Source organism: Shewanella sp. SM21, assembly GCF_025654335.1.
Taxonomy (GTDB): domain Bacteria; phylum Pseudomonadota; class Gammaproteobacteria; order Enterobacterales; family Shewanellaceae; genus Shewanella; species Shewanella oncorhynchi.
In genome coordinates, this window is sequence record NZ_JAKKRL010000001.1 from 230,685 (window position 1) to 346,027 (window position 115,343).

Below are 115,343 nucleotides of genomic sequence, written 5' to 3' on the forward strand. Positions count from 1 at the left end.
TCACCTTAGGTGCTGCTGTCATTGGTTCCGACGCTAACGCCGTACTCGCGCCGCTTAACCGCAAAATTGGTCCCGATCCCGCCACCATAGGCTCTGCCAAAATTGGTGGTATTGTGGCAAACAATGCTTCGGGAATGTGCTGTGGTACTGCGCAAAACAGTTACCAAACTATCGCTTCCGCGAAACTTCTTTTTGCAGATGGTACTGAACTCGATACAGGCTGTGAAAAATCAAAAGCTGCCTTTGTTAAATCCCATGGAAAAATACTAGATGCGCTGACAGAACTGTCGCACATGACTCGTCATAACACAGTGTTAGCGGACAGAATTCGTAAAAAGTATTCCATTAAAAATACCACCGGCTACGGCATCAATTCGTTACTCGATTTTACCGACCCATTTGACATCATCAACCACTTAATGGTGGGGATGGAAGGCACCTTAGCTTTTATTAATGAAGTCACTTATCACACAGTGAATGAAGCTAAATTTAAAGCCTCAGCTATGGCCGTATTCCATAATATGGAAGATGCCGCACGAGCCATACCACTGATAAACGGTGAAAGCGTTTCTGCTGCTGAACTCCTTGATTGGCCATCAATCAAAGCAGTAACGGGCAAGCCTGGCATGCCAGATTGGTTATCAGAATTGCCGGCCCTATCCGCTATTCTACTGATAGAATCCCGTGCTGATGACGACAAAACCTTAGAAAATTATACTCAAGATGTCACCGCGAAACTCGCCGGTTTTGACTTTATCCGCCCAATGGAATTTAGTACTAATCCAGCGGTTTATGACAAATACTGGGCAATGCGCAAAGGCTTGTTCCCGATTGTAGGTGGTGAGCGTCCAAAGGGAACCTCAGTAATCATCGAAGACGTGGCCTTTGAACTAGAGCACCTTGCTGCTGCGGCGCACGATATCACTGAGCTTTTCCATAAACATGGTTACCCTGAAGGCTGTATTTATGGCCATGCTCTTGCGGGGAACTTCCACTTTATCATTACCCCCACCTTCTCGACTCAAGCCGATATCGATCGTTTCCATGCCTTTATGGATGATATTGCCGACATGGTGATTAACAAGTACGACGGTTCAATGAAAGCCGAGCATGGTACTGGCCGTGCTGTCGCGCCGTTCGTCGAAAAAGAATGGGGACAAGATGCTTACACTTTGATGAAGAGCATCAAACAAGTATTTGATCCACAGGGTATTCTAAACCCAGGTGTTATTCTTAACGACGATAGCAATGTCCACGTTAAAAACATCAAACCCTGCCCTGTGGTCGATGATTTTGTTGATAAATGTATCGAATGTGGTTTCTGTGAAAAAACCTGCCCAACATCGGCACTCAACTTCTCACCTCGTCAGCGTATTGCGACTCTGCGTGAAATCGAACGTTTAGAACAATCCGGTGATAAAGCCGCCGCAGCAGAAATGCGCGCCGCCGCTAAATACGATGTAGTTGATACCTGTGCCGCCTGTCAGCTTTGTACTATTGCTTGCCCAGTGGATAACAGCATGGGCCAACTGGTGCGTAAACTGCGCACGCCGTACATCAGCACTACTGAACAAAAAGTCTTAGATTTCCAAGCCAAACACTTTGGCGCAGTTAACCAGGTTATCAGTTCAGGTTTTGACATGCTTGGCGTGATCCACAAGATCACTGGCGACAACATTACCAGTGCCCTAATGAAAACCGGCCGTTTGATTTCAAAAGAAGTGCCTTATTGGAACCCAGATTTCCCGAAAGGCGGCAAATTGCCAAAACCATCCCCCGCTAAAGTTGGCCAAGAAACAGTGATTTACTTCCCAGCCTGTGGCGGCAGAACCTTTGGTCCGACGCCAAAAGATCCCGATAACCGCACTTTGCCAGAGGTGGTTGTCACGCTGCTGGAACGTGCTGGCTATAACGTCATCACGCCAGAAAAAACCCGCGATTTATGTTGCGGCCAGATGTGGGAATCTAAGGGCGACTTTAAAAACGCCGATGCCAAACGCCAAGAACTTATCGATGCCGTGAGCAAGATGACTAATGGTGGCAAGCTGCCAGTGATCGTCGATGCCTTGTCTTGCACCTACCGCACTTTGTCAGGTAATCCAAAAGTACAAATTATCGACTTAGTTGAGTTTATGCACGACAAGCTACTGACTAAGCTCAACATCAGCAAAAAAGTCAATGTGGCACTGCACTTAGGTTGTAGCGCACGCAAGATGAAACTTGAACCTAAGATGCAAGCAATCGCTGATGCCTGCTCTGCGCAAGTGTTAAAACCTGCGGGAATTGACTGCTGCGGTTACGCGGGTGAAAAAGGCTTGTATAAGCCTGAAATCAACGCCAGCGCACTGCGTAATATCAAAAAGCTCATTCCTGTCGAGATTAAGGAAGGCTATTACGCCAACCGTATGTGCGAGGTCGGTTTGACCCAACACAGCGGCATTTCCTACCGCCACTTAGCTTATCTGCTCGAAGAGTGCAGCCGCTAATCTGGTATGACAGTAGTAAACAACGGGGCTATTTTTAGCCCCGTTTGTTTATATAAGCGAACTATTCTCATTTATTTGTCATTAAGTATTTTTTGAGAATTTCAAACCTGAATAAATACATTTTAAAATCAATGTAATCATCAAGTTAAAATATTCTCATTTTTGAAAAAATCTACAAGCTCATTTACTAAATTAGGGCTACTTATTCCGCTAAGATAGGCCTATATTTGATCAACTACCTTAGCATTTGTGTGGACTTTGGGGTCGCACAGCAAGGCAATGTCGTTCACTAACAAGAAAGAGAAAACACAATGAAAATCGCCCTTTTCATCCCGTGTCTAGTCAATCAAATGATGCCAGAGGTCGCGATCGCCACCTTGGAATTATTAGAGAAACTCGGGCACCAAGTGATTCTACCCGCGGGTCAAACATGCTGTGGCCAGCCGATGACAAACTCGGGTTGCTTCGATGCAGCACGCAGTACCACCCTTAAATTGCTCAACGCCTTTAAAGGAGTGGAATGCGACGCTATTGTTTGCCCTGCCGCCTCTTGTTTAGTGGCCGCCAAAGAAAACTTCCACGAGTTTGATAGCAGCCCAGAAGCACAAGCTGTGATCAACAAACTCTATGAACTCACAGAGTTTTTACACGATATCGCGCCGATCCCAGCCTTTACCAAGCCCTTCGCGCACAAGGTAAGCTTGCAACTGAGTTGCCATGGCATTCGCATGTTAAGCCTTGCCACCCCAAGTGAGCAAATGGGGCCAAGATTCAACAAAGTCGAAGCTGTATTGGCCAATATTGCCGGCATAGACATAGTGTATCCAGACCGCCGTGACGAATGCTGCGGCTTTGGTGGCACCTTCGCCGTCGATGAAGGCGCAGTGTCAGCCAAAATGGGCAAAGACAAGGCCCAAGCCCACGCCGCAACGGGTGCTGAGTATGTGGTGGGTTTTGATCCTTCATGCCTGTTGCACCTCGATGGCATGATCCGCAGACAGCAATTGCCGATTGAAATTCGCCACATAGCGCAAGTGCTAAACGCCGCGCTCTAGGAGACTCACCATGGCTTACAATCATAATCACGGAGCTAATGGCTCCCAAGTCCATGCCCATAAAGCCGATATTTTTTGCCGCGACGAAACCCGTGTCGACTGGCATTCAAAAGCGCTATGGATGCTCAGAGAAAAACGCGACCGCGCCGCGGGTAGCATCCCAGAATGGGAACAACTGCGTCAGCTTGGCTCAGAAATTAAGCTCCACACGCTAACCCATCTTGCTCAATATCTTGAAACCTTTGAACAAAACTGTATCGCCAACGGCATACAAGTCCATTGGGCCAAAGATGGCGCAGAGCATAATCGTATCGTGCATGACATTTTATCCCGCCATCAAGTCAAAAAGTTGGTGAAGTCTAAGTCTATGCTGACCGAAGAATGTCACCTCAATCCGTACTTAGAACAACGTGGCATTGAGGTCATAGATACCGACTTAGGTGAGCGGATTATTCAGCTCGCTAAAATGCCGCCATCACACATAGTCGTGCCCGCGATCCATATGAAGAAAGAAGAAGTCGGCGAACTCTTCCATGAAAAACTCGGCACTAAAGCGGGGGGATCCGATCCCTTGTATTTAACCCGCGCCGCCCGTGCCCACCTGCGTGAACAGTTCCTTAGCGCCGATGCCGCGATGACAGGCGTGAACATGGCGATTGCCGATAAAGGCGCCGTGGTGGTCTGCACGAACGAAGGCAACGCCGACATGGGTGCTAACCTGCCTAAGTTGCAGTTGCATTCAATGGGGATCGATAAAGTGGTGCCCGATATCGATAGCACAGCCGTCTTGCTACGCACACTGGCACGCAACGCCACAGGCCAACCTGTCACGACTTATAGCGCCTTTTACCGTGGCCCACAGCCCGAAGGTGAGATGCACATTATTATCGTCGACAATGGCCGCACTGAGATGCTCAAGGATAAAATCCTCGCAGAATCATTGAAATGTATTCGTTGTGGTGGTTGCCTCAATACCTGTCCTGTGTATCGTCGCTCCGGCGGTTACAGCTACAACTACACCATTCCTGGCCCAATTGGTATCGCAGTGGGCGCTAAGATTGATGACACTAACTCGATTGCCTGGGCCTGTACCTTGTGTGGCAGCTGTACCTATATCTGCCCGACGAAGGTGCCGCTCGATAAGATTATTTTCCACCACAGACGCCTTAAGGCTGAAGCCGGAAAACTCCCCTATGGCAAAAACAGTTACATGCCATTAGTGGGTAAATTTATGGCAAGCGAAACCATGCTGAACTGCTCTATGAGTGTGGCGAGAACTGCGCTGCGCATTCTACCGGGTAGTCTGTTAAAACCCTTTAGCGGTGCATGGGGTAAATACCGTGAACTGCCCGTTGCCCCGAACTCCAGCTTCGAAGCTTGGTTTAAGAAACACAGGAGCCTATAAGATGTCTAGTAAACTTGAAATTATCAATGCGCTCAAACTGTCGGCCTTAACAAATCATCCTATGCCAAGCATAGATGTGACGCCAAGAGTCGAAAATCTCGTCGGCCAGTTCGAGACCAACCTCAATACTGTCGCGGGTACGCTGCATAAAGAAGGTGGCATCAAAGCCCTGCAAGCCAAAGTCGATGAACTTATCGCCCAAGGGTTACAGGTCATCTCCCTTGTAGAGGGTGTCACGGCAAACCGTGAAATGCCACCCACTGCCCACGAGCTCAAAAACATAGATTATGCAGTGATCCCTGGTGACATTGGCGTTGCCGAAAACGGTGCCATTTGGGTTAACAATAAAAATCTAGGCCACAGAGTGACACCTTTTATCTGTGAAAACCTGATCTTAGCCCTGCCAACGAATAAGATTGTGCCGACCCTACATCAGGCAGCTAAAGAAATCACGTTAGCATCAGGTGAGTTCGGGGTGTTTATCGCGGGTCCATCAAAAACCGCCGATATCGAACAAGCCCTCGTCGTCGGCGCCCACGGTGCCTGCAGCTTAAACGTGTATTTGCTCTAATGCCTCAAGATTTAATGTAACCAAGAAAATTCAAGGGTTATGGAATCATCGAAACACAAAAGCCGCCTCCATTAGCGGCTTTCTTATTGAGATTTCGCTGAATGATATTTGAGTTGTAGGCTGATAAACCACTAACACTGCTTACCAATTAACGTTTATTGACGAGCAGTTTACAGGCTTGCCATGGCATTCACTCGCCGACTCGGTGAATAGAAACCTAGGGCTTTAAGCTTATGAACGAGAGCCATGGTCGTTCTCATGCATCCCTGCATTGCACGACATTCAGGCGTCCTGCCTATCAGATAGCGAACTGGCAGTTAAACACGGATGTTGTTCAAGTCAATCCGTGGATGCAGGGCCGCCCCATCCTACTCTTTGATGAACGGCGCCATCTCTGATATTTATCTGTGTACGTTAGTGACGCTTAAATATAAACCCAACATTAAGATATTGATTTAAAATGTGATATTACTACGTTATAAGGCAATCGTTAGTGATAGGCAGGGGATCTTTATCAAGTCGCTTTAACACGTGCGATAGCGCACATACTGAGGATACCTTGGTAGTATCCTCGACTCGGTTGATAGTATTCTCGATTATGTCCATGAGGCATTTATAGTAAAGGTGAGTAAATGAACGAGGTATTACTACAAATAAAGGCGCTCACCAATGGTGATCCTTTATTGACGGCTGTCATTGTTGGAGTATTAACATTAACGTTAATTGGACTCGTAGGCTATATGCTAAAAGATGTCCCCGCGAAGCTGTTAAGTTGGCTCAGTAGTCTGCTGTTTGTGCGGCTCACTATAGACGATAGCCATCAGGCGCGCACAGAGGTATTCAATAAACTGTCCTTTTTGATCAGTAATACTACCATTCCGTTTTTTTCACGCTCTATCTCTGAGGCTGTGTACTATGACTATAGTGTGAGTTACGACGGGCGTGTCAGTGTTAAGTCTATCGGCTACGGTATGCACCTGTTTAAATACGGTGGTTGTTTCATGTTGGCTACCCGCTCTAAGGTCGATAGTACGATGGCATACGATACTATTACTGTAAGTGCACCATGGTGGGCAAAAGATAAACTATATAGTTTTTTAGAAGATACTCGTGGAGACATCTCTACAGAGCCAAAAGTTAATATTTTCGAAGAAACCGAATGGTGTCGCTATGGCACATTGAAATCATCGGGTTTTAGTGAATTAGTGCTAGATGAAGGGTTTAAGCAGAAGTTGATGGGAGAAGTTGATAACTTCGCAAGTAGAGGGAAATCGGTTGTAAGTAAGCTAACCATACTGTTACATGGCAAAACGGGTACAGGTAAGACGGGTATAGCGAGAGCCTTAGCTGTTGAGTATCATCGCGATCTTTACATATTGAATCTATCGACTGTAAATGATGCCACTATTCATAAGGCGATTAGAAAGGTACCACCCGGAGCTATGTTGTTAATAGAGGACTGTGACTGTGTAAAGGCTACGGTATCACGTACTGCTGAAAGCAATGTAGATAACCCACCACTCACTTTAGGTGGCGTTCTAAACGCGTTAGACGGAATCATTCCTCTTGATGACTGCCTTGTAATAATGACCACAAATCATCCTGATAATCTTGACCCAGCGTTGATACGTAAAGGTCGTGTAGATGTCAGTATTGAAGTACCACTTATCAGTGCAAAACAAGTTAATGAAGACTACTTTGAGCGTTTTGGCGCAGTTCTTAATAGAACTGAGCCATTGTTAGGTTGTGAAGTCTATGAACTCCATCGCAGAGCGAGCTTAAGATATGGTGTGTGTTGTAAGCCAGTGTAGATGCTCTGGATTCAACAAACCATGAGGTCATGATAGCCATGAATAACAATAAACTGATCGTCTTCAATTAGTGGTAACTGGCCGAGTTGCTGTAATCTGATTTTTAATTCAGCAAGCAGAAATACATTGTCATCCGCCAAACCGGCGGGAAAAACGGTTTTCGCAATTCTAATCGCGTTAATGGATTTATAGCGAATACACCTTTGCACAAAAAGACAATCAGTAGCCATGATCTCGGATAACACTTGATTTGAGGCTTCATAATCGAGAGGAAAGTCCTCTTCACCGACCAACTGTAGTTGCAAATACACAGGACGAGAAGCTAACAGCGTCATACATTCGCGCCATTTAGTATTATTCATCATAGAACTCATAATGTTAAATTGCTTTTTTACCCCTGATGATTAACAAGTTACCTTTGGTGTTTAACAGCCCGTATAGGGATTAAAAATGGTAGCGAATAAAGTAAGCCGCTTAAAGTAATGGGCTAGACGTAAACTCGTTTAGTACATCTTCTGAGGTTGACTCATATTCAACCACCAGTTTATGGGGTGTAAGCCGATACACCCTCACCTCAATATTCCCTCGCACAGCATAAATTAAAGCGCCGCCATAGGTTGTTTCAGGCCCAAGATCTCCTGCTGGAACTTGCTCGGCGGCGCCAATATACAGGCACCCTGACAATATTGTTAAGTTTGCAGAGAGATAATTCGAATTGAGCCCAGCCTCACCTAGCTTACGGAAAATTTCAACCTCATAACAGCCATCGGCGCCAAGTCCTACGAATAGCACATGACCTTGATTGATTTCCAAAATTTCGTCACTCGGCACAGACCACCAATCAGCCGTATCTTCACAGCGATGAGTTAATGCCGCGGGATCAAATATCGCCATTGTGGCGGTATCTGTGTCAAACCGAGTTGTTGTATAGGGTTTACTCATCATCCTTGCCCACTAACAGAAATGATTCTGACTACCTGTTTTATCCTTGATAACTCCAAACCTAAAATAGAAAAATCGCCATAATTTTAGGCCGTTACTACCACTTAATTACAACAATCCTTTACATAAAGGCTTTAGTGAACGCTTCCTTCGACTGGCGAATGTAGTTACGGGCGCTTTTGGCGTGCTGCTCCCACACGGCGCGATCGCTAGGATCGGTAAAGGGGTTTTGCTCGGCGGCAATTGAGCGCTCAAATTTGTCGTAGAAGGTCAGCATGGCCGAAGTGATCTGATTAAAACGTTCCTTGAACTCTTGAAATTCATCAATCTTCTCAGTGGTTTTAATCATGTACTGCACTAACTCTGCATTGCTGTTCGAAGCCAATAGCGCCTCAGCTTTAGCACTGATATTGGCACTCGCCTCGGCAATCACCAACGCGCGTGCCTGCTCGTCTTTACTCATCACTCGGCTGTAATTTTCAGGTGTGCGGGCAATACTGGCATGCTGTAAGTAACTGCGCAGATGCTTGTCGAGATCCTTACGGAAATTATCTAAGTTCTTCTGCATACTGACTAAATCATTGTCGAGTGCAGTGACTTGTTGCAGTTCTTTTTCGATTTCAGACATAAACCGTTCGGCCTGCTGATAAATTTTCAGGCCATTTTCTTCAGCAAACTTTTTATCACTACGGCTTAAGTCACTGTTGTCATAATTAGAGCGATCAAAAGTCGCCGCTAAGAATGACTTAAAGGGTTCGGCAAAGGCGGAATACGCACCGGCACTGACCACGTTTAAGGTGGCAGTAGCTAAGTCACCAAAGGGTTTCACCATAGAGCCTAAACGCGCCTGTTGGAGAGGCGATGCCACACGTTTAGCGTCAGTTAAAACCGACCTAAAGGTGTTATATCCCATAGGGTTAGACATTTTATTGCGCTCAGACGTCGCCAACACAAAGGTGATACTTGAATAAATAGCATTCGAGTACTCGAGGTATTGTCTTTGGCTCTCGAGCTGGGCGGCATAATTTTTACCTAAAGTACGAAATGACTCAGACTGCACTTCGTAATTCTTGTCAGCTTTCAGCTTATCTAAAATCCCGCCGATAATTTTCTGCTCATTTTTTTGCAGGGCCATATCAAGGCGAATTTTACCTAAGCTCAAATCGTCCAAACTGATAGGGCCATTAATAGCCTCAATATCAAGACGGATATATTGGCGACTCGGATCATCAATAGACACTCGGTGTGCTAAATATTCGTTAGCCCCAGGGGTGATATCGATTAAAGCAACATGCTGCCACTGGGCATCGAGCTTTAATACCGGAGAGGTCAATACATTGATTCGATATTGGGTTTGAGTATTCTGGGTTTTGACCCAAAACTCTAATAGACCCGCTTCAGAAATAGGATACTTACTGACGATACTGCTATTGCCTTCGACGCAAAGCAGCGCACTTTCACCTGTGTGAGGTTCAGCGCCTTCAAATTGACAACCCATGATCCACGACCAAGGTTGAGATAAACGATTGCCTTCGAAGTCGCTGGCAAACACTAACTCATTCTCTTTGGCACTGGCATTAACTGTCGTTAACACGCCAAGCAACAGCATAGAAATGACTGCAGTGGTGCGCATAAGGGCCTCATAAAACATAAATTACTAAAATCAACGAGCGAGTCATTCGGCTCAATACCCAGTCATATCAACAATCAATCGACCCAAAAGCCTAAGCGAACTCAGTCTGTTAATTGAGGGCTATAGCCTCGGCTCAACAGCACACTTGGATAAGTCATTTTTGATTGCAGATTAAACCAGCGAAATGTACCAGAGGCCATCATCCCACGCTAGCCCTAAGTCATGTTTAACGACGAAAGATATGCAGGCAATTACAATCGGGGCCATTAATCGCCCCAATTGTAAAATTTACGTAAAACTAAACACTTATGCCACAGCTACAGGTTACTTGCCTCGCCCCTTGTCTTGTCAATATATCAGGCGAAACCAATACAACCCAAAGCAAGGATTAATGCAGACGTGCCTCGACTCGCTTCATGGCGTAAAACATCCATATCGTCAAGATAGTGCTACAGGTCGCGAGCGACACCCACACACCAATCACGCCGAACGCCCATGCAAAGCAGTAGATGATCGCAGCGATAAGAATAAGCTTAGCGCCCGTCAGCATAGAAGCTTGTTTCGAACAGTTAATCGCTTGGAAGAAACTCGCACCAACTAAGATTAAGCCTTCCATAGGCAAGCCCCAAAAATACCAGCGCATACCTTCAATCGCCACTGGTGTTAAATTCGGATTATCACCGGCAAACAAATACACTAACCATTCAGGGCGAGAATAAATCAGCGCTAAACCTAAGGCTGCGGTAAGTAACGTCATACCAAAGGCAATATTGCGCGCTTGTTTAACCCTGTCAAAGCGCCCTGCTCCTGCGTTAAAGCTATAAATGGGTTGAGTTCCAAGCGCAATGCCCTCAAAAATCAGATAGAAAAATGCTTCTGTGTAACTCACCACACCATAGGCGGCCACATGTAATGGACCGCCAACCCACAAAAAAGCCGTATTATGCAGGGTTAACACTATCGACAAATACAGATTCATCAAAAAGCTGGGGAAACCAACGCGGGCTATATTAAGGCAATTATCGAGCTTGAGCTTCATCTGCTCAAAAGTGATTTTAAGCTGAGTGCGCGGACTGAAAAAATGCTGTAAACACAAAAGCCCCGTTACCGCCTGCGACAACATAGTCGCAATCGCTGCACCCGCTAAACCAAAGGGGAAAACTACAATAAACAGCCAATCTAAGAAAGTGTTTAATACACCACCCAAAATCAGCACCCAAGTCACCATGGATGGCCTACCATCATTACGCAGCAGTGTGGTGAAGGTCATTGAAATTATGGGGAAATGACACAGTGCAAAATACCAGAATAAGTATTCGTTAGCATTTTCGAGCATCTCCCCTTGCGCCCCGAGAGCAACCAAAATATCTCGCGAGAATATCCCACCAACAAGGGCAAAAAAGCATCCCGTTAATAAACATAACGTAAAGGCATTACCCAGTAGTTTACGGGCCTTGACTACATTACCTTGGCCAAGATTGATTGACACTAATGCCGCGCTACCCATACCTATCATGGCGCCAATAGCGTATAAAATCGCGCCCACAGGGTAAGCTAGCATCATCCCCGCCAGCCCTGTTTCACCTAAATAGTGGCCAACAAAGATGCCATCAATTGTCACATATACGCCCGTCACCAACATAGAGGCTATGGTGGGTATGGTATAGCGCCAAAAAAGCTTCGCAATCGGCTCCTCGAGCAAGCTCATATCCGCAGGAGCATGATTAGATGTTGTTGCTGTCATTAGCGTTTCTCACAAAAAGGGGGGCTAGAGTCGTATCTATCTAGAAAAATGATCGGGTGAACAAAAATGCGACAATGGATTGTACCTAAAAATAGCGAGAACTCAAAGCATGTTCATTGTGAATAATTAACAATAAAGATTAATCATCACAATGACTTAAGCAGAAACAGTCCAATTTCAGCCAAATGACAAACTCAGTACAGTTCAATAACAGATGTGGGTTAATTCATCATTTTCTGCTACTTTTTTGGTGTTTAAGGCCGAATTAGGTAAAGTATCCGTTCAAGCAAGCCCATTAACGTATTTAAGCAAGATGAAATCATTAACTTTATAAATTTAAGTTTTTGATAATTAATGGGTTAAACAGAAATAAATTCAATAACAATAATAAGGGAAGGACATGAGTCAGAATAGTCCAAATGCAGGCAACGATCTGCGAGAAGTCAAACAGCTCGGCATGTGGGCCTCCATTACTAGCTTAGGTTATGTGTTTTGGTTAGTTGGTGGTATGGAGTTAGTCGAGCGTATCGCCTACTACGGTGTTAAAGCCAGTGCTGGACTGTACGCTAAAGCGCCAGAGTCTGCGGGCGGCCTTGGGATCAGCCTAAGTGACTACGGCATTATTATTTCCCTCTGGGCGATCATGCAAACCTTTGTGCCCGTTTTCACCGGTGGCATGTCTGACCGAGTGGGCTACAAAGAAACCATCTTCGGCTCCACCATCATTAAAATCTTTGGCTATCTCGTCATGGCATTCTTCCCCAGCTTTTGGGGCTTCCTTGTCGGTGCATTACTCCTTGCCATAGGCACAGGGATATTTAAACCGGGCATTCAAGGCACCTTAGTGCTGTCCACTAATCGCAATAACACTTCAATGGCTTGGGGCATTTTTTACCAAGTTGTAAACATTGGCGGTTTCCTCGGACCCTTAGTTGCCGTGCATATGCGCCAATTGTCGTGGGACAATGTATTTTTCGCCTGCGCCGCAATTATCTCACTCAACTTCTTATTCTTACTCACCTATACCGAGCCTGGTAAAGCCGAGCGACTGGAACGCAATAAGCAAATAAAATCGGGTGAAGTCGAACAAGAATCCCTGTGGCGTGATGCTTGGCGCGAGTTGAAAAAGCCGATTGTAATCTACTATATGCTCGTTTTTTCAGGATTTTGGTTCTTGTTCAATGCCCTATTCGATGTGCTGCCTATCCATATTTCCGAATGGGTCGATACCAGCGTAATCGTCACCTCCCTCTTTGGCAGCGAAGGCACCAGTAACGGCATTCTACAATTTTGGCTTGGCCTCAATAACGAAGGCACTAAGGTGATGCCCGAGGGCATGCTAAACCTCAATGCGGGCCTGATTATGACCTGCTGCTTTATCGTTGCGGCGCTGACGGCTAAATACCGTATTACTACCGCTATGTTTATTGGTTGTTTGCTGAGTATTTTAGCTTTTGTGTTTATCGGTGCTTTCCATGCGGCATGGTTTATCGTATTCGCGATTGCCATGTTCTCCATTGGCGAAATGATGATTAGCCCGAAGAAAAACGAGTTTATGGGTAATATTGCTCCCGAAGGCAAAAAAGCCATGTACTTAGGATTTGTGATGTTGCCCCAAGGGATCGGCTGGGGATTAGAAGGCTACTTTGGCCCTAAACTCTACGAGATTTATGCATCAAAGGAATTGTTTTCGCGGGATTTATTGCTAGAGCGCGGCATGAACAGCACTGAGGTCAGCGCCATTCCCCAAGGTGAAGCCTTTACTACCTTGGTGAGCTACACAGGTGAAAGCGCCCAGGAACTCACCCAACTGCTGTACCACAGCCATAACATTGGCATGGCGTGGTACATCATCGCCGCCATAGGGACTATCTCAGCGGTAGGGATTTACATCTATGGTAAGTGGTTACTCACACTACAAAGAGCCCAGCAAGCCGCCTAAGTGAAACTCGCTGACCTCATTCTGGGCAAGGACGACAAAGACAAGATAAGGGCTAGATGATGGCAAGGTGAGGAGCGATCCTCATCTTACCTCATCAGTATCAGAAAGATCTTGTCAGCAACTCAGGCGTAAATTGTTCGGGCGACAGCAATAAGCCTAGGCTTTCGATTTGTGCATTCAAACGATTGAGATCTTGAGTCAGTGCCGGCAAGGTCAGCGTATTGTCATCGAGTACATACACTTGCCTTAAACTGGTGTAATAAAAAAGCAATATAATCAAAGCATTCACGTCATTTTGCGCCGCAGCGGCTTTAATCTTTATCAACTTGCGATAAATACGATTATGGAGCTGCTTCAATTGCCACACATAATAAATTTCACTGAAAAAAGGTCGGTCTTTTAAGTTGTAAATCACGGCGCTACACAGACCCAGACTGAAAATCACGCCTAAGAGATTCAAGTGAAAATTACCTGTTGGCTCACCTGGCACTGGCGTCGCCCCAAACAGCGCAATGAGTCCAGTACCAAAAATCAGCGATAACACGACTAAGCTAACAACTAGAATCACAATGAATAAATTCATATTTTTACGATACAAGGTTTTATCTATTTCCTGCAGCTTCATAACATCCCGCTCAAATAAACCGCCCAGCATTGGCGTATAAATCAATGAATGGCAGAGCATACCGCAATCCCCTTTATTCGGCCTTAACTGATTTAAACGCATAAGGAAAATACATTTCTCCACCCCATCAGTGAATGATACAAACTGAAACCTTTAAGCGTAACTAAGCTGACTGAGGGATAGGATGACGTATCGATTGAAGATCAACGGCTTAATGCCCTTACGATTAATCTTCCATTTATTTCAAAACATTAAAATGTTAACGTGCAATCAAATCTGAGTAAAATTTGCTAACCTTAACCCTAGTGAATTGCATAACGATATCGCCGCTTTTACGAGAGACAGTGTTCTAACCTCCCGCATTCAAACCACACAAGGAATGCCATGATACTCAGCAAAGGCTTTGCACAAGTCGTCCTTTTGGCGCTCAGCAGCCTTTGCTTGACTGCACAGGCCAAAGACCTGCTCGCAGTGGGTTCGAGTTTCAGTCAAATTTTTGAACTACAAGCCAATGGCGAATATACCGGCTTAGGTGTCGATATTTTGAATCGCTTCGCCCAGCAGCAAAGTGTGAACATTCACTATCAAATTACCCCATGGCGCCGCGCTATCTCTATGGTTGAACGTGGCCAAGCGGATATTCTTATTGGTCCCTACGATACCCCAGAACGTAATGCCAACTTGGTTTTTGCGGCGAAGGCATTTTACCGCGATGATATGGTGTTTTATGCTCGGGCAGACAATGAAATAGTGTGGAATGGCGACTATGCCAGTATTAAAACGCAACGGATTGGAAAAATGCAGGGTTGGAGTTATGGCACACGGTTTACTGAACAAACTAAATCATTAAATATCAATGAATTTGTCGATATTAAAAGTGGCATAGAACGGCTTTCGCGGGGTGATTTAGATTTACTCGCCACCAATAGTCGCAATACCAATGCAGTGCTCGCCCAAATCAAAATCCCTAAAGCAATTACGCCAATCATGCCGATAATCGATGTGCGAGACGGCTTTATGGCTTTTCCGAAACAAGCTAAATTTGATCCGCTAAGAATTCGTTTTGACAGCTTCTTCGAGGAGATGATCCAAAATGGCACACTCACGACACTCGGCCAAAAATACCGCGTGACCTTGCCTTACTGAGCCGGCCTTACTATTCCCACCAAATCTGACCCCTCTTACCTATGCTCACACCTGTAATAAAGAGTGATGGGGAACTCTGTTAGCTAAGACAAGCAATCAACTGCAGCTCAATCTCGTTCCAATTGACGTCGTCCATGGTAATCATTTCTAGTCTGGAATCTAAGGTGTCATCGAGTTCAACCACAGTAAACTCATGGTCAATCCAGTTAAATCCTGCAATTCCATCAGTAGTGATCATCACGGCCTTTAATCTAAGCAACACTTGCCCAACGTTGGATGACTGAGCTTGCCGCTGAATAAAATCCATTAATTTATCAAAATCAAATTCTTGACTCGGTTCAAACACCCAGCCGCAGCTAAAACAACCTTCACCTTGATTCTGCTTTCGCACTATACCGCGATCATCAAAATCAAGTGCGACTTCGATTGCACCTTCGGCAAAGAGGCTCAACTCACTCAAGCGCGAACCACCAGCACGAAACAAGCTTGGGGCAGTCGTCGGTAGGCTGCCCAGCTTTAGGCCCGCGCTAGCATGCCCATTTATATTGAGTGACACGCGCCTTGGTTGGTTAAGATAGTCCAGCAAAGCGCTAGGTAAAGGCTGTTGATTTGAGTGGCTCACTACAGGAATATCAGTACGTTCAATATGGCTTAAATAAGTCTGCAATTCATAGAGTAACTTAGTATTTTCAGCATCATACAAGTCAGACTTAGTTGCGATGATCACATCGGCCACTTGCAACTGTTGAATAAAATTTGCATGTTCACGATAGCGAGGATCGTGGATCTTACGCGCGTCCACCAAACATAGAGTGCTACGCAGTGAAATCACATTCTGATAATGGGGCGCACTCAGTACTTTAATGATTTCATTAGGATGCCCAAGCCCAGTCGGTTCAATCAATAAGCGGTCAGGTTTCGCTTTCGCAATCAACTGATTGATGGCCACTTGTGTCGGTACGCCCGCGGCGCAGCACATACAGCCACCCGCAACCTCACGAATTTGTATGCCGTTATCGGAGGAATTCAGTAACCCCGCATCAATGCCGACCTCACCAAATTCATTGACCAACACAGCCCAAATTTCATCCGCGGGTTTAGTCGCCAGCAATTGCTTAATCAGAGAGGTTTTACCTACACCTAAAAAACCTGTAATGATATTGGTGGGAATCGCTTTGATAATCATAAGGAAACTCGCTCGAATAGAAAGCTTGGCGCTCGAGTGTAGAAGTATTGGCTTTGAAGCTCAACAAAAAGCGCATCGGTGAGGATGCACTTTTAGAATAGCGACAGGCTATGTAGCAAAATATGCAACTGACTATTCAACAGTCAAATCAACAAACTAGGCAACCGTTAAACGGCTAAACTAATAGGCACTTTGCACTTATTAGCCTTGATTGTTGGGCTTAGCTTATTTTGACTTAGCTTATTTTGACTTATTGGTGCGAGAGCCAAAACCTGACTTATTGCTCACCAAATTCGACTTAGGTTTAGTTGCATTAAACGGCTTACCTGAGCCAGAAGCTGGCTTAGCACGGCTAGAGGATTTCTCTGCACCTGCTTTGCTGTCCAGCGCTTTACCTTTAGCGTACTTGCCCTGACGAGACTGACCAATAGTGCGATCCTGCGGCGCCTTATGGCTCCACTTTCCAATCGGCTTAATCGGTGCCGCGGGCGCATCACGGTAACGGGCAGGCAAAGGCGTGCCTTCTTCATAACCAGATTGTACCGACACGGGCAGTTTTTGCTCAATCAAAGCTTCAATTTCAGCGAGCATTTCATCGTCAGAAGGTGACACGAACGAAATCGCGCGACCGGTTAATCCAGCACGGCCTGTACGGCCAATGCGATGGATATAATCTTCGGCAAGGAAAGGCAATTCAAGGTTGATCACCATAGGCAAGGCTTGAATGTCTAACCCACGTGCAGCCACATCGGTCGCCACCAGCACCCGCAATTTACCAGCTTTAAACTCTTCCAACACCCGATTACGGGCGCCTTGTGTTTTATCGCCGTGGAATACACCTGCGGCTATGCCATCCAGCTTTAATTCTTGTAATAAATGCTCGGCGCTTTCTTTCGTGCTGGCAAACACCAGCACTTGGCGCCAATTGTTGCGGCCAACGAGTTCTGACAACAGCTCGGCTTTACGACGTTTATCAACGCGATAGACTTCCTGCACAACTGTGGATGCGGTAGTCGTGTCAGCAACATTCACCCACTGAGGTTCATTCAGCATTTTCTCGGCGAGTTGTTTGACGGCATCGCTATAGGTCGCTGAAAACAACATGGTTTGATGCTGCGGCGCAATTAAGCGTTTCACTTTTTCAATGTCGCGCACAAAACCCATGTCTAGCATACGGTCGGCTTCGTCGATCACTAATGTGGTAACGCTCGACAAATCTAACTGGAATTGGCCAATAATGTCGAATAAACGACCAGGAGTTGCCACCAAAATATCAACGCCCTGCTCTACCCCTTTACGCTGGGGATTCATGTTGGCGCCACCGTAAACAGCTAAGGTTTTCAGTGGTAGGAACTGGCTGTATTTTTGGATATTTTCGCAGACTTGAATCGCAAGTTCGCGGGTTGGCGTCATCACCAACGCGCGTAAAATCGGTTTATCATTGCTGTCGCTTGTTAAAGAATCAGCCGCCAACTTTTCAAGTACAGGCAGAGCAAAGGAAGCCGTCTTACCTGTACCCGTTTGGGCGCAGGCCATAATGTCTTTGCCTTCAAAGGCAAGCGGGATCACTTTCTCTTGCACTTGAGTGAGTTGCTGATAGCCACACTCAGTTATCGCATTCAAAATAGGAGAAGATAAACCGAGTGTTTCAAATTTCATAGGGACTCTTTAGCTAAGTAGTAAAACTTTGATGCGAGGTGATACTCAATGCCCCAACGCGGGGCCGCGGAGTCTAGCAAAATCCGCGGCGTTTTTATAGGCAATTATCGCCACTAAGTTAATATCTCCTCAGACATGGGAGACTAAAAGCGGATCCAGTAAGTATTTTTGGCTAAATTCACCCGAAGGCACAGGTCTTGAGAACAAGTAACCTTGGCCGTAGTCACAACCTGCTGCCAACAACACTTGGCGCTGCGCCTCGGTTTCGACACCTTCGGCAATCACCTTCATTCCCAATTTGTGGGCCATTACTATTATCGCCTCACAGAGAATTTGATCGTTTGAATCGGTATCAATATGGCGGGTAAAAGATTGATCAATTTTAAGATAATCAATGTCAAACTTTTTCAAATAGGCGAGTGACGAGTAGCCGGTACCAAAATCGTCCAGCGACACTTGCACGCCCGCATCACGGTAGGCCAGTAGTTTTTCGGTCACCCCCATACTGGCATCCAATAACAAGCCTTCGGTAATTTCAACGCACACGCCCGCGCCTGTAATATTAAGATCTTGCAATAACTTCAACCAATCATTGAGCAGCGTGCCTTCATCACGAAATTGGATTGGGGATTTATTGACGCTGATTTGGATTTCAACCCCTAATTCATGACGCCACGCCGCACTCTGGCGAGCGGCTTGCTCGAACACCCAATTGCCGATTTCAACAATCAAGCCAGTGTCTTCCGCAACAGGAATAAACTCAGCAGGCGACACAGCACCACGCTCTGCATGATGCCAGCGGATCAAGGCTTCAGCCTTGGTCACTTCACCCGTTGCTAAGGCAACAATCGGCTGATAATGCAGTTCAAATTCTTTATTCACGACCGCTTGACGTAAGTCTTGGATCAAGCGCATGCGGTATTTGGCGTATTCCTGCATCGATGGGGTGAAATAGTTGAAGCGATTACGCCCTTGATCTTTCGCCGCATACATAGCCTGATCCGCATGCTTGAGAAGCCCTTCAATACTGGTCGAATCATCGGGATATAAAGTAATCCCAATACTGACGCTGATATAAGCGGTTTCTTCCCCTAACACATAGGGTTCGGCAATTCGTCGCAAAATATTCTCGGCGACGCGCTCAATCCCCTTATGGTCTTCCATCGAACTTAACACCACAGTAAATTCATCGCCGCCAAGACGCGCCACGACGTCGGCATCACGCACACAGGATTTCAAACGACTCGCGGTTTCTATCAACAGTAAATCGCCCATGGCATGGCCTAAGGTGTCATTCACTTCTTTAAAGAAATCTAAGTCCAAGAACAATAAAGCAAAGTGGTTGCGATTGCGGTCGGCATTTTTCACTTCGCTGCTTAAATACTCCAACAACATGCGCCGATTGGGCAACCCCGTCAGCGTATCGTAGTTGGCTTGTTTCCAAATCAGATGCTCATTTTGCTTCTTATCGGTAATGTCTGAGAACAGGGCAACACGTCGATAGGGATGGCCTTCTTTGTCATTAATGGTATTGATGGTTAACCAGATGACATATTCTTCGCCATTTTTGCGCCGCTGCCACATTTCCCCCTGCCATTGGCCTTTCTCGCGGATATCATTATTCATTTTGGTGTAAAAATCGCGGCCATTGAGGTCACAATAAAGCAGCCGAATATGTTGGTCCCGCACTTCAAATTCGCGATAACCCGTCATCACACTAAAGGCGGCATTGACGGTAATAATCACGCCCTTTTCATCGAGGACACTCATGGCTTCAGAGCTGTTATCGTAAACCAGTGCCGACAACTTTAAGGATTCTTCGATAAGTTTTGCGTCGGTAATATCGGTATAGGTTCCACACATACGCAGAGCATTGTTGTTTGCATCTCTGCTCACGACTTTACCTGTATCAAGGATCCACCGCACCTTACGGTTTACGGTATTTAAGCGGTACTCCATCTTATGTTGCGCCGTTTCGCCACGAATATGGGCCTCAATCGAATGCAGCACTTTAGGCCTGTCTTCGGCGACTATCGCATCCATCCATTGGCGACTATTAGCGTTGAGCATATCAACATCGCAGCCAAGAATATCGGCACTGCGGGCATTACGTTCAATGCGGTCATTGCGAATATCCCAATCCCACACTCCAAGATCGCTACTGCTTAACACCAGTTCGAGTTGTTCTCGGCTAGCGAGCACCTCTTGGTCGGCAATGGCCTGTGAGGTGATATCTAAATATCCAGCAATAACAAGCAACACGGCATTATTACCACCGCGCTTACAGGCGACTGTCATATGGGTGTAAACCACGCTACCGTCCTTAACGATAAAACGTTTATCCATCTCGTAATTATCGATATCCCCCCGCAGCATAAGCTCAAATTTCAGGGCATCCGCTTCTAAATCATCGGGATGGGTAATTTGTGCCCACGTCATCCGTAGCAATTCAGCTTCTGAATACTTGAGCATTTGACATAACCGTGGATTCACCTTTATCCACTTTTGATCTATCCCCGTTATTGCAATACCAATATTGCCCGCGTTGAATTGGCTCCGAAAAAGGAAATCATCCTGCAGACGAATTTGTTCATCACGCTCTAATTCAAAACGTCGCGATAACAAGCGGCTCAATAGCCAAGTCGCAATTGGGAAAATGGTCAATACTGGGAGGGTCACTTTGGCGAGCAATGGCATTGCTATGCCATCGGGTAGAAATAAGAACCACAACAACATCACGATATGAACGGTATAGGCAAAGAGAAAAATCTCTCCACCTGAAATATTGGCTAACAGAGACTTACGATATTGACGCCAGATCACCCCGATTAACCCGGATGACACTATCACGCCGACGCCAATCCATATACCAGCGCCACCGATACTGATGCGATACAGCGCCGTCATCACGACAGCAACTAAGGTCGGTAAACCACCGAAAAATAGACCAGAAATACAGAGAATAACCGAACGGGTATCAAAGAAAACGCCAGGCAAATATACCCAAGGCGTACTCATAATAGTGATACCAATACCACCGATGAGCATCCCAATAATGATGCGCCACAGTAAAAAATACTGCCGCTGGTGTTTTTTAGGGATCACGTCGTACAAAAATACCAACGCCAGCAATAAAGCCGCATTTTGTACTAACGGAAAGAGAATACCTTTATCCATAACTCAGAGAGCGACTCCAAAAATGAGGGGGCTTGATACCATTTTAACATTCCCCCACAAGTGTAGCAGAATCACTTAGAAATCATGCGTTAATTCCCTTTGCCGCATCACACTTTGGACTTACCACATTACATTTTGCAATAGAGTTGTTGACGATATTGCTCTGCAATAGAATGCCAGTCAAAACGCTGTGCCATGGCCGCAGCACGCACTTGTGGCCATGTTTTTCCCTCGAAACAAGCAATGGCTTGCACCAACCTTTGCAAAAACGCTTCGGCTTGCTCATTTAAGCTATTGCCGTTAAAAGCAAAACCATTAACGCCATCCTCAACGGTATCCTTTAAACCGCCTACACTATGCACTAAACATGGCTGTCCCGCGCGCATAGCCAACATTTGACTGATGCCACAGGGCTCAAAGGAACTTGGCATCAAAAATAGATCGCCATGCTGATACAGCGCTTCGGATAACGCCTCGTTGTATCCCTGCAAAAATAATAGGTTATCGTATTTAGCCCCTAACGCTTGGAAAGACTTAGCAATCGATGCGTCGCCACTGCCGAGTAAAATCAGCAGCGCCGTCGGTTTTGTCTGCTTCAATGCTTTAAGTAAGGTCTCAAGCACAGATAAACCCGAGGGCAATTGATGGCGCAGCAGTAAGACTTTTTGATCGGTCAAGCGGCCCACCGAAGTCAATAGCAGACTCGGTACTTGCTCCGCCATCGCTTGACGCCAATGGGCTTGAATGCGGGCAAAAGCAATCATGTCCACGCAGCTCACTTGCGCTTGATGTCCCTGCCATTGCACTAACGCAGTCTCAATCGCACTGAGCAATTGCTTGAACTCGGGTACTTGAATACGCGCAGGTGGCTTAGCGGGTAAATCCGATACTGACGAATATACACAGCCATTTAAAATCCCCACCACTTTGTCATCATTGGCCTTGGCCTGTAAGTCTTGCTCTAACCCTTCACCACCAAAAAATCCCGCTTCAGGTTTGGACGGCTGCAACACTTCCTTGGCATAACTGGGTGAGACTAAATGCACTTTGTCGCTCAGCACTATGCCCATGCGCATAGGGTTAACACAGTAGGGATAACGGGGATCGGTGATCAGCTGTTTTTGCCCCTGCGTCAAAGTGGCAAACAGCTCGGGAAACCAAGCAGCAAAAGAGGATGAATCTTGGCTTAAGGGACGTATCCCCTGCAGCGCAAGATTGTGGATAGAGAACACACACTCAATGTCTTTGAGAGCACTGAACTCAGGCACGAATGCTCTTAACATGGCTAAGCAGCCCGCATGCCAGTCATGTAAATGCAGCACAGTCGGCATAGGCACTCGGCCAGTAACTAATGCTGTCGCGACGCTCGCGCAAAGGAAAGCAAACTTAGTCGCATCGTCGGAGAAAGGACGCTCGGCACTGCCTTGGCTATAAATCTGCCCAGGTACGGATTGCCATAATGCATGTTCGAGCAGATAAATCATCGCCTCTGGCACATGGGGATGGGGCATGGAGAACACATGCACTCGCTCCAAGCGACCACCAAAGGCCACAGTTAACTCACCCAGATCTTGGGGTTGATTCGCTACCGCAGTTAAAAAGCCATAGCTTGGCATGATCACATCGGCGCACAAATCAACACCCGCCAGAGCGGCGGGTAAATCACGGATGACATCCGCCATACCGCCAACCTTGGCGCCCGCAAGGGCACCGTTTTCAGCCGCGACCATCAAAATGCGTTGTTTCAATTAATTGGATACTCCCGCTACTTCAACTGTGCAGCTTTTATTCAGCTGCCTATACCTAAGCCATTTTTACTTTAATGATCAATTTACTTTAATGATCAAAGCACTATTCATAGCCTACAGGCAAACCTAGCATGTCACGGGTCACTAAAGTCACGCCTTTTTCGGACACCCTAAAGCCTTTAGCTCTGTCGTGATCATGGTTATAACCTATTACCATGCCTTCGGGAATAATGCAGCCACGGTCAAGTATCGCATTCTTGATTTTGCAATGGCGCAGCACGACTACATCGGGTAGCACTACTGAATCTTCAACCAATGAATAAGAACAAACGCGTACTTCGTTAAACAATACGCTACGGCGCACTGTCGCCCCCGAAATAATACAACCGCCCGAAACAATCGAGTCCAACGCCATACCGCGTCTGTCATCGTCATCAAACACAAATTTAGCCGGAGGCAATTGTTCTTGGAAAGTCCAAATTGGCCATTTCGCATCGTACAAATTCAGTGCTGGCGTAGGCGATAACAGTTCCATATTCGCTTGCCAGAAAGAGTCTAGCGTACCCACATCGCGCCAATAGGCTTGCTCGTTCGGGAAAGCGCTCTTAAAGGGATAGGCGAACACATTATGTTTTTCGATGATCGCAGGAATAATATCCTTACCAAAATCGCGATCTGAGCTTTCGTTTAAGGCATCTTTCTTGAGCTGGTCAAACAAAAACTCTGTGTTAAACACATAGTTGCCCATAGATGCTAAACACATTTCAGGATTACCCGGAGAATGCTTAGGTTGCAGCGGCTTTTCTTCAAAGCCTAAAATGCGCATCTCTTCATCGACTTCCATCACCCCAAACGAACCCGCTGCTTCGGCAATCGGCACTTCAAGGCAAGAGACTGTCATATCTGCACCCGACTCGGCATGGGCGGCTAATAACCCAGCATAATCCATGCGATACACGTGATCGCCAGACAACACCATCACGTATTTAGGCAGCTCGTGGCGAATGATATCGATATTTTGAAATACCGCATCGGCCGTGCCTTGGTACCAGTTTTCCGAATAGCGTTGTGAAGCGGGTAAAATCTCCACCGACTCGCCCAGCTCCTTCTTAAAATGGCCCCAACCGCGCATCACATGGCGGATCAAAGAATGCGACTTGTACTGTGTGACCACACCCACGCGGCGAATACCTGAGTTGATGCAGTTAGACAGCGGGAAATCGATAATACGAAACTTACCACCGAAATACAGTGCAGGTTTAGCACGCCAATCCGTGAGTTCATGCAAGCGAGACCCGCGCCCACCAGCTAAAATCAACGCATAGGTTTCACGAGTTAAATTACTGATATAACGAACATTAGACATAGGCTCTTACTCCGAAATCGGCAAACTGATTGCCCATAAATGGCTTATCGATACGGCAGACACTGCCGTACTCCCCTGAGTATTTCTCACTTGCATTCCCCATTCCTTCCATTGATTGCTGCATTCCTTTCAAACACTTATACTCATCCGCTATAACAAGAGACTTATAACCAAGAGCCCTACCCTTACAGTTTCCAAATTTCATCGCGATAACCTGCGATCGTCACATCACTCGAAAAACGTCCACTGGCGGCGGTATTGCGAATACTCATCTGCGTCCACACCTGCGGATCTTTATAGGCTCGCGCCACGGCTTCTTGCACGACTCGGTAACTGTCAAAGTCGGCGGCCGTCATCCATTGATCATCGCTACTTTCGATGGCGGTAATAATAGGATCGAAAATCCCCGGCTCCAGCAGATTGAAGTGACCACTTTTGAGTAACTTCATCACCTCAGATAACGCCAGTGAATCGTCAATAATGCTGCGCGGATGATAGTGGTTACGTACCTGCGAGACCTGCTCCGCATTGAGTCCGAACAGGAAGAAGTTCTCTGAGCCCACTTCCTCTAACATCTCGATATTGGCGCCATCCATAGTGCCGATGGTTAGGGCGCCGTTCATCATGAACTTCATATTGCCCGTGCCCGATGCCTCTTTGCCCGCGGTTGAAATTTGCTCGGACAAGTCAGTCCCTGGGCAGATTTTTTCCATGGCGCTGACGTTGTAGTTTGGTAAGAAAGCAAAGCGTAGGTAAGGCGTCACCATAGGATCGGAATTGACCATATGAGCAACATTGCTGGCGAGCTTGATGATCAACTTAGCCATAAAGTAACCGGGCGCCGCTTTACCGCCGATCAATACACAACGTGGCACCATGTTTTCGGTGTGGCCTTGCTGGATCTGATGATAGAGATGAATCACATGCAATATGTTGAGTAACTGACGTTTATATTCGTGAATACGCTTCACTTGCACGTCAAACAGCATAGCCGGATCGAACTCAACCCCACATTCCTTAACAATCATCTTAGCCAGCAAAGCCTTGTTGGCTTGCTTCACATCACGCCATTTTTGGATAAACGCATTGTCCTGTGTGAGGGCATTGAGCGCCGTTAACTGGCTTAAGTCTGTCACCCATTCTTGACCTAAATGGGCGGTCAGTAACTTAGCTAAGGCAGGGTTACAATGGGCAAGCCAACGCCTTGGGGTCACGCCATTGGTGCGGTTATTAAACTTATGCGGCCACAACTCATAGAAATCCTTAAACAACCCAGATTTGAGTAGTTGCGTGTGTAAACCCGCGACACCGTTGACTGAGAAACTCGCCACAATCGCCAAATACGCCATACGCACATGGGGATGTGGACCATCTTGAATAATTGACATACTCGCCAATTTCTCACTATTTCCTGGCCAATGGTGGGCGACTATATCTAAGTAACGGGCGTTGATTTCATAAATAATTTCTAAGATGCGTGGCAACATTTGCGCCATCATACGCACGGGCCAACGCTCTAATGCTTCAGGCAACAGGGTATGGTTAGTGTAAGCCATGGTCTGACTGGTAATCGCCCACGCACTGTCCCATTCCAAACCGTATTCGTCGATCAATAACCGCATCAACTCAGGCACGGCAATGCTAGGGTGAGTGTCATTCAACTGCATGACATTTTTAGCGGCAAACTGCGTAAAATCATGACCATGACGACTCACCCAACGTTTGAGTAAATCCTGCAAGCTAGCGGAGGATAAAAAGTATTGCTGACGTAATCGCAGCTCTTTGCCGTTCTCGCTCGCATCATTTGGATAGAGCACCATAGTGATCTGCTCGGCCAAGTTTTTACGGGCCACCGCTTCCGTGTAGTCGCCTTGGTTAAACTCAGCTAAATCAAAATCATCGGTGGCTTCAGCCTTCCACAATCTCAGGGTATTTACCCGCCCATTGCGATAACCGGGAACTGGCATGTCATAGGCGACGGCGAGCACATCTTGGGTTTCAACCCAAATAATGTGCCTACGGCCTTGTTTATCGACATAGGATTCGGTATGACCAAAAAATGGCACTATTACGTTGTGGGTAGGGACACGCACTTCCCACGGATTACCTTCGCGCAACCAACGGTCAGGGCGTTCAACTTGGTAACCGTCGACTATCTTCTGGGCGAACATGCCATATTCGTAACGTATGCCATAGCCTGTCACTGATAAGTCCATGCTGGCGCAGCTATCGAGGAAACACGCGGCTAATCGACCTAGGCCGCCGTTGCCTAAACCAGCATCATGTTCGGCCTCTTCTAACTCTTCTAGCGATACGGCATAGTTGCTCAAGGCATCACGGCTATCTTGTTGCAAATCTAAACTCAGTAGTGCATTACCTAGTGCTCGGCCCATCAAAAATTCGAGGGATAAATACGCCACTTGCTTGCGCTTAAAATGGCTGTCATCCACTCGAGTCTGACGCCAATTATCTAGCATCTGTTCTTTCACGCTGTAAGCTAACGCTTGAAATAATTCGCAGCTCACGCCTTCGCCACGGCTGAGTCCATAACGTAAATGGCGCTCAAAAGAAGCGGGCAAAGCATCGCAGGGTTCACAGGGCTCAGCGGCTTTAGACTTAGTCTGACGCTTAGCGGGAGCCTTCTTGCTCGCGGCTTTTGACTGAGCTAGTGTTACTGGTTTTTCGCTGGTATTGGGGCTCAGCTCGCTTTTGTCACTCATAGTTAATTCCTTCATTTCCTATAAAATCAAATCAGCATGAAAAAGCATGAGACTACGATCTTGCAGTAAGTATCGCGTCGCAGAGATCTGAACATCCAGCAGCTCAGTTTGGGTATGAATAAGGCATTGCCACGGACTCAAGTGCTCGAAAGTCGGCAGGGTAAAAGCGAGAGGGTTGTCGTCGGCATTAACCATCAACAGTAAAGCTTGCTGCTTGCCTTGATCTTCTAAATCACCGGAAAGCACCACAGACAAACTGCGGCACATAGATTCGGTCCACAAGCTCTTGGTCATTTGTTCACCTTGGCGACTAAACCAATCTAATCGAGTACCAATATCGGCTAAGGATTCAGCCAATAACTGTTCGTGAATGAAGCGCTTAGCACATAACAGCGGGAAACGTTTCCGCAGGGCAATAAGCTGCTGAGTAAAGGCCAACAACTCAGTGTCCATGCCCTTTGCCGACCAATCAAACCAGTTCAGTTCATTGTCTTGGCAATAGGCATTATTGTTGCCTTGCTGAGTGCGGCCTGTCTCATCACCGCTCAACAACATAGGCACACCTTGAGATAAAAATAGCGTAGTCAATAAGTTACGTTGTTGACGACTGCGAAGTTCTAGAATTGAGCTATCTTCGGTTTCCCCTTCAATCCCATAATGATGGCTGAAGTTTTCTTGGTGACCATCGCGGTTATCCTCCCCATTTGCCAAGTTATGGCGCTGGGTATAACTCACTAAGTCTTTAAGAGTAAAACCGTCGTGACTGGTTAAAAAATTAAGACTGGTCGCAGGTGGACGGCCACTGTGCTCAAAAAAATCCCCCGAGCCGTGAAAACGCCGAGCAAATTCGGGCAACATGCTGTGATCGCCGCGCCAAAAGCGGCGCATAGTGTCTCTATATCTGTCATTCCATTCGCTAAAAGCCACGGGAAAATTGCCCAATTGATAACCACCGGGGCCAATATCCCAAGGCTCAGCAATCAATTTCACTCGGCACAAAACAGGGTCTTGCAACAGCGCATCGAAGAAACCTGAGCCGGGATCAAAACCATAAGCCTCGCGACCTAAGCAAGCCGCCAAGTCGAAGCGAAACCCATCGACGCCCATGATTTCTACCCAGTAACGCAGCGAATCCAGCACTAGCTGTAACATGCGTGGATGATTGATATTTAAGGTGTTTCCACAACCCGTATCATTAATATAAAAACGCTTATCGTTAGGATGCAGGCGGTAATAACTGAGATTATCTATGCCACGAAAACTAAAGGTCGGCCCAAGTCGACTCCCCTCGGCGCTGTGGTTATAGACCACATCGAGGATCACTTCGATACCTGCGCCGTGAAGTGCATCCACCATGGCCCGAAACTCACCAATATCGTCGGATGACAGATAACTCGGCTCAGGGGCAAAAAAGCCGATACTGTTGTAACCCCAATAGTTAGTGAGCTTTTTCTCGAGCAAAAAGGGCTCAGTGAAAAAGGCCTGTACAGGAAGTAACTCGACACACGTCACCCCAAGTTCGGCCAAATAATCGATAGCAGGCTGAGTCGCTAAGCCCGCAAAGGTGGCACGTTTATGGGGTTCAATCTCAGGATGCACCGCCGTAAAGCCTTTAACGTGCATCTCATAAATGATACTGCGCTCTAGAGGTTTGGGCTGAAACCTAGTCGCAAGGGGCTGAATCGACTGCTTGGCAGCTATCTCGATTAATGGACGAATGTCCACGACCTTGCATTTTGGCACATAGGCAGCGTTATCTAACTTGCTGAAAGATAAGTCTTCATCCATGTGGTTCAGCTCGTAACCATAGTTAGACTCATGGTCGCGATATTCACCGACAAGCTGGCGCGCATAGGGGTCGAGCAATAATTTATTGGGGTTAAATCTGTGACCAAGCTGAGGCTCATAGGAGCCATAAACGCGATAACCGTAGAGTTGCCCCGCCTTAAGCCCTTGCACAAACACATGCCAGATTTGCTGGGTTTGTTCAGTTAACGCAATACGCGCGACTTCTTGCTCGCCATTGTCATCAAATAAACATAACTCGACCGCTGTGGCGTTAGCTGAAAATAACGCAAAGTTAACGCCATCGCCCTCAACATTAGCACCGAGCGGAAAAGGCTCACCTACCCCTAACGCCCATTTTTCGCTTTGAAATGGGTGGTTTTTAGCGTCAGGGTTGAGCTTAATATCATCAGCCGTGGGCTTTTGCATGCTAGTTAGCCTCAGCCAATCCAGTTGCAGGCCCTATCACTAGGCAGCCCAAGGGCGGCACAGTGATCAGCGCGCTCTGCGCCATTCCTTGCCACGGCAGCGACTCAGCAACCACAGTGCCCGCATTACCTTGATTACTGCCACCATAAATCTGGCTATCGCTATTAAGATATTCGCGGTAATCCCCCGCCAAAGGCAAACCAATACGGAACCCAGTGTGTAATTGGGGCGTCATGTTGATGACAAACACTAACGGCGCATCACCCGCTAACCCGTAACGCACAAAGGTAAAGATGCTGTCGCGGCTATTCTCACAATCTAGCCAACTAAATCCTGCGCCCTCGTAATCCTGAACCGATAAGGCTGGCATTTTTTGATATAACTGATTGAGATCTTTAAGCCAACGCTGGACGCCTTGGTGCGGCTTGTAAGCCAATAAGTGCCAATCTAAACTCTGGTTATGGTTCCACTCATTTCGCTGACCAAACTCGCAGCCCATAAAGAGTAATTTCTTACCTGGATGCCCCCACATAAAACCGTAATAGGCACGCAGAGTTGCAAATTTCTGCCAATCATCACCGGGAATTTTATGCAGCAACGAACCCTTGCCGTGGACCACTTCATCGTGACTCACGGACAACATAAATTGCTCGGTATAGGCGTACATTAAACTGAAGGTCAATTGATGATGGTGGAACTGGCGGTAAAGCGGGTCACGGCCTAAGTAGCTTAAGCTGTCGTTCATCCATCCCATATTCCACTTAAAACCAAAGCCAAGACCTTGCTGATCCGTCGGCTTAGTCACCCCCGCAAAAGCGGTGGACTCTTCGGCAATCATGCAAATGCCGGGGAAAGCTTGGTACAAGCGTTGATTCAAAATTTGTAAGAAACTGATAGCCTCGAGATTCTCCCGTCCACCATAGGCATTAGGCAGCCATTGGCCCGGCTCGCGGCTGTAATCGAGATACAACATAGAAGACACGGCATCGAGACGCAGGCCATCAAAGTGAAATTCCCGCAGCCAGTAACAAGCATTACTCAACAAGAAGCTGCGCACTTCACCGCGATCATAGTTATAAATTAGGGTATCCCAATCGGGATGTGTACCCTTGCGAGGATCTTCATGCTCATACAGACAAGTGCCATCAAAACGCACTAAGCCGTGGGGATCCTTAGGAAAATGCGCCGACACCCAATCGAGGATAATACCAATCCCCGCCTGATGGCAGGCATTCACAAAGGCCTTTAACCCATTGGCATCGCCAAATCTGTGGGTCGGCGCATAGAGACCCACTGGCTGATATCCCCACGAACCATCAAAGGGAAACTCGCTGATCGGCATCAGTTCGATGTGGGTAAAGCCTTGCTCCTTCACATAGGGAATAAGCTGTTCAATCAAGTCGTAATAATCAAGATATTGCTCGCCTTGCTCTCCCTTACGACGCCACGAACCTAAGTGCACTTCGTAGGCCGACATGGGCGCTTTATGCCAAGCAGTCGCCGCTCGCTTACTCATCCAAGCGGTATCATTCCAGCTATGGTGGGCTTTTTTGGGCACGATAGAAGCATTGTGGGGCGCGCATTCCATTTGGGTTGCCATGGGATCGGATTTAGTATGGCGCTCACCATTTTGATAAACCAAATCAAACTTATAGTGTGCACCTTCAGCCACATTGGGTAAAAATAGCTCCCATAAACCATTGGCAATATGTTGGCGCATCACATGGCGAGTATCGTCCCAATGGTTAAAATCTCCCACCACAGAAACCCGCTTAGCATTGGGTGCCCACACACAAAAATGCACACCTTCAACGCCTTGGGTTTGACGCCAGTTGGCACCTAAAAATTCATAGGCTCGCTCGGCGCTGCCTTCACCAAACAGGTAAATATCGTCACTATTGAGCAGGGAATCAAACTGATAAGGGTCGACTATATCTAACTGACACAGGGGATATTCCACCCGTAGCAAGTAGAGAAACGGCTTGACGCGTCGTCCCAGAGTGCCGGCGAACAGTCCCTGCTCGTTGACCTTGTCCAGACTCGCCACTTTGCGGCCATCTTTAATGCTGATCACATCCACACTGAGGGCATTGCGAAAAAAACAACGAACAATTAATGCCTTACCCTCGTTGGCACTGTGCATACCCAAGAGCGAAAAAACATCAGTGTATTGACCATTAAGTAGGGCGACGTCGGCACCATCGTAGAAATAGGCATTGGCTTGAGTCATCATTTTTCTTCCGTTTATCAGTCAATTAAACTTGCAAATTGGCACTCTTTACCCACATCCCCCTAATAATCTCATCTTTAGGGATGGCATAATGTGGTGCGACTTAGGCAGCCTTTCGCTGGTGCTAGATTTAGCTCGGTAGCTGTCTCGCCACAGCGATATTTTGTAATCGCTGCAGTATCTCTGGCGAAATCGATACTTGCGTTAAATTCAGCGGCAGGCGACGCTGCCAATTTGGATATTCGAGCCAAGTACCGGGAATATTCACCGCATGGCGATCGGCTAATAAATCGCACAGTTGCACGCTGTATAGCGCACTATTACCGCGAGCTCCTAAGGTCATCCAAGCCGTGAGCAAGGTTTGAATATCGAGTTCGGCTATCGCCACATCGGCTAACAGACCTTGAGCGACTAACAGTGAAATGAGTTGCTGCTTTTCATGTTCACGCCCCGCGAGCGCCTCGCCTAGCTGGTCGTCAGTTTCAAACAGGGATAACTGTCGACGCAGGTGTAAATCACTGCCACACCACCAAGCCACTAAAGTCGGCACATCGTGGTTCGCCAGCATCATTAAGCTTTGGGACTTATATTGATCCGGTGATTTAAAGCCTTGATGGTCTTTGCAGAAATAGAACAACTCGTTGGAATAAATGCCAGAAGAGTAGAGACGATGAATAATGTCAGGTGGCACCAGTCCTAAATCTTCGCCAATCACCACACAGCGAGCACGTTGGCTCTCAAGGCAAACGATGGCAAGCAAGGTTTCGACGGGATAATACACATAGGCACCGTGACCGAGTTGCTTATCCAGCGGCCACCACCAGAGTCGCAGTAAGCCCATCACATGATCGATACGCAAGGCACCACAGCTTTCCATATTGGCGCGGATCAAGGCGATAAAATGGCTGAAATTATGTTGTTTTAACTTCACAGGATCGAGTGGCGTTAAGCCCCAATTTTGTCCTTGGGGTGCAAAGGGATCGGGCGGTGCACCTATGCTGGCATTCAAACAAAACTGCTCGGCATTGGCCTGCACTTCACTGCCGTGCAGCGCTGCACCAACAGCCAAATCACGGATCAATCCCAACCCCATACCCACCTCTTTAGCTTTTAGCTGACAGAGGTGTAACTGCTTTTCAGCCACAAATTGCAGGTAAAGATAGAAACCTTCCTCTTGCACAAACGCTTTAGGACTACGTAAATATTCCGCTTGAGCAAACTCTTGTAGCGCACTGCCCTGCTCACGCACAAATTCATGGAATCTTTGCGCTCTGGGCGTGTCATTCGCCAGATGCGTGTCACAAAAAACGCGATATAACTGCTCAAAGGCACGGTATTTCAGCTCGCTCACTTTAGGATAATCGAGCCAATTATCACGATTCAGTAAGGCGATAGCCTCTACCCAAGTAGAACTTGAAAATTCAGTGGCAAGAGTTTGGTATTCAGGAACGCTTTGTAATTGAATATATAGAGGATTAAGTCTGCGGCGATCGCACGGACTATAGGGACTCGGATGCTCTGGCGCCGCGATATCGAGGGCATGCAAGGGATTGAGTTGAATGAAATCCGCGCCTTGTGCCGCCACCAGCCCGATCAGTTGTTCTAAATCACCAAAATCGCCAATGCCCCATTGGCTCTCACTGCGCAAACTGTAGAGTTGAACGCTGATCCCCCAAGGTTTATGGCGTTTACCTTGGGCGACAGCCGTGAGTACGCCTTGGTAGGCGGCCCGCGGCGCCACCATTAAGGTGCCAGAAAACAAAGTGCTGGTATCAGCTTCAGCCGTCACACAGCTCTCTAGCGCCAAGCTTGGCGCTTGTGCACTTGTCGATAGGGTATGTTTTAAGCTTAAAGCTATGCGATGAAAGCCCAAACCTAACACAGAGAAATCACTCGCATTTTTGTCGGCTACATGCGCAAATGAGTCTTGGTTTTTGATTAAGGCAGGGTTGTTAGTGAACTCTTGGCTGCTCAGGAAATAGGACGCTAAATTCACCGCCTCAGTCTCGGCGGGCATTAAGTTGTCAGGGTAAGCTTGGGTCTTGGCCTCAGCTAAATCGAGGCGTGCGAATCCCAGTTGCGTAAGATCAAGGCGATAGTGTAGATAAAGCGTTTGTTCAATGCGGTAATCGCCAATGGACTTAAGCGCCGAGAAAGGCACATCAAATACGATGGACTCACCCTGTTCGCATTCAATCGCCACACTCAGATCTGAGGTGTAGGTTTCCGGTAAACAAAGGCTTATCCAAGGTTCATCCACAAAACACCAATGGAATTCAGGTAGCACCTGAGTCCAAGGACGGGCATCCAGTAAATCAATTTGCGACGCGATCAGTGCTTCGGTCAATACCGCATCGACACAGGTCAGCCCAGCATCACTCGATAACGCTTCTGTAGCAGGAGCATCAATGGCAGTCCCTGCCACGCTGTTTTTTTCCTGTAACATACAGGTCAAGATACCTTGCCTGTCTACCTCAGAAATATGGATATTTTGGCCAAAACAATCAGTAAATTCTGCTCCAACTCCCCGCAAATACAGCAACTTTTCCAGCCCCATATTTTGTCGCCCCCGCGACCGCTCATCCATAGCTTTAGATATACAGTAACCATGCCAACGAAAAGTAACAAGAAGATGACATAAATATTTCAGAGAAATAACAAAAAACTTTTTCAAAAAATCAGTAACTTACTAGAAGCACTCAGTTAAGTTGGCGCTCAGTAGCTATCAGGATATAAAGAGTGGAATGCACTAAATTGGGGCATGCGTTCAGCAAGAGGGCAAGCATGGCTCCTCAAGCATGCAATAAGTAAAGAGCAAAGGGATAGAAATAACATGACAAGCGTAAGTCATTTTTATGTCATTGCGTTCAGACTAATACTAACAAATACGTCAGGTGACATATTAACCACAGACATCAGTGCAACACTTTGTATCAATTGCGTTTTATAACTTGAACAGCCTATCTCTCCTCTGTCAACATCTCGTTTCGCTACAGCATAGAAACATAATAACAACATTAAATTCATGGAACCTGATATGCCCTCGCATATACGCCAGTGGCTCGATCCCATGGAATGCTAAAGCAAAAACACCCCAATGATGATTGAGAATAAGGATATGAAATGAAGAAGTTATCAGGATTACTATTTGTCGGCTGCATAGCCTTGACGGGTTGTGAAGGAAGTACAGATGGTGATTTAACGCCGACGCCACCGACACCCGATCCCACTCCGCCAGCCTTAGCTGCGGATGTGTGTTATTTAATGAAAACTACGAAAGGCGATATCACACTTGCCATTGACTTAACTAACATGCCAATCACAGGTAAAAACTTTAAGCAGTATGTTGATAAGTCTTTCTATAACGGCACCTTATTCCATAGAACCATCAATAACTTTATGATCCAAGGCGGCGGTTTTACCACTGGTCTCAAAAGCAAACCGACCAGTGCCTCAATCAAGAATGAAGCCGCAGTCGGTATTAGCAACAAACGTGGCACTATTGCGATGGCAAGAGCAAATGCACCTGATACCGCTGCCTCTCAGTTCTTTATCAATGTATTAGATAATCCACATCTAGACGCGTCAGCGAGTAGTTATGGTTATGCCGTGTTTGGCAAAGTGGTTGACGGCATAGAGGTGGCAGATCAAATCAGCATAGTCCCAACAAAAAATATCGAAGGCTTCCAAGACACACCAGTACAAGAGATCCTCATCAATTCAGTAACAGAAACAAGCTGCCCTGCAGTCTGATCTAACGCTTAATCGGCTAAAAGCAAAAAAGCACTGAGAATTCAGTGCTTTTTTATCTTATAACTTTAGTCGTTGAAAAAACGAAACTTACTCATCCCCTTGGATCTTCCCCACCAAGAGCATAGGCGCCGCATCAATTTTATCGGCGTCCATCATAGTCGCTATACGCTCAACGGCTGAGAGCAATTGACTCTGCTCCCATTCTTCAAGATTCTGATAACGCTTAATAAAATGATCCTGTAGCGGTTTAGGTGAGTCCTGTAACAGTACTCGGCCCGCATCACTAAGGTATAAATGCACCTTACGTTTATCAGTCTCACTGCGCAGACGGATCACTAAACCACGTCCCTCGAGTCGATCGATAATGGTCGTCACAGTCGCAGGGCTGAGCGTAATTTCTTCCGCCACGGTTTTAGCCAATGGCGCATCCAATTGGGCGATTTTCTGCATCACCATCAATTGCGGCCCAGTTAAACCTGAGTGTTTGTTCAGCTGGCGAGAATGAATGTCGATAGCGCGTATCACTCGGCGCAGCGAAATAAGCAGTTGTTCGTACTTTTCCATCGTTCTTTTCATTCTCCCCATTCTAAGCAACGAGTGCACCTTACCAGAAAGCGCGACTGAACTCACCCACGGGAGGTGCTTTTACGGTAAAATCCCTGATGTTACAACATGAACTGTCGCGATACCGACAACACGAGACGCTCGTCACTGGTATCTAAGTTCATGCTGGTATCTTCGGCTGCAAGACTGAAATCAAAGCCACTCCAGCTGGTCAGATAGGCGACACGGAAATGATTAAAAGATTTGCCACCATCCCATGACCATTTATCCTCATCAAGTGATGTCGAGCGATCGACACTAAAGCGAATATCATGTCCTTCAGCGACACTAACAGTATGGCCAAGCAACATAGTGTAATGCTCACCACCCAAACCAAAGTAATCCCATGTATAGGTCAACTTAGCCTCAGAGTGACCCAGTGAACTATCATATCCTAACTTGCTATACAGCTCAGGATAGTTGTACTCATCGGAAAACGACTCGCCGTGGTAAGTGTAATAGGCCAGTCCGACATCGAAACTCAGTTGCTCATTGAGCTGATAAAACTTACCCGCATAGGCATCGAGCTCCAACCAAGTGCCATCGCTGCCCCCAAAGTCGACGTTCGAGGTAAAGCCACCCACGTACCATCCCGAATCAAAACCGTAATCCAAATTGCCTTGCAGTGCTGGGCCGCTGTCAGTTTGGCTGACACCGTTAAAGGTGTAATCCGAAGTGGCCGTCACAGTGGCCGATAATCCGGCATTGGCCGCTGTTGACATCAATAACAACCCACCGGCGATAAGATAAAAACATTTTGATTTCATTATTAATTTTTCCATTAGTTAGCTAGCTCAATTTTAGTAAAGTCGATTTTGTTCTCTTTTGGCGAGCGCTCAATGGCACGAACAGTTTGCAATTGCGTCATCATGATGTAACCAAAACAGCTAAAGATCAGGCCCAGTGCGATTGCACCAACCCATTGAATTTGAAGAAAGTCTAATTGAAAGAGTAATGTCAGACTGCAGAGCAAGACTAAGTTAAAACTGACATATTTAAACTTGCCTAACCGCTCAATGGTCAGATTAAGATTATCGGTATACAGGCGCACCAGTGAGTCGAGGGAATTGATTACAAAGGTCACTCCCACGATCACCATCGCCAGATTATAGAAACCCGAAGTATCTAAGCCATTGGCGCTGTAGTAATAAAGTACGGTGAACCAAATCGCGATGGGGATAGACGGATACACCATCATGGCCAACAGCACTTGATAGGTTTTCATGCCGCCGACAAAGCGCGAGGTAAATTGACCGATCATAATGCTCCACGCAAACCACCAGAACAGATAAAACTCATGGTAGTCATTGATGGGTAACACAAAATGTTGAATATTGCCGAAGTAGTCACCCAGCATGGCAAAGGTCATAAAGAACTCGCCCACACTCGAGTCAGCCGATAAAAATGCACTGGCCCACATGATGGCAATCAAGCCTAAAAACAACCAAGTGCTAGCCAGACTCAAGATACGCACATAACGTATGCTAGTGCTGGAATACACAGCCGCGGCGATCACCATAAATACGATTAAATAGAAGCTACCGACTATGGTTTCGCCATCACCTAATTCGGGTAAATACCAAGGTAAATTGCTCAATAGCAAATAGGCGGTAAAGGCGCAGGTGCCAATAATTACGATATTATTGATGAACTTAACCCAAGGAATATCGAAGAATCTCACCCTAGGCTCGATGACACAAAAATAAAAACAGGTTAAAAAGTAGAAGCTCCAAATCAAGAAGGCCCAGAAGCCAAACTCAATCGCCAGCGGATTACTAAAGCCGTATTCAGGACTCGCCGCCACATTGGCGTAACCCGCAAACTCGGTGAGCGGAAACATGATCAAGCCGACATCAAGTCCTGAGGTAAACAGAATCGCGATAAAGGTAAAAGTACGTACAGGCGTCACGCCGATACAGCGAATATTGCCCCAGCGATAAATCACAAACGCAATCGCGGTAAAAGTGAACAGTATCCCTGCGGATAATAACCAAGTCATAATGAGCACTCAGTCCCAGTCGATACTGGGTGTAAGTCGGCATCTGGATATAAACCCATAAAATGTAACTCCATGTTTTTATTTAATAATAAAAACTGAACCATTTTTAAAGGCAACGTTCTGCCCTCAAGCCTTAAATATCGCTACTTAAAAATACTCCGCGATAGTTAAACCCTGATAGATGTTCAGTCGTGAAAGCGGTCATTTGCACACTCACTGCGGGCTGACCGACCCTTTAGATAAAATGAATCATGACCCTTTTGAGTAATCAATTAATGAGTTTTGAGTCATCAATTAATGAGTCACTTCAAAATTGAAGCCGCCAGTCCGTCGATACGACGGACTGAGCAGGCGTGTTGTTAACTTATGGCTTTAACTTGTCGCAGTACTTCTTTGTGTGGTTTGCCAAGCGTCGGCAACCACAACGGCGGAATCTGCTGGCACCAACATCTCAGCCTCTAAAATCAGATCCGCAGCGCGCTCGGCCAACATTATGGTCGGCGCATTCAAATTGCCGTTCGGGATAGTCGGGAAAATAGAAGAATCCACCACCCGTAAATTCTGCAATCCATGCACGCGGGTTTCGGGATCCACCACTGACATCGCATCCGTGCCCATCTTGCACGAGCAAGAAGGATGATAAGCACTCTCAACCGATTGACGCACAAAGGCATCGATTTGCGCATCGGTTTGCACTTGTGTGCCGGGTTGAATTTCCTCACCACGATACTCATCGAATGGCGCTTGATTGATGATCTCACGAGTCAAACGCACGCAGGCCCTAAAGCCTTCAATATCATCGGGATGCTGTAAATAATTGAACTGAATTTTGGGCGGCGCTTTAGGATCTGCCGACACTAAGGTCACGGCACCACGACTCTTAGGCTTGTTATGGCCCACATGTACCTGAAACCCATGACCCGCAAAGGCTTCTTTGCCATCGTAACGCATGGCCGCAGGTAAAAAGTGGTACTGTAAATCCGGCCACTCCAGACCCGCTTTTGAGCGAATAAAGCCACAGGACTCAAAGTGATTCGTGGCCCCTAAACCGGATCTATCTAAAATCCACCGAGCACCGATTAAGAACTTGCTGAAAGGATCTAACTTGCCATTGAGTGAAATCGGTTTAAGGCATTTGAATTGGAAATAAAACTCTAAATGATCCTGTAAATTCTGACCAACACCGGGCAACTCATGTTGTAACTCGACCCCTGCATCGGCCAATACTTGGGGATCGCCAATGCCTGATAATTGCAGTAAATGCGGCGAACCTATTGAGCCAGCAGCTAAAATCACGTCTTTGTTACAACGAATATCTTCAACTTTACCTTTGTGTTCAATGCGAACGCCAACAGCCGTTTGTCCTTCCAATAACACTTTATGCACTAAAGCGTGGGTCACAACCGTGAGGTTACGTCTAGCCATCGCTGGGCGTAAATAGGCGTTGGCGGTTGACCAGCGTACGCCTTTTTTGACCGTCATGTGCATAGGGCCAAAACCTTCTTGCTGCGCGGCATTATAATCGGCGGTCGATAAATACCCCGCCGCGATGCCCGCATCCACAAAGGCTTGATATAGCGGATTCTGCATCTGATTGCCGTTATTCACCCCTAACGGCCCTGACTCACCGCGATACTCATCACCACCAAAGGCCCAGGTTTCCGCCTTCTTAAAGTACGGTAAGCAGTGGCTATAATCCCAATCGGTCGCCCCTTGCGCCTGCCACTCATCAAAGTCCCTGGCATGACCACGAACGTATACCATGCCGTTGATCGACGATGAACCGCCAAGCACCTTGCCCCGAGGGCAATGCATCTTGCGATTATCTAAATACGGCTCAGGCTCAGTTTCAAACTGCCAAGCATATTTAGGGCTGTTCATCGGAATTGATAACGCTGTAGGCATTTGAATAAAGATGCTCTTATCGCTGCCTCCGGTTTCTAATAACAGCACTTCGTTTTTAGGATCCTTTGACAAGCGATTGGCGAGCACACAACCCGCTGAGCCTGCGCCAACTATGATGTAGTTATAATATTTTTGCTCTAATGACTGAGTCAAAATGCCTCCTTAAAATGGGCTTTCTAAGGGCTGTAGACCCACGTAAACGGCTTTAACTTGGGTGTAATGCTTGAGTGTCTCGCTACCGTTTTCACGGCCAATGCCCGACAACTTATAACCTCCCACGGGCATTTCGGCTGGCGAGGCGCCATAGGCATTGATCCAGCAAATACCCGCCTGTAACTGATGAATTACCCTATGAGCACGGCTGATATCTTGGGTAAACACCCCAGCGGCCAAGCCCATGGCGGTATTGTTTGCCCGAGCAATCACTTCGGCTTCCTCTTTAAAGGTGAGTACCGACATCACAGGGCCAAAGATTTCCTCTTTACAGATGCGCATCTCGTCGGTGCAATGGGTGAAAATCGTCGGGGCAACAAAGTAACCATTGGGAGCATTTTCCGGCGTTAGTGCTGTGCCACCGGTGAGCAGAGTTGCGCCGTCATCGATACCTTGCTGAATATAATCGAGTACTTTTTGCTGGTGATCTTTGGAGATCAAGGCGCCAAAGTTAGTCTCTGGCGCCATAGGATCGCCCACCACAATATTGGTTTGAGTACGCATAAGCAGTTTTTCGATAAAGCGTGGATAAACTGACTCATGGACAAACACCCGCGTCCCATTAGTACAGACTTCACCTTGGGTATAAAAGTTACCGAGCATGGCACCTGAAACCGCATTGTCGATATCAGCATCATCAAACACGATAAGCGGTGATTTACCACCGAGTTCCATAGTGACGTCTTTTAATGAACTTGCCGCCGCGGCCATGACTTTTTTACCGGTACCGACTTCACCCGTGAAGGACACTTTGGCAATATCTGGATGCCCCGTTAACCAAGCGCCAACCTTGCCGTCACCCATCACGACGTTAAATACGCCATCGGGCAGACCCGCCTCACTAAAGAGTTGCGCCAATTTCAGTGCGCCAAGCGGCGTTTCTTCCGAAGGTTTAAAAATCATCACATTGCCGCTAGCTAAGGCAGGTGCGGCCTTCCAACAGGCGATTTGCAATGGATAATTCCACGCGCCAATGCCAGAACAAATGCCTAAGGGCTCGCGGCGGGTGTAATAAAAATCCCCACCGACTTGCTGCTGCGCGCCTTCAAGCCCAGGGGCAATATGGGCGAAAAACTCGATAGCATCTGCGCCTGTGACCACATCAACCACTGAGGCTTCTTGCCAAGGTTTACCTGTGTCGCACACTTCGATTGCCGCGAGTTCATCATTACGAGCCCGCAATAATGCGACCGCGTTTAACAGAATACGGCTGCGTTCGGTGGCACTCATGGCAGACCAAATCGCAAAGCCTTTTTTGGCGCTTTCGATGGCCGCTTGCTGAATTTTTTCATCGGCCACTTGCACTCGATACGCCAATTGCCCCGTGGCGGGATTGACGACGTCGAAGGTTTCGCCGCTATCGTTTGCGAGCAACTGACCCGCAATAAAGTTGTACTGTACTTCTACTGACATGTTTTGACTCCATGCTGCTTTATCACATTGTGGATAAAGGTTTTGCATAATTTTTCGGCCTGAACAAAATCCTGCTCAGGGGTTTCACTTAAGGCGCTGCGTAACCAGAATCCATCGATCATCGCCGCCGTTTGCTCAGCAGCCATCAGGGCAAACTCTTTGGGCAACACGTGCCGAAAGGAAAAATGTAAGTTGCTGTATAAGCGGCGACTATTGATATTCTGCAAACGGGCTAACTGGGGATCGTGGACGGCCTGTGCCCAAAAACTCAGCCAAGTGTGAGTGACATTTCGCGAGCGTTGTAACTCGGTAAAATTCGCTTCAACTATCATCATTAAGCGCTCTGTTGGCGCCAACACTTGTCCTTGGATTCGATTGAGCAACGCTTGCTTTAACTGCTCGAGCAAGTGGCGCAGCGTCGCTTGGATCAAGCCCTGCTTACCACTGAAATAATGACTGATGATCCCCGACGACATCCCCGCCAACTGACTAATGCTGTTGATGGTCGTGTGCTGCAATCCATGCAAGGCAACCGATGCTAATGTCGCATCGATAAGCTGCTGTCTGCGTATCAATTTCATTGCGGCTTTAGGCATACATACTCAAGGAATAACCACTCTCTCAATACTCTGAACGACGTTAATTGAACGTTCAATTAACAATCATAGTAATGATTAGTGATGTAACTATCAACCTAAAATGCCACAGTGACAAAGCTCACAATTTAGTTATGCAAAAAAGAATTAATGTATAAAAACAAGATAAATGTATAGATTTCTTTGACTTGCGGCCCTACCACAACCACTGCAGCACGCATGAATTAATATTAGATATCAAACTAATTAATTGGAGTTAATGCTACAAATGAGAGTGTTTATGAGGTTTAACCTCTGTTAGATTTAACAATTGAGCCGTCAAACTCTGGATAAAAAGTGGGATAAAAAGTAAACGAAAAATGCACAGGAATGATGCATCACCAGGGGCGCTAACAACGCTAAAAAAACCATATCGTACGCCAACACTAATACCCGTCATAAAAGTCCGAAATTTAGTTACCCAGTTCCAACTTTAGTGGGAAATTACCCTCAGATAAGCGCCGAACTCGATCAAGCTCACACTTTCACTACCTCCAAATTGGTAGCTTGATCACCAGAAAAGAACACAACTTAATCTTTACAAGCAAATAGGTGGATTTTATGGCTGCTAAATTTTTTATTCCTTCTGTCAACGTATTAGGCCAAGGCGCAGTGGATGATGCTATCGGTGACATCAAAACCTTAGGCTTTAAACACGCACTCATAGTGACAGATAAACCCTTAGTCAAGATTGGCTTAGTGGGTGAAGTGGCCGAAAAACTCGGTCAAAATGGCATTACCTCCACCATCTATGATGGCGTACAACCTAACCCAACAGTGACGAACGTCGAAGCGGGTTTAGCCCTGTTAAAAGCCAACAAGTGTGACTTTGTGATTTCACTCGGCGGCGGCTCACCCCATGATTGCGCCAAGGGTATCGCCCTTGTTGCCACCAATGGTGGCAGCATCAAAGACTACGAAGGGTTAGATCAATCCGCGAAACCACAGTTGCCGTTAGTTGCCATTAATACGACGGCAGGTACTGCCAGTGAAATGACGCGCTTCTGTATCATTACCGACGAAGCCCGCCACATTAAAATGGCGATTGTCGATAAACACACCACGCCTTTGCTGTCGGTCAACGACCCTGAGTTAATGCTGAAAAAGCCTGCGAGCCTCACGGCCGCAACCGGTATGGATGCACTGACTCACGCGGTTGAAGCCTATGTGTCTATTGCAGCTAACCCGATCACCGACGCCTGTGCGATCAAGGCCATGGAATTGATTCAAGCTAACTTAGTCAACGCAGTTGAAAACGGTCAAGACATCAACGCTCGTGAACAAATGGCCTACGCCCAGTTCTTAGCGGGTATGGCGTTTAACAATGCCAGCTTAGGTTATGTGCATGCGATGGCGCACCAATTAGGCGGTTTCTACGATCTGCCCCACGGCGTGTGTAACGCTCTGCTGCTGCCACATGTGCAGGAATACAACGCCCAGGTCGTCCCTGCTCGCTTAAAAGACATTGCCAAGGCTATGGGCGTGGATGTGTCTGCGATGACAGATGAACAAGGTGCCAGTGCGGCGATAGCGGCAATCAAAAAGCTGTCTGTTGCGGTTAAGATCCCTGAAAATCTGACCTTATTAGGCGTGAAAGCGGAAGATATTCCAACACTTGCGGATAACGCGTTAAAAGATGCCTGTGGATTCACCAATCCAAAACAAGCGACCCATGCGGAGATCTGTCAGATCTTCACTAATGCGCTGTAATTGTGCGCAGTAATCGCCATACCTTACCAATCGCAAGTTATCGCACTGCAATCGTGCGCTAACTTGCTGGATAACGACTGATTGTCCTGCTAGTGCGTAAACACGACTTCATCCTCCAATGAATTCGTTTTAGGCTCCAATAGTGCACAGATTATTGCTGCACTATTGGGGCCTTTTTTACACCTGTATCAACAAGATGGTGAGGTAAGTTGCTATCTTAAAAATTGAGTAACAAAAACCAACATAAAACTCAGTGTCTATGCACCTTTGCACAGACAAAACACTCACAAATCAGCATATTCAAGAAGAAAGGATCTGAACCTAAAATATTCATAGCAAAATGATATAAAAAACGTGATCTCTGTGGGTTACAGACTGTTACAGATCCGATAAGATGGCCCCAGTTCGCTTTTTCCCTGCAAAAGATGAAGCCAGCTGAGAGGCCCGTTCTAACGAATGGGCCTCTGTCCATTCTGCCTTCTGCGTTTCCTCTGCAACAACTTATGCTGCCACTTAATCGTATTGCGCCCACCAAAGCCTAATTAACCTATTTACTCCGCTGTTCGCTCTTTTTATCAATAAGACTTACTGACGACCAAGTTGTTGCTTTATTAATCAGTAATTCAGCAAAAGCGAAACTTCACCCAAAACTGAGATCTAGCACAAAGTTATTGGCATAAAACTCATGCTAAATAGAGACATGACAGATTAAGTAAATGGTTAATTTTCATGCAGTAACTATCCTTCTCCGTCAAAAAACATCAAGGCTATATAGACTTAATTAATGATTGACCGAATTCAAAAACGATGCCTATGATGGCAACAATATCCTCGAACAGGTAGGTACGCTATGACTGCAATCACCCATGTATATAACTACACAGTTAGATGTCCACATTACAAAGATCCTGAACATCCCGTTACTTGGTTAAATCATATTGAAATGAACCAGTCCTGTGAGATCGCGTTAAATCGCATCACTAAATGGCACGAGCTTTCTGGGGAAAAAACCTTCGAAACAAATAAGTTTGTGGTTCGTAAAGCCGAAAATGAAGATGCTTACTTCTCAATGCAGAGTGACAGACTCAAAAATGACGGCCATGCCTTAGTCACCTTTAAAATCTTTTTAGACGATTGCTGTGACGATGCGGCGCCTGAAGAAATCATGCAGCACCTGATTGAAGACTATCAACAACGCTTAGCCAAACTCGAATAATCTTTGCAGTATTATTTAGCGACCTTAGACGCCAGTGCGCAAAACGCCACTGGCGTTTTTATTTGTCGAGTTCGATAACTCAACCCACGACGTCATTTAATGCTCTTAGTTTCACTCACTCGGTTGACACTCGCCCAGAAGCATTGCAACAGCGACTCGGCAGATAATATCGCCATAGCGTGATTCAGCTCAAGATCTGTTATATTGTCCCGAATGTCATTTAGCACAGTAAAAATGGCAAGGCCCAGTAAATTGAGTTACGAACTTAAATTGAGGATTGGCATCACAATGAATAAAGCGACGCTCATTATTATTCCTTTATTACTCGCTACATCCGCCTGTGCGGATTTAAAGGACGCAGGCCGTGCCATCGGCACAACGACTAAAGAAGTCACCACTGAGATAGGCCACGCGACTCGAGACACGACAAAAGCCATAGGTCATGCTTCACGGGATGCGGTCAAATCGGTAAAAGAAGATTTAACCAAAGACTAATGACAGTGACGCCTAGGCGTCACTGCTCATTTTAAGCATCTTATACATTTAAGCATCACGCATTTTAAGCGCCACGCCCCTTAAGCCGCATTCGCCCGAATACCATGGGGCACAGGCAATCCTTGGGCATTCACATGCACAAACACCATCTTATCTATACTCACCACTGGCGCCTGCGTCATCTTATTGCGTACTTGACAGCTGACAGTAATCGAGCTGTGGCCGAGACTCACGAGCTCCAGACCAAACTCAATCACATCTCCTTGATGCGCTGGCGTCATAAAGTTGATTTCAGAAATCAGCTTAGTCACATGACTGGTACTCTTCATCTGGCAGGCAGCAAAAATAGCAGCCTCCTCGTCTATCCAACTGAGCAACTGACCGCCAAACAAGGTATTTGCTGGATTTAAATGTTCAGGTTTAACTAAACGGCGACTGTAATATTTCATGGCGGTGACCTCAATGTGAATGCCAATAATCAGCTTTAATGCACTGTAACTTCCCGTAATATTCAGAGCATTTTCCAGGCCACTATTGATAGCCATTAAATAACAATGAGATAGCAATAAGCTGCTGTAAAATAATCCGATTATTGCACCAAGTCGCATCAGAGTTGCACCATATTAATCAGCGCAATAATGAACCAATAAGCAAAAAAATAGCGACTCATAGAGTCGCCAAGCTAAGGCAAGCAAAAACTTACTGGGTAGGAAGTTAAGTCACGAGGTTTGACTTAAAAACCCGCACAGCACATGTAGGCGAACTGCACGGGGACAACAGCTGCAAAGCAGCTAAACACAGGTTTACAGGTAACACTCTTTCACACTCGACTCGAGATTTAAGCTGCAAGCTCAGTAACTCATCACAGTCCGCCTTGCCCTCTATTTCGAGTTTTTAACCACGCCTCACCAGATACATCAGCATAAGGCGTGCTAAGGAGTGATCCACAATCACAATGGATCATCCTAAGCGCTTACTGCTTAAAACTGCTCTTCTTCGGTGGAACCTGTCAGTGCGGTCACTGATGAATGGCCACCTTGAATAACCGTAGTCACTTGGTCGAAATAACCTGTGCCCACTTCCTGTTGATGCGCGACGAAGGTGTAACCTTTCTTCGCAGCAGCAAACTCAACTTCTTGAACTTTCTCAACATAATGCTTCATGCCTTCGCCACGAGCATAGTCGTAAGCGAGGTCGAACATGTTGTACCACATGTTGTGGATACCGGCTAAAGTGATGAACTGGTACTTGTAGCCCATGTCTGATAATGCTTGTTGGAAGCGCGCGATAGTGGCGTCGTCCAGATTTTTCTTCCAGTTGAACGAAGGCGAACAGTTATAAGCAAGCAGTTGATCTGGGTACTGAGCATGAATCGCCTCAGCAAAAATACGCGCTTCTTCAAGATCCGGTTTAGCGGTTTCACACCAAATCAAATCTGCATAAGGGGCATAAGCAAGACCACGAGAAATCGCTTGGTCAAGACCGGCTTTCACACGGTAGAAACCTTCATTGGTGCGCTCTCCAGTCACGAAATCACGATCGTATGGGTCGCAATCTGAAGTTAACAAATCGGCCGCGTTAGCATCGGTACGGGCGATAACCAGTGTATCGACACCGCTCACGTCCGCCGCTAAACGTGCAGCAACCAACTTTTGAACCGCTTCTTGGGTTGGCACTAATACTTTGCCGCCCATGTGACCACATTTTTTCACTGAAGCTAACTGATCTTCAAAGTGAACGCCGGCAGCGCCCGCGTCGATCATCGACTTCATCAGTTCGAAGGCATTTAATACGCCGCCAAAACCCGCTTCTGCGTCAGCAATAATTGGCAGAAAGTAATCAACAAATTTTTCATCTTCTGGATTAACGCCATTGCCCCACTGAATTTGGTCAGCACGACGGAATGAATTATTGATGCGTGACACCACAGCTGGCACTGAGTTGGCTGGGTATAAAGATTGATCTGGGTACATAGTGCCGGCTAAGTTAGCATCGGCTGCCACTTGCCAACCTGAAAGGTAAATCGCTTCGATACCCGCTTTCGCCTGTTGTACCGCTTGACCACCCGTTAACGCACCCAATGAATTCACATAGCCTTTTTTAGCGCCACCGTTAACCAATTCCCATAACTTAGCAGCACCGCGCTTAGCGATAGTATTCTCAGGCACGATTGAACCGCGAAGCGCAACCACTTCTTCTGCGGTATAAGGACGACGCACGTGTTTCCAACGTGGGTTTTCTGCCCAATCTCGCTTGATTGCATCAATCTGTTCTTGACGTGAAGTCTGAGTCGTTGCCTTAGTCATAGTGTCGCTCCTTTCTCTTTGATGTTGTAGCTATCATGAAACTGCCCCCCAGTTTCACTCTGCTAAATTATTTGGTTGGCGGTAGCCCCGCCACAGCTAAATCTGATTGATATAAAACGGTTTAAGCAAATGGGTTCATTCTAAGCTGTCAGCATTTCGTAACCGGGTAAGGTTAAGAAATCGACCAGCTCGTCGGAGGTGGTAATGTCTTCGAGCAATACCGCCGCTTGGGTGAATTTGCCATGGGTGAATCTGTCGCTACCCACTTCTTTTTTCACGTTCGACAGCTCTTCAACCAACATGTCTTTAAAGAGTTGTTTGGTCACTAATTTTCCGTTTGACAGCGACTTACCGTGTTGGATCCATTGCCAAATTGAGGCTCTAGAGATCTCAGCCGTAGCCGCATCTTCCATTAAGCCGTAAATAGGTACACAACCATTGCCGCTGATCCACGCCTCTAAATACTGCAGGGCGATACGAATGTTCAGACGCATCCCTTGTTCAGTGCGCTCACCATCGCAGGTTTTAAGCAGTTCGCTAGCCAGGATTGGCGCGTCGACATCACGGGTAATATGCAATTGATTACAGTGATCTTGGCCTATGTATTCGTTGAAAATCCCCATAGCGGTGTCGGCAAGGCCAGGGTGCGCGACCCAAGTGCCATCGTGGCCGTTACGCGCTTCTAGTTCTTTATCCTTACGCACCCGCTGCAATACGGCTTCGTTCTGAGCAGGATCTTTAGCAGGAATAAAGGCTGCCATGCCGCCCATCGCTAAGGCACCGCGTTTGTGGCAGGTCTTAATCAAGAGTCTTGAATAAGCGCTTAAGAAAGGCGTATCCATAGTGACGGCTTGGCGATCCGGTAAGACTCGGTCGCTATGACGTTTTAATGTTTTGATATAACTGAAGATGTAATCCCAACGACCACAGTTCAGTGCGACGATATTGGAACGTAGTTCATAGAGAATTTCGTCCATTTCGAACACGGCAGGCAAAGTCTCAATCAAGCAAGTACATTTAATCGTGCCCGCTTGCAGACAGAATCTGTCCTCAACAAAAGCAAACACTTTTGCCCACCAGCGCGCTTCAATATGACTTTCTAACTTAGGAATATAAAAATATGGACCACTGCCCTTGGCCAAAAGTTGGCGATAGTTGTGGTAGAAATACAGTGCGAAATCAAACAGTGAGCCAGGAATCGCTTTGCCATTAAACTGCACGTGTTTTTCTTTAAGGTGCAGACCACGAACGCGGCAGATAAGCACTGCAGGATTTGGCCCTAATTTATAGTGCTTACCCGTGTCCGGTGCTGTGTACTCAATATCACCACGCACGGCATCACGTAGATTGATTTGACCTTCGACGACTTTTTCCCAGCTCGGTGCTAAGGAATCTTCAAAGTCGGCCATAAACACTTTGGCGTTGGCGTTGAGTGCGTTAATCACCATTTTACGTTCAACGGGACCGGTGATTTCCACGCGGCGATCAAGCAAGTCATCGGGAATACCGCGAATCTGCCATGCACCATCACGGATAGCGCGGGTTTCAGGCAGAAAGTCAGGTAATGCTCCTTTATCAATACGTGCTTGTTTATCTTTACGTTTAGCGAGTAAGGCGGGTACTTCGTCGGCAAATTCACGACAAAGGGATTCGAGTAAGGCGACAGCCCCTTCGGTAAAGATGACTTCTTGGCCTGGAATGTCACGACCCACAATATTAAGCGTGGCGTTTGCTGTAGCTTTACCCAGTGTCGAATTCAATTGCTGTTCACTCAAAGTGTGTTCCGTCATCTTGATGCCCTCCCAAGAGGCTCCACTATCACAGGCTTAACGCTGACATATAAAGCAGTAGCATCCCCAATCACCACAGCTTATAAACTCACCAAAAAACCATCAAATGTTTGTTTCGAACTAAAACTTACCGACAAACGTTTGTATTTGCAACAGTCCAAGATTGACAAAAACATGCATTAACCTAAGTAAAAACCATGCTAAAATTGGTCTGACCAAGCAAGAAAATTAACTACAAATAACTGATAAATATGCAATTAAACATTTTAATCACATATGACAATTGCAGTTAAATGAAACTTGTCAGACAACTTTACCAATCAATACGCAAAGTAATTAATTACGTAATTAAATAACTAAGAGTAAATTTATTATTACATCATTTTTACTATATTAGACCTAAGTAGAAAATGCTCAATGTTTTGAACTAACCTAGAGGTAAGTCAGATAAATTCATATGAATCATAATGATAAAGACTGTTGCTATTGCTGCAAATTAAAACGACCGTTTTATTTTGACGTTTACGTAAACGAAACAAGTGTCGTGTGCGATTCAAACTAAGTACCAGGTTGCGTTTCCCGATCAACAAGGTGGGATGTGATGGTTAACTCAAAAAATAAATCACTTTTTTATAAAAAAAATGAAACAAATTTGACATTACAGCGGGATGAAGCTTAGACGCGACTTTTTATGAAGCTTTTCTCCTGCGAGAACCCATACCTTACTTCCTCAAATACATGCCTTTTCGTAACACTTATTCGCAGCACTGCACATTTCAACCACGACATCTGAAACATATGTTGCCAACTTAAATGCAAATCATTACTATTCGCGACCTATTTATTTGGGGGAACCATTAATGAAATCATTTCGTTTGTCACTAACTGCACTCGCCTGCCTTTCCGTTTTATCGCAAGCTGCATCCGCCGAAGCTAACTCGGTATCAGCAAATACTGAAGCCAACGTTGAGCGCATCACGGTTTATGGCAGACAAAACTCAGTGGTGAAAAATTCAGGGCTAGCGACTAAATCCGACATGTCTCTCATGGAAACACCCGCTGCAGTTGTAATTGTTGACCAAGAACTGATCGAAACCCAAGGTACAGATAATCTGCAAGACTTGATCCGTAACATCAGTGGTGTGACTCAAGCGGGTAATAACTATGGCATCGGTGACAACATAGTCATCCGTGGTTTAGGCGCAAATTACACCTATGACGGTATGTATGGCGGTGCTGGCCTTGGTAACACTTTCAACCCCACGCGCTCTTTAACCAACGTTGAATCCGTAGAAGTATTAAAAGGCCCAGCGACTGGACTCTATGGCATGGGGAGTGCTGGTGGCGTCATCAATTTAATTGAGAAAAAACCGCAATTCGAGTCAAAAAACAAATTTACCGCCGAAGTTGGACAATGGGATACCTACTCCTTTGCTCTGGATAGCACGGGCGGTCTGAGCGATGATGTCGCCTACCGTTTAGTGGCCAAATCCGGCCGCAGTGATGGGTATCGCGATATAGGTACAGACAGAGACGAAATCTATGGCGCCTTAAAATGGGTATTAAGTGATAGCCAAGATGTAATGCTTTCAGGTGCTTACATCAAAGATGCTATTGCCGTTGACTCTATTGGCCACCCGATTCGAATTTACAATGCCGATTCAGTCGGCGGTAAGAGCGCGGGAGAGGTCACTTGGCAGGATTTGATCAACGATCCAAGTGGTAAAGGTCTACAACTGACCGATGCACAGCGTCAGCAGTTAGCGGCCTCGTTGTCGGGTGCTGACGGCTTAAGGCCCTATTCGTTTGGTGATGCAGGGCTGATTTCACCCATGGCGAAGGACAATGAAGGCGAAGAGTTAAGATTTAAACTAACCCACAATATTTACTTCAACGATAGTCTGTTTCTTAATCAGCAATTACAGTATCGCGACTACACTTCAGGCTTCGCCCGCCAAACAGGTGCTTATAACTACGTCTACTGGAAACAAGGCAAAAACCCGATCAACGCAGATCCCCGCGCGCCATTAGTTGAAAACGGCGAACTTTATCCTTTTGCTGCAAGACGTCAGGAATACCGTAAAGTGGATGCCGACGAGACTTCGTGGCAGTACTTTGCCGATCTACGTTATGATTTCCAAATTGGCAATATAGACAATGAATTATTGGTCAATGCCAACTATGAAGACCGTAATATTCGTTTCCAGCAATATTCAATCTACGATGCGGATCAAATCTTTAAAAACAAAGATGGCAAAATCATTTACCAAGGATCTCTGCCTTATATATACGACATCCGCAATCCTAATTGGGGCACAGGTAAATTCGAGGACTATGACCCACTCAAAACCGCTAACTATGACAAAAAAGTCAGCGCTTGGGGCGTAGGCTTACAACATGTCAGTTATCTGCCATACGGCTTTACCACACGTATTGGTGTTGCCTTTAATGAGATTAAACAAGCCTATGAGCACTTTGGTGTTGATCCACGCTATAGCACTAGCCAATCCCAAGCGACACCAGAAGCCGATACCACAGATAACGGTATGACCTATAACCTAGGGTTAACCTACATGCCGATTGAGGATTTATCATTTTTCATCAACCATTCTAAAGGGCGCACCGCTTACAGTGTACTTGATGCAGTAAAAGATAATGCTACCGACCGAGATGATTCAGAATCAATTAGCAATGATCTAGGTATGCGCTTTAAAGCATTTGAGGATCAATTGCTTGGCTCACTGGTATTCTTTAAAAGCTCGCGTACTAATGTCGCCTATAACAACCCTGATTATACCAATGGCATATTAACCCCTAATATTCCCGTATATTTTTACGATGGCAGCGAAGATACTCAGGGGGTCGAACTCGATCTCAATGCCCACCTGAATGATCAATGGCGCGTTAACCTTAATGGCATGTACCAAGATGCAAGGGATAAGCAAAACCCGAATGACGTCGCAAATTACGACAGCCGTCAAAAAGGTGTGCCTTATGTCACCGCCAGTGCTTGGGTTACCTATGGCGCGGATTGGTTTAGATTATCAAACCCAATCGAGCTGAGCCTTGGTGCAAAATTTGTCGATGATCGCAGTACGCACTCAAGCTCATTTGGTATTCCAGACGGTTATGTGCCTAGCTATACCGTCGTTGACTCGGCGGTGAGCTACAACGCGGATTCTTGGAAAATCCAGCTGAACATCAATAACCTTTTCAATAAAGACTATTACAGTAAAGCCATGTTCCTCGGAGGAATGCCGGGTGAAGAACGCAACGTCAAACTGCAATACAGCTATAGCTTTTAACACCTAAACATCAGCGTTAAATTTGATGTTGTAAACCAATAAAAAAGAGAGCATTTATGCTCTCTTTTTTATATCCAAATCAGAGTGACAACATTAGCTCACATTCTCCCTATCGCCACGCATAAGGGATTCCAACTCTGCCTTACCCTTATTCGATAGATTGATTAACGTCGCTAAATCATTTTGATGGGCTGCGCTAGCAATCACCAGTTTCTTATCATGTTCAGCAAAGATTTTTACCCGCTCATTGGCTTGTACCTGCGATAAACCTAGACCTTGGAGAATCTTCTCACTGGCCGATAGCGCCGAACCAAAGGTCTCACGAAACACATCCGTCACCCCAAGGCTCATCAAACGATAAGCATGGTTACGGTCCCTCGCCCGCGCGACTATGTTGATATGGGGAAAATGTGTTTTCACTTGCTGAGCAATTTCAATGGAATCCTCAACACTGTCCACGGCAAGCAATAATAATCTAGACCGAGCAATCCCAGCCGACATCAACATGTCTAAGCGTCTGGCATCACCAAAATACACTTCACCACCGTATTTACGAATAACATCCACATGACTCGCATCCTTATCCAATGCGACAAAAGGGATACCTGATGAGGCCAAAATACGACCCGTGATCTGGCCTACTCGACCAAATCCAGCAATCACCACTTCAGATTCGGTGACATTAATCGTATCTGGCAGACGAGTATCCACCACTTTGGCTTTAGTTGCTCGGAACAAAGTAAACAATAGAGGCGTTACTGCCATAGACAAACCAATAGCAAGCACAAGGACTTGCGCAATTTTATCGCCGACAATACCAGATAGCTGCGCCTGAGATAAAAGCACAAAGGCAAATTCACCGCCTTCTGCAAGGATCAACCCCAATGCAATACTCGGTCGCCATTTGTGGTGCCGAATGCGACCCAACACCATAAGCACAAAGGTTTTAATCAGCAACATAGCCATTAAAATACCCAGAATAAGTAACGGATCAGATATCAATAATTTCAAATCCATACTCATACCGACAGCCATGAAAAACAGCCCAAGCAATAAGCCTTTAAAAGGTTCTATGTCAGTTTCGAGCTGGTGCCGATAACTTGAGTTAGCGAGCATAATACCCGCCAAAAATGCCCCCATACCCGCGGAAAGCCCCAACCACTCCATTAACTCAGCGCTACCCATGACCAGCAATAATGCAAAAGCGGTCAGCACTTCACGCACCCCACTGCTTGCCACTAGTTTAAGGAATTTAGGCAGTAAATATTTCCCCACTAACACAAAACCAACGAGCGCAAGACACGTCCAGTACCAAGGCACCGCATGATGTTCAATCTGAGCAGAATTGGGCGCCAAATATGCTGTCAGCAGCAACATAGGGATAACCGCAAGATCTTGCATTAACAAGACCCCAAAAGCATCACGTCCAAGTGGGGTTGTAAGCAACCTATGCTCACTCATTAACTGCACGGCAAAGGCTGTCGATGATAAAGATAGCGCGGCGCCAACCACTAAAGCCGCCTCAATAGACAAGCCAAAGCCCCAAGCCAAACCTCCAATCGCAGCCCATGACAACAACAGCTGACCACTGCCTAAACCAAAGATTGCACTGCGAAGTTCCCATAATTTACTTGGATTCAATTCGAGTCCAAGTACAAACAGCATAAGTACCACACCTAACTCGGCAAAATGCAACACGGCTGCAGGATCAGAAACCAACGCCATACCACCTGGGCCTAAAATAATCCCTGCGGCCAAATAGGAAAGAATAGGGCCCGCGCCAAAACGTTTACCCAAGGGAACAAAAATAACCGCCGCCAATAAAAATAGCAGCACCGACGTGAGTAAACTCGACTGTTCCATGAAGGCTCCAACGGAAAAAGGAATGCGCATTGTTCTATGTAAGGACCCAGCAATAGCTAGGCAATTATCAGCTATGATATCCCATTTATTTATTAACAAGGTCAAGGCAATTCATTAAAAATAAGAAATTTTTGATACGGAAAACACTTAAGCGTGGGGGAAATCAACTGGAGCAACAAAGCAGAGTAAAAGAGCGCTTAGAGACACCTTAGACTGTTATTGCATTTTAGTGAGTGGCTGCAAAATAAAAAACGAGCAATAAACTAAGGAAGGATAAAACCAGTAAGGGCTTGCCAACTCTGGATGAGACTAAATGCTCACTCGACTTGCATTACACAGAGGGCGATGCGATATGACGCCGTAAATCAGTTGCCTGCTTGTCACATTTTAATATGTCAGAATAGCGTACTACGGTGTTGCGGCCATTGGCCTTAGCGGCATAGAGCGCCATGTCGGCTCGGTGAAATAATGGATCCAAACTCAGATCATCAGCCATTAAACCGCTCACGCCAAAACTCGCCGTTATGACGAACTTATGCCCTGAATGTTGGGTATCAATGGCCTCGATACGAGCTCGACATTGCTCCGCCACTTCCATGCCTTTCTCTTCATCGGCATAGGGTAATAAAATTGCAAACTCCTCACCGCCGATACGAGCAAAAACATCACCATTTCGGATATGGGATTTAAGGGAGTCAACCACCTTTTTAAGCGCCCAATCGCCAGTTCCATGACCAAAAGAATCGTTGATGCGTTTGAAGAAATCTAAATCGAATAAAATGACACAGAAATCCCCGCTACGCGCCGTGGCTTGCACAAAAAGGTTTTCTCCCAACTCTTGCCCTGCACCACGATTCAATATGCCTGTTAAGGCATCCATTCTCGCCATACGCATAAACTTACGTTTCTGCATCTGACCTACGGCTAACAAAATCCCAAGGAAGAACAGCCCACCGACTAGAATAGTGATAAACATCAGCATATTGGTGTATTCCCGCTCTTTTACCATTTGCTGAGCGATGTAAAGTTCACGCTCTTTATTGAGTAAATTGATTTCACGCGACTGTTCATCAGCATTAAACTTAGCCGCCTGATAAGCGAGGGTTTTCATTCTAGATTGGTCAAAAATCAATTGATTATAATATTGTTCTTTTCTTGTGTATTCATAGGCTTGCTCAAATTGTTTATCCGCCGCCATCAGTTCGGCAAATACCTTATATGCAATATGCTTATATTCGATGTAGCTATTATCATCGGGGAATGAAAGCACTTTAACGGCGTGACTTTTCGCTTGAACCTGCTCACCCATGGCAAAGTAATTCTCGGCAAGTAGTGCATGCACATGGCTAATTTCTAACTGAAATTGAAAAGCTTCATACCCTTTTAAGGCTAATAGCAGAATCACTCTCGCGCCTAAAAAGTCGCCCCGATCCTGCAAAACCATAGCTTTGCCTTTCATCGACATAGTCGCCAGAAGGGGGAATTGCTTCGCATCACAGTATTGACGGCTATCTTCGAAGGCATCGAAGGCGTCGGGATTTTTCACGCCGAGTAAATAAATAGCGCGCAGCAATTTGGCATGGCAAATATCGCGGACATCGGTTTCCTTTGCGAGTTGTAACACCTTATTGGCATAAAGGCCCATATCGCTATAAGCGTCCATTTCGGAATAAATATTGGCAATTCTTAGATATGAGTGCCGTTTAATCGTGACATCATCAATATTCACCACTAAGGCTAATGCTTGAGCAACTGCAGCCAAGGCTTTGTCATAGTCACGTATCCCTATATATACCGTGGCTTTGTAACTATAAACTGACGCCAATAAATCAGTATTTGGCACTAAGGTTTCGGCTTGGTGTAGATCATCTAACGCTTTAGTATATTCACCGATGAAAAAATAACCTATCGCTCTATCTATCCTCAGTCGTCCTTGTTGTATTGTAGTTAAACGACTGAATTCTTTCTCATATTCGGCAAGCTTTTTCTGCGCAGCACTAAGATCAGATTGCAGTAATACATCAAGCTCATTGAGTGCCTGATCAAAATCGAGAGAGTTAGCCATCAAAGCTGTCGAACACAAGGCGAAGATGGCTAATAGGGCACAACGTAACCGTTTCAAGATTAGTTAATTATTACCATGATTGACTAAAACAAATGTTTGATAATTTTGGTCGCCACTCAAAACTTTTAGTTTTGTCATATCCCCTGTCATTACAGCGCTAATTTCTTCATCAGTTAACCCATGGGCGCGCATTACGGCCTCCGGGTCCTGTTGATACGCTTCCATCAGTTGTGCATCTTGACCTAACTGGGTAAAAAAATCCGATAATGCAGACATACCTTTCCTTATTTATATGATGACTCCCGAATTCAGCTCAGAAGTACAGCACTCACAATTAGCCTAAATCTTCAGGTCTAATGCCTAATTTAGTTAAAATAGCATAGTTGTATTCGAGTTTTTTTGCTGGCGGGATCAGTAAAGTACTGATCGGAGACAAGTTTGCCTCGGGCAGCTTACTCAACGGCAAATACTCAATTCTAGGGGCTTGAACTGGCAGATTAGCAGCTTCGTAGATCACCACTTGATGATCTCGCGGATACCATTGATTCAGTTGTTCAACCAAAATCTGCAGCCTGTCACTCGTAGTATGGAACTGAGTTAAGGTATGTTCACCAGCAATCGCAATTTGCCATAACAATAAATGGGTTGTCGGATCGGGCACATGATTAAAAAACATAAACTGGCTAGCTTCAAAACTTTGATGCCCAGAGCTGCCGGGGTCAATACCCAGATCAGCCCATAAACACGCCTCAGCCGAAATCCCCGGCTCCATCTTCGCTGAAAACCCTTCTGCCCTCGCCCGCGTAATCGCCATATGGGAAACACAGGCAAAGACTCCAGGATGACCATAGAGCGCACAAACGGTTTTTTTGCCAGCCCTTACGGCCTCCAATATAGAATTAACCATTTGTTCGTAGGTTTCTCGGCGATTTTTAACTTCACCATTTTGTGCATAAAACGGCTGTAAATTGATGACATTGGGATTAATTTTCTGGATCCAACGCTGCGAAAAACCATCGGGCAAGAGTGAAAACACGACATCAGCGTGCTCAATATAACTACGACTCATCACACTGATCTGTCCGGCCAGTTGTAAACCCGTACCTACGCAAACTAAAGAACCCAATGCATCTATCCCACTATTTTATTTCGAACACTGCAAACTTACGGCAAAAAACCACAGTACAAGAACACAATAAAAACATATCGGTAACTTTAATCTGATTTTAACGAGATTACTATGCTTATCGCCACACATACTGTCTATCGACTTGCTAACTAATTGCTTGGCTTTAAAGAAGAAATCGCTCACATTTACTCTTTTTCCCAATCCAGCCAACAGTAAACCTGTACGGCTCTGACGCCGAAAATCATACTCATAGCCCCATATGACTTCAGCGAATAAATATCCTTAAAGATTGAGAACTAAAGCCAACATACTGGGTCGAAAAGTCACACAATTCGATCTATGACGGCAGCAAAGCCCGATTGCCCTTGTCATGAGGGGGAATGCTTGGGTATTATGGCCGCCAGATTTTCAGAAGTAGCGCATACAATGATCAATAAAAAGCAAAGTCTTACCCTACTGGGCGCTGTGGCGCTCTCTGTTTCACTCAGTGCCTGTAGCGTGTTCGATTGGTTGATTTATAAGCCCGATATTCCACAGGGCAACTACATGGAACCGCAACAAGTTGAAAAGTTGCGCATTGACATGACCAAAGAACAAGCCGAATACATTCTCGGCCGTCCGGTATTACGAGATAGTTTTGCTGACGATACTTGGTACTATGTGTATCACTACAAGAGTGGGCGTGATGCCAGCATTACGCATAAAGAACTCATACTGCACTTTACGGGCGATAAACTTACCTCAGTGAAAGGCGATTATGAACTGAGCAAAGAATTTAGTACGCCGCTAGAACAAAGCAGCTTGCCAACAGGTAATAAAACTGAGCTAGTGCCACAAATTCCAGCACAGCGCGCCGATGAAAAGCCATTAGTGAAAGAAAATCAAGCTGAAGCGCAAGTTCAAAAACCAATTAAGTAATATCCTAAACTTTGCTTATGCTCTTCTCAGTCAATCAAATACAAAAAAGCGCCCAAGGGCGCTTTTTTATTGAGCTATGATGTCAGTATTTAAGCCCGTCCGCCCGTCACTTTATTCGCGCGGCCTTCATCTTTAGCTTTATCTGCTCGGCGACGACGCACATCCTTAGGATCAGCAATCAAAGGACGATAAATCTCAACCCTTTGCCCCGGTAAAATCACTTGGTCATGCTTAACCACATTACTAAACACACCGAGCTTAACCGTCTCTAAATCGATCTCAGGAAAAAAACTCACTATGTTACTTAAACGCACCACCTCAATCGCTGACGTGCCAGGATTCACATTCACCGAAATCACTTTTTGCTGTGTAGGCAAGGCATAAACCACATCAACTACAAACTTATCTGTCTCATTTGTCACTGTAAATCACCTTAGCGCGACTCGTAAATGCCGTCACCATTGATACCATAAGATCATTAAACACTTTACCAAAGGCCATATCGGCTAACGAGCTTGAAAACTCAAAACTCAGCTCGAATTCTACCTTGCAGGCCTCTTCAGTCAGCTCAGTAAAACGCCACTGCCCCAATAAATGCTTAAAGGGCCCATTTTCCAATGTTAAATCAATACTCTTACCAGGAACCACTTGGTTGCGAGTCGTAAATGTCTTACGGATCCCCGCTTTACTCACATCAACAGATGCCAGCATAGTCTTGCCATCAAATTCTAAGACTTTACCACCCACACAACCGGGTAAAAACTCCTTATACGACTCGACATCATTCACTAAGTCATACATTTGCATCGCACTAAAACGGACTAACACACTTCGAGAAATTTGCGGCATAGGACTTAGTACTCTTCACTAACGTATTCACAGCGACCTAAGCAAACTCAAACGCACGAAAATAACGCACGTGCAATAAACAACTTAGGCCAGCAATCAAAATTTGCACGGATTTTATCACGATACGTAAAAAACGCACCCCTTGTGCACTTAGGCTGATACTTAACACCCTAATCACGTTCAAAAAACCAGCAACAACACGATAGAGGCTTGAAATTAACTAAATAAACCCTTATATCAATACCAAATTGATTCACCGTGCGTATAATGGCGCCACTATGGTAAAGAAAAATTCAAGCAAAGCCGCGCCTGCGACTATCGCACGTAATAAGCGCGCAACCTTCGAATACCGTTTCGAAGAGAAAATGGAAGCTGGCCTATCCCTCATGGGATGGGAAGTGAAATCTATCCGTATGGGTAAGGTCAACTTGTCCGACTGTTACGTATTTCTGAAAAATGGCGAAGCCTTTATGCATGGCTGCACCATTATTCCCTTGAATACGGCATCGACACACGTTGTCTGCGATCCCCTACGTTTGAAAAAACTGCTACTCAGCCGTAAAGAGCTAGATAAACTAGCGGGCTTAGTTGAGCGCCAAGGCTACTCTATTATTCCTATCTCAATGTACTGGCGTAAAGGTGCATGGGTAAAAGTGGAAATTGGCCTAGGTAAAGGTAAGAAAGATCACGATAAGCGCGAAGATACTAAAGCGCGTGAATGGGAAGTTGAAAAAGCACGCGTGATGAAAAAAGAAAAAACGCACGGATAATGAACAAACGATTGAACTTGAAGCAAATGATGCTAGGTGATCATAGTGCTACGGGTTACAATCAAATTCTTGGGGGCGATTCTGGATTCGACAGGATTCACGAAACCCTGGGAGCATGCCGAGGGGCGGTTGGCCTCGTAAAAAGCCGCACAGTTATAGTTGCAAACGACGATAACTACGCTCTAGCAGCTTAGGCTAGCTAGCCATCTGACACAGGTCTCTCAAATGGGCGGTGTATACAGATGGTCATCTTACATTTGATAGCGAGGGAACTCCGTCCGGGGGTGAACCGCGAAATAGTACCGGACTCGCCCGATGAAATCCTGTCTTTCGGAGTTTATTCGGGTTAATTAAAAGAGAGACTAAGCATGTAGTGCCTTGGATGTAGGTGTTCTGGACGCGGGTTCAAGTCCCGCCGCCTCCACCAATTTTACCAGAAGGGCTTAACCGCAAGGTTAAGCCCTTTTTGTTTGGGTGTTCAAATGATTGCTAACGATTCAAATGCGGCGGCGGGAACTGAACTGGCATCAATAAATGAATCATGTCACTTGATCTAATCTCTATTAGATTCAGCCATTCAGACGCCGCACCTAAAAACCTACCTTTTCCCCTTTCCACCCAAAGCCCGTTTCTTCGCTCTTTGCTTCTGAGCCGCTTTGCCGTTACGTCTAGGTTCGGTATCCATCTTATTAAAGTCGGGTTCAAAGCCAGGTAACCATTGTTGTGGTAGACGCTTGTCGAGCACAACTTCAACTTCTTCCAATAATAGGGCGTCCTCTTGACTAAAGAGGGTGATGGCAAGCCCTGCACTACCCGCTCGACCTGTGCGACCAATACGATGAATATAATCTTCAGCGATAAAAGGCAGCTCAAAGTTGATCACATATTTAAGCTCGACGATATCTAGGCCTCTGGCGGCGACATCCGTTGCCACTAGCACTTGGATTTTGCCTTGTTTAAATTCCTGCAAAACTTTCTCGCGCGCGCCTTGAGACAAGTCACCGTGAAACGCCTGAGTGATAATATCAGCTTTATTGAGTTGCTGAACCAGTTTATCGACGCCTTGCTTAGTGCGGCTAAAAATCAACACTTGATGCCAGTTTTTACTGCGTACCAGATGGCTGACGAGTTCGGTTTTACGGTCGGCGTCGACGGCATAAACCACTTGTTCAATTTCGGCAGCGGTCGTGTTGCGCTTGGCAACTTCAATCAACTTGGGATCGCGCAGTAAGGTTTTACTTAAGCTGAAGATAGCGGCATCTAAAGTGGCAGAAAATAACAGGGTTTGTCTGTCACTCGGTACTTGCTTGAGCACGGCTTGAATTTCATCCATAAACCCCATGTCGAGCATGCGGTCGGCTTCATCAAAAACAAGCACACTCAATTGCTTAAGATTTAATGCACCTTGCCTAAGGTGGTCAAGTAAGCGACCCGGTGTTGCGATTAACACATCAATCCCTGCATTAAACACAGCGACCTGCGCATCGATACTCACGCCGCCGTAGGCGATACCGATACGAATATCAGTCCCTTTAGCGTACTTAACAAAACTCTGCTGTACCTGCACCGCCAGTTCACGTGTCGGCACTAAGACTAATCCACGTACGGGTCTCACAGCCGTTAACTCTTGCGAAGGGCTGAGTGTCATCAAATGATGCAAGATAGGCAAGGCGAACGCAGCGGTTTTGCCTGTACCCGTTTGGGCGCCAGCCATCACATCCCGTTTAGCTAAGATGGCAGGGATCGCTTCTAACTGGATAGGCGTTGGCGATTCATAGCCAAGAGCCGCTAAGGTATTCACTAACGTGGAGTTTAAGGATAAGGCACTAAAAGACATTGCGGTTAACCACTGAAAATAATGGCTAGAATTTTAGCAGACACAAACCCAAGCGACTAGAGGCATAGCGCTAGTCCTATTGTTATATGCAAACTTGTTTTACGATAAAAATGCGTCGAGATCTGCAGCTAGTTGCGGACGACTAAAAAGGTAACCTTGGGCTTGATCGCACTGGTTTTGTTGTAGGAAATCAGCTTGCTCTTTAGTTTCAACCCCTTCGGCGATAATTTCCAGCTTCAACGCATGTCCAAGCGCAATCACAGCCTTAGCGATAGCGGTATTGTTGGTATCGAAGGGAATGTCTCGCACAAAAGACTGATCAATTTTCAATTTATGAATAGGCAGTTTTTTCAAATAGTTGAGCGATGAATAGCCAGTGCCAAAATCATCAACCGATAATTCGATACCTAGATCGCCAAGTCGCTTTAAGTCACGGATAGCAAGATCAGGATTCTGCATCATCACACTTTCGGTCACTTCAAGCTCTAAATGCTTTGCGGGCAAACCCGTTTCAGCTAAGACACGTTTCACATCATCCACAAAGGAACTGCGCTGTAACTGTTGTCCTGCCACGTTCACCGCAATGCGGCCAAAATGTTTGCCTTCACCAAGCCAACGCATGCCTTGACGACAGGCGGTTTCTAACACCCATAAGCCAATTTCATGGATAAGACCAATTTTTTCCGCCACGGGTATAAATACCGCAGGCGAAATCAACCCCAGTTGAGGATCGTGCCAACGCAGTAATGCTTCAAATCCAACGGTTTGTCGAGTCACTAAATCGAGTTTTGGCTGGTACATTAAGTACAAAGCATTTTGCTCAATCGCGCCATAGAGGGCACTTTGCAGCTTAAGATGCTCAAAAGATTGTTGAGTTAAGGACTCTGTATAAAAAGCATAATTATTGCGGCCATCATTTTTGGCACGATACATGGCCGCATCGGCGTTACGCAGTAAAGTGTCCGCATCGGTTCCATCATTTGGATACAAAGAAACGCCCATACTCGCCGTTAAACGTAAATGGTCGCCCGTGCTCACAATAAAAGGTTGCTCAAACACTTGGCGCAATTGATTTATGGCAACTGCGGCATCTGCACTATTGTCGATCCCTGAGATCAATGCCACAAACTCATCGCCACCAATCCGTGATAACACATCCTGATCGCCTACTTGGCTGCGTAAACGCTTGGCGAGCTCAACTAACATTTCATCGCCTATACTGTGGCCAAAACTGTCGTTGATATGCTTGAACAGATCGACATCAATCATCACAGTCGCTAATTGCAAATTCAGCCGCTTCGCATGCCGTACTTCTTGCTTAAGCTGCATCATGAACTTCATGCGATTGGGCAAATGCGTTAGCGGGTCAAAATACGCTAAGTGCGTGAGTTGCGCTTCATTCTCTTTCTGGGCTGAAATATCGGCAAATACAGCGACAAAATAACGCACATCTCCAACGTCATCATAAATAGTGCTTATGGTGATATTTTGCGGAAAAATCGTGCCATTTTTACGCCGATTCCAAATTTCGCCATTCCATTTACCTTGAGTAAGCAAGGCATTCCAGAGTTTATCGAAAAAATCTTTATCATGCCGACCCGAACTAAAAATCCGAGGATTCTGGCCGAGTAACTCTTCCCTCACATAACCTGTGATCTCAAAAAATGCACCGTTAACGTCGGTAATATTGCCATGCCGGTCGGTCACAACCACACCTTCAACCGAGTTTTTAAACACATTGGTCGCCAGTGTCAGTTGTTCTTCAACTGCTTTATGCTTGGAAATGTTGCGAGTCATACCGATAACGCCCACTAGCTCACCCTGGGCATTGAGTGTTGGGAGTTTTAGCGTTTCTAGCCAAAGATGATTTTTAGCTTCACTGCCATCTAAACACTCAGCAACAATGATAGGCGTACCAGACTCGATAGCGAGCCTATCACCCTCTAGAAAAATCTCTGCAATATCAGCACCAAAGAGTTCAACATCGGATTTACCAACAATCTCACTGCGGGGCATTTCCCACGCATTCTCAACACTACGATTGCAAAGAGTGTAAATGCCTGCGGCATTTTTCATCCAAATATGTTCGTCAAAACTATCGATAAAAGTTTGTAAATCGACCGTATCGACACGACTCGGTGAACCTCGGCTTAATGCTTCAGCCGCATTATGTTGGCTCAATATCTCGCCTAACTGGTGTTGAATGCTATCGCTGATAAGCTTAGCGAGTTGTAGCGTTTTTGAATCTACGCCGTGAGCCTTGTTATGATAGAAGCATAAAAAGCCAAAATTAGCCCCAGATGGCCAAGCGAGAGACAAACAAATCACGCTGCCGATTGCGCTACAAGTGTGCCAATCTGAGTGCTGCCGAGTATCCATAATTAACAGAGGCTCACGTACCTGCTCAGTTAGCTGTGATACAGATAATGCAGCCGTGATTTGATGACTGCCTAATCGGGGCAATGCTGAAATTGGCTCACTCAGGCTGGACAACTTAGCATTGTTTAGAGGGGGAATAGTAGATTTATCAATAATATCAAAGGGATTGGAAACGATTTCTGATGGTGTGAGCATTGAGGGCATCACAACGGACTGGCTTATCACAGGCTGGGGGTTGCCACTTAGGTGGCTAAGTATTGCCTGTATTTCACTTTCAGCCGCAGAGTCTGAACTTAACATGCAGCTAAGTTCACCCGCAGCATTCCATGCTAATAACATTGCTTTACTGCTTGATATCTCAGCGACTAAATTTAAGTCACTCAACCAGTTATCCAGCTGTTGCTGCGTAATAGGTACATCTATCATCATCTTGCCAACTCAGATCTCGTTACTGCTCAATCGGCCTACGGCGAGAATACCGTAAGACCTTAAACACATGCCCAATATTGCTACAGAGGGAAAACGCTAACCAAGCAGTAAAATCTCATAAAATTTTACGTTTAACATCAAATCAATACATCTCAATTGGCACTATGGTTGGATCTAAAACTTACTCCATCATATCCACCTTTTAGGGTGGTAGAGGTCAAACCATCAAAATTCACACTAACTTACTCACACTCAGCAGACTGCTTGCACGGGTAAATCCAACTAACATTGCATTTGCTACTTTAGCACAAAATTTTAGTGTCAGTATCGTGATAAGTTTATTGAGTAACAATTAGTTAGACTTAATCAATTAAGTCTTCCCCCGATAATTCAGCACTTTCTTAGCGAGAGAAAACCATCCCTAAAGACATATATCAGCAATAACAGGGTTTTGATTGACAAAAATGCTATCTTATTGTCTACAATGGAAATAATAAGGCTGAAAAACCAAGGATATTTATGCCCACTGACGTCGTATCAAGCCAAGCTACCCTGCTCAACAGTAAACAATTATATCGCATTTGCGAACTCGACCAATTAAGCACAGATTGCCAATCGACAGCAGAACTCACACCTCTCAATGATATTGTCGGCCAAGAACGCGCCCAGCAAGCGGTAGAGTTTGCAATGGGAATTAAAGAAAAGGGTTACAACATCTACGCCATAGGTCAGAACGGCCTCGGCAAACGGACCATGATGCTGCGTTACCTAAGCCGTCACGAGCCAAACGACCATACCCTGTACGATTGGTGCTATGTGGTTAATTTCGATGATACCCGTTGCCCTAAAGTGCTGAAACTGAGCGCAGGGACGGGGCTTGAATTTAAAAAAGCCGTCGAAAAGTTGATGCTTAAACTTGTCAAAGCTATGCCTTTAGCCTTTGATAATGAAATGTATTATGCCCGGACTGAAAAGCTCAAAAGCCAATTATCACAGAAACAAGAAGTCGCACTCACTGAATTAACCGAAGAAGCAAAACAAAAAGGCATCAGCCTCAGTTTAACCATGCAGGGTGACTATCAAATGGTAGCGCTCAATGGTGAAGAACCCCATGACGAAGCTTCATTCGAAGCATTGACAGAGACTGAACGTAGTCAATTTGAAAGTAATATCAATGGCCTAGAAGTTAAACTGCGCGGTATTATTCGCCAAATCACTGAATGGGAAGAAGAATTCAGCGACAAGCAGCAAGAGCATGACGAACAAGTCGCCAAAGAAGTGTTAATTCATTTTATTAAGCCACTCAAAGATAAGTTCAAGCACCAGCCCGAAGCGCGGACTTTCTTAACCGGTATGCAGGCGGATATCTTAGACAATTTAGATATCTTTTTAGAAGAAAGTGAAGAACAACTGGGCCTAGCCTACGCTTCCCTTGAAAAGAAAATGCCCCGCCGCTACCAAGTTAACGTTTTGGTCGCTCAAGGGACTCAAAAATTCCCTATTGTCGTAGAAGAAAGCCCAAGTTATCACAGCCTATTTGGTTATGTGGAAAACGCTACCTTCAGGGGGACAGTGTTCACCGACTTCTCACTTATCCGCTCCGGCAGTCTGCACAAAGCTAACGGCGGCGTGTTATTGATGGATGCGGTAAAAGTGTTAGAACGCCCTTACGTGTGGGACGGGTTAAAACGCGCCCTGCGTTCACGCAAACTCGATTTAAGTTCGCTCGAGCGTGAAGTGTCACTGTCGGGCACGATTTCATTGGCGCCTGAGCCTATCCCCTTAGATGTGAAAATTATTCTGTTTGGCGATCACGAAACTTATCAGCTGTTACAGCACTATGATCCTGACTTCAGTGAGTTATTCCGCGTTACCGCCGATTTTGAAGATGTGATGGACAGAACCTCAACTTCTGAGGCGCACTATGCCCGCTTTATTTCGAGCATAGTTCACGACAACAACATGCTACATTGCGACCGTGCGGCTATAGCACGCATCATCGAATACAGCTCGCGGGAGGCCGAAGATCAACAAAAACTGTCGCTACACTCAGCCAATATTGCCAACCTACTGCGGGAATCAAACTACTGCGCTAAATCGGCAGGCAGTCAGCAAATTTTAGTGCCGCACGTTGAGCAAGCACTGCGAAATCAAGAGCAAAGAGTCTCGCGTCTGCACGACAACATTATGCAAAGCTTTACCAACGGCACGACCTTGATTAGCACTCAGGGCAAAGTGGTTGGGCAAATCAATGCCTTATCCGTCATCTCGACCTCAGATCATCAGTTTGGTATGCCCAATCGCATCACAGCAACCACTGCGTTTGGTAAGGGTGAAGTGATGGATATCGAGCACAGAGTCAAACTTGGAGGCCGGATCCATTCTAAGGGCGTGTTGATCTTAACCGCTTATTTAGCCTCAGTTTTAGGTAAGACGGCGCAAATCCCGCTCACCACTTACCTCACCTTTGAGCAATCATACAGCGGAGTGGACGGTGACAGCGCATCCATGGCCGAATGCTGCGCCATTATCTCGGCTATTAGCGAGCAAGCAATTAGGCAAGATATTGCCATCACAGGTTCGATGAACCAATTTGGTGAGGCTCAGCCGATTGGCGGCGTGAATGAAAAAATTGAAGGCTTCTTCGATGTCTGCAAAATAAAAGGCCGTACGCCAGAGCAAGGGGTGATTATTCCTGCCTCGAACATGGCCAACCTTATGCTGCGCAAAGATATTGTCGATGCAGTGGCACAGGGGGAATTCCATATTTGGGCTATTACCCATGTGACTCAAGCCATGGAATTACTACTCGGTAAAACCGCAGGAAGTTTGCCGCAAACGGCCGCACCTAGCCAAGGGCAATATTCTCCCGAGAGTATTTTCGGCATAGCTCAGCAAAAGCTCACCGCACTCAGATCCTTAGTTAAAACGGATTAAATAAAAGGCACGAGATAAAATAAACAAAAAGGGTTAGCCAATGCTAACCCTTTCTTTATAAAGCTATTAAGCGAAATTACACTAAACTTGCTAGCATTTCATCGCTGTAAGGAACAAGTGCAACGCCATCACGCACGCGAGCGACATAGTCAGGATTGGCAATAAATGGGCGACCGATAGCAATCAAATCAAACTTATTCGCTGCAATCGCTTCACTGGCGGTTTCAGCGCTGTAGCTTCCAACTCCCACTAAGGTTTTGCCATAGTGTGCGCGCACATAGCTTGAAGCTCTGCCGCCTAGATAGTCGAATTCCATACTGTCATCGAAAATCCCAATATGCACAAAAGCGATATCGCGGGATTCCAGCTCTGGCAAGAAGTAATCGAATACTTCGCGGTCACGACTATCTGCCGCCATATTGAAATAAGCCCCTGGAGAAATCCGTAAACCGGTTCTGTCTTTGCCGATACGAGCCACAACAGCATCGACAACTTCAAGCGCAAAGCGGGACATATTGGCTGGAGTGCCACCGTATTCATCGGTGCGGCGATTGCTGTCATGGTGTAAGAAGGTATCAATTAAATAACCATTTGCACCGTGAATTTCTACGCCATCGAACCCAGCTTCAATGGCATTTTCCGCCGCTTTGGCGTAATCACGCACTAGGCCTTGAATATCCTCAAGTGTGGCAGGTTTTGGCGTGACATAAGTCAGTTCGCGCATTCTTGGCACACTGCCTTCAATCTTCTGTGCTGATGCCGCAAGCACATCACCACCACCGAAAAAGTGTGGATGAGCAACACGGCCCGTATGCCATAACTGCACAAAAATCTTACCGCCATTGGCATGTACCGCATCGGTCACTTTACGCCAGCCAGCAATTTGCGCTTGAGTAAAAATACCAGGAGTATTTGGGTAACCTTGAGCATCGGGACGAATAATAGTCGCCTCTGTGATGATCAAACCCGCTTCAGCGCGGCGTGCATAGTAGGCAACCATATCATCGGTCGGCACTAAATCGGCATCCGCCATACAACGGGTTAAAGGTGCCATTAAGATACGATTATTTAAGGTAATAGTGTCATTAAGTGAGTAGGTATCGAACAGATTTACCAATGAATTTGGCGTGGTTTGTGTGGTCATTTTCTCAGTTCCATTCTTGAATATGCATTCAAGATATTATTATTTGAACGATCATTCAAGTTCATTTTTGAATGTTTGTTCAAATTTAGGTAGAATCTGGCCTAAGCGTTTCTATACAAGTGAATTAAATTCGATGCGTAATGCAGAGTTCGACCGAGAACAGGTACTTCGCGGCGCTATGGCCGCCTTCATGCACAAGGGTTACACCAAAACGAGCATGCAAGATCTTACTCAAGCCACGGGATTACATCCGGGGTCGATTTACTGTGCCTTCACCAATAAACGCGGATTACTAATCGCGGCCATTGAGCAATATCAACTCGACAGAAACGAGCAATTCAACAATCTATTCGGCAATGGCGAGAATGTGCTGACTAATTTGAAAACCTACTTAGATCATCTCGTTATTGAATGTCTGAGTTGCGATAGCGCCCAGGCTTGCTTACTGACAAAAGCGTTAAATGAAATTGCAGAGCAAGATGTTGAGATTCGAGACATCATCAATCAGTATCTACAATCTTGGCAGCAAGCACTCACACTACAATTTGCCACCGCAACGTTACAAGGACTCCTCCAAGGCAATCGCAGCAGCGAGCAAAGAGCCCAATATTTAATGATGGGAATTTATGGTTTAAGAACCTTCGCCCACACCCATCCTAATGCCGAAACCTTACAGTACCTTGCAGACCAATTATTGGCAGAAGTCTGCCATTAAAGTGCGTTAATTTGTGGGACAGTAAATATCTGAATGACTAACCGAATATGATTAGGCGAACAAACGCTAACATTAATAGAAATAGATGGATTGAATAGAATTTTTGCAGAAGATGTCGGGACGATAATTTAGCAAAGCGAATTATTCGTCCCAAGAATGACGATTAGTTTAAAATGTTAACCTATATTAGCTTGAGCAAACACTCGCTCTCCTAATGAATTCAATATCTTACACTCACCTTCAAGTACAGCAATGATAGATTTTCCCTTGCGGAAACTTGCAGGTATCATCACACGCCCAGCTTCACTCACTGGTAAATTACCTAATACGGCGTTGTGCATAATTAACCCTACGGGCGCATCATAATATAAAACAGTTACAGTCGCTTGATTTGCTTGCATCACATTTAACTCACATTAAGCAGCATCTACTGCGTTATATTTACATCGCAAGAGAGCTCCCTGTCCTCAACATTTTAAAATATCCAGAAAGATATTTTAAACATTTTAAATCAATTACTTAAGGTCTTATTCAAATTTTATGATTTTTTATTGGATACAATACTGTCTTATACTGTACACCTTGGGCTATTTAAGCACTTCGGCAAAAAGATGCCAATCTATTTCTATTATGTTAATCGATTACCTACTATCGATCACATATAAGACACAAATAAAGATGCGTTTTTATGCATTTTTTAGAGTAAATAACCTAAATTTGAGTTATCAGTAATCTACTTAGCTTTAAATCCCACTCGAAATCCGCCCCAATGTTTACCGTTTACAAAAATGGGCACCGACAAGTCGTGCATCACTTCGCCCGTATCGCGTTTATAAGTTTGCAATAGCACAGGTTCAGTATGGGCGCCGCAACGGATCCCTGTCGGATCATTAAACAAGCGTTTGGTTCGATTGTGCACCATATCAACCTCAACTTTGCCTGTCAGCGCTTGGCTAAAGCGTTTATTATGGGTCGGAAAATAACCTTTCCTATCAACGGCTCCCGCATAAATAATTTCGCTGTGTTTTGCCAGAATGGGCTCTTGAATTGTTGGAAAATGCTGATCGGTATAACGATCGAAAGCCGTGCTGTATTTCTGCGGCTGAGTATTGGTAATAGGTTGGTATTTAGGATTAAACAAATCAGCCTCGCTAAAACTGCCACTGGCTAAACCTTGTGCTAACTTGTCACCGCACGCTTTAGCGGCAACATTCGCCAATTGCAGAACCTGCTGATCGAAGGTTTGTGTATCCCATTTAGACAACGCTTTAAAAATACCCTCAGTGGTCAAGGATAAAGTAAAGGCCTGCTCGGATACGCTATGACTCTGTTTACCCGTCGAATTTAACGAGTCACGTATTTGAGTCACCGAGCGGCTAATGTCGTTAGTAGTGTTGTTATATTGTTTGAGTGAATCTTCCATATCACCTAAGGCATGGGCCGATTGGGTCACAGAAGCCGAAATCTCAGTGAAGTGCGCGTCTAACTCGCCCATGGCGGCGACCACATCGGCGGTTTGCGTCACGACTCGCTCCATCAGCCCAGAAGTTTTATCCGTTTCACTGCGGATTTCTAATAGCATTTTGCCAATATCTTGGGTTGCACCCGCGGTTTTACCCGCAAGGCTGCGTACTTCGTCAGCTACTACCGCAAAACCTCGACCCTGCTCTCCCGCTCGAGCCGCTTCGATGGCCGCATTTAACGCCAACAGATTCGTTTGCTCGGCAACGGAGTTAATCACCTCGGTAATTTTTTGGATTTCTTCGGCTCTTGATTTAAGCGCCTGCACTTGCTCAGCGGCGGTATCAATATCCGTACTCAGTGAACGAATGGCCGCAACACCTTTCTGAGCTTGACTTCGTCCCTGCACGCTAACGCGCTCAGCCTCTTGAGCTTGGCCTAAAATGTCGGCGGCATTATCACCAAGTTGGGCCGTAGTGTGGCTCAATTGCCCTGCAGCAACCGCAATGGCACTGGCATGCTCGCCATTTGATTCAATTGATTTATTCAATAAATCAATAAAATGCGACACCTCAGCCGAACCGATAGCAATTTTGCTGGTTTGCACACTAATGTCGTGGGCGGGGATGCTTTGCTCTTGTAATGCCTTAATGTTTGCCTCATCGGTGTCGAGCTTAGCCTTAGATGCGCGCAAACACACTCTCACCACTAAGCCACAGGCAAGAACGCCCAAGATCAACGCCTGCACAATACTTGGAAGATGCAGTCCCTCAAGTAATAAACTCCCCAGAGTTACCAGTATGAAACTGATGAAAATTAAAATTTTGTGCTGTATTTCCATATACTTCCCGTAACTGCGCAAGGTAAAAATGAAAGGGAAATGCTAAGAGTCGAATCATTAGCCTTCGTTCAGTTGGTATCAATTACAGCAGCTATTGATTACAACTGACGAGGGAGGACTAACTATGATAGCGCTCAAGATTTATAGTTTTAGTCTATTTCTCTGAATAAGCTAGATAATTTATCTCGCTAAATAAACAAAGTAGAAGTTAGCTATCATCAACAGTCTCACGAGCGTATGGCATTAGACATTAGTATTAATCTATCGCGATATAGTCCTAGCCTATCTAAAAGCGGATCTTCTTTGATAAAACCAACTTTGCCCTGAAATGCGTGCCCCGTCGCCTTCTAGGTAATAAATCACATAGGGACGACTGCACTTATGCCAAGAAAACTGCTAATATCGGCGCAATTTTTTTGAGCTAACGAGATCAAGATGGGCAGAGCATATCAAAACAAGAAAGAATCCATGGCGAAAACAGCCGGTCAAAAAACCCGCATTTATTCACGCTACGGTAAAGAGATTTACGTTGTCGCTAAGCAAGGCGGCGTTGAGCCCGATGGAAACTTATCACTGCGTCGCTTAATTGAACGCGCTAAGAAAGACCAAGTGCCTGCGCATGTTATTGAACGCGCAATTGAAAAAGCCAAAGGCGGCGGTGGTGAAGATTACGATACCGCCCGTTACGAAGGTTTTGGTCCTGGCAACTGCATGGTCATTGTTGACTGCTTAACCGATAACGTAAAACGTACCTTCACAGAAGTGCGTCAAGCCTTCGTGAAAAACGATGCCAAACTCGGCGGCCCTGGTACAGTTGGCCACATGTTTGATCATCAAGCCGTGTTCGTGTTTGCGGGTGATGACGAAGATGCGATTTTAGAACTGCTGATGATGGCTGACGTTGATGTAAGCGATGTTGAGCTTGAAGATGGCTTAATCACAGTTTACGCGCCGCACACTGAATACTTTAAAGTCAAAACTGCGCTGACCGAAGCGATGCCAGAGGTTAACTTTGAATTTGACAATATCACCTTCGTACCGCAGGACATGACTAAAGTTGAAGGTGAAGATGTCGTTATGTTTGAAAAGTTTATTGCCGCACTTGAAGATTGTGACGACGTACAAAACGTCTATCACAATGCGGAAATTGATGACTAAACGTTTCTTTCGCCTGAAACAAGAACGCAGCTAAAAGCTGCGTTTTTTATTTATAGATCAAAACATTAAGCTTCAATAAAGCAACCATGGAACCCTAGTGGCAATACTCTGTTCATTTGAGCCGAAGCGATGGGGCCCGCACTGATATCACTGGCACGAAACAAAGACAAACCAGACTGTGCATTATGGTAATCGAGCCAAGTCATCAGTAAATAAGCTTCGTGCTGCTCAGTGGCGGGGATATAGAGCGGCTCTTCGGCAATCTTGCCTTTGCCAAGATAAAACGCGCTATAGCTCGCGTCGCCAAGTGTATCCGCCCTGTGCTTGCTGCTGTCTTTTGCATTATGAATACAATACAAAGTGTTACTTAGCCCTGATTCAGAGCCAGATTCTGCTTCATATTTAAAGTTGGAGCTGGAGCCAGAGTTAACAGCTGAATCTGTTCTTGCTCCAACGCCAAATAACGGAACAAACGCCGAAGCCCCGCCTGTTTTCTCTGCAAACGCTTTTTCACCGCTAGTTTGTTTTTTACCCATAATGTGCTGCGAAAACTGGGGAAACTCCATCATCACGCCGCTGCGGTTAATACGTGCAGAGGAATACAAGGTCTCCGCAAACTGCGCTTTGCTAGCTGCTGTAAGTGCTACTGTGAGCGGTACTGTGAGAGGTACTGTGATCGTCACTAACTCTGCATGGGGTGTCTTAGTTTTACGCTTCCCCGTCAGTAACCCCTTCATCCCTTGGGTTAAAATCGCTGAATTGGGATAGAGACAAAGCTGCACAGAAAGTTCGTCATTCCTCTCAATGGCTTGACCAAAGTGAAACACAAATCCTGCAGGCAGTTGGTGTAACTGCCGCGTTTTAAAGTCGGCTTTGTCGATAACCAGTAATTGCGATGGCAATTCGGGGCGCCATTTAAAGGCATCAATATAGGTTTCGCCCTCTTCATACACGCAGGATGAAATGTAAAACACCAGCTTATTCTCACTCTGCGCGAAGGCATGTAAATAGCTAGCTTGAGGTAATTCAATCACTTCCATTCTGGCAACGCTGTCATCGGGTGCCACTTGATACACAAGTAATTGCTTCTCACCACCGACATACCAGACGCCAAAATTCCATAGTCCACCTTGTCCGTCATCGAGCGGGTGAGCAGAAAAGGGCAAGCCCTTAAATTTGTCACCAAAGCTTTTCACGCCAAGCGTGGTTAAGGTCTGAGCATCAAGTCGATAGGGTGACCCCGCCTCCCATAAAGCGAGCAACTCGCCGTGGCGCGGCAATAAACTGGTGTTAGCCACATTCAAGTCATCGTTATTGCGAATGGGTAAAGCATTGGGGATCACTGTGCCTGCGGTCGTGTACTTAAACGCGCCAGCGGCCTCTTCGACTTTAAACTTCTTTGTTTGGATGAACTTGGCCTGGTGCTGAATTTGCCCATTGCTCACACTAAACTGTTGCACCATGCCATCGCCATCGAACCAATGCTGATATGCCTTACCTGCCCGAGACATTTTCGCTGGCCCATTACGATATAGATTCCCACTCAACTGCGCTGGCCACTCACCCGAAACCTGCATAGTGAGTGGCGGATAGTCGCCTTCAGCACCACTAAATCCAATCGCCCAAGGCTCACGTGCGACCGTTTGTGCGCTATCCAGCGCCAATAACTTATCCACTGAACTGGCCCAAACAGCGGTCGTCATTAGGACGGCTGAGCCTGCTAGAAATTGACGTCTATCCATGGTGCAGCCCCCTCTTAGCGAATATGTATAGTGATTTGAGTATCGGCCTGCAAACTAATGCTGGCGTCTTTAAAGCTCGCAGGTCCAAAACTGCCGACGTTATTGCTAAAACCATAGCCTTCACTCGGCACACCTAACATATTGGTATCTAAACTGTGATTACCGTTTTCATCGTGAAAGACCTTGACCGCATATTGGCCATCGGCGAGATCGCTAAATACCAGCCTATGCTCTGTCTTAGTGACGGGCTTTATCATAGATGCGCAGGGATTGTGGCCTGCGGCGTAATCCTCGGCATTGGCGTAAAGCTCCACCATCAAGGCGCCGGTTTGTACTTGAATATTATCGATATCCACAGTCAAGGTATGTGTCTGGCTGCCTTTGGACATGGAGCCTGCCGACATACTTCCTGCAGACAAGAGTAAGCAAGCTAAGCCTGCGCCCCAAATCGCTGATAACGTCCTTTTCGTCTTATTAGCTTGGCGAACCTGTGTTGTCATAGCCGAGTTCATGTGTTTCATGTCTTACTCCTGTTATTTGCGCTGATAAGTAACTGCGATGGAGTTAGCTTAAAAAATCACAGGACGAAAAACAGGTGCCAAAAGTCATGAAACAAAATGATAACAACATGACTTTTGGCATAGTGACATCTGGCGGTGATACCCTAGAATGGTCGGCAGAATTGGATTAAGGAGTAGACATTCGTGCTAGAAAATCGATTAGCGAAAGAAGAAAACATGTTGATTACCGCTGGAGTGCTCACTTGGGCATTAGTGGCTTGGGTTGGGATAAACCAAGCCGCATTACATACATGGCAAGGCATGCTCAATGTAACACTTTATGGGCTGTATTTAGTGCAATTTATACTGATAGCTACCGATAAAGTTGCGCATAATAATATTCGACTTCGCCGCATAACCACGCTAACAATGCCCTTGATCGTACTGAGCTTATTACTCACGGCAAACCATGCATTGCTGCCGATCCTCTTCGTCATTTGGGCGTCACTGTTGCCTGAGTTTTTCAATCGCCGCCAAGCCATTTCACAGCTAGTGTTGGTCAATGTTGTTTATTACCTACTGCTGCAATGGCAATTGCATGAACAAAGCAATGTGTTCAATATTTTGATTTATCTTGGCTTTCAACTCTTTGCCTACAGCAGTAGCCAAGCAAGGCTTTCTGAACGTAAATCACGTTTGATACAAGAACAGCTAAACCAACAGCTTATTGCCACTCGCGCCCTACTGAGCCAAGCCAGCGAACAGCAAGAAAGATTGCGGATCTCCCGCGATTTACACGACATTCTCGGCCACCAACTCACAGCGCTTTCCCTGCAATTGGAAGTACTAAGCCATACAGCGCCCGAAGAACTCAAACCTCAAGTTAACCAAAGTAAATCCTTAGCCAAAGAGCTACTTGAAAGTATTCGCGCCGTCGTCAGGGCGCAAAGAGTGCAAGTCGGATTGGATTTAGTCCCCCCTCTTGAGGCGTTGATGACCCGCTTACCCAGCGTCACTCTCACCTGCAAAGCAATGAAACCACTGCAATCAGCCGAACTGACTCAGGCACTACTGTTAGTGCTGCAGGAAGGCATCAGCAACGCCGTTCGTCACGGCAAGGCGAATCAACTGCAATTGAGCATGGAAGACTCCCAAAGCGCGCTGGTATTGCAACTAAGCGACAACGGCGTGGGGCTAACACGGGGAGCCGCGCGAAACGCATCAGCTAAAAGCGGCACAGAGCTAAACGGTCCAGGACAGTTCGGCACTAGGCAGTTCGGTACTGGGCTCGGCGGCATGCAGGAAAGGCTACAACCCTTTAATGGCACCTTGGAGTTAAGGGCAAATGACTCGGCGTCCGGTTGCCAACTCACCCTCACACTCCCTGCACTCGCTTAACTTTTTATTAAAAACGCTTTGGGATCTCTATGGATACGCAAAACAACATTATCAGTGTCGGTTTAGTAGAAGATCAACAATTGGTTCGCCAAGGTATCGCCAGCCTGCTCGCCATTTCCGACAACATTCGCGTGTTATGGCAGGCCGAAGACGGCCAAGATGCACTCAAAAAGCTTGCCAGCAATCCCGTCGATGTACTGCTCAGTGATATCTGCATGCCAAATCTTGATGGTATCGCCATGCTCAAACAGATACGGCAAAGTGCCAATCGCTTACCTGTCATCATGTTAACCACCTTCGACGACAGTGAGTTATTCCTCAATAGTTTACAGGCGGGAGCCAACGGCTTTTTGCTCAAGGACGTGTCACTCGACAAGTTACTGCACGCCATCGAAACCGTCGCCAAAGGCGGCTACTTGATAGAGCCTTCGGTGCTCAAACAGATGAGTGAGCCTAAGCCCACACCTAGCGTTGGGGTAACTAGAAATGAATTATTGTCGGAACGGGAGCGGGAAATTCTCAGTTTTATGGCGGGTGGCTTCTCCAATAAAGAAATCGCCAATGCGGTATTTTTAGCCGAGGGAACAGTAAAGAATCATGTCTCTAACATACTCACTAAACTCGATTGCCGAGACCGTACCCAAGCTGTGCTCAAGGGATTGCAACTGGCATTGATCTAACCTAATAGCATTCTGCAAAAGCCAATTGCCAACAAAAAGGGCCATTTAAGGCCCTTTTTGTGCTCATCTAAAGCGATGAGTTATGACTAAAACCTAACGAAGATCCATCTCTTGGATAATTTCATGGGCAATAGCTGGCGTTGTACAGCTCGGGGTTTCATGCAAATCCGCTTTTAACTGACCTTTACGGTGCTTAAGTGCTGCATCTAATTTTTTCGATGCGGCTTTGATTGCTGGGTACATAACCTCATCGGTACCTGAAGCAGAAATACGGCTTCCTTCATAATTCGTACGAAGCTCAACCTGATACTCGCCATGCTCTTTCGCAATAATAATGTCCAGTGCGATCAGAGAGGGGAAATGGGTGGCGATTTTTGCAAATTTTTCGTTAACATCTTCTCTAATAGAATCAGTAACATCGACGTGGTGACCAGAAATATTTATTTTCATAGGTTGTCCCTTTTAGTGTCATTACTTTTATTTTTGCTTCACTAATAGAGCTTGGGGCATGCAGGATAAAACACAAGGGTTATTGGCAAATATTTCGGTCAACTCAGGTATTAGCATCTCCTAAATGTGACCTCCATCAAGAAGTCAAAAATAAAACAGCGAGAAAAACATGATTAAGTGATTGATTTATAAACAGGCATTAATAATAAATCAATCACAAAATGCAATACGACATAAGGTAAATACGCTTAATATTTACGTTGCACACTCTGCTGCCAAAACTGTTGGGACAAATGATGCGTCTTGGTCGATAAACGCGACACTTGATCACCCCGCGCTGCCGCATCGAGCGTCTGCTCTAAACTCTGTTGAGCCAAGTCGCTGATCACATGGATAGCTCGGCTAATTTCTGCGGCCACGGAAGTCTGCTGCGTCATCGCCGCCGCATTATCATCGCTCAAAGAATTAATTCGCGAAATAGATGAAAGCAACTCGCCAAAAGCCACACTCGCATCTTGCGCTAAGCTTACCGAACGTTTTACCTGTTCCTGCCCCGCCATCATGGTCGAGGTCGCCCTTTGAGTGCTTTCCCTAAAACGGCTAACAATTAACTCAATTTGCGAGGTGGATTGGCTAGTACGACTCGATAACTGCCTGACCTCATCGGCCACCACGGCAAAACCACGACCACTCTCCCCTGCCCGTGCCGCTTCAATTGCCGCATTTAAGGCTAATAAGTTAGTTTGGTCGGCAATGGCACGTATGACTTCGAGCACTTGGTGAATCGCACTGCTATCTTGTTCAATAGCTTGTACAACATCGGAAAAGTGGCTCACTTGTACACTTAACTGATGTATCGCATCAATAACCGTTTCTAAACGAGAATGCCCGCGTTGAGCCGCCTCATGGCTCGACACCATTTCCGAGGCAGTGCGATGAATGTTTCCCGTTACTTCAGCAAAACTGGCACTCATCTGCTCCATCGCAGTCGCAGCTTGCGTGGTTTGTTCACTCTGACTATCGGCATGCTCCCAAGTGTTTGTAATGGTTTGTTTAAGGCTGACACTTTGTGCTTGGATCTCACTGGCAGAATCAGCCATACGGCCAACAACGCCACCAATTTCAGTGATCAAAAAACGTAGGGCGAGGTCTAATTTACCGATCTCATCTTGGCGGCCGGTGTACACGCCCGTAGCGACGGGATCGTCAATAATGTTAGTTGCCATAGACACAAGCTTTTGCAGCGGCTGCATCAGGTAATACCATGCTAGGCACGCGAGACTCATTCCCACCATCGCGGCAACTATGGGGGAATAACTGGCAATTATCGCCGTAGCCGTAATCGAAACCAACATGGCCAGCAGTATTTTGCCACTGAAACCTAACCTATCTTTACGCAACACTTTAGGTTGCTTGCCCTGATTAATATCACTGTAAATACTCTTAGCGGCTTTAATCTGCTCAGGGGTAGCTTGGCGACGAACAGATTGATACTCATGAACTTTACCATCTTCATACACAGGCGCGACGTAGGCATTCACCCAATAATAGCCGCCCGTTTTGGTGCGATTTTTAACTATCCCCATCCAAGGCTTACCCTGCTTAATTCGCTCCCAGAGGATCTTAAATGCAGCCGCAGGCATATCTTGATGGCGCACTATGTTATGTGGATTCCCTTGCAACTCAGCAACACTAAACCCACTGATCTGCGAAAAGGTCTGATTCACATATTTAATATTTCCCTTCAGATCCGTCGTTGATAGTAAAATCGCATTATCTGACAGGTGTGTTTCACCATTTGTAGAATTTTTATGCATAGGGTTATCAGGCTAGGTCTCGGTAAAAAAGATAACGCATTCTGCCAAAACCGTCGTCTATCAAAATTGATAAAGCTCACATTGGCAGCATAAAAATTAACCTAATGCTAAACAAGCAGTAACCACTAAACACATATCAACAAATAAAAACAAACAATTGTGACAGGGCGCTCGTTACGCTACATACGTTAAACTCGTCACCCTACACTCGCTAAAGCAGATTAGCTTAAGATCACAAATTCACATTCGAATCTAAATGATATCGTTTATCATTTGAATTAACTAAGTTATACTTCTCGCGGTTAGCTATCTACTGCTATAGAAATGCATTCGTCGTTAAGCCAAAAAGCTCAAGCACACTTTGCAGAATCAACAGTAGCGGATAGCCAAAACAGACCCATATTGGCTCGAAATGAGAAGTGGCACTTATGTCTAATACACCCGCGTTTGAAACCTCAACGCAATCTTCTACAACCCAAATGCGCTCGTTCTCGCTGATTTCGCGGGGAATTGTGCAATGGTTTAAGCAAGAGCAATCGCAGTTTGCCTTCAAAGTCTTTGCCCGTGCGAGTGCCGCTCTACTGGCGGGTTATGTTGCGGCAGCAACCTTGGCTTGCCTGCTGACATTAGTGCTACCTATGCCGCGCTTTGAAAGCACGATAACGGCCAATATGTTAGCTTTCCTGTTTTATGCCATCGCTATTATTTATGCCTTTTGTGTGCGTAAAACTTGGCATGCGTGGCGAGATTTAGGCTTAGTGAGTTTGTTATGTTTTGGATTGATCAAGGTATGTGGGCAATAAGATGAAAGAAACATTTTTTAGAACTTTATCTTGGCTACATACCTGGGCAGGCTTGCTGGTATGTTGGGTATTATTGTTGATCTTTTTTGCGGGTAGCTTGAGCTATTTTCGCCATGAGATCAGCCTTTGGAATGAACCCGAATTACACAAAGGGGTTTATCAAGACTACAGAGCCGATACACTCGAAAACCAATTAGATAAAGGTCAAAGTTACATAGAAGCGCATTCGCCGGCAACAGCGCAGCGCTGGATGATAGGTTTTCCAACTGAACGAACCCCCTTTCAAAGCGTTAGCTGGCAACTGCCACCAGAAAAAGGTCAGCGTCGTGGCAAGACTGAAGAACATGTAGCCTTAGCAGATGGCAGCGGCATGATCTCTGAAGTGCGTGAGAGTCGCGGCGGTGATTTCTTCTATCGTCTGCACTTTGACTTGCACTATATGTCCGCTATTACAGCGCGTTATATCGTCGGCGTTTGCACTATGTTTATGCTGATCGCCCTTATCAGTGGCATAGTGATCCACAAACGGATCTTCAAAGATTTGTTCAGTTTTAGACGGGATAAAGGCGCTCGCTCTTGGCTAGACGCGCACAATGTGAGCTCTGTCATCGCCCTGCCCTATCATTTGATGATCACTTATACAGGGCTTATTACCCTAATGCTTATCTATATCCCATGGACGGTTAATACCGCCTATTCGGGTGATAACCAAGCTTTTTTAAAAGAACTTAATCCCGCCAGACAAACCGAGAAAGCCGCTGGGATTAGTGCGCCACAGGTACAACTGAGCCAATTACTACCTCAAGTGAAAGCCGCATGGGGCGATGAGCCAATTAAGCAAGTGATAGTGTCATACCCTAAAGATCAAAATAGCCAAGTGACCTTTTACCAAAACACAGGTAAAGATGTGACCGATGAAGCCAATATTTTGATATTCAACGGGGTAAATGGTGAGCTTAAATATGCCAGCCCGCACGAAGCCTCAGGAGCCTCCGCGACTTACGATACTATGATGTCGCTGCACACGGCACGTTTTGCCGCCCCGCTACTAAGATTTTTATTCTTTTTTTGCGGTTTATTAGGCTGCGCTATGATCGCGACAGGCACTTTGATGTGGGCCATTCGTCTACGTCAAAAACAGCAAAAATTGATCGATAAAGGCGAGAAACCAAGCTTTGGATTACGTTTAGTTGAAGGGTTAAACTTCATGTTTATCTTAGGATTACCCTTAGGCACTGTAGCCTTCTTTTACGCCAATCGTCTCTTATCGACAAGTTTTGCAAGCCGCTCTGAATGGGAAGTTCACAGTTTCTTTATCGCGTTAGCGGCAATGGGAGTTTGGGCTTTCTTGGGTCGTTCACGTCGCCAGTGGCAAACCGCATTACGACTCACAGGGACTTTGTGCTGTGCGCTGCCCGTGCTCAATGCCTTCACATCACCAAGCAATATCATCGACAATATCCAATCCCATCAATGGGCTTTAGTCGGATTTGACGTGCTCGCAGTGCTACTTGGTGGCGCTATGCTATTTGCCAGTAAAAGAGTGACTTTGATTGCTAAGGCCCCCACTAAACGCCCAGCAAAAGCAAAAAATGCACGTAGAAGCGAATCCCAAACATCCCTTGCCAGCGACCTTAGTTCGTCATCTTCATTGGAGGAAGCCAAATCATGATGCCAGAATTTATTCCCCTACTTGGGATCTTAGGTTTGAGTTATCTTTCCCTCGCCCTGTTTGCCTTAGCTAAATTTGGTCACTTCAAGGATGTGTTCAATCGTCCACCAGCACAATGGCAAAGTCGTTTGCTAACCTTGTTTGCTTGGTTACTACTAGCATTTAGCTTAAGTGCCTGCGCGAGCGATCAGGGCTGGGCCTACGGGAGCATTTTGTTTATGGGAATAATTTCCCTCGCGGCAATGCTGGTCATCCTAACGTTAAGCTACAGCCCGCGCCATTTACCGATAGGAATCGTCACTGGCAGCGTGCTCACTGGCACTCTATTACTGAGTGCTGGGATCTAATGTCCAGCTAACACTGGCATGGCGATCATGGCTAAGTGAGCACCGCTAGGCTATAGTGCCCTGATGTCCTTCAGATAGGAGAAAATAATGGGCTTTAACTTAACGGTTAACTGGCAAACCTCGCCCGCCGAAGAAGGCGAATTTTGTCGAGACCACAGTATTACCTTTGGCAGCGGCCAGACGATTCAAGCCTCGTCGGCACCGGAATACAAAGGCAATGGGCAAAATGTCAATCCAGAGGAAAGCCTGTTGGCTGCATTATCCTCATGCCATATGTTGACCTTTCTAGCGATTGCGCATCTTAAGCGCTTACCTGCAACCTCTTATGTGGATAATGCCACTGCAGAGCTGGGTAAAAACGAGGCGGGCAAGTTGGCCGTGACAAAGATGGTGCTCAATCCTAAGGTCATTTTCGCTGAAGGGGTCGAAGTCAGCCAAGAAACCCTTGAGAAAATTCACGAGAAAGCACATGCAAATTGCTTTATCGCTAATAGTTTAGCAACAGATATTCAAATCAAGTTTTAGGATTTGAGCAGATCTTTATGGCCCGCTGATGGTTTTCTTAAGCGGGCTTTTTTATTGCCGCACCGTAAATTAATAGCTGTCTGAATCATTGCTATCATCGAATTATCCGCGCCACCTAACCATCCACAGAGTCTAACTTTTCACCATTATTCAGCTCAGGTCCAGCTTTTAAACAGTACGATAGAAGCCAATCTTAGCTTGGTATCATCTGTTGGAATTAAAAGATGCACATTCAACCACTGCGAAATTCCCTGTCTGTAAGCCCACAAAAAAATGTCTCCACTGCTGAATTTGCACAAGTTAACAATGCCGTTCAAACCAGCGCACCAGCGTCAACTGATACAGTAACGCTTTCTAGCGATGCAAAACAATTGGCGGCGAATACGCAAAAACCAGCAGAAATGCCAGCACTGAGGGATAACATAGAAACCTTAGTCGAATTGAAACACGCGAAGATGAAGTATCAAGTGATCGCCGACATGACCAATTTAGCGACAGGAACGAGCCAAGGGATTTCAGCACCAACGGCCTATTATCTAAGCCATAACGAAGACGCGAGAGCAATGACAGTGAATCACCTTGCCCAACAACAGCAAGTGAACACTATGCAAACCTATGCGGAAACAAGTAAAAATGGGAATAGAAGTATTAATGAATGGGCATAAAAATGGGTGTTGTCTCGGGAACCAAGAGACAACACCCTAACTTTGTACGCGGACATGCTAGCCGAGATACCTTAAATTTCGGTTAAATACTGAATTTAAATATCAATTACTTAGCTTTAATATCCTGTGCCATACCTTTTACAGGCAAAGGTTGCACTTTTAAGGCTGGGATTGGCTGTTTAACCAACTCATCCTTCAAATAACTTATTGCAGTTTCAAGCTGCGCATCTTTGCCATTAAAGGTAGCGAAAGGTAAGTTATCAACTTCAATATCCGGCGTTACGCCATGGCCTTCAAGCACCCAGCGGCCATCCATTGCATACTGTGGATACTCGGCCACCCGCGCCATCCCTTTATCGGTCAACGCATTTCGCCCAGATAACCACACACCCGCACCTGCCGTTTGCTTACCAATTAAGGGCGCAATACCGAGTGCTTTAATCCCTGCGGAGAAGGTTTCGCCGTCGGAATAGGTCAGTTCATCGGTTAACACCACTAAATGACCGCGGAAGGTTTGTTGCATATTGGTGTTTGGCGTGCCGTGGGTCGGTTGCCAAAACGCCCAAGCGCGGCGTAGTAACTTCTCGATAATCCAACTGTCAATATTGCCACCGCGGTTACGGCGAACATCGATAATCAAACCCTCTTTATCGTAGTTGGCATAAAACTCACGGGCGAAACTTTCAATATCACCACCGCCCATGGCATATAAGTGCAAATAACCCATCTTGCCCTGACTTGCATCCTCGACCACTGCCGCGTTATGGCTCACCCAATCTAAGTAACGTAATTGACTGTCCACCACAGCGCTAACGGGCATGACGATAGTTTTATGGGTTTGGCTACCACGCTTAAGCTGTAGTAATACTTGCTTATCCTGTTGATTGCGCAGAAGACGCGTGACGTCGGCCACATTCACTACTGGCGTGCCATTAATAGCCAACAGCATATCGCCTTCTTTAGCATCGACTTCGATACGATTTAACGGTGAAGCATTAGCAGGTAACTCAGGATCATTACTGTAAATGTGCGCAATTTTAACGCCATCTGCAGTTTGTTGTAGGCGCGCGCCAAGACTTGCCGATTTAGCCGCATCGGGATCTTGAGGTATGTCACCACCGCGCACCTGTGAGTGCAAAGAATCTAACTCGCCCATCATTTGCATGAAGATGTCATTCAGTTCGTTACGATCGGTCAGGCGGTCGAGCAAAGGCTGATACTTAGCCTTAGTGGCTTGCCAATCGAGGCCGCGCATCTTCTTGTCGAAGAAAGATTCTCGGTGCATCAACCAAGCATCTTCAAACATTTGCTGCCATTCAAGCTGCGGAGAAATCACTAACTGCCATTGTTCCGTTTGCACTTTGGCATTATCCGTATCGCCTAATTTATCGCCGCCATCAACAATCAGGAGAGATTTCTCATTACTGTGCTTACGTAGCATCAGCTTTTTACCATCGGCAGCAACCTCATACTGACCCACATCCTCGGCAAAAACCTCGACTTTGGGGCTTAATCGGTCAAATTTGATGGTCATTAAATTAGGGGCGACATCATCACCAATAGCTTGATCTAACAGATAAAGTCTATCATCGACGACGCGCAGCTTACTGTAATTGCCTGAATCGACAGGCACTTGCCATAAACGCTGAGAGATCCCTGCCCAATCGATTTTCACTGGACTCGGTTTATCCTTAGCATCGGTTTTTTCAACTTGATTAGATTCGAGTTCATTGGGTTTACTAAAGGGGAATTTGGCATTTTTGACCAGTGCGATGGCAAAAATTTGGCTGCGTTTATCAAACACAGGACCCATGTTTCTATCGCCCCAAGGTGAACTTGGTGTTGCGCTGAATTGGCGATTCGATAGGAAATATAGCCACTGGCCGTCACTGCTAAAGGTTGGCGAATAGGACTCGTATTTGTCGCTGGTGAGCGTCTCGGCCTTATTTTCATCCACAGAATACAGGACAATTTGCGGACGTTGTTTACCGATTTCCGACTTAGTTAATGCAATAAAACGGCTGTCACTGGACCAGCGGATATCGGCGTAAGGCCCAAGTCCCTCGCCGTTAGTGATGATTTTTTGATTGGTATTTTTCTTTAAGTCGAGCAGCCAAACATTACCATCGTTATCGTCATGGGCGATAAATCGACCGTCACTGGACAAATTAAGACTCATTCTTAAAGTATGACCGTCTTTGGTTAACTGTTTAGCACCACTGCTGCCATCAGCAGGGAATTGCCAAATTTCCTGCTGACCTGTCATGTCGCTAATCGCATAAACCGACTTACCATCTTGGCTCAACACCGCTTCCCTTACGCGATAAGTCCCCGGCAGTGCAACTTGAACTAAACGCGAGCCATCAATACCCGCGATCGCCACGTGGCTGCGGGCGGTGATCACCACTTTATCGCCAGCGGGGGCCAAATTAGTCGAAGAAGCGTAATCCATAGGCTCTGTCACCCAATGCTCACGGCGCTCGGCAAAATCGGAAATGAGTTCAATATTGAGTAACGAGTCTTTAGCGGCCGCAATATCAAACACATGGATGTCCGCACCTAACTGGAATACCACTTTGCCTTGGTCCATCCGCGCACCGCGGACTTGCCAATCTTTAAATTGAGTCAACTGTTTTGCATCTGAACCATCGAGCGCCATCGACCAGAGGTTGTCGTTGCCATCGCTGTCGCTGATAAAATAGAGTCTGTCCTGCCATAGCATAGGTTGGCGCACTGAGCCGTCGTGTTGGCCGCTAAGCAACTGTGCTTCGGTTTTGCTGCCGAGTTTAAAGCGCCATAATTCACCTTTTGCGCCGCCACGGTACACTTTGGCATTATCGCCAGTCACTTGCAGACCAAAGCGGGTGAAGTACACGTATTCGTTGCGATCATCAATCACACCTTCAACTGCATCGGCTAAGGGTAAATCTGTGGTGGTGAGGGTTTGAGGATCGACGCTGCGCAGTATCCAATTATTAGCAGGACCAAAACCAGTGTCGGTAGAATATAAAATCTCACCTTTGGCAGTCCAGCCCTGAACTCGTACACGGCTATTCTCAAAACTCACCCGTTTAGCCACACCGCCCGTAATGGGGATCACATACACTTCGCTCGCGCCTTCATAGTTGGCAACATAAGCAACCCACTTACCGTCGGCCGAAATAGTCGCCCCTAGCTCTTCCGCAGGTAAACTCGTTAAGCGAGTAGCCGCTTTTTGACCTAAGGTCTGAGTCCATAAATCCCCTTCTGCAGTAAAGACTAAGGTTTGATCGTGCAACGCGGGCGCACGGTAATACCCATGATTGCTCACCGCATCGGCAGCGATGGTTTGGAACGCTGTTAATGTGCCTAGGGCAAGCATACAGCAGGCGACAGAATGGCGAAGTTTCATGTATGACCTCTATCCTATTGTTATTTTTTAGCAATAGACTCTTTACTACGAGATTTTGCTAGCAGATTTAGCGAAGAAATTCTTGCCATGGGCTTTTGTAAAAAACCACAATCAAGTCCAAAGCATGACAATTGAGCCCAACAAGCTAGCAGAATTTGATAGAGAGTTCAGTAACTTCGAGTCAGAGAAGTTTTAGCAAATGTGTCACATCTTAAATCGCGGAGGAACAACTGAATAAAAGACAGGATTCATTAGAGGAAAACATCAAAGATCATAGCGTTACCATATTGCACTAGGATAAAAATATACCAGAGTCGGACATGTGTGGCTAACGTGAAGGGCTAATGTTAAGGGCTGACATACAGCGTCTTTAGCGGACTGTTTAGGCGGCTCATATTAGACTGTTTCGCCAGTGTCATTTGTTGCCATTTATTGATCACTCGTGCAATTTCACCGTTATCCATCAATGCCTTAATCGCATGATTAAACTGCTCTAACTGGCTTGTCTTGATACTCGCTTTGCTGAACATTAAATGAATATGGTTTTGATCTAACACTAACTTAAGTGGCACTAGCTTGATGCGTTGATGCTGGCTGGCAATATAGGGCATGGCTAAGGTATCTCCGACGATCATATCTCCTCTACCGTAGATAAGCATTTGCACAGACTTATCTGAGTCTGGACTTAATACTAACAAGTGCTCCTGCTCTAATCGATATTGAGATTCTTGATAATCTGCACCATACCAACCGCTAGAAGGGACAAGTAGACGCAATTTTTTGGTAAAAATGTCCTCCCATTTATCGATATTAATCTGATCTTTTTGCTCATCGAGTACAAATAAGCGCAGCTCTTCATCCCGGTAATAGGTTGAAAAAAGAGCATAGTTTTGACGTTCATCCGTCATAGTCGCTCCCATCAACACATCTAACTGTCCTGCTCGCAACATCTGATGCGAGCGCTTAGCGGGCACATTAATAAAATGAACTTCACAACCAAGATACACTGCAAATGCCCGCATCAGATCCACATCTAAGCCTTGGGCTTCTCCTTGAGGATCTTGCCAAGCATAGGGAGGCCAATCGTTGTAACCAACTTTAATCGTGTTCTTACAAGGTAAAGGACTATTGACCTGCGACGCACTTACAGCGGGCAAGACTAAAAAAAGTATAAATAAGACAGGAACGTATTTAAACCATGGCATAGGCTAAGTTACTTGCCTCTTAAGTTGACGATCCTCTCTTGATTAAGATGAAGTATAACGATTCAGCGTCAGACTTCCGCGAGGGGGTTCTACCTCAGTAAGCGTAGTTGTCACTTAGATAGCGCGCCATAAACACCGGCGAGATCACAGTAATTAGCCTAAAAAAGGGCGAGGAATTATAACAAAAAAGCACAACAGCCAAGAGTGAGATCTAAACGACTCACTATGCTGCGATAAAGGCTAAGCCTGAACGCAGGAAGTAAAATAAAGTTTTACAATTTAAATCAGACACTTATAAATAATAGCAACAACTTTAGTGGGATCCCCCATATCGACTTGTAACCAAACTATGTGTGTCCCCCCCAATTCCTCACCCTGAGCCGTGGCGGACTCTTTAGCTTCATCAAGCTGGTTTTCATGGCGGCTCACCCCAGTGACTAAAGCAAAACTATCGCAGTGGGTGACTTCAAAATCGTAGGCCACGTTAATGCGACGATATAGTTCATGCTGCTTGGTCGCACATCCAGATATTAAAACGCAAAAACATGTACTTAACAGAAAAAATTTAGACAAATCAATTAACCCACAGATTAAACACGCGGGTGAACATAACTAATTGCAACCGATAAAATTGTGAACAATGTCACATATAAGAAACCAAGGATAATACAGAAAGTTACAAATATTAATTAAATATCATGTAGTTAACTAAGGGTTGTTTTATGTTCACTGGTAACACAAGCTCATCAATTCCTCACCATAAAACTCACACTTGTAAAAAAAGGGAGCCAAGCTCCCTTCCTGCTTTTACGCCATGTTATTCCACTGCTAGGCAGACATCAGTAGGGCTAAAGCCCTTAAGCTAATATTTTGAATAAATGCACTTTTAATGCAGCAAAATCTGCCGCTAATTCCGCGGATAAGATGGGCTTACTCGCAACAGCTTCAAGCTCAGGCGGCAAGGGTAAGTTAAGCGTTAACTCTCTATCCACAACATCCTTAAATTTAGCGGGATGCGCCGTCCCCAAAAATATACCCACTTCATCGGGCACTAAGGTTAAAGATAAGGCCTTAGCCGCAATCGCCGCGTGGGGCTCAGACACATAACCCTGTGCATGCAACTCAGCTAATGCCTGTGACGTTTGATCCTCCGATAAGCGAATACCCACTAAGCTACTCAGTGGCCAGCCTAATTTCTCACAAATGGCTTCCACACGCGGCCAGTTACTGGGTTCACTCACATCCATGGCATTGGACATAGTCGCTTGAGTCGGATTGGGCTGCCATTGGCCATTGTCTAAATAACGCGGCACAGTATCGTTGGCATTGGTGGCGGCAATAAAGCGTTTAACCGGTAATCCCATGGCTTTAGCGAATAAACCTGCGGTGAGGTTGCCAAAGTTACCACTTGGCACCGAAATCACAGGATCGGCTTCATGGCGTTGTTTAGACTGGGAAACCGCTTCAAAGTAATAACAAATTTGCGCGAGTAAGCGGCTGATGTTGATAGAATTTGCCGAGTTTAAGCTCAAACCATCGCGGACTTCGGGATCATCAAAGGCGCGCTTAACCAGATCTTGGCAGGCATCGAAATCGGACGAGACGGCGACTGTATGGATATTCTTGCCCAACGTAGTGAACATCTTTTCCTGTAGTTCACTGATCTTACCCTTAGGATAGAGCACCACCACATTGACTTTCTCAAGCCCATAGAAGGCATCGGCAACCGCTGCGCCAGTGTCGCCCGAGGTAGCAGTCAAAATGGTTAAGCGCGTGTCGCCCACAAAAGCATTAACGCATTGCGCCATAAAACGCGCCCCAAAATCTTTAAACGCCAGTGTTGGACCGTGGAATAATTCGAGGCAAGCGCGCTGCTCATCGACGGCAACCAAAGGTAAATCAAAGTTAAAGGCACGCTCAACTAATTCATCGACCGCATCTTGACCTAACTCAGAGGCAAGCCATGCGCCGAGTACTTTTTTACTGCGCTCAACGAATGGCAACGCCAGCAGCCCTTCAATATCGTCTAGTACGGGTATTTGACTAGGAAAGAACAAACCTCTGTCTTTACCTAATCCCAGTTGTACCGCTTCTTTAAAGCTCACTTTCTGCGAAGGGTGTTTTAAATTATATAGTTCCATGCTCACTCAACCTTTTGATGCTAAACCTTAAATGCTAATTTGGGGTACTTAGTCTTAGCTAAATTAACTATTAATCGACTCTACGCGTGCCTTGCTCATCGAGGCGACACACGTGGGCAAAGCCCCCAACCTCGGTTAAATAATGCTGTTCTAACCAGGCTTTAGCCGCATTTGCCGTGGCTAAATCATCGGTAATCGAAAACAGCGTTGGGCCACTGCCGGAAATCCCCGTAGTCAACATGCCTAAAGCGGCTAAAGCGGCTCTGGCCTTGTCGTAACCCGGGATCGCGGCTGCGCGATAGGGCTCGGCTAACACATCCTTTAATACGCTAATCGCAAGCTTGGCATTCTGCTGGTAAGACGCATGAACAAAGGCGCTTAAATAACGGCCAAAATCGATAGTGACACTTTTATCATATTGATCTGGCATGAGTTTACGCATCATTGCCGTTGAAAGTGAAATTCCTGGATAGGCCACAACCCAATACCATTCTTTAAAACTCGGTATCGCTTCACAGACAGTGCCCGGCACATTGAGCATCAATTGCATGCCGCCCAAATAACAGGGGGCAACGTTGTCATAGTGCACACTACCGCTGATCTTCCCTTCAAACTCGCCCATCAGTTCCAGCAGTGCTTGCTCGTTATAGGGTCTATCAAAATGTTCATTCAAGGCATATAACGCCGCCACGACAGAGCTTGCACTCGACCCTAACCCACTACCGACGGGCAGGTTCTTTTCCAGTGTGAGTGCCACGCCTCCATCTGCTTTCCCCTGCGCAGTTAAAAACTCCTTACTCATGGCTGTTAAGAAGAATTCGGCACATTGGTACACAATATTGTCTTGCGGATTATCAGGCAGTTTATGGGCCCAAACGCCGGTCTGTATCAGACTCACACCCGACGCTGCCGCGGCGATAGTCACTCTGTCGCCCAGTAAACTACCATCAATCGGCGCTAATGCTGCACCGAGTAAATCAAATCCGACGCCCACGTTACCCATAGAGGCTGGAGCGTAAACAGTCAAACTCATACACTCACCTCACGAGTCCAATTCAAGGTTCTTAATACATCGGCAAAGGCGCCAGCGGCGGTCACTTCAGTCCCTGCGCCATAACCGCGCAGCACAAACGGAATGGGCTGATAATAACGGCTGTAGAATGCCAAGGCATTTTCGCCGCCTTTAACACTATAAAGCGGATCCTGTGCATCGACTTCGGCGATACGCACACGGCACACACCATCCTCAATTTGCCCAACATAACGCAGCACTTTACCTTGGGCTTTGGCCTGCGCCACTTTTGCGGCAATTGCGGCATCAACCTGCGGTAATCGTGCCATAAAGCTTTCAACATCACCTGAATCATCAAACTCGGCTGGCAATACAGATTCAACCTGCACATCACTGAGCTCTAACTTTAGTCCCACTTCACGGGCAAGAATGAGCACTTTACGCGCCACATCCATGCCACTCAAATCATCACGGGGATCGGGCTCAGTAAAACATTTTTCCCGCGCCAGACCTGTCGCTTCAGAAAGTGTCATGCCTTCATCGAGCATGCCGAAGATAAAGGATAAAGAGCCCGATAAAATACCGTTAAACTTATGCAGTTTGTCACCCGCAAATAACAGTTTTTTCAGGTTATCGATCACAGGCAAACCCGCACCGACTGTAGTTTCATATAAGAATTGGCGACGCTGTTTTAATGCCGTTTGGCGCAGTGCTTGATAATAAGCATAATCGCGAGTGTTCGACTTTTTGTTCGGCGTGACCACATGCAAACCTGAGTTCATCACATCCAAATACAGATCCGATACTTGCTCGCTCGAGGTGCAATCCACGAGCACTGGATTAAGCAATTGTTGCTCTTTCGCCCATGCGAGTAATGCAGGAATATCGCAGGCTTGCTGACTATCGGCAAGCAAGCTAGACCAATTGCTTAAGTCGATACCCGCACTGTCGAGTAACATCTTGTTCGAATTCACTATGCCGCAAACACGGATACTGATGTGCTGCTCTTTGAGCATGGCAGACTGTTGTTTTATCTGCTCGAGCAGGCCTGCCCCCACATTGCCGCAACCCACTAAAAACACATCTAAATACTGCTGCACATCGAAAAAGCCTTGATGACAAGCCGCCACCGCATGCTTAGTCTTACGCTGCTCGATCACAGTCGAAATAGACCGTTCGGACGAACCTTGGGCGATGGCGATAATGTTCACGCTTGCCTGCGCTAGCGCTTGGAAGAAACGCGCTGCCACCCCTTTGTGAGTGCGCATGCCATCACCAATCAAAGAAACGATGGCGAGCTCATGACGCATAGCGATAGGTTCAAGCAAGTCACTTTTTATTTCTAATTCAAACTCTTGCTCTAAGGCCCATTTCACTTTGGCCGAGTCAGACGTCGCCACACAGAAACTAATACTGTATTCAGAGGAACTTTGGGTGATTAAAGACACAGACACGCCGCTGCGGGAAATCGCCGCAAGGGTACGGCTCGCCATGCCAACCATGCCTTTCATGCCAGGGCCTGATATATCGAACATGGTCTGGTTATCTAAATTGGAGATAGCTTTAACCTGTAAGCCCGTTTCATCGGCTTGGTTTGATACCAGAGTGCCGGGCGCATCGGGGTTAAAACTGTTTTTGATATAACAGGGAATATGGAACTGTGCGATAGGCGCAATCGTCTTAGGATGCAGCACCTTAGCGCCAAAATAGGAGAGTTCCATCGCCTCTTGATAGCTGAGTTGTGACAACAACTTGGCATCGGCAACCACCCGGGGATCGGTATTATAAACACCATCAACATCGGTCCAGATTTCACAACTTGACGCATCTAAACAGGCGGCGAGCACAGCAGCAGAATAGTCAGAACCATTACGGCCTAACGTCACCACTTTGCCCTGTTCATCGGCGGCGGTGAAACCCGGCATTACCCATACGCGCTTTTCACCTAATGCCAACGCACGAAACCTTGGCTTACTCACAGCGATATCGACCACGGATTCTAACGGCCGACCACGACCTAGAAACAAGGCGCGCGGATCGAGTTGAGCAGATGTGATCCCCTTAGATAGCATCACTTGTTCCATCAAGGCTGCAGATAAACGCTCACCTGCCACCACGATTTCAGCACGTATGCCATCGGGACACTCTTGCAGTAAGCTAATGCCACGTAATCTATCCTGCCAAATCACCAGCTGCGCATTAAGTCCAGAAAAGAGCTGTTCACTCTGCTCACTCGACAACATTGAAGTAACTGCATCTTGGTATAGCGAGGTAAATACCCGCTCAACATGCTTCAGCACAGACGAATAATCTTCACCTTTAACTGCTACATCAACCATTTCTAGTAACGCATTTGTCACAGTCGCCGGGGCCGATAGCACAGTGGCTATGGGTTCAAGCTTAGATGACTTAGCAACGATATCCGCCGCCATCGAGAATCGCTGCCAATTTGCAAGCGAGGTACCACCAAATTTCATTACTTTCATCTTGTTCTCCTGTACCACGCCCGACTTAGAAATAAGAGCTAGAAACAAAAAAGCCCGCTTCTTTGTGGGAAGCGGGCTCATCGTTAAAATTCTTTAGGGTGTATCAGCCCGCCCCCACTGTTGTTGTAGTGGTGGTTGTAATAATGGTAGTTACTACGAAACCTAGGCTATGCATGTGTTTGGGCTAATCCATGTTAATTTCTTGATAAACAGAATTGCTTTTTTTACCCGCGCTTGTCAACCCCTAAAATGGATTATTTATAGGCAAATATTAACGCTCGATAAAATACTGCATCAAGATTCGTTAATATGAAGTTTTCTAGGGGTAAAAATGCGATTTACGCAATAGATAACTGTTGACGTCAACGTAACACGGCACGAAAACCATTAGATAATCACTTGTTTTACATCTAATTATTTATAGTGCACTTTAAAATAATGCGTTATTTGTTCTAACTCATCACTCAGGCTAAATTGACAGGCTAACGAGCAAAAATCACATTACTCATCCTTTCTACCGTAAAGCACCGACAAATTTGCCTAAAAAAAACCTGTGCGATATCTAACATAAGCCACTTCAAATTATCGCCAGCACTAAAAAAGCACGTTATTATGCGCGCACATTACGAATTGGAGGCGATATGAAGATCACTCAACACAGCGCGGTAACCATTCATTACCGTTTATCAGATCAAGAAGGCAGACTATTAGAAGACTCTTTCGACTCTGAACCTATGCTATATCTACACGGCACTGAAAACCTGATCCCAGGTTTAGAAGCCGCATTAGACGGTAAAAGCAAAGGCGAAAAACTCGATGTCACTATTAGTGCCGAAGAAGCCTATGGGCCTTATCACGATGGCCTACGTCAAGCCGTGCCATTAGAAGCCTTTGGTGATATCGAAGATATCGTCCCAGGTATGCGCTTCATCGCTGAAACTGAAATGGGTCAACGCCCAGTTCAAGTCATGGAAGTGAAAGACGATGTGGTTATCGTCGATGGCAACCATCCTTTAGCGGGCCAATCACTCAATTTCAGCGTCGAAATCGTTGACGTTCGTGAAGCCTCAGCCGAAGAAATCGCTCATGGCCACATTCATGCCCAAGGCGGTTGTGGAAGCCATGGACATGATCACGACCACGGTGGTGGATGCTGTGGCGGTTCAGGTAAACAAGAAGCGGGCGGCTGTTGTGGTGGTTCAGACCACGATCATGGACACCACCATGAAGAGCACGAAGCCTGTGACACACCTAAAACAGGTTGTGACGGTAATGGCGGCTGTGGTTGCCGCGGCTAAACAAAGCCAGATACCAGCAGTTGAACGAGAAGTTGTTTATCCGTAAGTGATTAAACAGCCATTGTTTAACCTTTTAAGATGCACGCCCTTAATTTAAGGTCGTGCATTTTTTATACACAAGCGTTTATAATATTCGTAATAGATAAATAACTGACTGGTAAATTGAAGTATTCAAATTTTATATGAATAGTTTCAATTAGATATTGATATCAACCTAAGTTAAGCGACGGAGTGCTTATGTTAACCAAACCCCTTTACGAAATTTTGCCTTTTGGCTACATGGCGCTCGGTAGTTCGAGTTTTATTGCACTCGACATCAACTATGCCTTGATAGCGGCAACTGTGATATTTGTATTAGGTGCGAGGATCTACGTTATGCGTTCTCAAAACCGTCGAACAGACTCGGCTAAGCGGCGTAAATCGGGTTATCTTCCCGAGATAATTTATAACTTCCTACCTTTTATCTATCTCTTAGCAGCGCTGGTTATCTTTAAATTCCTTCCCAAGGATCTTTACCCAATTCTGGCTATCTGTTTACTCAGCTACGGCTTATACATTCTGGTTCGTCGTTCCCTCTATCGTCGTCATAAGCTTCCCATCACGCCTTAAGGCTTAGTTCTATTCACCACAATAGGAGCAGATGATATTCATAAGAGTTGTATCCACGTGAACACTAACCAATTAGTTTTTGAACTTTCGCCCTATGCTCAGAAGACATATTCTTCAAATAATTAGAACAACGTGTAATCGTTGCAATACTGACCTCATATTCCGCAGCGATATGCCTTTGACTCATTTCCCCGTCTAGCAGCAATTGAAAGACCTTCAAACGTCCGGCAACGGCACTACGTTCTTCTTCGGTTAACAGTAAGTGAAACAACACAGAAAGATCTTCATAATTGCTGTGGCTCAAAATTTTTTCTAATACTAGATCCCAGTTAGCTCGCATAATCACCCTCATAAGTACTGTTCAAGCATTACATTAGCAGTCTAACAGATTTAGCCTACTTACAAATAAATTGTTACGTTTAGTCGTCTTATCCAGACAAAAACTGACAAAATTGCTTCTAGTACATCAAGTTAATTTGTGTACAATAGGCGTGCAATGTCACACTTCGACGCTAATTTGTGAGAATACGATGAAAAAATTACTACTTACTCTCGTTGCCAGTACCTTATTGGCTTCAACTGCTCAAGCACACAATTTCGAAGACTCTAAAGATGCAATTGAATACCGCCAATCTGCATTTGGTCTTATTGCTTATAACTTCGGCGATATGGCTGCCATGATGAAAGGTAAAAAACCTTTCGAAGCAGAAACCTTCGCAATGCGCGCAACGAATGTTGCTGCATTATCCAAAATTCCTTTCGAAGGTTTTATTGATGGCTCAGACAAAGGTGATACCGAAGCCCTAGCCAAAGTTTGGCAAGACAGAGCTGATTTTGATGCAAAAATGAAAACCTTCCAAGAGAATGCTGCCATTCTGGCTACTGTAGCTCAAAAAGGTAATCAAGCTGAAATCAAACAAGCCTTTATGGACACAGGAAAAAGCTGTAAAAGTTGTCACGACATTTATAAGAAAGATTAGTTTGACGTTGTTTTTCCCATCAAAAAGCCTGCTAAATAGCAGGCTTTTTGTTGTTCCCAAACTAAGTATAAATCTACAGAACTTGCACTATTGGCCACATTAAATAGCCAAATACCACTGCCGCGCATACAGTGAACAGCACTAAAGCAAGCCACTCAGACTTGAATCGAAGCTCGCTCTTCGCACTTGATGAAAAAGCAACCTTAGAGACTTTCTTGTAACCACTGATCATAGCACCAACTAACTTATCCCCTTTCATGGCATGAATAATCACAGCCAGTATATGAATGGCACTCAGCAAGAGGATAAGGTTAAAGTTCGTTTTGTGTAACCAAGTCAAAAATCCACTGATATCTGAACTGACATAGTTATATAGCGGACCTTCGGTAAAAATATCATCGGTCGCAAAAAGGCCTGTAACTAATTGAAGGCTAATGATCCCAATCAACGCGATGACCATATAGCCACCGATAGGATTGTGTCCAAGTACCACAGACATCCCTTTAGTTCGAATCGATCTCAAGTAATCGAGTACAACTTTGGGGTGATGAACAAAGTGGCTAAACCTTGCCGTATCGCTACCAATGAGCCCCCAGAGGATCCTAAATCCAATAAGGATCAGCAAACTATAAGCAAAAATTTGATGCCACTGCATTTCGCCCGCATCGGCACTCCACCATAAAAGTGCCAACAGACACACCATGCCCCAATGGAAAATTCGCGTGGGTAAATCCCAGACCTTAATTTTAACGTGTTCAGTATTCATAAAATGGGCAAACTCAAAGTGACCGAATAGAATAAGTAGAGGTATTTTATAGGGATTCGGGATGAAACTTAAAGTAAATATAAGTAAATAAGGGCAAAGACTGCGGAGTTATCCCATCAAATATGGCCCCATTTAGCTGGCAATACAAGGCTTTTTGGCCAAGAATTATTGATATTTGTCTAAGTGATCAAATATCCAACGAACAGTATCTAATGGACATAAAAACGTGATCTACATCTCGTTTTATAGTGCGAACCTTGGTAATCTGAAATCCAAGGAAACAACAGAAGGTTCGAAATATGCTAAAGATTACTAGCAAGCAACTTGAAGTCACATCTCCTATTCGCGAACGCATTGAAAGCCGTTTTGAAAAACTTTCAAGGCATGATGTGCAAATGATAAATCCCCATGTAATCATTACGGAGGAGAAACCTGGTTTCAAAATTGAAGCATCGGTTGGCATCCCAAATGGAGAACTCTTCGCTCAAGCAAAACATGAAAATTTATATACTGCGATTAACGCTATGGGCCAAAAATTAGAGAAGCAGCTCAATCGCATAACACACAAACCTGAAGCTCAACGCTCCACATCACTAACACCGACTAATAATGTTGCTGAAATTGACGACGAGTACGAGGAGGAAGATGCGGCATAATTTAAATCTAGTGAGTGTGAGAAACGCATCACTTTGAGAGCAATAAAGTAGAAATATTTAATCAGATCACAGTTTTTACAAAAGCTTAGTGCAATCATTTTAATGATGAAAAAAACAGTTCTTTTGACTAAATACCTACTACACTTTACAAAGTGACAACAAGAATCGAAGTGGTGCGGATTTAAATCGTTTCAAATGTTGATTTACTTTAAATTTTGATTTACAAATATTGATTAACAGATCTTAAGTTCTAAGTAACGTTACTGGATATAACTAAGGAGCACTACTAATCTAAGCTATATAGTTTTAAGTACTAAGGTTTACTGTTAATGATTAATTTTACTTATAATTTCTACGTTTAAAATTTCAAGTTTTACTTTCAACTAGGTTCCACTTTCAATAGCATGTTTGGAAAGGAGACAACACAAAAGCGAACAATTTTATTTTACAAACAATCAAGTATGTTGGCATTCACCAAAAGCAGTACTCAATTTTGACCCAATATCAGGATGACCACCAGAAACAGGCAGCATCGCTGAATAACAGAGTTAACATAAGGAGCCGAGTACAGTACAACGAGTACATTAGCAAAACCATTAACTACCAAATTTTTTATATCCACAATGGAGGCCTAGGTAAACATAAACAAAAGTCACATTAACAAAAGCTACATGAATAAAAGCGTTTATTGTAAAACGAGTCGGCACCAATGCGTGCTAAACACTGAGATAAATGAGGTAACAACTGTCACGTTTAGTTAGATGTAGATTAGTTATATGAAGAGAGTCATATTTACACTGATATGTTAGTTAGCGTTTTTAGCGTGTGATTTAATGTAAGTGTTTAATGTAAGTGTTTAATGTAAGTGTTTAATGTAAGTGTTTAATGTAAGTACAATACGTTGGTTTAATTAAAAGTCATTAGTTTACTTAGTGTTATCTTTATAGTGAAAACTGTAAATCGTATAAATGTTTATTTATGTAATGTGTTAACGTTTACCATTAGTTGAGTTTTGATATTTATAGACACCTTAAATAATGTTTACTTATCAACTAAAAAGGAGGAAATCTAGACTTGACGAAAATTGTAATAACAGTAAATGAGAGCTTTTTATACGCTCCATGTATTAACATGTTAGGTTTTAAAGTAAAAAGTAATAATGGTAATAATGTAAGTAGCAAGACCTAAACGCGTGACAAGGCTAAGCTGTTCTTACAGCAAAATGTACCTAGTACAACCAATGAGCCGTAAATCGTTTATTTTTAAATGTTCGTTTTGTTAGTGTTAGTTTTTAATGTTATAGCTCCATGCAAGTGTTAATTGTTAAAATATAAGTGCAAGACATGTCAACGTAAGTTCGCTGGTACTGCAAACTGCATAGTTTCAAGGTTATACGCTATGCTGCATAAAGTACTTGTTAATGTTCATTGTAAATGCAAGTCGTTATCTAGTGAGTTGTCAACGTTTTACTGTTACACGTAAATGTAAGATAAACGAATGTGTTATCTTGTCCCACACTGACCATAAGGAGGATAAACTCGCTTGACCATATATACATACTTGAACCAAACCAGCGCACCCTCGGGTGCGCTTTCTTTTTAGATTACCTTTAAGAAAGTTTTGATTGACAGCTAAGCCCTAGCCCTTTAGTTTTAAGACCATGAAAATGATAACAGCAGCTTTTTTTACTTTCTTTTTTACACCCCCACTCTAGGAGGCGGATTTACTGTGTAAAAACGAAAGTAAAAATCCAAAGCCTCCCAACTGGGAGGCTTTTTTGTCTTAAACGATTGATAAAATACATGGCGGCAATTGAGGTCAGAATGCATACACCACAGCCTTTAAATCAAACCCGAGAGCAGATCACCAATCTGGATAATGAACTGCTGGCATTACTCGCTGAGCGCCGTCGCTTAAGTTTAGAAGTAGCCCGTAGCAAAGAAGTGGATGTCAGACCCATCAGAGATACTCAAAGGGAAAAAGAACTGCTCGCTCGACTCGTGAAAGAAGGCAGAGAGAAAGGATTAGATGCCCACTATGTTATCTCCCTTTACCAGAGCATCATTGAAGATTCAGTATTGAATCAACAAGCTTACCTTCACAGCCGCGCCAATCCAGAGACACAAAAACAACAGTATTGTATCGCTTACCTCGGTGCTAGAGGTTCATACTCTTATCTCGCAGCTACACGCTATTGCCAACGTCGCCAAGTTGAAATGCTGGACTTAGGTTGCCAAAGTTTCGATGAAATAGTGCAAGCCGTTGAGTCTGGACATGCTGATTATGGTTTCCTGCCGATTGAGAACACATCTTCAGGTTCAATCAACGAAGTCTACGATGTACTACAGCACACCAGTCTGTCGATTGTTGGCGAAACGACGATTGAAGTCAGCCATTGCCTACTAGGAAAAGCTGGCAGTAAATTAGCTGATATCAAAACTGTCTATGCCCACCCTCAGCCTATTAGCCAATGCAGCAGATATTTAACTCAACACAAAGACTTGAGACTGGAATACTGCTCAAGCAGCGCAGAAGCAATGGAAAAGGTAAACCAAAGTCCAGATAACAGTGCAGCAGCGATTGGCAGCGCCGAAGGTGGTGCACTCTATCAGCTTGAGTCCATAGAAGCAGGTTTAGCAAATCAAAAAATCAACCAAAGTCGCTTTATCGTTGTTGCCCGCAAAGCCGTTGCCGTACCAGAGCAGTTACCCGCTAAGACTACATTGATCATGGCAACAGGCCAAAAAGCTGGTGCTTTAGTGGAAGCCTTACTGGTTCTAAAAGCGCATCAGTTAAACATGAGTAAATTAGAGTCACGCCCGATTCCAGGAACACCTTGGGAAGAGATGTTCTACTTGGATATCGACGCGAATATCTCCAGTGAATCTATGCAGGCGGGTTTAAAGCAACTCGAGCGGATCACCCGTTTTATCAAAGTATTAGGCTGTTATCCTTGCGAAACAGTTAAGCCCACGCAACTGAGCAACAGCCAGTTACTGATTGAACCTAGCACCTCTAAGGATCAAGTCATCAGTGAGAATGGAGCAAATACCAGCCCTGTTCGATATAGCAAAGCCTATAAAGAGCAAGCCAGTGAAATCAACTGCGGTGCAATGACAATCGGTGCAGGGCATGTCGGTGCCATAGCGCAAATCACGCTGAATAATGACATTTCACACTTAGCGTTATCGGCTTTCGAGCAGCAAGTGAAACAGCTTAAAGAAGCGGGATTCCAAGCCGTTTTGCTCAGCGCTGTTAATCAACTGACTATGGCAGAAGTTACTCTCGCTAAACTACGCCAAATCCTGCATCAATATGGTCTAGTATGCATTATTGCCATAGCGCAAGAAGCTGATATGCCATTAGCAGTCCAGCACGCCGATATGTTATTCCTCGCAGGCAAGCAGATGTTTAACCAAACTTTACTGACTCAAGTAGGAACCCTACCGATACCTTTAATACTTGAGCGTAACGATATGGCAAGTTTTGAAGAATTACTCACGGCAACAGAAGTCATTTTAAGCCAAGGCAATCAGCAACTGGTTCTGTGTGACTCAGGCATTAGAACCTTAAATAACGCCAATCTACCTTCACTCGATTTAGCGAGTCTGATCCAGATTAAAGCCACGAGCCATTTGCCGATTTTGATCAACCCAAGTTATGCCGTATCAGATGATGCACTATTGGTTCAAACACAAGGTATTAAACAGCTTAAAGTGGATGGATTGATACTCAATTGTCCACTAGCTAGCAGTGATGACCATGAGTCGCTTAACTTAATAAGCGCTGTGGTACGGGAATTATATCGGGCGAACTAAAGCTTTGATCTTGATTGATTTAATTTAAAGTGAAATGTGGTTAGTTCGAAGTGTGTTAAGGGAAAAATAAGACATCTTTTATCCCTAATTGACTCAGACAAGCCTGCTAGCCAGTGTGATGACTAGCAGGCTTAATATTGTTTAGTATTGCAGCGCAGTGAGCCTTTATGCATTTTAAGAAGAGCCAACAGCACTCGATGGTTCAGTAACGGCATTACTCCTACGGATAAGCCCTGTCATAGTTGAACCCTGCACTAGAATCGAAAATACGACGACGGCATAGGTCATCACTAACAACAACTCCCGCAGCTCTACACCACCAATAGCATCTATGACGATACCCTCAGGCAAACTCATCGCCATAGCGAGGGCTAATCCTCCCCTTAAACCACCCCAAATCAGAATCGTCTCAGCATAGGGGTTGTATGACTTAAACAATCGAAAGCCCAAATAAGGTAATAACACACTCATTGCACGCGCCAACAACACTATTGGTATAGCCACAAACATAAACCACCATAATGGCGCTTTGAAAGTGACTAACAAAAGTAATAAACCAAGCAATAGGAAGAGTAAGGCATTAAAGAAGGATTCAATCAGCGACCAAAAAGTAAATAGTTTCACTCGCTCGTTACGAGCAAAAAACTTAGGCACGCTGAAATTTCCTATGATGATCCCCGCACTCACCATAGCTAAAGGACCAGAAACACCAAGCACATCCGCCATGACATATCCCGCGGTTGGGATCAGCAGGGTAACCAGCATTAATTGCGTTTCTTCCTCGCAGTAGCGGAAAAAATGATGCAGCAGAAAACCAAGCACGCCACCGTAAATAACCCCACCTACTGCCTCACGAATAAATAACTCAGAGATATGGATAAACGTCAGTGGCTCGGTGGAGAAAGCCAATTGCGATATTGCCACAAAAATCACTAACCCTATGCCATCGTTAAATAAAGATTCTCCTTCTACTTGAATCGCAATATCTTCCGGCGCACCCATTTTCTTTAAAATAGCCAAAACAGCGATAGGATCGGTGGGCGAAATCAAGGCGCCGAACAGTAAGCAGTGGCTGAATTGTAGCGGGAGACCCAGCATAGGCGCGAACCAAAATAACAGCCCACCTATAATAAATGTCGACAATAAGGTGCTTATAAAAGCAAGGATTAGGATCTCCCACTTTTGATGCCTCAGTATTTTTAAGCGGATTTGTAATGCGCCAGCAAAGAGTAAAAAACCGAGCATGCCATTGAGCAGTAAAGCTTGAAAATCGAGTTTCTCTAAGCCAGAGACAAAATAAACATAAACGTCCCCACCTAAAGCCTTTCCCCCTAGGAGCAACAACAAACTCATTCCTAGGGCAATAGCAGTAATGGCCACAGTTTCCTGCAGTTTATGGACGCGAGAGGAGATAACCGAAGTCACTAGCGCCAACGCGCAGAGGACACACAGAATTTGGTAGCTGGACATAAGAGCCTCTAAAAATCATCAATTTAGAGACTCTAGCACAAGTTTAGATTTCTAAACCATCCAATAGACTTAACCACCCTTTAATGATCCTGTGGCAAAACCAAATGATCCCAAAGAGATAAATCGAAAGACTGAGCCAAGTCAGTGGAACGCAATAGCCGAGCACTAGCAAGCCAAGAAAGGCGAGATTAGAATGCCGTTGCCAACGTAAATGCGACACCAATAATGGATTACCATGGAATTGGCGTTGGGAAACATTAATGAACAAACTTAGCAGCACAGGAAGTAATAATAAGGGAAAACCCGACATCAAGGCGTACAACAAATGTCCCAGAGTACGGTCTTCAATTTTTGCGGCATAAGTGGTTGTCATTGTCATTGAGAGACTCCAGCCAGACTAATAGACTGGGCGCGAACATCATACGCCCTTGTCATTAACCTTACGTTCTCACTGAGATAAGCGCAACTAAGGATTAGAAATATTTCCATCCATTTAAAAATAAGTCACAAGTAAATGATGCTAATTAGCAGCACGTTAAAGTTTAAGTGTCACGTCGGATGCTAATGTTGTGGAGCAAGCGAGTACAAAACCGGCTTCAATTTCTGCAGTAGTCAGTGTCATCACGCTTGTCGATACCGTTTCGCCCTCCAAGACTTGACACTTACACGCGCCGCAAACGCCCGAACGACAGGCCGCAATAATCGGCAAACCTTCGGCCTCAATTCCCTCCAGCAGACTTTGTCCTTGATTTAGCGTCGTGCTTCGATCGCCAATAGACAAGGCGAAAGCCACTTCTGGTGGGTTTTCACTCGTTCCATCTGACGAGTTTGCTTGCATAAGCTGACTGCGAGCAACTTTCTCGGCCGTGGCAAAACTCTCATGGTATAACCGACTCATATCAAAATTGAGTTCGACCAATAAGGTTTTTACCGCTTGCATATAAGGTTCTGGCCCACAAAGGTAGATAGTACGCTCTGCAAAATCAGGTACTAAGGTTTGTAGCATCTGTGCACTTAACCGCCCGAAATCGAATGCTATCTTTGGTGAACACCCCAGCGTTTCAGTGACAGTCTCAAGTGCGTAGCTGAGCTTAAATGCATTAAAACGGTTGGCCATAGTCGCCAATGATGACTTAAAAATAATATCATTCTCTGACCGCGCACTGTGCATAAAAGCAATATCAGCATCAATTTGCGTATCAGTCAGATAACGCGACATAGAGTACATGGGGGTAATACCGCAACCAGCACTCAAAAAAAGGTATTTCTGCGCCGTTATAGCTAACAGATTAGCATCTAACTTTTCAGTCTCTGGCTGTTTATGGCTTAGCCGAGCAATATCAAACAGATTAAATTGCCCCGCGGGCGGCAGCACTCGTACACTCTGGCCGAGTAATAGATTGTCGATAAGATAATTAGATACGAGTCCACCCGCTACGCGCTTAATCGTCACCATCAAGGAATAGGGCCTAGATGGCGATGATGACAAGGTATAACTGCGGCACACTTGCTCGCCATTAATCTCAAGCACAAAGGTCATAAACTGACCGGGTTTATAGTCAAACTTCATCGGCTCGCCCGCTTGAAAACGGAAACTCACGACATCTGAGGTTTCATTCCAGCGTTCGACGCACACTAATTGATTAACACTTCCAGGTTTATGGGGCGAAACCGATAATGCCCGCGCTCCCGCTATCACACTCATGTTCATAGCATTTACCCACAAAACACTGCGGCCTCAGTAAACAAGCCAAAACCGCAGTTCAGCAACAATTCTTGGTTGATTTAAGCCACGTTTAACATATTTTTTAAATCGGCTTCGACTGTCGTGGTATTACGCAAGCCAAACTTATCTTCCAAAATTTTGGCTAAATTGGCCGTAAGGAACGCAGGTGGCGTCGGGCCTGTTCGAATATTTTTAACCCCGAGTGACAACAGTGTCAGCAGTACTACAATGGCTTTTTGCTCAAACCAAGAAAGCACTAAGCTCAGAGGTAATTCATTGATATCACATTCAAACACTTCAGCTAATGCAATCGCTAACTGAATCGCTGAATAGGCATCGTTACATTGGCCCACATCGAGCAAACGTGGAATACCGTTAATGTCACCAAATTCGAGCTTATTGAATTTGTACTTACCACAGCCTAGCGTCAGGATTATTGAATCCTTAGGTGTGGATTTAGCAAGTTCAGTGAAGTAGCTTCTGTCGGCTTTGTCGCCATCGCAACCGCCAACAAGGAAGAAATGCTTAATCGCACCACTCTTCACATTTTCAACCACGGCGGGCGCTGCGGCCATCAAGGCATTACGGGCAAAACCAATAGTGATAGTGTGTGGGATTTCATCATAGATAAAGCCTTCTAAGGCTGACGCTTTATCAATGACAGCCGAGAAATCATCTCCTTCGATATGCACCACACCAGGCCAACCCACTATGCTGCGAGTAAAGATACGATCACTATAACTACCCACATTTGGATCGATAATACAGTTAGATGTCATCACCACAGCACCAGGGAAATTGGCAAATTCTTGCTGTTGATTCTGCCAAGCACTGCCGTAATTTCCGACAAGATGTGCATATTTTTTAAAGGCTGGATACGCCAGTGCAGGAAGCATTTCACCGTGGGTAAACACATTGATACCCTTGCCTACAGTCTGCTCGAGAATAAGCTCTAAATCCTTCATGTCATGGCCAGAGACTAGTATGGCTTTGCCCTTAACTGACTTAGTGTTGACCACAGTTGGCTCAGGATGACCAAAGGCCTGAGTTTCACCCGCATCCAGCATTGCCATTATGCGGTAGTTCAACTGACCTATATCCATAGCCGTAGTAAACAGCTTATCGCCATCTACACTCGGCTCACCTAAGAAAGACATGATTTCATGGAAGCGCCCTGCCACATCAGCATCAGTCTGACCCAACACGCGAGCATGCTCCATATAAGCAGCTGCGCCCTTAAGGCCATATAAACACAATAACCTCAATCCCATGATGTCTTCATGAACTTCATGCTTATCTTTATTCAGCAGTGCAATCGGTGCCTGCGCTAGCATTTCAATCTTACTTGTCCCCAGCACTAACTGAGCGACTTGCGGCACTTGCTCAGCAGCAATACCGGCTTGTTCACAAGCCGCTTCGTAAGAAGCTTTTAACTGAGCACGATACTTAGCCGCCTGCTGGGTATAGGCCATAATGCGCTCATCATCGAAGTTGACGTTGGTGAGGGTCGCGAAAAAGGCTTTAGGCACAAAACTATCAATTTCAGCATCGATAATGCCCAGCTCGCGAGCTTTAACCGCATATACAGACACGCCTTGCAGCATGTAAATCAGCAAGTCTTGCAGATCGGACGTTGCCGCCAACTTGCCACACATACCTTGGGAATAACTACAACCATTGCCAGCGGGTGTACGAATGGTTTGCTCACACTGAATACAGAACATGGATAGACTCCTAATTTAAATTCATGCTTTATTTTTGCATGTTTAAAACTAGTCTACCTAAACGTGCCATAAGCGACAGGCATTTCTAAAGTGAGATGCTAAATGTTAGAGAAAGATCACCTTAAGCAATTGCTAATAAATACAGTGTGACCTGTTAAAAATCCATAAAAAAACGCCCATCAATGATGGGCGTTTTAAAGAGTAACTGCTTATTTATTAATTGGTTTTCATATCATTAACCGATTGCAGCATAATGCGGCTTTCGCGCTGGAATTGAGGGGCAAAATCCCCAAACCATTTGGCAACACTTTGGAACTGCTTAATAAACTCGTTCCTGTCACCCCGTTTTAGCAGTTCTAACGCTTCACGGTAGTTATCTAAATAATCACCAATAGCATGCTGGCTATCTTGCTGGGCAAAAATAATATCGGCGTAAAGCTCTGGGCTTTGGGCGAATAAGCGCCCTACCATAGCCAATTCTAATCGGTAAATCGGCGAGCTAAATTGTAGTAAAGTATCGATATCTGCCTCTTCCTTACACAGATTCAAACCATACACAAAGGTCGAGAAGTGACGCATTGCCTGCACTAGCTGCATCGCATTGTCGTGACGCTCTGGTTCTGCTTCGACAATCCGCGCCCCCCAAATGGCGATCTGCTCAAGCAACCACTGGTATTTTTCCGGCGAGCGACCATGACACACCACCACGACTTGCTTCGCCAGACTGCCCACATCAGGACCAAACATAGGATGAAAACCAACGACGGGACCAGAATGCGCCTCAAGCATGGCTTTAACCGGCTCAGTCTTGATGGAGGTCAAATCTGCCAGAATGCAATCTGCTGGTAACTGAGTCAGTTTTTCACGAATAAGCTCACAGGTAATCGCAATAGGCACTGTCACTAACACCATCCCCGCATCGGCAAATAAGCTATCCGCTTGCCGCCAATCGTCTTTATCGAGCAAATTCACTTGGTAGCCGGATAAGGTCAGCATTTGTGAAAATAGTCCACCGAGTTGCCCTTTACCGCCGACAATCACCACTGAACCAAGATCTTTTTTAACTTGCTTAAAACCAACATCTTTTTCATTGAGGTAAGACTCACGCATCAAGCGACGCAAAATATCTTCGATCAACTGCGGCTCGATCCCCATAGTTTTTGCTTCTTCACGGCGTTTAGCCAGCATGGCGGCTTCACGCTGAGGAGCATAAATAGGTAAACCGGCGCCGTGTTTCACCGTGCCCACTTGCGCAACGAGATCCAAGCGCTTACGCAGTAAGTGCAGTAATTGCTGATCAACACCATCAATCAGGCCGCGAAGGTGTTCTAATTCGGCCGTTGTTTTTTCATTCATACCTGAGTCCATTAAGCTGTAACCAATTTAAGCGTTAGCTACTTTAAGCATATCGAAACGCGTTGGAAGTATTGAAGATAACTTCGCTGCGCCTTCCCGTAAAATGGTTTCTGTTTTTTCCCAATTAATACAAGAATCTGTTACAGAAACACCGTAAGCAAGCTCGCTTAATGGCCTATCACAACTTTGATTGCCTTCATTTAAATGACTTTCTAGCATGACGCCAATAATCGACTTATTGCCGTTAAAAATCTGCTCGAACACATCTTCACAGACAGGCTTTTGGCGGCTGTAGTCTTTGGATGAATTACCATGGCTGCAATCGATGATCAAACGTGCATTGAGTTTGGCTTTATGGAGCTGCGTTTCACACTCTGCCACACTCGCCGCATCATAGTTGGGCGTTGCACCACCGCGTAAAATCACATGGCCATCGGGATTACCTGCAGTTTGCAATAATGCGACTTGGCCCTGTTGGTTTATGCCCATAAATCTGTGGCTACTGGCCGCCGATTTTAGCGCATTAATCGCTACATCGAGCTTACCATCGGTGCCATTTTTAAAGCCCACCGGCATAGAAAGACCCGATGCCATTTCCCTATGGGTTTGCGATTCAGTGGTGCGAGCGCCAATGGCAGACCAAGTGACAAGCTCAGAAATGTACTGAGGACTGATAGGATCGAGTGCTTCGGTGGCAACAGGCAGTCCTAACTCGGCCAACCAAATCATTAGCTCACGGGCCATTTTCAGGCCTTTTTCGACATCGAAGGATTCATCCATATCGGGGTCGTTGATCATGCCCTTCCAACCTACCGTGGTACGCGGCTTTTCGAAGTAGACTCGCATTAAGATGTAAAACTCATCACTGAGTTCATCGTGCAACTTTTTAAGCTTTAAGGCATATTCCTTAGCCGCGGTGATATCGTGGATAGAGCAAGGGCCAGTGACGATCAATACTCGATTGTCGCGCTTGTGGACGATATCAGCCACGGTTTTGCGAGCATTAAGAATATAACGATAAGCATGCTCAGAGAGTGGCAAGGCATTTTTAAGCTCTTGCGGCGTGATTAAAACTTTCTCTGAACTAATGTGTACGTTGTTAATCGTATCTTGTTGCATGCTTACCACCTAAGACTTAGTGTTTAACCCAGTTATCGAAGCAGGACTTCAAGTCAGCTTGGGCATTCATTTCGGATATAAAATAGCGTAAATCCATCGCAATGTACTTTTGTAATGCTACACCATTACAATCAGGCGACCACTATGCCTGTTCATTCTCTTTAGATCAAGTATAAATACTCAAAAAACAGCAACAAAAAACCGCCACTAGGGCGGTTTTCTGTGCGAACACTACGTCTTGTTTTCTGTAGCGGTAACTATTACTTAGTTGCCAGCTTCTCACGGATACGTGCAGATTTACCTGAACGATCACGCAGATAGTACAGTTTGGCGCGACGAACGCGACCACGACGCTTAACTTCAATGCTAGCGATCAGTGGGCTGTGCGTTTGGAAAGCACGCTCAACACCTTCGCCATTAGAGATTTTACGTACTGTGAATGCAGAGTGCAGACCACGGTTACGCTTAGCAATTACAACGCCTTCAAAAGCCTGTAAACGCTCTTTATCGCCTTCTTTAACACGAACCTGAACGACTACTGTATCACCAGCACCAAACGCAGGTACGTCTTGTTTCATTTGCTCATCGTTGAGCATTTTAATGATGTTGTTCATAACTTACTCCGTTCTAGAATTAACTGAGCTACGACTAAGCATGCTTGTTCATTGCTTCAACGAACTGCGCTAATAGAGTCGTTTGTTCGTCAGTCAGAGCTAGATTTTGCAATAATTCTGGCCGTCTAAGTAAAGTCCTACCAAGGCTTTGCTGTAAACGCCAGAGTCTAATTTGTTCGTGGTTGCCACTTAGCAGCACTGCCGGTACGTCAAGACCATCCAAGCTTTCAGGGCGAGTGTAATGTGGACAATCCAGTAAACCGTCGGAGAAAGAATCTTGCTCCGCCGAAGCTTGTTTTCCTAGCACGCCAGGAACCAATCTCGATACTGAATCTATCAGAGTCATCGCCGGTAATTCGCCGCCCGAAAGCACGTAATCCCCTATCGACCACTCTTCATCCACTTCCGTTTGAATGATGCGTTCATCAATACCTTCGTATCGACCACAGACCAAAATCAAACGTGATGATTGAGCCAACTCAGTGACGCCTTGCTGATCCAGCTTGCGTCCTTGAGGTGACAAGTAAATCACCTTCGCACCTTCACCCGCTGCGGCTTTCGCTGCATGGATGGCATCGCGCAAGGGTTGCACCATCATCAACATTCCGGGACCACCGCCGTAAGGCCTGTCATCTACCGTATTGTGTCTATCATGGGTGAAATCACGGGGATTCCACGTGTGCAACTCGAGCAGGCCGTTTTTCACGGCTCGACCCGTAACTCCAAAGTCTGTCACGGCACGGAACATCTCTGGGAACAGGGTTATTACCCCTAACCACATCTGTTGTACCTCGACTTAGAAGTCAGGATCCCAATCCACTAAAATCTGTTTACCTTGCAGATCCACCGTTTTGATGAACTGCTCAGGGACAAAGGGGATCATACGTTCCACTTTGCCGAAACTATCTTTAGCGTTGGCTTTAACGAGTAATACGTCGTTCGATCCTGTTTCCACGATCTGATCGACAATCCCCATGTTATAGCCTGTTGTATTGACCACTTCGCAACCGATGAGATCACGCCAATAGAATTCATCTGCTGGCAAATCGTTCATCTGTTCCGGCAAAATCGCAATCTCACAATTTGTGAGCATTTGCGCTTGCTCCCGTGTTTCTACGCCATCAAGTAAGGCAACAACGGCCTTGCCTTGATAACGCCACTGGGTGACCTTTATTTCACGCCACTCACCATTTTCTTTAATAAGCCAAGGTGAATAGTCAAAGATACCTTCAACAGAATCGGTATAGGCGGTGATTTTCAGCCAACCTTTAATGCCATGACAGGAGCCTAATTTCCCCAGTACGACTGGCTGTTGGTTACTGCTCATCAATCTATACCTTAACGCTATTAAGCTGTTGCTTTACGAGCGTCTTTGATCAGTTTTGCTACACGTTCTGTAGCAGCTGCACCGTTAGAAACCCAGTGCTCAACGCGAGCTAGGTCTAAACGTAAAGTTTCTTCTTGGCCACGGGCCAATGGGTTGAAGAAACCAACACGCTCGATGAAACGACCGTCACGAGCGTTACGGCTATCAGCAACAACGATGTTGTAAAATGGACGCTTTTTTGCGCCGCCACGAGCTAAACGAATGGTAACCATGCGTTTTCAATCCTCTAATGATTTGCTTGAAGCAAAAATAAAAACTGGAACCCCGTGTTCGCGAAGAGTCCCAGATAGAAAGCCGGAAGATTTTACCTGACTTTCCAACGAATGCAACCAAAGATGGCGATTATTACGCCTGCGCCCTCAGTAAGCGGTTCATTGTTGCCAGAGTCAACCGACTGATAAAGTGCTAAGTTTAACTAAAAATGCCCGATTAACGTCCCGGAAATTTCATTCCTGGCGGCATCATGCCGCGCATTCCGCGCATCATTTTTTGCATGCCGCCCTTAGCAGACATTTTTTTCATCATCTTTTGCATTTGAGTAAACTGTTTCAATAAACGGTTTACATCTTGAATTTGCGTGCCAGAACCAGCTGCGATGCGACGTTTGCGTGAGCCCTTGATTAAATCAGGGTTCTTACGCTCCTTGGAAGTCATCGAATTAATGATGGCTTCCATTTGACCTGTCATCTTGCCGTCTTGGATTTGCGCTAGGGCTTCTGGGGGCAATTGACCGACACCGGGCAGTTTTTCCAGCATATTCATCATGCCGCCCATATTTTTCATTTGCTGTAACTGCTCACGGAAATCTTCTAAATCGAAACTGCCACCTTGCTTCACTTTCGAAGCCAGCTTCATAGCCTTTTCTTTATCGACGCCACGCTCAACTTCTTCGATAAGCGATAACACATCGCCCATGCCCAAAATGCGTGAAGCAATACGGTCTGGATGGAATGGCTCTAACGCGTCGGTCTTTTCACCCACTCCGAGGAATTTAATCGGCTTGCCCGTAATGTGGCGAATCGATAACGCCGCACCACCGCGCGCATCACCATCGACTTTAGTTAAGATAACCCCAGTCAGTGGTAAAGCTTCATTAAAGGCCTTAGCGGTGTTTGCCGCATCTTGACCTGTCATAGCATCAACAACAAACAAGGTTTCGATAGGCTTGACCGCTGCATGTAAGCCTTTGATCTCGTCCATCATGGCTTCGTCGACATGCAGACGACCCGCTGTATCGAGGATCACCACATCGATAAACTTTAACTTAGCGTGGGCAATCGCCGCTTTCGCAATGTCGATTGGCTTTTGGCTAACGTCCGATGGGAAAAACTCCACCGCCACTTCTTGCGCTAACGTCTCAAGCTGTTTAATCGCCGCGGGGCGATAAACGTCAGCACTGACGACTAATACCGATTTTTTATGGCGTTCGCGTAAAAATTTACCCAGTTTGGCCACACTGGTGGTTTTACCTGCACCTTGTAAACCCGCCATCATAATCACAGCTGGCGGCTGAGTGGCTAAATCTAGGGCTTCATTCGCCTCACCCATGGATTTTTCAAGTTCACTTTGAACTATCTTAATAAAGGCTTGACCTGGGCTTAAGCTTTTAGAGACTTCTTGGCCAACGGCACGTTCTTTTACATTATTAACGAATTCGCGCACCACAGGCAGGGCAACATCGGCCTCCAGCAGTGCCATACGCACTTCGCGCAGGGTTTCCTTAACGTTTTCTTCAGTTAAGCGACCACGGCCACTGATATTTTTCAGTGTGCGTGACAGTCTGTCGGTTAGGTTCTCAAACATCGTCCTGTTCTATACCTTTAAGAATCTCGATTGATGGGCTGTATTATAACGATGCATGCGCATTATGCTACTGCTGCACCCATCTTGATTGTGGTTAAGTGTTTTACTTGCGCTGAGTCATGTTTTATTGTCGTCGACACACTATTTAACCCTAACAATAAGAATCTGCTAAATTTTGCAACTCATGTCACTGCCCATTTGCCGACAGCTCATGTTATTCTAGGGAAAATATTGATCTGTATGCCCCGTTTTTAAGGCACCTTTAACTACACAAATAGGTTAATTACCCATGGTCATCTTTTCTGCCTCAGCCATGTTTTTTTATTGCATTGCATTGGTACTAGTGACGAGTAGATTGTTTCACCCAGACGGTCCGAATCGCCGTGCTGTCGCAGGCTTTGCCGCTATTGCGGTTATTTTGCATGCTGCAGCATTATCACAAGTGATTTTCACCACAGATGGCCAAAACTTTAGCCTGACGAATGTGATTTCCTTAGTGAACTGGATTATCGCTTTTACTTTTACGATATTGATGTTCAGGCTGAAAGTCATCGTCGTCGTGCCCGTGGTTTACGCCTGCTCAGTGCTTTCGGTTGCCCTACTCTGGTTATTGCCGCCTAAATTCATCACGCATTTTGAGCTTTATCCTGAAGTATTAGCCCACGTCGTATTGTCACTCATGGCCTACAGCGCCCTGATGATTGCCGCCCTATATGCAATACAACTGGCGATGATCCAAAATAAACTGAAGAAAAAACAATTTATGCTGAGCCCTGGCATTCCGCCGCTGATGACAGTTGAAAAACAACTTTATCACCTGGTGATTATCGGCGTTATCTTGCTCAGTTTGTCGCTCGCGACTGGTTTTATCTTCCTTGAAGATATGTTCGCCGATGGTAAAGGTCATAAGGCAATTCTGTCGATAATGGCTTGGTTTGTATACATTACTATGCTGTGGCAACAGTATTGGGTCGGTTGTAAAATTCGTACCGCAGTCATTTACACTCTGACTGGCGCATCCTTACTTTCGCTCGCATATTTTGGCGCGCGCATTGTCAAAGAATTAATCCTCAACTAAACATTTAAGTCGGCTGGGGCAGTTATTGCTGCGGCCGACTTGACACTTTTTTTAAATGTCGGTATTTACTTAAGTTTACTGGCCACATTGGAGCCTTTTTTGGACGCTATATCGACAAGCGCACTCCTGATCGTTTTACTAGTGCTTATCCTATTCTCTGCCTATTTTTCAGGCTCAGAAACCGCAATGATGACTCTCAACCGTTACCGTCTACGCCACTTAGCCAACAATGGCCATAAAGGGGCGATTAGAGCCTTGAAGTTACTTGAGCGTCCTGACCGTTTGATTGGATTGATCTTAATTGGCAATAACTTAGTCAATATTTCCGCATCGGCTATTGCGACTATCATTGGTATGCGTCTTTGGGGCGACTTAGGGGTCGCTGTTGCAACTGGCGTGCTTACATTAGTCGTGCTCGTTTTTGCTGAAGTCACGCCAAAAACCATCGCCGCGCTAAATCCTGAGCGTATTGCTTTTCCCTCTAGCATACTGCTACTTATACTTTCCTCGACCTTTGCCTATGTTGTCTCAAGCGTTAATTTAATAACCACAGGTATCTTACGTTTGATGGGGATAAAAACCGTTAATAGTAGCGATGCGCTAAGCC

Annotated in this window: 89 protein-coding genes, 1 other RNA gene and 1 other annotated feature (2 of these 91 cut by a window edge); of the genes, 32 read left to right on the forward strand and 58 right to left on the reverse strand. The window is 45.6% G+C overall.

Going from position 1 to position 115,343, the window contains the following annotated elements; translation table 11 throughout:
• The 5 genes from L5L94_RS00925 to L5L94_RS00945 form a co-directional block, all read left to right on the forward strand.
• On the forward strand, nucleotides 1–2,486 hold the 3' portion of the coding sequence (locus tag L5L94_RS00925; protein ID WP_219250131.1) for an FAD-binding and (Fe-S)-binding domain-containing protein. It extends 319 nt beyond the left edge of the window; 2,486 of the gene's 2,805 nt are visible here — the last part of the coding sequence; its start codon lies beyond the left edge, outside the window; it ends in the stop codon at nucleotides 2,484–2,486.
• A gap of 311 nt (nucleotides 2,487–2,797) precedes the next feature.
• Nucleotides 2,798–3,541, forward strand: a complete 744-nt coding sequence (locus L5L94_RS00930; protein ID WP_006085148.1) for a (Fe-S)-binding protein — start codon at nucleotides 2,798–2,800, stop codon at nucleotides 3,539–3,541.
• Between the two features lie 10 nt (nucleotides 3,542–3,551).
• On the forward strand, nucleotides 3,552–4,946 hold the full coding sequence (locus L5L94_RS00935; protein WP_263160747.1) for a lactate utilization protein B: 1,395 nt from the start codon (nucleotides 3,552–3,554) through the stop codon (nucleotides 4,944–4,946).
• 1 nt (nucleotide 4,947) lies between these two features.
• Nucleotides 4,948–5,517: a lactate utilization protein C gene (locus L5L94_RS00940; protein WP_219253103.1), complete on the forward strand. Its 570-nt coding sequence runs from the start codon at nucleotides 4,948–4,950 to the stop codon at nucleotides 5,515–5,517.
• A 632-nt stretch (nucleotides 5,518–6,149) separates the two neighbouring features.
• Complete coding sequence (locus tag L5L94_RS00945; protein ID WP_219253101.1) at nucleotides 6,150–7,328, forward strand: AAA family ATPase; 1,179 nt, start codon at nucleotides 6,150–6,152, stop codon at nucleotides 7,326–7,328.
• An 11-nt stretch (nucleotides 7,329–7,339) separates the two neighbouring features.
• Here L5L94_RS00945 and L5L94_RS00950 read toward each other — a convergent pair whose 3' ends face one another.
• From L5L94_RS00950 to L5L94_RS00965, 4 genes are all read right to left on the reverse strand, one after another.
• Nucleotides 7,340–7,690, reverse strand: coding sequence for a hypothetical protein (locus L5L94_RS00950; RefSeq protein WP_254451413.1), 351 nt, complete (start codon nucleotides 7,688–7,690; stop codon nucleotides 7,340–7,342).
• A gap of 112 nt (nucleotides 7,691–7,802) precedes the next feature.
• Nucleotides 7,803–8,270, reverse strand: a complete 468-nt coding sequence (locus tag L5L94_RS00955; protein WP_242068337.1) for a DUF6386 family protein — start codon at nucleotides 8,268–8,270, stop codon at nucleotides 7,803–7,805.
• A gap of 121 nt (nucleotides 8,271–8,391) precedes the next feature.
• On the reverse strand, nucleotides 8,392–9,903 hold the full coding sequence (locus L5L94_RS00960; protein ID WP_113941018.1) for a hypothetical protein: 1,512 nt from the start codon (nucleotides 9,901–9,903) through the stop codon (nucleotides 8,392–8,394).
• Nucleotides 9,904–10,291: 388 nt separating this feature from the next.
• On the reverse strand, nucleotides 10,292–11,647 hold the full coding sequence (locus L5L94_RS00965; protein WP_028760699.1) for an MATE family efflux transporter: 1,356 nt from the start codon (nucleotides 11,645–11,647) through the stop codon (nucleotides 10,292–10,294).
• Nucleotides 11,648–12,047: 400 nt separating this feature from the next.
• On the opposite strand from L5L94_RS00965, the gene L5L94_RS00970 reads away from it, so the two are divergent.
• Nucleotides 12,048–13,589, forward strand: a complete 1,542-nt coding sequence (locus tag L5L94_RS00970) for an MFS transporter (protein ID WP_263160750.1) — start codon at nucleotides 12,048–12,050, stop codon at nucleotides 13,587–13,589.
• A gap of 100 nt (nucleotides 13,590–13,689) precedes the next feature.
• Here L5L94_RS00970 and L5L94_RS00975 read toward each other — a convergent pair whose 3' ends face one another.
• A complete protein-coding gene (locus L5L94_RS00975; protein WP_263160922.1) occupies nucleotides 13,690–14,214 on the reverse strand; it encodes a DUF3087 domain-containing protein in 525 nt (174 codons plus the stop codon).
• A 384-nt stretch (nucleotides 14,215–14,598) separates the two neighbouring features.
• Here L5L94_RS00975 and L5L94_RS00980 point away from each other — a divergent pair, with 384 nt between their 5' ends.
• Entirely contained in the window at nucleotides 14,599–15,360 is a 762-nt protein-coding gene (locus tag L5L94_RS00980; protein WP_263160752.1) for a substrate-binding periplasmic protein, read from the forward strand.
• Between the two features lie 79 nt (nucleotides 15,361–15,439).
• Here L5L94_RS00980 and L5L94_RS00985 read toward each other — a convergent pair whose 3' ends face one another.
• The 10 genes from L5L94_RS00985 to malQ all read right to left on the reverse strand — a co-directional run bounded on the left by L5L94_RS00985 (nucleotide 15,440) and on the right by malQ (nucleotide 34,217).
• The gene (locus L5L94_RS00985) at nucleotides 15,440–16,546 is read right to left on the reverse strand and encodes a CobW family GTP-binding protein (protein ID WP_263160753.1); all 1,107 of its coding nucleotides are present in this window, start codon (nucleotides 16,544–16,546) and stop codon (nucleotides 15,440–15,442) included.
• A 240-nt stretch (nucleotides 16,547–16,786) separates the two neighbouring features.
• Nucleotides 16,787–18,205 carry a DEAD/DEAH box helicase gene (locus L5L94_RS00990; RefSeq protein ID WP_263160755.1) on the reverse strand — a complete coding sequence of 473 codons (1,419 nt, stop codon included), beginning with the start codon at nucleotides 18,203–18,205 and terminating at the stop codon, nucleotides 16,787–16,789.
• Between the two features lie 129 nt (nucleotides 18,206–18,334).
• Entirely contained in the window at nucleotides 18,335–21,382 is a 3,048-nt protein-coding gene (locus tag L5L94_RS00995) for an EAL domain-containing protein (RefSeq protein WP_263160757.1), read from the reverse strand.
• A gap of 128 nt (nucleotides 21,383–21,510) precedes the next feature.
• A complete protein-coding gene (locus tag L5L94_RS01000; protein WP_263160759.1) occupies nucleotides 21,511–23,130 on the reverse strand; it encodes a glycogen synthase in 1,620 nt (539 codons plus the stop codon).
• A 103-nt stretch (nucleotides 23,131–23,233) separates the two neighbouring features.
• A complete protein-coding gene (glgC, locus tag L5L94_RS01005; RefSeq protein WP_006085131.1) occupies nucleotides 23,234–24,496 on the reverse strand; it encodes a glucose-1-phosphate adenylyltransferase in 1,263 nt (420 codons plus the stop codon).
• Nucleotides 24,489–24,620 (reverse strand): hypothetical protein, encoded by a 132-nt coding sequence (locus L5L94_RS01010; RefSeq protein WP_263145093.1) that lies wholly within the window; start codon nucleotides 24,618–24,620, stop codon nucleotides 24,489–24,491. Before L5L94_RS01010 ends, glgC begins: the two co-directional genes overlap by 8 nt.
• Nucleotides 24,621–24,681: 61 nt before the next feature.
• Entirely contained in the window at nucleotides 24,682–27,216 is a 2,535-nt protein-coding gene (locus tag L5L94_RS01015; RefSeq protein WP_263160760.1) for a glycogen/starch/alpha-glucan phosphorylase, read from the reverse strand.
• An 18-nt stretch (nucleotides 27,217–27,234) separates the two neighbouring features.
• Nucleotides 27,235–29,430, reverse strand: a complete 2,196-nt coding sequence (gene glgX / locus L5L94_RS01020) for a glycogen debranching protein GlgX (RefSeq protein ID WP_263160762.1) — start codon at nucleotides 29,428–29,430, stop codon at nucleotides 27,235–27,237.
• A gap of 1 nt (nucleotide 29,431) precedes the next feature.
• Nucleotides 29,432–31,663 (reverse strand): 1,4-alpha-glucan branching protein GlgB, encoded by a 2,232-nt coding sequence (glgB, locus tag L5L94_RS01025; RefSeq protein ID WP_263160763.1) that lies wholly within the window; start codon nucleotides 31,661–31,663, stop codon nucleotides 29,432–29,434.
• Nucleotides 31,664–31,790: 127 nt separating this feature from the next.
• On the reverse strand, nucleotides 31,791–34,217 hold the full coding sequence (malQ, locus tag L5L94_RS01030; RefSeq protein ID WP_263160764.1) for a 4-alpha-glucanotransferase: 2,427 nt from the start codon (nucleotides 34,215–34,217) through the stop codon (nucleotides 31,791–31,793).
• Nucleotides 34,218–34,783: 566 nt separating this feature from the next.
• Between malQ and L5L94_RS01035 the strand changes: the two genes are divergently transcribed.
• On the forward strand, nucleotides 34,784–35,413 hold the full coding sequence (locus tag L5L94_RS01035) for a peptidylprolyl isomerase (protein WP_028760712.1): 630 nt from the start codon (nucleotides 34,784–34,786) through the stop codon (nucleotides 35,411–35,413).
• An 87-nt stretch (nucleotides 35,414–35,500) separates the two neighbouring features.
• Here the strand turns inward: L5L94_RS01035 and L5L94_RS01040 are convergent, their stop codons facing one another.
• The 6 genes from L5L94_RS01040 to betI form a co-directional block, all read right to left on the reverse strand.
• Nucleotides 35,501–35,977, reverse strand: a complete 477-nt coding sequence (locus tag L5L94_RS01040) for a MarR family winged helix-turn-helix transcriptional regulator (protein ID WP_198572150.1) — start codon at nucleotides 35,975–35,977, stop codon at nucleotides 35,501–35,503.
• Between the two features lie 101 nt (nucleotides 35,978–36,078).
• Nucleotides 36,079–36,783, reverse strand: coding sequence for a TorF family putative porin (locus L5L94_RS01045; protein ID WP_263160766.1), 705 nt, complete (start codon nucleotides 36,781–36,783; stop codon nucleotides 36,079–36,081).
• Between the two features lie 14 nt (nucleotides 36,784–36,797).
• The gene (locus tag L5L94_RS01050) at nucleotides 36,798–38,015 is read right to left on the reverse strand and encodes a BCCT family transporter (protein ID WP_263160767.1); all 1,218 of its coding nucleotides are present in this window, start codon (nucleotides 38,013–38,015) and stop codon (nucleotides 36,798–36,800) included.
• Nucleotides 38,016–38,387: 372 nt separating this feature from the next.
• Nucleotides 38,388–40,073, reverse strand: a complete 1,686-nt coding sequence (gene betA / locus L5L94_RS01055; protein ID WP_263160768.1) for a choline dehydrogenase — start codon at nucleotides 40,071–40,073, stop codon at nucleotides 38,388–38,390.
• 9 nt (nucleotides 40,074–40,082) lie between these two features.
• Nucleotides 40,083–41,546 carry a betaine-aldehyde dehydrogenase gene (betB, locus tag L5L94_RS01060; protein ID WP_263160770.1) on the reverse strand — a complete coding sequence of 488 codons (1,464 nt, stop codon included), beginning with the start codon at nucleotides 41,544–41,546 and terminating at the stop codon, nucleotides 40,083–40,085.
• On the reverse strand, nucleotides 41,537–42,142 hold the full coding sequence (betI, locus tag L5L94_RS01065; RefSeq protein ID WP_006080847.1) for a transcriptional regulator BetI: 606 nt from the start codon (nucleotides 42,140–42,142) through the stop codon (nucleotides 41,537–41,539). The genes betB and betI overlap by 10 nt, the downstream gene beginning before the upstream one ends.
• A 600-nt stretch (nucleotides 42,143–42,742) precedes the next feature.
• Between betI and yiaY the strand changes: the two genes are divergently transcribed.
• From yiaY to L5L94_RS01080, 3 genes are all read left to right on the forward strand, one after another.
• Nucleotides 42,743–43,891, forward strand: coding sequence for an L-threonine dehydrogenase (gene yiaY, locus L5L94_RS01070; protein WP_028760717.1), 1,149 nt, complete (start codon nucleotides 42,743–42,745; stop codon nucleotides 43,889–43,891).
• Between the two features lie 850 nt (nucleotides 43,892–44,741).
• Complete coding sequence (locus L5L94_RS01075; protein ID WP_028760718.1) at nucleotides 44,742–45,107, forward strand: hypothetical protein; 366 nt, start codon at nucleotides 44,742–44,744, stop codon at nucleotides 45,105–45,107.
• A 288-nt stretch (nucleotides 45,108–45,395) separates the two neighbouring features.
• Nucleotides 45,396–45,602, forward strand: a complete 207-nt coding sequence (locus L5L94_RS01080; RefSeq protein WP_028760719.1) for a hypothetical protein — start codon at nucleotides 45,396–45,398, stop codon at nucleotides 45,600–45,602.
• Between the two features lie 80 nt (nucleotides 45,603–45,682).
• Here the strand turns inward: L5L94_RS01080 and L5L94_RS01085 are convergent, their stop codons facing one another.
• The 3 genes from L5L94_RS01085 to aceB form a co-directional block, all read right to left on the reverse strand.
• Nucleotides 45,683–46,051: an acyl-CoA thioesterase gene (locus L5L94_RS01085; protein WP_006080843.1), complete on the reverse strand. Its 369-nt coding sequence runs from the start codon at nucleotides 46,049–46,051 to the stop codon at nucleotides 45,683–45,685.
• Nucleotides 46,052–46,582: 531 nt separating this feature from the next.
• On the reverse strand, nucleotides 46,583–47,908 hold the full coding sequence (gene aceA / locus L5L94_RS01090; protein WP_198572101.1) for an isocitrate lyase: 1,326 nt from the start codon (nucleotides 47,906–47,908) through the stop codon (nucleotides 46,583–46,585).
• Between the two features lie 140 nt (nucleotides 47,909–48,048).
• Complete coding sequence (gene aceB, locus L5L94_RS01095; RefSeq protein WP_263160773.1) at nucleotides 48,049–49,698, reverse strand: malate synthase A; 1,650 nt, start codon at nucleotides 49,696–49,698, stop codon at nucleotides 48,049–48,051.
• A gap of 860 nt (nucleotides 49,699–50,558) precedes the next feature.
• Here aceB and L5L94_RS01100 point away from each other — a divergent pair.
• A complete protein-coding gene (locus tag L5L94_RS01100) occupies nucleotides 50,559–53,003 on the forward strand; it encodes a TonB-dependent receptor (protein ID WP_263160775.1) in 2,445 nt (814 codons plus the stop codon).
• A 93-nt stretch (nucleotides 53,004–53,096) separates the two neighbouring features.
• On the opposite strand, the gene L5L94_RS01105 is transcribed toward L5L94_RS01100, so the two are convergent.
• The 4 genes from L5L94_RS01105 to L5L94_RS01120 all read right to left on the reverse strand — a co-directional run bounded on the left by L5L94_RS01105 (nucleotide 53,097) and on the right by L5L94_RS01120 (nucleotide 58,057).
• Nucleotides 53,097–54,866, reverse strand: coding sequence for a monovalent cation:proton antiporter-2 (CPA2) family protein (locus tag L5L94_RS01105; protein WP_105249794.1), 1,770 nt, complete (start codon nucleotides 54,864–54,866; stop codon nucleotides 53,097–53,099).
• A gap of 331 nt (nucleotides 54,867–55,197) precedes the next feature.
• The gene (locus tag L5L94_RS01110) at nucleotides 55,198–56,931 is read right to left on the reverse strand and encodes a GGDEF domain-containing protein (protein ID WP_263160924.1); all 1,734 of its coding nucleotides are present in this window, start codon (nucleotides 56,929–56,931) and stop codon (nucleotides 55,198–55,200) included.
• 63 nt (nucleotides 56,932–56,994) lie between these two features.
• Complete coding sequence (locus L5L94_RS01115) at nucleotides 56,995–57,207, reverse strand: hypothetical protein (protein ID WP_105249796.1); 213 nt, start codon at nucleotides 57,205–57,207, stop codon at nucleotides 56,995–56,997.
• A 58-nt stretch (nucleotides 57,208–57,265) separates the two neighbouring features.
• On the reverse strand, nucleotides 57,266–58,057 hold the full coding sequence (locus L5L94_RS01120; RefSeq protein ID WP_198572105.1) for an SAM-dependent methyltransferase: 792 nt from the start codon (nucleotides 58,055–58,057) through the stop codon (nucleotides 57,266–57,268).
• Between the two features lie 429 nt (nucleotides 58,058–58,486).
• Here L5L94_RS01120 and L5L94_RS01125 point away from each other — a divergent pair, with 429 nt between their 5' ends.
• Complete coding sequence (locus L5L94_RS01125) at nucleotides 58,487–58,978, forward strand: outer membrane protein assembly factor BamE (protein WP_028760727.1); 492 nt, start codon at nucleotides 58,487–58,489, stop codon at nucleotides 58,976–58,978.
• An 89-nt stretch (nucleotides 58,979–59,067) separates the two neighbouring features.
• Here L5L94_RS01125 and L5L94_RS01130 read toward each other — a convergent pair whose 3' ends face one another.
• Nucleotides 59,068–59,400, reverse strand: a complete 333-nt coding sequence (locus tag L5L94_RS01130; protein ID WP_106651167.1) for an RnfH family protein — start codon at nucleotides 59,398–59,400, stop codon at nucleotides 59,068–59,070.
• A complete protein-coding gene (locus L5L94_RS01135; RefSeq protein ID WP_028760728.1) occupies nucleotides 59,390–59,827 on the reverse strand; it encodes a type II toxin-antitoxin system RatA family toxin in 438 nt (145 codons plus the stop codon). The genes L5L94_RS01130 and L5L94_RS01135 overlap by 11 nt, the downstream gene beginning before the upstream one ends.
• Before the next feature lie 278 nt (nucleotides 59,828–60,105).
• Between L5L94_RS01135 and smpB the strand changes: the two genes are divergently transcribed.
• Both smpB and ssrA read left to right on the forward strand, forming a co-directional pair.
• A complete protein-coding gene (gene smpB / locus L5L94_RS01140; protein WP_006080832.1) occupies nucleotides 60,106–60,597 on the forward strand; it encodes an SsrA-binding protein SmpB in 492 nt (163 codons plus the stop codon).
• Between the two features lie 71 nt (nucleotides 60,598–60,668).
• Nucleotides 60,669–61,024, forward strand: a transfer-messenger RNA (tmRNA) gene (gene ssrA / locus L5L94_RS01145).
• Between the two features lie 171 nt (nucleotides 61,025–61,195).
• Here the strand turns inward: ssrA and L5L94_RS01150 are convergent.
• Nucleotides 61,196–62,434: a DEAD/DEAH box helicase gene (locus L5L94_RS01150; RefSeq protein WP_263160779.1), complete on the reverse strand. Its 1,239-nt coding sequence runs from the start codon at nucleotides 62,432–62,434 to the stop codon at nucleotides 61,196–61,198.
• A gap of 99 nt (nucleotides 62,435–62,533) precedes the next feature.
• Nucleotides 62,534–65,242 (reverse strand): putative bifunctional diguanylate cyclase/phosphodiesterase, encoded by a 2,709-nt coding sequence (locus tag L5L94_RS01155; protein ID WP_263160780.1) that lies wholly within the window; start codon nucleotides 65,240–65,242, stop codon nucleotides 62,534–62,536.
• A gap of 519 nt (nucleotides 65,243–65,761) precedes the next feature.
• Here L5L94_RS01155 and L5L94_RS01160 point away from each other — a divergent pair.
• On the forward strand, nucleotides 65,762–68,179 hold the full coding sequence (locus L5L94_RS01160; protein ID WP_131523009.1) for a Lon protease family protein: 2,418 nt from the start codon (nucleotides 65,762–65,764) through the stop codon (nucleotides 68,177–68,179).
• Between the two features lie 76 nt (nucleotides 68,180–68,255).
• Here the strand turns inward: L5L94_RS01160 and L5L94_RS01165 are convergent, their stop codons facing one another.
• Entirely contained in the window at nucleotides 68,256–69,323 is a 1,068-nt protein-coding gene (locus tag L5L94_RS01165) for an alkene reductase (protein WP_263160782.1), read from the reverse strand.
• Nucleotides 69,324–69,456: 133 nt separating this feature from the next.
• Here L5L94_RS01165 and L5L94_RS01170 point away from each other — a divergent pair, with 133 nt between their 5' ends.
• Entirely contained in the window at nucleotides 69,457–70,038 is a 582-nt protein-coding gene (locus L5L94_RS01170; RefSeq protein ID WP_028760776.1) for a TetR/AcrR family transcriptional regulator, read from the forward strand.
• Nucleotides 70,039–70,214: 176 nt separating this feature from the next.
• On the opposite strand, the gene L5L94_RS01175 is transcribed toward L5L94_RS01170, so the two are convergent.
• Both L5L94_RS01175 and L5L94_RS01180 read right to left on the reverse strand, forming a co-directional pair.
• Nucleotides 70,215–70,439 carry a TIGR02922 family protein gene (locus L5L94_RS01175; RefSeq protein ID WP_028760777.1) on the reverse strand — a complete coding sequence of 75 codons (225 nt, stop codon included), beginning with the start codon at nucleotides 70,437–70,439 and terminating at the stop codon, nucleotides 70,215–70,217.
• 332 nt (nucleotides 70,440–70,771) lie between these two features.
• On the reverse strand, nucleotides 70,772–72,340 hold the full coding sequence (locus L5L94_RS01180; RefSeq protein WP_263160783.1) for a methyl-accepting chemotaxis protein: 1,569 nt from the start codon (nucleotides 72,338–72,340) through the stop codon (nucleotides 70,772–70,774).
• 435 nt (nucleotides 72,341–72,775) lie between these two features.
• Here L5L94_RS01180 and L5L94_RS01185 point away from each other — a divergent pair, with 435 nt between their 5' ends.
• Nucleotides 72,776–73,498 (forward strand): YebC/PmpR family DNA-binding transcriptional regulator, encoded by a 723-nt coding sequence (locus tag L5L94_RS01185; protein ID WP_028760779.1) that lies wholly within the window; start codon nucleotides 72,776–72,778, stop codon nucleotides 73,496–73,498.
• Nucleotides 73,499–73,563: 65 nt separating this feature from the next.
• Here the strand turns inward: L5L94_RS01185 and L5L94_RS01190 are convergent, their stop codons facing one another.
• A complete protein-coding gene (locus tag L5L94_RS01190) occupies nucleotides 73,564–75,240 on the reverse strand; it encodes a carotenoid oxygenase family protein (protein WP_263160784.1) in 1,677 nt (558 codons plus the stop codon).
• Nucleotides 75,241–75,254: 14 nt separating this feature from the next.
• A complete protein-coding gene (locus L5L94_RS01195; protein ID WP_263160785.1) occupies nucleotides 75,255–75,761 on the reverse strand; it encodes a DUF2141 domain-containing protein in 507 nt (168 codons plus the stop codon).
• Nucleotides 75,762–75,944: 183 nt separating this feature from the next.
• Between L5L94_RS01195 and L5L94_RS01200 the strand changes: the two genes are divergently transcribed.
• On the forward strand, nucleotides 75,945–77,138 hold the full coding sequence (locus L5L94_RS01200) for a sensor histidine kinase (RefSeq protein WP_263160787.1): 1,194 nt from the start codon (nucleotides 75,945–75,947) through the stop codon (nucleotides 77,136–77,138).
• Nucleotides 77,139–77,167: 29 nt separating this feature from the next.
• Nucleotides 77,168–77,818: a response regulator transcription factor gene (locus tag L5L94_RS01205; protein ID WP_263160788.1), complete on the forward strand. Its 651-nt coding sequence runs from the start codon at nucleotides 77,168–77,170 to the stop codon at nucleotides 77,816–77,818.
• A 93-nt stretch (nucleotides 77,819–77,911) separates the two neighbouring features.
• Here L5L94_RS01205 and hpf (L5L94_RS01210) read toward each other — a convergent pair whose 3' ends face one another.
• Both hpf (L5L94_RS01210) and L5L94_RS01215 read right to left on the reverse strand, forming a co-directional pair.
• The gene (gene hpf, locus L5L94_RS01210) at nucleotides 77,912–78,268 is read right to left on the reverse strand and encodes a ribosome hibernation-promoting factor, HPF/YfiA family (RefSeq protein ID WP_028760784.1); all 357 of its coding nucleotides are present in this window, start codon (nucleotides 78,266–78,268) and stop codon (nucleotides 77,912–77,914) included.
• 248 nt (nucleotides 78,269–78,516) lie between these two features.
• Nucleotides 78,517–80,085 (reverse strand): methyl-accepting chemotaxis protein, encoded by a 1,569-nt coding sequence (locus L5L94_RS01215; protein WP_263160790.1) that lies wholly within the window; start codon nucleotides 80,083–80,085, stop codon nucleotides 78,517–78,519.
• A gap of 428 nt (nucleotides 80,086–80,513) precedes the next feature.
• Between L5L94_RS01215 and L5L94_RS01220 the strand changes: the two genes are divergently transcribed.
• The 5 genes from L5L94_RS01220 to L5L94_RS01240 all read left to right on the forward strand — a co-directional run bounded on the left by L5L94_RS01220 (nucleotide 80,514) and on the right by L5L94_RS01240 (nucleotide 84,097).
• Entirely contained in the window at nucleotides 80,514–80,888 is a 375-nt protein-coding gene (locus tag L5L94_RS01220) for a DUF3649 domain-containing protein (RefSeq protein WP_131523016.1), read from the forward strand.
• A 1-nt stretch (nucleotide 80,889) separates the two neighbouring features.
• Nucleotides 80,890–82,560: a PepSY-associated TM helix domain-containing protein gene (locus L5L94_RS01225; RefSeq protein WP_263160791.1), complete on the forward strand. Its 1,671-nt coding sequence runs from the start codon at nucleotides 80,890–80,892 to the stop codon at nucleotides 82,558–82,560.
• Nucleotides 82,557–82,907 (forward strand): DUF3325 domain-containing protein, encoded by a 351-nt coding sequence (locus tag L5L94_RS01230; protein WP_113940646.1) that lies wholly within the window; start codon nucleotides 82,557–82,559, stop codon nucleotides 82,905–82,907. Before L5L94_RS01225 ends, L5L94_RS01230 begins: the two co-directional genes overlap by 4 nt.
• Before the next feature lie 87 nt (nucleotides 82,908–82,994).
• Nucleotides 82,995–83,432: an OsmC family protein gene (locus tag L5L94_RS01235; RefSeq protein ID WP_263160792.1), complete on the forward strand. Its 438-nt coding sequence runs from the start codon at nucleotides 82,995–82,997 to the stop codon at nucleotides 83,430–83,432.
• A gap of 224 nt (nucleotides 83,433–83,656) precedes the next feature.
• On the forward strand, nucleotides 83,657–84,097 hold the full coding sequence (locus L5L94_RS01240) for a hypothetical protein (protein WP_219253032.1): 441 nt from the start codon (nucleotides 83,657–83,659) through the stop codon (nucleotides 84,095–84,097).
• 106 nt (nucleotides 84,098–84,203) lie between these two features.
• Here L5L94_RS01240 and L5L94_RS01245 read toward each other — a convergent pair whose 3' ends face one another.
• From L5L94_RS01245 to thrA, 6 genes are all read right to left on the reverse strand, one after another.
• Complete coding sequence (locus tag L5L94_RS01245; RefSeq protein ID WP_263160794.1) at nucleotides 84,204–87,488, reverse strand: S41 family peptidase; 3,285 nt, start codon at nucleotides 87,486–87,488, stop codon at nucleotides 84,204–84,206.
• Nucleotides 87,489–87,835: 347 nt separating this feature from the next.
• Nucleotides 87,836–88,693, reverse strand: a complete 858-nt coding sequence (locus L5L94_RS01250) for a substrate-binding periplasmic protein (RefSeq protein ID WP_263160796.1) — start codon at nucleotides 88,691–88,693, stop codon at nucleotides 87,836–87,838.
• Nucleotides 88,694–88,972: 279 nt separating this feature from the next.
• Nucleotides 88,973–89,266, reverse strand: a complete 294-nt coding sequence (locus tag L5L94_RS01255) for a hypothetical protein (RefSeq protein WP_113940650.1) — start codon at nucleotides 89,264–89,266, stop codon at nucleotides 88,973–88,975.
• 284 nt (nucleotides 89,267–89,550) lie between these two features.
• Nucleotides 89,551–90,834: a threonine synthase gene (gene thrC / locus L5L94_RS01260; protein WP_263160798.1), complete on the reverse strand. Its 1,284-nt coding sequence runs from the start codon at nucleotides 90,832–90,834 to the stop codon at nucleotides 89,551–89,553.
• 70 nt (nucleotides 90,835–90,904) lie between these two features.
• On the reverse strand, nucleotides 90,905–91,867 hold the full coding sequence (gene thrB / locus L5L94_RS01265) for a homoserine kinase (protein ID WP_263160800.1): 963 nt from the start codon (nucleotides 91,865–91,867) through the stop codon (nucleotides 90,905–90,907).
• Nucleotides 91,864–94,332: a bifunctional aspartate kinase/homoserine dehydrogenase I gene (gene thrA / locus L5L94_RS01270; protein ID WP_263160802.1), complete on the reverse strand. Its 2,469-nt coding sequence runs from the start codon at nucleotides 94,330–94,332 to the stop codon at nucleotides 91,864–91,866. Before thrA ends, thrB begins: the two co-directional genes overlap by 4 nt.
• Before the next feature lie 641 nt (nucleotides 94,333–94,973).
• Between thrA and slyD the strand changes: the two genes are divergently transcribed.
• A complete protein-coding gene (gene slyD, locus L5L94_RS01275) occupies nucleotides 94,974–95,630 on the forward strand; it encodes a peptidylprolyl isomerase (protein WP_028760797.1) in 657 nt (218 codons plus the stop codon).
• 237 nt (nucleotides 95,631–95,867) lie between these two features.
• Nucleotides 95,868–96,239, forward strand: a complete 372-nt coding sequence (locus tag L5L94_RS01280; protein ID WP_263160804.1) for a hypothetical protein — start codon at nucleotides 95,868–95,870, stop codon at nucleotides 96,237–96,239.
• A 64-nt stretch (nucleotides 96,240–96,303) separates the two neighbouring features.
• Here the strand turns inward: L5L94_RS01280 and trpR are convergent, their stop codons facing one another.
• On the reverse strand, nucleotides 96,304–96,579 hold the full coding sequence (gene trpR / locus L5L94_RS01285; protein WP_028760799.1) for a trp operon repressor: 276 nt from the start codon (nucleotides 96,577–96,579) through the stop codon (nucleotides 96,304–96,306).
• A gap of 190 nt (nucleotides 96,580–96,769) precedes the next feature.
• On the opposite strand from trpR, the gene L5L94_RS01290 reads away from it, so the two are divergent.
• Complete coding sequence (locus tag L5L94_RS01290) at nucleotides 96,770–97,219, forward strand: c-type cytochrome (RefSeq protein WP_028760800.1); 450 nt, start codon at nucleotides 96,770–96,772, stop codon at nucleotides 97,217–97,219.
• A 73-nt stretch (nucleotides 97,220–97,292) separates the two neighbouring features.
• On the opposite strand, the gene L5L94_RS01295 is transcribed toward L5L94_RS01290, so the two are convergent.
• Nucleotides 97,293–97,985 carry a cytochrome b/b6 domain-containing protein gene (locus L5L94_RS01295; protein WP_263160806.1) on the reverse strand — a complete coding sequence of 231 codons (693 nt, stop codon included), beginning with the start codon at nucleotides 97,983–97,985 and terminating at the stop codon, nucleotides 97,293–97,295.
• 299 nt (nucleotides 97,986–98,284) lie between these two features.
• Here L5L94_RS01295 and hpf (L5L94_RS01300) point away from each other — a divergent pair, with 299 nt between their 5' ends.
• On the forward strand, nucleotides 98,285–98,641 hold the full coding sequence (gene hpf / locus L5L94_RS01300) for a ribosome hibernation-promoting factor, HPF/YfiA family (RefSeq protein ID WP_173246100.1): 357 nt from the start codon (nucleotides 98,285–98,287) through the stop codon (nucleotides 98,639–98,641).
• Between the two features lie 1,665 nt (nucleotides 98,642–100,306).
• Nucleotides 100,307–100,423 (forward strand) — a sequence feature (Phe leader region).
• A 41-nt stretch (nucleotides 100,424–100,464) separates the two neighbouring features.
• Entirely contained in the window at nucleotides 100,465–102,459 is a 1,995-nt protein-coding gene (locus L5L94_RS01305) for a chorismate mutase (protein WP_263160807.1), read from the forward strand.
• 174 nt (nucleotides 102,460–102,633) lie between these two features.
• Here L5L94_RS01305 and L5L94_RS01310 read toward each other — a convergent pair whose 3' ends face one another.
• From L5L94_RS01310 to ffh, 11 genes are all read right to left on the reverse strand, one after another.
• A complete protein-coding gene (locus L5L94_RS01310; RefSeq protein WP_263160808.1) occupies nucleotides 102,634–103,929 on the reverse strand; it encodes a cation:proton antiporter in 1,296 nt (431 codons plus the stop codon).
• Nucleotides 103,930–103,972: 43 nt separating this feature from the next.
• The gene (locus L5L94_RS01315; protein WP_263160809.1) at nucleotides 103,973–104,308 is read right to left on the reverse strand and encodes a hypothetical protein; all 336 of its coding nucleotides are present in this window, start codon (nucleotides 104,306–104,308) and stop codon (nucleotides 103,973–103,975) included.
• 156 nt (nucleotides 104,309–104,464) lie between these two features.
• Nucleotides 104,465–105,640 carry a hybrid-cluster NAD(P)-dependent oxidoreductase gene (locus tag L5L94_RS01320; protein WP_263160811.1) on the reverse strand — a complete coding sequence of 392 codons (1,176 nt, stop codon included), beginning with the start codon at nucleotides 105,638–105,640 and terminating at the stop codon, nucleotides 104,465–104,467.
• Nucleotides 105,641–105,714: 74 nt separating this feature from the next.
• Complete coding sequence (hcp, locus tag L5L94_RS01325) at nucleotides 105,715–107,379, reverse strand: hydroxylamine reductase (protein ID WP_263160812.1); 1,665 nt, start codon at nucleotides 107,377–107,379, stop codon at nucleotides 105,715–105,717.
• Between the two features lie 216 nt (nucleotides 107,380–107,595).
• Nucleotides 107,596–108,735 (reverse strand): bifunctional chorismate mutase/prephenate dehydrogenase, encoded by a 1,140-nt coding sequence (gene tyrA / locus L5L94_RS01330; RefSeq protein WP_263160814.1) that lies wholly within the window; start codon nucleotides 108,733–108,735, stop codon nucleotides 107,596–107,598.
• Between the two features lie 27 nt (nucleotides 108,736–108,762).
• Complete coding sequence (locus tag L5L94_RS01335) at nucleotides 108,763–109,854, reverse strand: 3-deoxy-7-phosphoheptulonate synthase (protein WP_263160815.1); 1,092 nt, start codon at nucleotides 109,852–109,854, stop codon at nucleotides 108,763–108,765.
• Nucleotides 109,855–110,114: 260 nt separating this feature from the next.
• Nucleotides 110,115–110,468, reverse strand: a complete 354-nt coding sequence (gene rplS, locus L5L94_RS01340) for a 50S ribosomal protein L19 (protein WP_006080791.1) — start codon at nucleotides 110,466–110,468, stop codon at nucleotides 110,115–110,117.
• Between the two features lie 34 nt (nucleotides 110,469–110,502).
• The gene (trmD, locus tag L5L94_RS01345; protein WP_028760810.1) at nucleotides 110,503–111,249 is read right to left on the reverse strand and encodes a tRNA (guanosine(37)-N1)-methyltransferase TrmD; all 747 of its coding nucleotides are present in this window, start codon (nucleotides 111,247–111,249) and stop codon (nucleotides 110,503–110,505) included.
• Between the two features lie 15 nt (nucleotides 111,250–111,264).
• A complete protein-coding gene (gene rimM / locus L5L94_RS01350) occupies nucleotides 111,265–111,795 on the reverse strand; it encodes a ribosome maturation factor RimM (protein WP_006080789.1) in 531 nt (176 codons plus the stop codon).
• 20 nt (nucleotides 111,796–111,815) lie between these two features.
• Nucleotides 111,816–112,067, reverse strand: coding sequence for a 30S ribosomal protein S16 (gene rpsP, locus L5L94_RS01355; protein ID WP_006080788.1), 252 nt, complete (start codon nucleotides 112,065–112,067; stop codon nucleotides 111,816–111,818).
• Nucleotides 112,068–112,284: 217 nt separating this feature from the next.
• Entirely contained in the window at nucleotides 112,285–113,658 is a 1,374-nt protein-coding gene (gene ffh, locus L5L94_RS01360) for a signal recognition particle protein (protein WP_006080787.1), read from the reverse strand.
• 289 nt (nucleotides 113,659–113,947) lie between these two features.
• On the opposite strand from ffh, the gene L5L94_RS01365 reads away from it, so the two are divergent.
• Complete coding sequence (locus tag L5L94_RS01365; protein WP_028760813.1) at nucleotides 113,948–114,736, forward strand: inner membrane protein YpjD; 789 nt, start codon at nucleotides 113,948–113,950, stop codon at nucleotides 114,734–114,736.
• A 99-nt stretch (nucleotides 114,737–114,835) separates the two neighbouring features.
• A protein-coding gene (locus tag L5L94_RS01370; protein ID WP_113940661.1) for an HlyC/CorC family transporter crosses the window boundary here: on the forward strand, nucleotides 114,836–115,343 show its 5' portion. 767 nt of this gene lie beyond the right edge of the window; only the first 508 of its 1,275 coding nucleotides appear in the window; the start codon lies at nucleotides 114,836–114,838; its stop codon lies beyond the right edge, outside the window.

Excerpts from the sequence above, each read along its gene's own strand:
- betB (WP_263160770.1), bottom strand. The coding sequence starts at position 41,546 with ATGTCAGTAGAAGTACAGTACAACTTTATTGCGGGTCAGTTGCTCGCA.
- L5L94_RS01180 (WP_263160783.1), bottom strand. The coding sequence starts at position 72,340 with ATGGAAATACAGCACAAAATTTTAATTTTCATCAGTTTCATACTGGTA.
- L5L94_RS00940 (WP_219253103.1), top strand. The coding sequence starts at position 4,948 with ATGTCTAGTAAACTTGAAATTATCAATGCGCTCAAACTGTCGGCCTTA.
- glgX (WP_263160762.1), bottom strand. The coding sequence starts at position 29,430 with ATGCAAAAGCCCACGGCTGATGATATTAAGCTCAACCCTGACGCTAAA.
- L5L94_RS00965 (WP_028760699.1), bottom strand. The coding sequence starts at position 11,647 with ATGACAGCAACAACATCTAATCATGCTCCTGCGGATATGAGCTTGCTC.
- ffh (WP_006080787.1), bottom strand. The coding sequence starts at position 113,658 with ATGTTTGAGAACCTAACCGACAGACTGTCACGCACACTGAAAAATATC.
- L5L94_RS00950 (WP_254451413.1), bottom strand. The coding sequence starts at position 7,690 with ATGAATAATACTAAATGGCGCGAATGTATGACGCTGTTAGCTTCTCGT.
- L5L94_RS01305 (WP_263160807.1), top strand. The coding sequence starts at position 100,465 with ATGCATACACCACAGCCTTTAAATCAAACCCGAGAGCAGATCACCAAT.
- L5L94_RS00995 (WP_263160757.1), bottom strand. The coding sequence starts at position 21,382 with ATGGATAAAGGTATTCTCTTTCCGTTAGTACAAAATGCGGCTTTATTG.
- L5L94_RS01135 (WP_028760728.1), bottom strand. The coding sequence starts at position 59,827 with ATGCCGCAAATTTCTCGAAGTGTGTTAGTCCGTTTTAGTGCGATGCAA.
- L5L94_RS00975 (WP_263160922.1), bottom strand. The coding sequence starts at position 14,214 with ATGAAGCTGCAGGAAATAGATAAAACCTTGTATCGTAAAAATATGAAT.
- L5L94_RS01170 (WP_028760776.1), top strand. The coding sequence starts at position 69,457 with ATGCGTAATGCAGAGTTCGACCGAGAACAGGTACTTCGCGGCGCTATG.
- thrB (WP_263160800.1), bottom strand. The coding sequence starts at position 91,867 with ATGAGTTTGACTGTTTACGCTCCAGCCTCTATGGGTAACGTGGGCGTC.
- aceA (WP_198572101.1), bottom strand. The coding sequence starts at position 47,908 with ATGACTAAGGCAACGACTCAGACTTCACGTCAAGAACAGATTGATGCA.
- L5L94_RS01015 (WP_263160760.1), bottom strand. The coding sequence starts at position 27,216 with ATGAGTGACAAAAGCGAGCTGAGCCCCAATACCAGCGAAAAACCAGTA.
- L5L94_RS00990 (WP_263160755.1), bottom strand. The coding sequence starts at position 18,205 with ATGAAATTTGAAACACTCGGTTTATCTTCTCCTATTTTGAATGCGATA.
- tyrA (WP_263160814.1), bottom strand. The coding sequence starts at position 108,735 with ATGAATGAAAAAACAACGGCCGAATTAGAACACCTTCGCGGCCTGATT.
- L5L94_RS01365 (WP_028760813.1), top strand. The coding sequence starts at position 113,948 with ATGGTCATCTTTTCTGCCTCAGCCATGTTTTTTTATTGCATTGCATTG.
- L5L94_RS01050 (WP_263160767.1), bottom strand. The coding sequence starts at position 38,015 with ATGACTTGGTTATTATCCGCAGGGATACTGTTCACTTTTACCGCGATT.
- L5L94_RS01150 (WP_263160779.1), bottom strand. The coding sequence starts at position 62,434 with ATGTCTTTTAGTGCCTTATCCTTAAACTCCACGTTAGTGAATACCTTA.
- L5L94_RS01230 (WP_113940646.1), top strand. The coding sequence starts at position 82,557 with ATGATGCCAGAATTTATTCCCCTACTTGGGATCTTAGGTTTGAGTTAT.
- L5L94_RS01220 (WP_131523016.1), top strand. The coding sequence starts at position 80,514 with ATGTCTAATACACCCGCGTTTGAAACCTCAACGCAATCTTCTACAACC.
- hcp (WP_263160812.1), bottom strand. The coding sequence starts at position 107,379 with ATGTTCTGTATTCAGTGTGAGCAAACCATTCGTACACCCGCTGGCAAT.
- L5L94_RS01315 (WP_263160809.1), bottom strand. The coding sequence starts at position 104,308 with ATGACAATGACAACCACTTATGCCGCAAAAATTGAAGACCGTACTCTG.
- L5L94_RS01280 (WP_263160804.1), top strand. The coding sequence starts at position 95,868 with ATGTTAACCAAACCCCTTTACGAAATTTTGCCTTTTGGCTACATGGCG.
- L5L94_RS00960 (WP_113941018.1), bottom strand. The coding sequence starts at position 9,903 with ATGCGCACCACTGCAGTCATTTCTATGCTGTTGCTTGGCGTGTTAACG.
- L5L94_RS01215 (WP_263160790.1), bottom strand. The coding sequence starts at position 80,085 with ATGCATAAAAATTCTACAAATGGTGAAACACACCTGTCAGATAATGCG.
- L5L94_RS01100 (WP_263160775.1), top strand. The coding sequence starts at position 50,559 with ATGAAATCATTTCGTTTGTCACTAACTGCACTCGCCTGCCTTTCCGTT.
- L5L94_RS00980 (WP_263160752.1), top strand. The coding sequence starts at position 14,599 with ATGATACTCAGCAAAGGCTTTGCACAAGTCGTCCTTTTGGCGCTCAGC.
- hpf (WP_173246100.1), top strand. The coding sequence starts at position 98,285 with ATGCTAAAGATTACTAGCAAGCAACTTGAAGTCACATCTCCTATTCGC.
- hpf (WP_028760784.1), bottom strand. The coding sequence starts at position 78,268 with ATGAAAATAAATATTTCTGGTCACCACGTCGATGTTACTGATTCTATT.
- thrA (WP_263160802.1), bottom strand. The coding sequence starts at position 94,332 with ATGAAAGTAATGAAATTTGGTGGTACCTCGCTTGCAAATTGGCAGCGA.
- L5L94_RS01165 (WP_263160782.1), bottom strand. The coding sequence starts at position 69,323 with ATGACCACACAAACCACGCCAAATTCATTGGTAAATCTGTTCGATACC.
- L5L94_RS01225 (WP_263160791.1), top strand. The coding sequence starts at position 80,890 with ATGAAAGAAACATTTTTTAGAACTTTATCTTGGCTACATACCTGGGCA.
- L5L94_RS01235 (WP_263160792.1), top strand. The coding sequence starts at position 82,995 with ATGGGCTTTAACTTAACGGTTAACTGGCAAACCTCGCCCGCCGAAGAA.
- L5L94_RS01035 (WP_028760712.1), top strand. The coding sequence starts at position 34,784 with ATGAAGAAGTTATCAGGATTACTATTTGTCGGCTGCATAGCCTTGACG.
- L5L94_RS00930 (WP_006085148.1), top strand. The coding sequence starts at position 2,798 with ATGAAAATCGCCCTTTTCATCCCGTGTCTAGTCAATCAAATGATGCCA.
- L5L94_RS01085 (WP_006080843.1), bottom strand. The coding sequence starts at position 46,051 with ATGAAATATTACAGTCGCCGTTTAGTTAAACCTGAACATTTAAATCCA.
- L5L94_RS01175 (WP_028760777.1), bottom strand. The coding sequence starts at position 70,439 with ATGCAAGCAAATCAAGCGACTGTAACTGTTTTATATTATGATGCGCCC.
- rplS (WP_006080791.1), bottom strand. The coding sequence starts at position 110,468 with ATGAACAACATCATTAAAATGCTCAACGATGAGCAAATGAAACAAGAC.
- aceB (WP_263160773.1), bottom strand. The coding sequence starts at position 49,698 with ATGACGGAACACACTTTGAGTGAACAGCAATTGAATTCGACACTGGGT.
- L5L94_RS01290 (WP_028760800.1), top strand. The coding sequence starts at position 96,770 with ATGAAAAAATTACTACTTACTCTCGTTGCCAGTACCTTATTGGCTTCA.
- L5L94_RS00945 (WP_219253101.1), top strand. The coding sequence starts at position 6,150 with ATGAACGAGGTATTACTACAAATAAAGGCGCTCACCAATGGTGATCCT.
- L5L94_RS01155 (WP_263160780.1), bottom strand. The coding sequence starts at position 65,242 with ATGATGATAGATGTACCTATTACGCAGCAACAGCTGGATAACTGGTTG.
- L5L94_RS01010 (WP_263145093.1), bottom strand. The coding sequence starts at position 24,620 with ATGCAGCAATCAATGGAAGGAATGGGGAATGCAAGTGAGAAATACTCA.
- thrC (WP_263160798.1), bottom strand. The coding sequence starts at position 90,834 with ATGGAACTATATAATTTAAAACACCCTTCGCAGAAAGTGAGCTTTAAA.
- L5L94_RS00955 (WP_242068337.1), bottom strand. The coding sequence starts at position 8,270 with ATGAGTAAACCCTATACAACAACTCGGTTTGACACAGATACCGCCACA.
- rimM (WP_006080789.1), bottom strand. The coding sequence starts at position 111,795 with ATGAGCAGTAACCAACAGCCAGTCGTACTGGGGAAATTAGGCTCCTGT.
- smpB (WP_006080832.1), top strand. The coding sequence starts at position 60,106 with ATGGTAAAGAAAAATTCAAGCAAAGCCGCGCCTGCGACTATCGCACGT.
- L5L94_RS01125 (WP_028760727.1), top strand. The coding sequence starts at position 58,487 with ATGATCAATAAAAAGCAAAGTCTTACCCTACTGGGCGCTGTGGCGCTC.
- L5L94_RS01045 (WP_263160766.1), bottom strand. The coding sequence starts at position 36,783 with ATGAAATCAAAATGTTTTTATCTTATCGCCGGTGGGTTGTTATTGATG.
- slyD (WP_028760797.1), top strand. The coding sequence starts at position 94,974 with ATGAAGATCACTCAACACAGCGCGGTAACCATTCATTACCGTTTATCA.
- rpsP (WP_006080788.1), bottom strand. The coding sequence starts at position 112,067 with ATGGTTACCATTCGTTTAGCTCGTGGCGGCGCAAAAAAGCGTCCATTT.
- L5L94_RS00935 (WP_263160747.1), top strand. The coding sequence starts at position 3,552 with ATGGCTTACAATCATAATCACGGAGCTAATGGCTCCCAAGTCCATGCC.
- betI (WP_006080847.1), bottom strand. The coding sequence starts at position 42,142 with ATGCCTAAAGCCGCAATGAAATTGATACGCAGACAGCAGCTTATCGAT.
- L5L94_RS01190 (WP_263160784.1), bottom strand. The coding sequence starts at position 75,240 with ATGGATAGACGTCAATTTCTAGCAGGCTCAGCCGTCCTAATGACGACC.
- L5L94_RS01080 (WP_028760719.1), top strand. The coding sequence starts at position 45,396 with ATGAATAAAGCGACGCTCATTATTATTCCTTTATTACTCGCTACATCC.
- L5L94_RS01250 (WP_263160796.1), bottom strand. The coding sequence starts at position 88,693 with ATGCCATGGTTTAAATACGTTCCTGTCTTATTTATACTTTTTTTAGTC.
- L5L94_RS01105 (WP_105249794.1), bottom strand. The coding sequence starts at position 54,866 with ATGGAACAGTCGAGTTTACTCACGTCGGTGCTGCTATTTTTATTGGCG.
- L5L94_RS01245 (WP_263160794.1), bottom strand. The coding sequence starts at position 87,488 with ATGAAACTTCGCCATTCTGTCGCCTGCTGTATGCTTGCCCTAGGCACA.
- L5L94_RS01160 (WP_131523009.1), top strand. The coding sequence starts at position 65,762 with ATGCCCACTGACGTCGTATCAAGCCAAGCTACCCTGCTCAACAGTAAA.
- L5L94_RS01320 (WP_263160811.1), bottom strand. The coding sequence starts at position 105,640 with ATGAACATGAGTGTGATAGCGGGAGCGCGGGCATTATCGGTTTCGCCC.
- trmD (WP_028760810.1), bottom strand. The coding sequence starts at position 111,249 with ATGTGGTTAGGGGTAATAACCCTGTTCCCAGAGATGTTCCGTGCCGTG.
- L5L94_RS01075 (WP_028760718.1), top strand. The coding sequence starts at position 44,742 with ATGACTGCAATCACCCATGTATATAACTACACAGTTAGATGTCCACAT.
- L5L94_RS01195 (WP_263160785.1), bottom strand. The coding sequence starts at position 75,761 with ATGAAACACATGAACTCGGCTATGACAACACAGGTTCGCCAAGCTAAT.
- L5L94_RS01295 (WP_263160806.1), bottom strand. The coding sequence starts at position 97,985 with ATGAATACTGAACACGTTAAAATTAAGGTCTGGGATTTACCCACGCGA.
- yiaY (WP_028760717.1), top strand. The coding sequence starts at position 42,743 with ATGGCTGCTAAATTTTTTATTCCTTCTGTCAACGTATTAGGCCAAGGC.
- L5L94_RS01310 (WP_263160808.1), bottom strand. The coding sequence starts at position 103,929 with ATGTCCAGCTACCAAATTCTGTGTGTCCTCTGCGCGTTGGCGCTAGTG.
- L5L94_RS01040 (WP_198572150.1), bottom strand. The coding sequence starts at position 35,977 with ATGGAAAAGTACGAACAACTGCTTATTTCGCTGCGCCGAGTGATACGC.
- trpR (WP_028760799.1), bottom strand. The coding sequence starts at position 96,579 with ATGCGAGCTAACTGGGATCTAGTATTAGAAAAAATTTTGAGCCACAGC.
- L5L94_RS00970 (WP_263160750.1), top strand. The coding sequence starts at position 12,048 with ATGAGTCAGAATAGTCCAAATGCAGGCAACGATCTGCGAGAAGTCAAA.
- L5L94_RS01115 (WP_105249796.1), bottom strand. The coding sequence starts at position 57,207 with ATGTCTGCATTATCGGATTTTTTTACCCAGTTAGGTCAAGATGCACAA.
- glgC (WP_006085131.1), bottom strand. The coding sequence starts at position 24,496 with ATGTCTAATGTTCGTTATATCAGTAATTTAACTCGTGAAACCTATGCG.
- L5L94_RS00985 (WP_263160753.1), bottom strand. The coding sequence starts at position 16,546 with ATGATTATCAAAGCGATTCCCACCAATATCATTACAGGTTTTTTAGGT.
- L5L94_RS01205 (WP_263160788.1), top strand. The coding sequence starts at position 77,168 with ATGGATACGCAAAACAACATTATCAGTGTCGGTTTAGTAGAAGATCAA.
- glgB (WP_263160763.1), bottom strand. The coding sequence starts at position 31,663 with ATGATGACTCAAGCCAATGCCTATTTCTACGATGGTGCCGACGTCGCC.
- L5L94_RS01110 (WP_263160924.1), bottom strand. The coding sequence starts at position 56,931 with ATGGCTAACTCTCTCGATTTTGATCAGGCACTCAATGAGCTTGATGTA.
- L5L94_RS01335 (WP_263160815.1), bottom strand. The coding sequence starts at position 109,854 with ATGCAACAAGATACGATTAACAACGTACACATTAGTTCAGAGAAAGTT.
- L5L94_RS01240 (WP_219253032.1), top strand. The coding sequence starts at position 83,657 with ATGCACATTCAACCACTGCGAAATTCCCTGTCTGTAAGCCCACAAAAA.
- malQ (WP_263160764.1), bottom strand. The coding sequence starts at position 34,217 with ATGGGGCTGGAAAAGTTGCTGTATTTGCGGGGAGTTGGAGCAGAATTT.
- L5L94_RS01185 (WP_028760779.1), top strand. The coding sequence starts at position 72,776 with ATGGGCAGAGCATATCAAAACAAGAAAGAATCCATGGCGAAAACAGCC.